The organism is Streptomyces sp. NPDC101776 (assembly GCF_044766845.1).
Classification (GTDB): Bacteria; Actinomycetota; Actinomycetes; order Streptomycetales; family Streptomycetaceae; genus Streptomyces.
In genome coordinates this window covers 262055-365936 of sequence record NZ_JBIWMV010000008.1, presented here as the reverse complement: position 1 = coordinate 365936, position 103882 = coordinate 262055, and the positions used below count along the sequence as shown (strand labels likewise).

The 103882-nt window shown below is 69.2% G+C and carries 96 protein-coding genes and 1 pseudogene (1 of these 97 only partly in view); 65 read left to right on the top strand and 32 right to left on the bottom strand.

Annotation, left to right across the window (positions count from 1 at the left end):
• The first annotated feature begins 292 nt into the window (after nucleotides 1-292).
• Entirely contained in the window at nucleotides 293-1051 is a 759-nt protein-coding gene (locus tag ACIRRY_RS26315) for a response regulator transcription factor (protein WP_403977010.1), read from the top strand.
• Nucleotides 1052-2497 carry an ATP-binding protein gene (locus ACIRRY_RS26310; RefSeq protein WP_403976957.1) on the top strand — a complete coding sequence of 482 codons (1446 nt, stop codon included), beginning with the start codon at nucleotides 1052-1054 and terminating at the stop codon, nucleotides 2495-2497.
• 32 nt (nucleotides 2498-2529) lie between these two features.
• On the opposite strand, the gene ACIRRY_RS26305 is transcribed toward ACIRRY_RS26310, so the two are convergent.
• Together ACIRRY_RS26305 and ACIRRY_RS26300 are read right to left on the bottom strand one after the other, a co-directional pair.
• The gene (locus ACIRRY_RS26305; protein ID WP_403976955.1) at nucleotides 2530-3897 is read right to left on the bottom strand and encodes a histidine-type phosphatase; all 1368 of its coding nucleotides are present in this window, start codon (nucleotides 3895-3897) and stop codon (nucleotides 2530-2532) included.
• A 93-nt stretch (nucleotides 3898-3990) separates the two neighbouring features.
• Complete coding sequence (locus tag ACIRRY_RS26300; RefSeq protein ID WP_403976953.1) at nucleotides 3991-4155, bottom strand: hypothetical protein; 165 nt, start codon at nucleotides 4153-4155, stop codon at nucleotides 3991-3993.
• 218 nt (nucleotides 4156-4373) lie between these two features.
• Here ACIRRY_RS26300 and ACIRRY_RS26295 point away from each other — a divergent pair, with 218 nt between their 5' ends.
• Complete coding sequence (locus ACIRRY_RS26295) at nucleotides 4374-5090, top strand: GPP34 family phosphoprotein (protein ID WP_403976951.1); 717 nt, start codon at nucleotides 4374-4376, stop codon at nucleotides 5088-5090.
• 91 nt (nucleotides 5091-5181) lie between these two features.
• Nucleotides 5182-5973, top strand: a complete 792-nt coding sequence (locus tag ACIRRY_RS26290; protein ID WP_403976949.1) for an alpha/beta fold hydrolase — start codon at nucleotides 5182-5184, stop codon at nucleotides 5971-5973.
• Nucleotides 5974-6050: 77 nt separating this feature from the next.
• On the opposite strand, the gene ACIRRY_RS26285 is transcribed toward ACIRRY_RS26290, so the two are convergent.
• Nucleotides 6051-6869 (bottom strand): SAM-dependent methyltransferase, encoded by an 819-nt coding sequence (locus ACIRRY_RS26285; RefSeq protein WP_403976947.1) that lies wholly within the window; start codon nucleotides 6867-6869, stop codon nucleotides 6051-6053.
• A gap of 134 nt (nucleotides 6870-7003) precedes the next feature.
• Here ACIRRY_RS26285 and ACIRRY_RS26280 point away from each other — a divergent pair.
• Nucleotides 7004-7114: pseudogene (locus ACIRRY_RS26280) on the top strand (phosphodiesterase); the annotation flags it as partial.
• A gap of 228 nt (nucleotides 7115-7342) precedes the next feature.
• Here the strand turns inward: ACIRRY_RS26280 and ACIRRY_RS26275 are convergent.
• The 4 genes from ACIRRY_RS26275 to ACIRRY_RS26260 all read right to left on the bottom strand — a co-directional run bounded on the left by ACIRRY_RS26275 (nucleotide 7343) and on the right by ACIRRY_RS26260 (nucleotide 14340).
• The gene (locus ACIRRY_RS26275; RefSeq protein WP_403976945.1) at nucleotides 7343-7696 is read right to left on the bottom strand and encodes an ASCH domain-containing protein; all 354 of its coding nucleotides are present in this window, start codon (nucleotides 7694-7696) and stop codon (nucleotides 7343-7345) included.
• 1181 nt (nucleotides 7697-8877) lie between these two features.
• Nucleotides 8878-12297 carry an NACHT domain-containing protein gene (locus tag ACIRRY_RS26270; protein ID WP_403976943.1) on the bottom strand — a complete coding sequence of 1140 codons (3420 nt, stop codon included), beginning with the start codon at nucleotides 12295-12297 and terminating at the stop codon, nucleotides 8878-8880.
• A gap of 223 nt (nucleotides 12298-12520) precedes the next feature.
• Nucleotides 12521-13060: a GNAT family N-acetyltransferase gene (locus ACIRRY_RS26265; RefSeq protein WP_403976941.1), complete on the bottom strand. Its 540-nt coding sequence runs from the start codon at nucleotides 13058-13060 to the stop codon at nucleotides 12521-12523.
• On the bottom strand, nucleotides 13057-14340 hold the full coding sequence (locus ACIRRY_RS26260) for an XRE family transcriptional regulator (RefSeq protein ID WP_403976939.1): 1284 nt from the start codon (nucleotides 14338-14340) through the stop codon (nucleotides 13057-13059). The genes ACIRRY_RS26265 and ACIRRY_RS26260 overlap by 4 nt, the downstream gene beginning before the upstream one ends.
• A gap of 240 nt (nucleotides 14341-14580) precedes the next feature.
• Here ACIRRY_RS26260 and ACIRRY_RS26255 point away from each other — a divergent pair, with 240 nt between their 5' ends.
• From ACIRRY_RS26255 to ACIRRY_RS26220, 8 genes are all read left to right on the top strand, one after another.
• The gene (locus tag ACIRRY_RS26255; protein ID WP_403976937.1) at nucleotides 14581-15027 is read left to right on the top strand and encodes an ATP-binding protein; all 447 of its coding nucleotides are present in this window, start codon (nucleotides 14581-14583) and stop codon (nucleotides 15025-15027) included.
• Nucleotides 15028-15041: 14 nt separating this feature from the next.
• Nucleotides 15042-15218: a hypothetical protein gene (locus ACIRRY_RS26250; protein ID WP_403976935.1), complete on the top strand. Its 177-nt coding sequence runs from the start codon at nucleotides 15042-15044 to the stop codon at nucleotides 15216-15218.
• An 89-nt stretch (nucleotides 15219-15307) separates the two neighbouring features.
• Nucleotides 15308-15487, top strand: a complete 180-nt coding sequence (locus ACIRRY_RS26245; protein WP_403976934.1) for an FxLD family lanthipeptide — start codon at nucleotides 15308-15310, stop codon at nucleotides 15485-15487.
• A 222-nt stretch (nucleotides 15488-15709) separates the two neighbouring features.
• Nucleotides 15710-18664 carry a lantibiotic dehydratase gene (locus ACIRRY_RS26240; RefSeq protein WP_403977008.1) on the top strand — a complete coding sequence of 985 codons (2955 nt, stop codon included), beginning with the start codon at nucleotides 15710-15712 and terminating at the stop codon, nucleotides 18662-18664.
• Complete coding sequence (locus ACIRRY_RS26235; RefSeq protein ID WP_403976932.1) at nucleotides 18661-19929, top strand: lanthionine synthetase C family protein; 1269 nt, start codon at nucleotides 18661-18663, stop codon at nucleotides 19927-19929. Before ACIRRY_RS26240 ends, ACIRRY_RS26235 begins: the two co-directional genes overlap by 4 nt.
• A 24-nt stretch (nucleotides 19930-19953) precedes the next feature.
• On the top strand, nucleotides 19954-22044 hold the full coding sequence (gene fxlM, locus ACIRRY_RS26230; RefSeq protein ID WP_403976930.1) for a methyltransferase, FxLD system: 2091 nt from the start codon (nucleotides 19954-19956) through the stop codon (nucleotides 22042-22044).
• A gap of 88 nt (nucleotides 22045-22132) precedes the next feature.
• Nucleotides 22133-23269, top strand: coding sequence for a hypothetical protein (locus tag ACIRRY_RS26225; protein ID WP_403976928.1), 1137 nt, complete (start codon nucleotides 22133-22135; stop codon nucleotides 23267-23269).
• Complete coding sequence (locus ACIRRY_RS26220) at nucleotides 23269-23814, top strand: flavoprotein (RefSeq protein ID WP_403976926.1); 546 nt, start codon at nucleotides 23269-23271, stop codon at nucleotides 23812-23814. Before ACIRRY_RS26225 ends, ACIRRY_RS26220 begins: the two co-directional genes overlap by 1 nt.
• Here ACIRRY_RS26220 and ACIRRY_RS26215 read toward each other — a convergent pair whose 3' ends face one another.
• The 5 genes from ACIRRY_RS26215 to ACIRRY_RS26195 form a co-directional block, all read right to left on the bottom strand.
• Nucleotides 23815-25509, bottom strand: a complete 1695-nt coding sequence (locus tag ACIRRY_RS26215; protein WP_403976924.1) for a mobilization protein — start codon at nucleotides 25507-25509, stop codon at nucleotides 23815-23817.
• 4 nt (nucleotides 25510-25513) lie between these two features.
• Entirely contained in the window at nucleotides 25514-25900 is a 387-nt protein-coding gene (locus ACIRRY_RS26210) for a plasmid mobilization protein (RefSeq protein ID WP_403976922.1), read from the bottom strand.
• Between the two features lie 346 nt (nucleotides 25901-26246).
• On the bottom strand, nucleotides 26247-27020 hold the full coding sequence (locus ACIRRY_RS26205; RefSeq protein WP_403976920.1) for a DUF2637 domain-containing protein: 774 nt from the start codon (nucleotides 27018-27020) through the stop codon (nucleotides 26247-26249).
• A gap of 193 nt (nucleotides 27021-27213) precedes the next feature.
• Complete coding sequence (locus tag ACIRRY_RS26200) at nucleotides 27214-28473, bottom strand: DUF3631 domain-containing protein (protein ID WP_403976918.1); 1260 nt, start codon at nucleotides 28471-28473, stop codon at nucleotides 27214-27216.
• A 136-nt stretch (nucleotides 28474-28609) separates the two neighbouring features.
• A complete protein-coding gene (locus ACIRRY_RS26195) occupies nucleotides 28610-28852 on the bottom strand; it encodes a helix-turn-helix transcriptional regulator (RefSeq protein WP_403976916.1) in 243 nt (80 codons plus the stop codon).
• Nucleotides 28853-29315: 463 nt separating this feature from the next.
• Between ACIRRY_RS26195 and ACIRRY_RS26190 the strand changes: the two genes are divergently transcribed.
• Together ACIRRY_RS26190 and ACIRRY_RS26185 are read left to right on the top strand one after the other, a co-directional pair.
• Nucleotides 29316-29630 (top strand): helix-turn-helix domain-containing protein, encoded by a 315-nt coding sequence (locus ACIRRY_RS26190; RefSeq protein WP_403976914.1) that lies wholly within the window; start codon nucleotides 29316-29318, stop codon nucleotides 29628-29630.
• A gap of 1 nt (nucleotide 29631) precedes the next feature.
• A complete protein-coding gene (locus ACIRRY_RS26185) occupies nucleotides 29632-30969 on the top strand; it encodes a tyrosine-type recombinase/integrase (RefSeq protein WP_403977006.1) in 1338 nt (445 codons plus the stop codon).
• Nucleotides 30970-31036: 67 nt separating this feature from the next.
• On the opposite strand, the gene ACIRRY_RS26180 is transcribed toward ACIRRY_RS26185, so the two are convergent.
• The gene (locus tag ACIRRY_RS26180) at nucleotides 31037-31474 is read right to left on the bottom strand and encodes a hypothetical protein (protein WP_019061278.1); all 438 of its coding nucleotides are present in this window, start codon (nucleotides 31472-31474) and stop codon (nucleotides 31037-31039) included.
• A gap of 918 nt (nucleotides 31475-32392) precedes the next feature.
• Between ACIRRY_RS26180 and hemL the strand changes: the two genes are divergently transcribed.
• From hemL to ccsB, 7 genes are all read left to right on the top strand, one after another.
• A complete protein-coding gene (gene hemL, locus ACIRRY_RS26175; RefSeq protein ID WP_403976913.1) occupies nucleotides 32393-33745 on the top strand; it encodes a glutamate-1-semialdehyde 2,1-aminomutase in 1353 nt (450 codons plus the stop codon).
• Nucleotides 33742-34431, top strand: coding sequence for a histidine phosphatase family protein (locus tag ACIRRY_RS26170; protein WP_403976912.1), 690 nt, complete (start codon nucleotides 33742-33744; stop codon nucleotides 34429-34431). The genes hemL and ACIRRY_RS26170 overlap by 4 nt, the downstream gene beginning before the upstream one ends.
• Nucleotides 34432-34581: 150 nt before the next feature.
• Entirely contained in the window at nucleotides 34582-35880 is a 1299-nt protein-coding gene (locus tag ACIRRY_RS26165; RefSeq protein WP_403976910.1) for a hypothetical protein, read from the top strand.
• A gap of 77 nt (nucleotides 35881-35957) precedes the next feature.
• On the top strand, nucleotides 35958-36560 hold the full coding sequence (locus ACIRRY_RS26160; protein ID WP_403976908.1) for a TlpA family protein disulfide reductase: 603 nt from the start codon (nucleotides 35958-35960) through the stop codon (nucleotides 36558-36560).
• A gap of 6 nt (nucleotides 36561-36566) precedes the next feature.
• Nucleotides 36567-37334, top strand: a complete 768-nt coding sequence (locus ACIRRY_RS26155; protein ID WP_403976906.1) for a cytochrome c biogenesis CcdA family protein — start codon at nucleotides 36567-36569, stop codon at nucleotides 37332-37334.
• A gap of 3 nt (nucleotides 37335-37337) precedes the next feature.
• A complete protein-coding gene (locus tag ACIRRY_RS26150; RefSeq protein WP_403976904.1) occupies nucleotides 37338-39218 on the top strand; it encodes a cytochrome c biogenesis protein ResB in 1881 nt (626 codons plus the stop codon).
• Nucleotides 39215-40351: a c-type cytochrome biogenesis protein CcsB gene (gene ccsB, locus ACIRRY_RS26145; RefSeq protein ID WP_403976902.1), complete on the top strand. Its 1137-nt coding sequence runs from the start codon at nucleotides 39215-39217 to the stop codon at nucleotides 40349-40351. Before ACIRRY_RS26150 ends, ccsB begins: the two co-directional genes overlap by 4 nt.
• A gap of 99 nt (nucleotides 40352-40450) precedes the next feature.
• Here the strand turns inward: ccsB and ACIRRY_RS26140 are convergent, their stop codons facing one another.
• The 4 genes from ACIRRY_RS26140 to ACIRRY_RS26125 all read right to left on the bottom strand — a co-directional run bounded on the left by ACIRRY_RS26140 (nucleotide 40451) and on the right by ACIRRY_RS26125 (nucleotide 45699).
• Complete coding sequence (locus ACIRRY_RS26140; RefSeq protein ID WP_403976900.1) at nucleotides 40451-41992, bottom strand: hypothetical protein; 1542 nt, start codon at nucleotides 41990-41992, stop codon at nucleotides 40451-40453.
• Entirely contained in the window at nucleotides 41989-44127 is a 2139-nt protein-coding gene (locus ACIRRY_RS26135; RefSeq protein ID WP_403976898.1) for a hypothetical protein, read from the bottom strand. The genes ACIRRY_RS26140 and ACIRRY_RS26135 overlap by 4 nt, the downstream gene beginning before the upstream one ends.
• A 143-nt stretch (nucleotides 44128-44270) precedes the next feature.
• Nucleotides 44271-45248 carry an isopenicillin N synthase family dioxygenase gene (locus ACIRRY_RS26130; protein ID WP_403976896.1) on the bottom strand — a complete coding sequence of 326 codons (978 nt, stop codon included), beginning with the start codon at nucleotides 45246-45248 and terminating at the stop codon, nucleotides 44271-44273.
• Complete coding sequence (locus ACIRRY_RS26125; protein WP_403976894.1) at nucleotides 45241-45699, bottom strand: nucleoside deaminase; 459 nt, start codon at nucleotides 45697-45699, stop codon at nucleotides 45241-45243. Before ACIRRY_RS26125 ends, ACIRRY_RS26130 begins: the two co-directional genes overlap by 8 nt.
• A 101-nt stretch (nucleotides 45700-45800) precedes the next feature.
• Here ACIRRY_RS26125 and ACIRRY_RS26120 point away from each other — a divergent pair, with 101 nt between their 5' ends.
• Nucleotides 45801-47063 (top strand): PucR family transcriptional regulator, encoded by a 1263-nt coding sequence (locus tag ACIRRY_RS26120; protein ID WP_403976892.1) that lies wholly within the window; start codon nucleotides 45801-45803, stop codon nucleotides 47061-47063.
• A 19-nt stretch (nucleotides 47064-47082) separates the two neighbouring features.
• Here ACIRRY_RS26120 and ACIRRY_RS26115 read toward each other — a convergent pair whose 3' ends face one another.
• Nucleotides 47083-47691 (bottom strand): TetR/AcrR family transcriptional regulator, encoded by a 609-nt coding sequence (locus tag ACIRRY_RS26115; protein ID WP_403976890.1) that lies wholly within the window; start codon nucleotides 47689-47691, stop codon nucleotides 47083-47085.
• A 186-nt stretch (nucleotides 47692-47877) separates the two neighbouring features.
• Here ACIRRY_RS26115 and ACIRRY_RS26110 point away from each other — a divergent pair, with 186 nt between their 5' ends.
• Nucleotides 47878-48618: a VOC family protein gene (locus ACIRRY_RS26110; protein WP_403976888.1), complete on the top strand. Its 741-nt coding sequence runs from the start codon at nucleotides 47878-47880 to the stop codon at nucleotides 48616-48618.
• A 1505-nt stretch (nucleotides 48619-50123) separates the two neighbouring features.
• On the opposite strand, the gene ACIRRY_RS26105 is transcribed toward ACIRRY_RS26110, so the two are convergent.
• Nucleotides 50124-50753: a hypothetical protein gene (locus tag ACIRRY_RS26105; RefSeq protein ID WP_403976886.1), complete on the bottom strand. Its 630-nt coding sequence runs from the start codon at nucleotides 50751-50753 to the stop codon at nucleotides 50124-50126.
• 117 nt (nucleotides 50754-50870) lie between these two features.
• Here ACIRRY_RS26105 and ACIRRY_RS26100 point away from each other — a divergent pair, with 117 nt between their 5' ends.
• Genes ACIRRY_RS26100 through ACIRRY_RS26090 form a run of 3 tightly spaced genes read left to right on the top strand, consistent with a single transcriptional unit; the run spans nucleotide 50871 to nucleotide 52073 of the window.
• Complete coding sequence (locus tag ACIRRY_RS26100; protein WP_403976884.1) at nucleotides 50871-51815, top strand: Scr1 family TA system antitoxin-like transcriptional regulator; 945 nt, start codon at nucleotides 50871-50873, stop codon at nucleotides 51813-51815.
• Entirely contained in the window at nucleotides 51778-51891 is a 114-nt protein-coding gene (locus ACIRRY_RS26095) for a DUF397 domain-containing protein (protein WP_403977004.1), read from the top strand. Before ACIRRY_RS26100 ends, ACIRRY_RS26095 begins: the two co-directional genes overlap by 38 nt.
• A complete protein-coding gene (locus tag ACIRRY_RS26090; protein WP_403976882.1) occupies nucleotides 51888-52073 on the top strand; it encodes a DUF397 domain-containing protein in 186 nt (61 codons plus the stop codon). The genes ACIRRY_RS26095 and ACIRRY_RS26090 overlap by 4 nt, the downstream gene beginning before the upstream one ends.
• An 87-nt stretch (nucleotides 52074-52160) precedes the next feature.
• Here the strand turns inward: ACIRRY_RS26090 and ACIRRY_RS26085 are convergent, their stop codons facing one another.
• The gene (locus tag ACIRRY_RS26085) at nucleotides 52161-53135 is read right to left on the bottom strand and encodes a zinc-binding alcohol dehydrogenase family protein (RefSeq protein ID WP_403976880.1); all 975 of its coding nucleotides are present in this window, start codon (nucleotides 53133-53135) and stop codon (nucleotides 52161-52163) included.
• Nucleotides 53136-53242: 107 nt separating this feature from the next.
• On the opposite strand from ACIRRY_RS26085, the gene ACIRRY_RS26080 reads away from it, so the two are divergent.
• Nucleotides 53243-53590: an ArsR/SmtB family transcription factor gene (locus tag ACIRRY_RS26080; RefSeq protein ID WP_403976878.1), complete on the top strand. Its 348-nt coding sequence runs from the start codon at nucleotides 53243-53245 to the stop codon at nucleotides 53588-53590.
• Here the strand turns inward: ACIRRY_RS26080 and ACIRRY_RS26075 are convergent.
• Nucleotides 53541-54956 carry a purine-cytosine permease family protein gene (locus tag ACIRRY_RS26075; protein ID WP_403976876.1) on the bottom strand — a complete coding sequence of 472 codons (1416 nt, stop codon included), beginning with the start codon at nucleotides 54954-54956 and terminating at the stop codon, nucleotides 53541-53543. The genes ACIRRY_RS26080 and ACIRRY_RS26075 overlap by 50 nt on opposite strands.
• Before the next feature lie 105 nt (nucleotides 54957-55061).
• Entirely contained in the window at nucleotides 55062-55364 is a 303-nt protein-coding gene (locus ACIRRY_RS26070) for a PLD nuclease N-terminal domain-containing protein (protein WP_403976874.1), read from the bottom strand.
• Nucleotides 55365-55440: 76 nt separating this feature from the next.
• Here ACIRRY_RS26070 and ACIRRY_RS26065 point away from each other — a divergent pair, with 76 nt between their 5' ends.
• Both ACIRRY_RS26065 and mqnP read left to right on the top strand, forming a co-directional pair.
• A complete protein-coding gene (locus ACIRRY_RS26065) occupies nucleotides 55441-56895 on the top strand; it encodes a menaquinone biosynthesis decarboxylase (protein WP_403976872.1) in 1455 nt (484 codons plus the stop codon).
• Entirely contained in the window at nucleotides 56892-57794 is a 903-nt protein-coding gene (gene mqnP / locus ACIRRY_RS26060) for a menaquinone biosynthesis prenyltransferase MqnP (RefSeq protein WP_403976870.1), read from the top strand. The genes ACIRRY_RS26065 and mqnP overlap by 4 nt, the downstream gene beginning before the upstream one ends.
• 46 nt (nucleotides 57795-57840) lie before the next feature.
• On the opposite strand, the gene ACIRRY_RS26055 is transcribed toward mqnP, so the two are convergent.
• On the bottom strand, nucleotides 57841-58452 hold the full coding sequence (locus ACIRRY_RS26055) for a rhomboid family intramembrane serine protease (protein WP_403976869.1): 612 nt from the start codon (nucleotides 58450-58452) through the stop codon (nucleotides 57841-57843).
• A gap of 153 nt (nucleotides 58453-58605) precedes the next feature.
• On the opposite strand from ACIRRY_RS26055, the gene ACIRRY_RS26050 reads away from it, so the two are divergent.
• The 6 genes from ACIRRY_RS26050 (at nucleotide 58606) to ACIRRY_RS26025 (ending at nucleotide 62589) form a co-directional block, all read left to right on the top strand.
• Nucleotides 58606-59244, top strand: coding sequence for a UbiX family flavin prenyltransferase (locus ACIRRY_RS26050; protein WP_403976867.1), 639 nt, complete (start codon nucleotides 58606-58608; stop codon nucleotides 59242-59244).
• A 70-nt stretch (nucleotides 59245-59314) separates the two neighbouring features.
• The gene (locus tag ACIRRY_RS26045) at nucleotides 59315-59770 is read left to right on the top strand and encodes an Lrp/AsnC family transcriptional regulator (RefSeq protein ID WP_200686906.1); all 456 of its coding nucleotides are present in this window, start codon (nucleotides 59315-59317) and stop codon (nucleotides 59768-59770) included.
• Nucleotides 59771-59818: 48 nt separating this feature from the next.
• Nucleotides 59819-60982, top strand: coding sequence for an aminofutalosine synthase MqnE (gene mqnE, locus ACIRRY_RS26040; RefSeq protein ID WP_401951611.1), 1164 nt, complete (start codon nucleotides 59819-59821; stop codon nucleotides 60980-60982).
• Between the two features lie 10 nt (nucleotides 60983-60992).
• A complete protein-coding gene (locus tag ACIRRY_RS26035) occupies nucleotides 60993-61517 on the top strand; it encodes a GNAT family N-acetyltransferase (protein ID WP_403976864.1) in 525 nt (174 codons plus the stop codon).
• A gap of 76 nt (nucleotides 61518-61593) precedes the next feature.
• A complete protein-coding gene (locus ACIRRY_RS26030; RefSeq protein ID WP_403976862.1) occupies nucleotides 61594-61905 on the top strand; it encodes a DUF4229 domain-containing protein in 312 nt (103 codons plus the stop codon).
• Nucleotides 61906-61932: 27 nt separating this feature from the next.
• Nucleotides 61933-62589 carry a TetR/AcrR family transcriptional regulator gene (locus tag ACIRRY_RS26025; protein WP_403976860.1) on the top strand — a complete coding sequence of 219 codons (657 nt, stop codon included), beginning with the start codon at nucleotides 61933-61935 and terminating at the stop codon, nucleotides 62587-62589.
• 18 nt (nucleotides 62590-62607) lie between these two features.
• On the opposite strand, the gene ACIRRY_RS26020 is transcribed toward ACIRRY_RS26025, so the two are convergent.
• Together ACIRRY_RS26020 and ACIRRY_RS26015 are read right to left on the bottom strand one after the other, a co-directional pair.
• Complete coding sequence (locus ACIRRY_RS26020; RefSeq protein ID WP_403976859.1) at nucleotides 62608-63900, bottom strand: DUF6716 putative glycosyltransferase; 1293 nt, start codon at nucleotides 63898-63900, stop codon at nucleotides 62608-62610.
• A gap of 207 nt (nucleotides 63901-64107) precedes the next feature.
• Nucleotides 64108-65001, bottom strand: a complete 894-nt coding sequence (locus ACIRRY_RS26015) for a MaoC family dehydratase (RefSeq protein WP_403976857.1) — start codon at nucleotides 64999-65001, stop codon at nucleotides 64108-64110.
• A gap of 352 nt (nucleotides 65002-65353) precedes the next feature.
• Here ACIRRY_RS26015 and ACIRRY_RS26010 point away from each other — a divergent pair, with 352 nt between their 5' ends.
• From ACIRRY_RS26010 to ACIRRY_RS25985, 6 genes are all read left to right on the top strand, one after another.
• Entirely contained in the window at nucleotides 65354-67267 is a 1914-nt protein-coding gene (locus tag ACIRRY_RS26010) for an AMP-dependent synthetase/ligase (RefSeq protein ID WP_403976856.1), read from the top strand.
• A 105-nt stretch (nucleotides 67268-67372) separates the two neighbouring features.
• A complete protein-coding gene (gene kstD / locus ACIRRY_RS26005; protein WP_403976854.1) occupies nucleotides 67373-69151 on the top strand; it encodes a 3-oxosteroid 1-dehydrogenase in 1779 nt (592 codons plus the stop codon).
• 230 nt (nucleotides 69152-69381) lie between these two features.
• Nucleotides 69382-69876 (top strand): SAV_915 family protein, encoded by a 495-nt coding sequence (locus ACIRRY_RS26000; RefSeq protein ID WP_403976852.1) that lies wholly within the window; start codon nucleotides 69382-69384, stop codon nucleotides 69874-69876.
• Nucleotides 69876-70172 carry a DUF6317 family protein gene (locus tag ACIRRY_RS25995; protein WP_403976850.1) on the top strand — a complete coding sequence of 99 codons (297 nt, stop codon included), beginning with the start codon at nucleotides 69876-69878 and terminating at the stop codon, nucleotides 70170-70172. The genes ACIRRY_RS26000 and ACIRRY_RS25995 overlap by 1 nt, the downstream gene beginning before the upstream one ends.
• 7 nt (nucleotides 70173-70179) lie before the next feature.
• Complete coding sequence (locus ACIRRY_RS25990) at nucleotides 70180-71469, top strand: WXG100 family type VII secretion target (protein ID WP_403976848.1); 1290 nt, start codon at nucleotides 70180-70182, stop codon at nucleotides 71467-71469.
• Nucleotides 71447-72004, top strand: a complete 558-nt coding sequence (locus ACIRRY_RS25985) for a hypothetical protein (RefSeq protein WP_403976846.1) — start codon at nucleotides 71447-71449, stop codon at nucleotides 72002-72004. Before ACIRRY_RS25990 ends, ACIRRY_RS25985 begins: the two co-directional genes overlap by 23 nt.
• On the opposite strand, the gene ACIRRY_RS25980 is transcribed toward ACIRRY_RS25985, so the two are convergent.
• A complete protein-coding gene (locus ACIRRY_RS25980) occupies nucleotides 71957-72634 on the bottom strand; it encodes a class I SAM-dependent methyltransferase (protein ID WP_403976844.1) in 678 nt (225 codons plus the stop codon). The two genes, ACIRRY_RS25985 and ACIRRY_RS25980, sit on opposite strands and share 48 nt — an antisense overlap.
• Before the next feature lie 183 nt (nucleotides 72635-72817).
• Nucleotides 72818-73021, bottom strand: coding sequence for a cold-shock protein (locus ACIRRY_RS25975; protein WP_003992177.1), 204 nt, complete (start codon nucleotides 73019-73021; stop codon nucleotides 72818-72820).
• A gap of 286 nt (nucleotides 73022-73307) precedes the next feature.
• Here ACIRRY_RS25975 and ACIRRY_RS25970 point away from each other — a divergent pair, with 286 nt between their 5' ends.
• From ACIRRY_RS25970 to ACIRRY_RS25950, 5 genes are all read left to right on the top strand, one after another.
• Nucleotides 73308-74156, top strand: coding sequence for a menaquinone biosynthetic enzyme MqnA/MqnD family protein (locus ACIRRY_RS25970; protein ID WP_403976842.1), 849 nt, complete (start codon nucleotides 73308-73310; stop codon nucleotides 74154-74156).
• 109 nt (nucleotides 74157-74265) lie between these two features.
• Nucleotides 74266-76017, top strand: coding sequence for a serine/threonine-protein kinase (locus ACIRRY_RS25965; RefSeq protein ID WP_403976840.1), 1752 nt, complete (start codon nucleotides 74266-74268; stop codon nucleotides 76015-76017).
• Between the two features lie 16 nt (nucleotides 76018-76033).
• Nucleotides 76034-76621, top strand: a complete 588-nt coding sequence (locus ACIRRY_RS25960; RefSeq protein ID WP_403976838.1) for a hypothetical protein — start codon at nucleotides 76034-76036, stop codon at nucleotides 76619-76621.
• Between the two features lie 133 nt (nucleotides 76622-76754).
• Complete coding sequence (gene mqnC / locus ACIRRY_RS25955; protein ID WP_403976836.1) at nucleotides 76755-77954, top strand: cyclic dehypoxanthinyl futalosine synthase; 1200 nt, start codon at nucleotides 76755-76757, stop codon at nucleotides 77952-77954.
• Between the two features lie 7 nt (nucleotides 77955-77961).
• Complete coding sequence (locus ACIRRY_RS25950; protein WP_403976834.1) at nucleotides 77962-78369, top strand: hypothetical protein; 408 nt, start codon at nucleotides 77962-77964, stop codon at nucleotides 78367-78369.
• Nucleotides 78370-78438: 69 nt separating this feature from the next.
• Here the strand turns inward: ACIRRY_RS25950 and ACIRRY_RS25945 are convergent, their stop codons facing one another.
• Nucleotides 78439-79485: a chitinase gene (locus ACIRRY_RS25945; protein WP_403976832.1), complete on the bottom strand. Its 1047-nt coding sequence runs from the start codon at nucleotides 79483-79485 to the stop codon at nucleotides 78439-78441.
• A gap of 401 nt (nucleotides 79486-79886) precedes the next feature.
• On the opposite strand from ACIRRY_RS25945, the gene ACIRRY_RS25940 reads away from it, so the two are divergent.
• From ACIRRY_RS25940 to ACIRRY_RS25925, 4 genes are all read left to right on the top strand, one after another.
• Entirely contained in the window at nucleotides 79887-80195 is a 309-nt protein-coding gene (locus ACIRRY_RS25940; RefSeq protein ID WP_403976830.1) for a hypothetical protein, read from the top strand.
• Between the two features lie 19 nt (nucleotides 80196-80214).
• Nucleotides 80215-82653: a bifunctional polysaccharide deacetylase/glycosyltransferase family 2 protein gene (locus ACIRRY_RS25935; protein ID WP_403976828.1), complete on the top strand. Its 2439-nt coding sequence runs from the start codon at nucleotides 80215-80217 to the stop codon at nucleotides 82651-82653.
• Entirely contained in the window at nucleotides 82653-84059 is a 1407-nt protein-coding gene (locus ACIRRY_RS25930; protein WP_403976826.1) for an acyltransferase, read from the top strand. The genes ACIRRY_RS25935 and ACIRRY_RS25930 overlap by 1 nt, the downstream gene beginning before the upstream one ends.
• Nucleotides 84060-84132: 73 nt before the next feature.
• Complete coding sequence (locus ACIRRY_RS25925; protein ID WP_403976824.1) at nucleotides 84133-84837, top strand: demethylmenaquinone methyltransferase; 705 nt, start codon at nucleotides 84133-84135, stop codon at nucleotides 84835-84837.
• A gap of 16 nt (nucleotides 84838-84853) precedes the next feature.
• Here ACIRRY_RS25925 and ACIRRY_RS25920 read toward each other — a convergent pair whose 3' ends face one another.
• Nucleotides 84854-85168, bottom strand: coding sequence for a PASTA domain-containing protein (locus tag ACIRRY_RS25920; protein WP_403976822.1), 315 nt, complete (start codon nucleotides 85166-85168; stop codon nucleotides 84854-84856).
• Nucleotides 85169-85288: 120 nt separating this feature from the next.
• Nucleotides 85289-85795, bottom strand: coding sequence for a GNAT family N-acetyltransferase (locus tag ACIRRY_RS25915; RefSeq protein WP_403976820.1), 507 nt, complete (start codon nucleotides 85793-85795; stop codon nucleotides 85289-85291).
• A gap of 97 nt (nucleotides 85796-85892) precedes the next feature.
• On the opposite strand from ACIRRY_RS25915, the gene ACIRRY_RS25910 reads away from it, so the two are divergent.
• Nucleotides 85893-87176, top strand: coding sequence for a geranylgeranyl reductase family protein (locus tag ACIRRY_RS25910; RefSeq protein ID WP_329255687.1), 1284 nt, complete (start codon nucleotides 85893-85895; stop codon nucleotides 87174-87176).
• A gap of 24 nt (nucleotides 87177-87200) precedes the next feature.
• Here ACIRRY_RS25910 and def read toward each other — a convergent pair whose 3' ends face one another.
• On the bottom strand, nucleotides 87201-87827 hold the full coding sequence (gene def / locus ACIRRY_RS25905; protein WP_403976818.1) for a peptide deformylase: 627 nt from the start codon (nucleotides 87825-87827) through the stop codon (nucleotides 87201-87203).
• Nucleotides 87828-88062: 235 nt separating this feature from the next.
• On the bottom strand, nucleotides 88063-88872 hold the full coding sequence (locus ACIRRY_RS25900) for a C40 family peptidase (RefSeq protein ID WP_403976816.1): 810 nt from the start codon (nucleotides 88870-88872) through the stop codon (nucleotides 88063-88065).
• Between the two features lie 745 nt (nucleotides 88873-89617).
• Here ACIRRY_RS25900 and ACIRRY_RS25895 point away from each other — a divergent pair.
• The 13 genes in view from ACIRRY_RS25895 to ACIRRY_RS25835 are tightly spaced (at most 14 nt apart) and all read left to right on the top strand, a layout consistent with a single transcriptional unit that may run on beyond the window.
• Nucleotides 89618-89977, top strand: a complete 360-nt coding sequence (locus ACIRRY_RS25895; protein WP_007383963.1) for an NADH-quinone oxidoreductase subunit A — start codon at nucleotides 89618-89620, stop codon at nucleotides 89975-89977.
• Between the two features lie 14 nt (nucleotides 89978-89991).
• Complete coding sequence (locus tag ACIRRY_RS25890) at nucleotides 89992-90546, top strand: NADH-quinone oxidoreductase subunit B family protein (RefSeq protein WP_266761563.1); 555 nt, start codon at nucleotides 89992-89994, stop codon at nucleotides 90544-90546.
• Nucleotides 90543-91277 (top strand): NADH-quinone oxidoreductase subunit C, encoded by a 735-nt coding sequence (locus ACIRRY_RS25885; RefSeq protein WP_403976814.1) that lies wholly within the window; start codon nucleotides 90543-90545, stop codon nucleotides 91275-91277. The genes ACIRRY_RS25890 and ACIRRY_RS25885 overlap by 4 nt, the downstream gene beginning before the upstream one ends.
• The gene (locus ACIRRY_RS25880; protein ID WP_403976812.1) at nucleotides 91274-92611 is read left to right on the top strand and encodes an NADH-quinone oxidoreductase subunit D; all 1338 of its coding nucleotides are present in this window, start codon (nucleotides 91274-91276) and stop codon (nucleotides 92609-92611) included. The genes ACIRRY_RS25885 and ACIRRY_RS25880 overlap by 4 nt, the downstream gene beginning before the upstream one ends.
• A complete protein-coding gene (nuoE, locus tag ACIRRY_RS25875; RefSeq protein ID WP_403976810.1) occupies nucleotides 92608-93456 on the top strand; it encodes an NADH-quinone oxidoreductase subunit NuoE in 849 nt (282 codons plus the stop codon). The genes ACIRRY_RS25880 and nuoE overlap by 4 nt, the downstream gene beginning before the upstream one ends.
• Complete coding sequence (nuoF, locus tag ACIRRY_RS25870; protein ID WP_403976808.1) at nucleotides 93456-94802, top strand: NADH-quinone oxidoreductase subunit NuoF; 1347 nt, start codon at nucleotides 93456-93458, stop codon at nucleotides 94800-94802. The genes nuoE and nuoF overlap by 1 nt, the downstream gene beginning before the upstream one ends.
• On the top strand, nucleotides 94799-97303 hold the full coding sequence (locus ACIRRY_RS25865; protein WP_403976806.1) for an NADH-quinone oxidoreductase subunit G: 2505 nt from the start codon (nucleotides 94799-94801) through the stop codon (nucleotides 97301-97303). Before nuoF ends, ACIRRY_RS25865 begins: the two co-directional genes overlap by 4 nt.
• On the top strand, nucleotides 97300-98667 hold the full coding sequence (nuoH, locus tag ACIRRY_RS25860) for an NADH-quinone oxidoreductase subunit NuoH (protein WP_403976804.1): 1368 nt from the start codon (nucleotides 97300-97302) through the stop codon (nucleotides 98665-98667). Before ACIRRY_RS25865 ends, nuoH begins: the two co-directional genes overlap by 4 nt.
• The gene (gene nuoI, locus ACIRRY_RS25855) at nucleotides 98660-99262 is read left to right on the top strand and encodes an NADH-quinone oxidoreductase subunit NuoI (protein WP_403976802.1); all 603 of its coding nucleotides are present in this window, start codon (nucleotides 98660-98662) and stop codon (nucleotides 99260-99262) included. The genes nuoH and nuoI overlap by 8 nt, the downstream gene beginning before the upstream one ends.
• Nucleotides 99259-100104 (top strand): NADH-quinone oxidoreductase subunit J, encoded by an 846-nt coding sequence (locus tag ACIRRY_RS25850; RefSeq protein ID WP_403976800.1) that lies wholly within the window; start codon nucleotides 99259-99261, stop codon nucleotides 100102-100104. Before nuoI ends, ACIRRY_RS25850 begins: the two co-directional genes overlap by 4 nt.
• On the top strand, nucleotides 100101-100400 hold the full coding sequence (nuoK, locus tag ACIRRY_RS25845) for an NADH-quinone oxidoreductase subunit NuoK (RefSeq protein ID WP_071373444.1): 300 nt from the start codon (nucleotides 100101-100103) through the stop codon (nucleotides 100398-100400). Before ACIRRY_RS25850 ends, nuoK begins: the two co-directional genes overlap by 4 nt.
• Nucleotides 100401-100414: 14 nt before the next feature.
• Complete coding sequence (gene nuoL, locus ACIRRY_RS25840; RefSeq protein ID WP_403976798.1) at nucleotides 100415-102310, top strand: NADH-quinone oxidoreductase subunit L; 1896 nt, start codon at nucleotides 100415-100417, stop codon at nucleotides 102308-102310.
• 5 nt (nucleotides 102311-102315) lie between these two features.
• A protein-coding gene (locus ACIRRY_RS25835) for an NADH-quinone oxidoreductase subunit M (RefSeq protein WP_403976796.1) crosses the window boundary here: on the top strand, nucleotides 102316-103882 show its 5' portion. Its footprint extends 5 nt past the window's final position; only the first 1567 of its 1572 coding nucleotides appear in the window; its start codon is at nucleotides 102316-102318; its stop codon lies off the right edge, out of view.

Sequence of the window (103882 nt, the reverse complement as noted above, 5' to 3'; positions counted from 1 at the left end):
GCCCCACCCCCCCCGGCCCCCCCCCCCGGGGGGGGGGCGGCGGGGGGGGCCCCCCCCCGCGGGGGGGGGCGCGCCGGGCCCCGCGCCCGGGGGGGGGGGGGGGGGGGGCGCCCCCCCCCCCCCCCCCCGCGCGTCGGCTCCCGCCCCGCCCACCCGACCGTGAGAAGACGGTAGGAGCTGGGCCCAGGTTGCGTCCGCCTCGGTGAGAGCCCGGTAAAAAGGGTGATCGTAGACCTGCCCCCACCGGCCAACCGCCGGAGGCCTTGGCACACTGGGTACCGTGCCCCAGACTGTGCTGCTCGCCGAAGACGACCGTGCCATCCGTCATGCCCTGGAGCGGGCCCTGACCCTGGAGGGCTACCAGGTGACCGCGGTCGCCGACGGTGTCGAGGCGCTCGCGCAGGCCCACCGCACCCCACCGGACGTGCTGCTCCTCGACGTGATGATGCCCGGCATCGACGGCCTCCAGGTCTGCCGGGTGCTGCGCGCCGAGGGCGACCGCACCCCGATCCTCATGCTGACCGCCCTCGTGGAGACGGCCGACCGTATCGCGGGCCTGGACGCGGGCGCCGACGACTACGTGGTGAAGCCGTTCGACGTGGAGGAGGTCTTCGCGAGGCTGCGCGCCCTGCTCCGCCGCACCAGCCCGGTCCCGGCGAACGGCGTCCCCGGCACCGCGGGTCCCTCCGACGTACTACGGGACGGCCCGCACGCGCCATCGGCGTTCTCCCCCTCGGCCACCGCCTCCGACAAGCAGATCACCGCGGCCGGCCTCCGCATGGACCTCCAGGCCCGCCGCGTCTGGCGCGGGGAGCGCGAACTGGAGCTGACCCGGACCGAGTTCGAGCTCCTCGAACTGCTCGTGCGCAACGCGGGCATCGTCCTTGACCACTCCACGATCTACGACCGCATCTGGGGCTACGACTTCGGCCCCGGCTCCAAGAACCTCGCCGTCTACGTCGGCTACCTGCGCCGCAAGCTCGACGAGCCCGGCGCGCCGCAGCTGATCCACACGGTGCGTGGCGTGGGTTACGTGCTGCGGGAGGACTGAGTGGGCCGCCTGCGGCGGTTCGTGGCCACCAGGCGACCCAGACTGGTTTCACTCCGCACCACGTTCGTCCTGTCCTTCGCCGCGGTGACCGCGGCCGTCACTCTCCTCGTCGGCGTGCTGTCGTACGGCGCGGCGGCCCGGCTGGTCCGGGTCGACCAGGAGTCCGTGTTCGACCAGGTCGTCCAGGATCTGCAGGACGAGGTGCGGACGCACCAGATGACGACCGAGGACTTCTCCTCCTCCGCGCCCGGCCACGACATCGTGCGGCCCGCCCGGACGGACGTCCAGGTGCTCGGGCGGGACGGCGGTGTCCTCGACAGCGGCAGCCCGGCGCTGCCCGTCACCGGTGACGACCGGGCGATCGCGGGCGACCGGGTGGCCGGGAAGACGGTGGAGCACAAGGACGTCGCCGTCGGCGAGGACGTGTACCGCATCGCGACCGTCTCGCTCGGCGCCGGGCGGGGCGCGGTGCAGGTCGCGCAGGAGTTCAGCGACACGGAGGATCTGCTGCGGGCCCTGCAGCAGCGGACGTTCGTGCTGATGGCGGCGGTGGTGGTGCTCGCCGGTCTGTGCGGCTGGTGGCTGGCCCGGCGGATCACGCGTCGCCTGATCATCCTCACCGCGGCGGCCGAGGACGTGGCCCGCACCCGACGCCTCGGCGTCCAGGTCCCCGTCACCGGCTACGACGAGGTGGGCCGCCTCGGCCGCGCGTTCGACCGGATGCTCGGCCGCCTCGCGCAGTCGGAGGAGGACCAGCGCCGCCTGATCCAGGACGCGGGCCATGAACTCCGCACCCCGCTGACCTCGCTCCGTACGAACATCTCGCTGCTCCGCCGCATGGACGAACTGCCGCCCGGCACCCGCGAGGAACTGGTCGCGGACCTGAGCCAGGAGGCCCGCGAACTCACCGACCTGGTCAACGAGTTGGTGGATCTGGCGGCGGGCCAGTCCGACACCGAACCGCCCCAGCAGGTGGACCTGGCCGACATCGCGGAGGACGTGGCGGGCCTGGCCCGCCGACGCACCGGCCGCGACATCACCGTCCGCGCGAGCGGCGACACGACGACCGACGGCCGCCCCGGCATGCTCCAGCGCGCGATCTCCAACCTGGTCGAGAACGCGGCCAAGTTCGACCGCGCGGGCCAGACCCCCATCGAGATCTCCGTCTCCGGTCCCGCCCGCCCCGGCACAGTCCGCGTCGAAGTCCTCGACCGAGGTCCCGGAGTCTCCGAGAGCGACCTCTTCCGCATCTTCGACCGCTTCTACCGCGCGGCGGACGCCCGTTCACTCCCCGGCTCGGGCCTCGGCCTGTCGATCGTCCGCGAGGTGGCCCTGGCGCACGGGGGAGCGCCGTTCGCGCTACGGCGGGAGGGCGGCGGCTCGGTGATCGGCTTCACGGTGGGTGGTGTGGTGGGGCCGGGGGCCGGGGCGCGCGGCCGGGGCTGACCGACGGCAGCCCCGGCGGGTCGTCCGGTACGTCAGTTGCCGGTCCGCCCGAAGCAGCGCTCCAGTTCGTTCAGGTCGTAGAACTTGCTGCCCTTGGAGGCGGGACGGCAGCCGGCCTTGAAGGCGGTCTCCTTCTCGTTGTAGAGCATGCGGACGAGGTAGGTGCCGCCCTTGCGGAAGACGTCCCACTGGATGTTCGAGCCGAGCGGGGCCACGGCCGCGCCGCGCCACGGGTTGCTCGCGTAGGTGTACGGCTGCTTGACCGTGACGCCCTTCGTGCTGCCCGGCAGGCCCATCAGCGCGGCCAGCGGGATGATCTCCTCGGCGTGGGTGAACCGGAGTTCGGCGCCCAGGTCGCTCGTGCCGTCGCGCCTGGCCTCGACCTTCTTGAAGAAGTCGTCGAGCAGGACACCGGCCATCTTGTACGTGATGTCGCTGTCCGCGAAGCCCGGCCCCTTCTCGTAGAAGTCCTCGGTGTCGGAGATGTACCCGAACCAGTCGGCGTCGGCCGCCGAGATGTACCGGTCCATGCCCCAGCCCTTGCCGCCCGGGCTCTCCCCGCTCATCGCGGGCGCGATGGCGTACAGGTTGTAGACGGCGGTGGCGGCCTCGACGTCCGTGCCGATCGACGCGAACTCGCCCGCCGTGATCCGGTCCACGAACGCCGGCTTGAAGAGCTTCCTCAGTACGTCACGGGCGGCGCGGTGGGTCTTCGGCTGGTCCGTGATGGTCTTCAGCGTCGTCGCGAGCCGCTGGTCGTTGGCGATGTAGTCGCGGTAGGCGGCGCCGCCGGCGGCCTTGTGGAAGTAGAGGAGGTCCTTGTCGGTACGGGTCGCGCCGATGAGGGAGGTGAGGTCGGGGTCGGTCTTGGCGAGGGCGGCGCCGTAGAGGTTGGCGCTGTCGACGGCCCGGCCCTGCCCCGAACTGACGACGTCGATGGGCTCCTTGTCCTTCGCGATCGTCGCGAAGAGACTCGGCAGCCGCTTCTCCATCCGGGTGGCGGTGGCCTGGATCTCCGCCTTGCCGCGCGCGCTGAGGTCGCCGTACCCGACGGTGCTCATGGCGGCTTCGAGGGCCTGCGCCTTCGGCCCGAACTCCCGCCCCTTCGCGGTGAGTTGGCCTTCGGCCTGGGCCTTGTTCCAGAGCGCGAGGATCAGGTCGCCGTCCGAGCTGTCGGTCGCGGAACGGGACCCGTGCCGGGACACGTTCTCGGTGAAGACGGGGGTGAAGCCGGCCGGGGCCTTCTGGTACGAGCGGGAGTTCTGCTCCGGTGCGTACACGGCCTTCGTGCCGTAGCTGTCGGTGTGGGCGTTGCCGCTGCCGGGGGCGGCCTGGGCGGCGAACGGGGTGGCCAGCAGCGCGGCCACGCCGAGGATCACGGCGGGGGTGACACGTCTCATGAGCTGCATGTTTCGCGGGGGACGTGAACGCCGGGTGCACGTGGGGTGACTCCGGGGACTCCACTCGCGGGTGTCCGGGGGCGGGACGAGACCCTACGGCCGTACCGCGCCCTCGGCCGGGGCGAACAGGTGGGCCATCGCCTGCCAGAGGGGCATGACGCGGGGCGTGGAGCGGGGGCTCCGCGGGGCGGGGGCGCCGGCCGACGGCTGGGCGGTGCGGGCGTTCTTCGTGGGGGAGGTGGTGGCGGTGTGAGACATGTCGGTTCCCTTCCGGCGAGTTGTGGACCTTGACGTCGGCCTTGGGCTTGGCCTTGACGTTGGTTTTGGCCTTGTCCTTGTGAGATCAACGATCCCGCGTGCGGGCTGCCACCACGAGGGGGTGGGCTGCCCGGTCGGGGGTGGGGCTGGCTCCACCATCACCATCACCATGACCATCCTGGCCATGGACGACCGGCCCGCCGTGCAGAATGCACCGCATGTTCGGACCCGCACCGCTCCAACGTCTGTCCCTGCCCGAGGAGTTCGCCCTGCTGTCGTACGGGGAGAACGGCAGGGTGCCCAGCCCGGCCCAGACGGCGGCCGGTTGCGCGGCCGCGGAACTGGGTGAACTCGCCCTGCGGAGACGGTTGTTGATCAGGCCGAGGAAGACCAGAAAACTAGGACTCGAGATCTACCAGCTCCGCGGCGAGATCGAACTCTCGGCCAACACGCCCCACACCGGCCTGACTTGGGCAGACGACCTGCTCGTCGCGTTAGGGACCCGCACCGCCGGCCTCGCCCCCCGACCCCTCACGGTGACCCGCTGGCTCCGAGAACGCGGCAGGCAAGCACTCGCCCTGCACACGGGCGTACTCACCGAGCGAGGCGTACTGCGCCACAGACCCGGCACCGTCCTCACCAGAACACGCCACCACCCGGATCCCGCACTGCGCGCCGCCCTGCTCAACGGCGTCCGTGCCGTCCGTTCCGAACAGGTGCCGCTCGACGAACACATGCTGTTCCTCTGCGACTTGCTGGACGGCGCCGGTCTCACGAAGGACTTCGGCCTCACCCTGACCCGCCCGCAACGCCTCGAACGCGCCCGTGGCGTCGGCGCCGTGGGAGCCTTCCCGGAAACCCTGCGCGACACGAGCACCGTGCTGGGCTTCTCGCTGCCGGCCAGGCAGGGCAGGACGATCACGATCGGCGACTGACGACCGTCGCCGACGCCGGGATCCAGCAGCCGGGATCCAGCCGCCGAAATTCATGGGGTGGTCCGATCGCTCGCCGCCTAGGGTCTGCCGCATGACTCTCGCCCATGACTACGCCCCTGACCATGACGACGACGCGGCCGGAGACCGTCCCGCGCTGGTACTGCTGCACTCCGCGGTGTGCGACCGGGGGATGTGGGATCCGCAGTGGCCGGACCTGGTCAACTCCGGCTATCGGGTGGTGCGTTGTGACTTCCGGGGGTTCGGCGAATCGCCTTTGCCGGACCGGCGGCACAACGACGCCGAGGACGTACTCGACCTGCTGGACAGCCTCGGTGTCGAGCGGGCGGTGCTGATCGGCTCGTCGTACGGCGGAGAGGTCGCCGTGGAGATCGCGGCACGGCGTCCGGATCGGGTCGCCGCCATGGTGCTGCTGTGTGCCGGGGTGCCGGGCCACCAACCCACCGATGAACTGCGGGAGTTCGGGGACCGGGAGGACGAGCTGATCGAGGCGGGCGATGTCGAGGGGGCCGTAGAACTGAACGTGGACACCTGGCTGGGGCCGGACGCCGACGCGGTGGTCCGGGAGCGGGTGCGGGGGATGCAGCGGCGGGCCTTCGAGGTGCAGCTCGCCGCTCCCGAAGGGGCCGGGCGGAAGAGGGTGGAGGTCGACCTGGCGGCCGTAGAGGCACCCTGTCTCGCGGTCTCGGGTGGCCGCGACCTGGCGGATTTCCGACAGATCGCGGCCCGGCTACCGGAGTTGCTGGCCGACGCCCGGCACCTCGAACTGCCGTGGGCCGGCCATCTCCCCGGCCTGGAACGGCCCGCCGAGGTGACGGCCCTGCTGAACGGTTTCCTGCGCGAGACGGTTCCGGTTGCCGGCTGAGCGGGCCGGCCGGTGCGGGTCAGGCGTTTTTCTGGGCCGGCTGGTGCGTCAGGCGTTCTTGCGGGTCGGCCGGAGCGTCAGGCGTCCTTTCGGGCCACCCCGCCGTAGATGCCGATCGGTGCGGCGCCGGGGGCGGGAGTCTCCTCGGGGCGCCAGTGGGTGACGCGCACCAGGCCCGGGTCCACGAGGGTGAAGTCGCCGAAGAAGTCCAGGACTTGGGCGTGGGTGCGGAGGTTGAGGGTGGCGGTGGCCCGGTTGTAGACGGACGCCGCGTCGTGGCGGCCGTCCTCGTGGATGTCGCCCGTGGCGTGCGACAGGACGAGATAGGAACCGGCGGGCAGCGCGTCGCGCAGGGTGGCGACGATGCCGTACGGATCCCCGTCGTCGGGCAGGAAGTGCACGACGGCGACCAGCAGCACCGCCACCGGCCGGTCGAAGTCGATGGCCTTGCGGACCTCGGGGTGGTCGAGGATCGCGCGGGGATCGCGCAGGTCGGCCAGGATGACCGAGGTGTCGGTGTCCTCCATGAGGGCCATCGAGTGGGTGCTGACGATCGGGTCGTTGTCGACGTAGACGATCCGCGTGTCCGGGGCGATGGCGTGCGCGATCTGGTGCACGTTCGGCTCGGTGGGCAGTCCGGTGCCGATGTCGAGGATCTGTCGTACCCCGCCCTCTTCGACGACATGGCGGACGGCTCGGTGCATGAAGCGCCGGTTGGCGCGCACTCCCTCCCGCACCTCCGGCGCCGCCTTGATGAACTGCTCGGCGGCCTCGCGGTCGACCTCGTAGTTGTCCTTGCCGCCCAGGAAGTAGTCGTACATCCGGGCCGGGTGGGGCTTGCTGGTGTCGATGATCAGTGGCTGGGCGCCACTGGCGTCGCCGCTGGGAGAGGTCATGAGGCCAGGCTCCGTCTTGGTGAGTGGCTGTCAGATCATCATCCTGACATGCCCGACGCCTAACGCAGGGCCGCACCCGGCAATAGGGGGCGCGGGGCTGACCGCCTGGGCGAAGAGGGCGCGGACGGCGCGCCGTGCCCCGGGAAGGCCACCGCCCCGCGGACCGCGACCAACCGCCCGGCCTCGCCTTCCACATCCTGGGCGACGACCGGCGGCTGACCACCCACTACCGCGTCGTGCTCTGATCCCGCGCCCTGCGCCCTGCGCACCGCGCCCCGCGCCTCACGTCTCCCGTCCCTCCCCTACCCGTCCCGGAGGCGATGGGGTCCCCCCCTACGCCGTCCTCGGATTCCTGGTGGCGATCCTTCCCCTGATCACCACGCCCGGAGCGAGCCTGGCCCTGCTGATCCAGCACGTCTCCGACAGGGGCCGCCGCCAGGCCCTTCCCGATCATTCGAGGAGATCACCGGGCGTCAGTCGAGAAGCCGGATCTCGATGGCCAGGGGGCCGAGGGCTTCCTTCTCGGGTGGGTAGATGGGCCGGATGCCGGCGAGTTGAGCGTCCCGGGCAGCGGCGGGGTTGACGTGCGAGGGGCCTTCCCCGTCGAGGAGGGCCTCGAAGCCGGCGTACTCGGTCACCCGCCTGACCTCGACCTCGCAGGTCTCGTCCGTGCCCTTGATACGGAACCGGATGACGTCACCGGCGGCAAGGTCGGTGAGGTGCGGGTGGGCGACCCGGACCTCGATGGTCTTGGTGCCGGCGGCGACGAGGTCGAAGTACCGGCGGTAGAGGCTGAGTTCGCGGACGCGCGGGGTGGTGTTGCTCATGGGGCGGGATGCTCCCGAGTGGTTGTCGGCGTGGCGATCGGGCGGCCGAGAGCAGCGGAAGTCGTCTGTACCTCCGGGCTTTTGGAGTGGGACGACTGCATCACGTACCGGGAAATGTGCCGACGCCTACGAGCGTCTCCGGGGCGCCGGCTTCGACAGCCGACGGTGGTGGTCCCTCAGGCGCCCCTCAATCGCCCTGCCCCCCTGCCCCCCTGCCCCCCTGCCCCCCTGCCCCCCTGCCCCCCTGCCCCCCTGCCCCCCTGCCCCCCTGCCCCCCTGCCCCCCTGCCCCCCTGACGCCTTGACGCCCCCTCCCGGCACCAAAAAGGGCGAGGCCCGAAGACCCCGCCCATCACCCACGAACCCGAACCCCCAGCTCACGGCCAGACAAGGCAATAAGGCTGATGCCCCGCCTCATGCAGCCGATGGCTGAAGTCCTGCCACTCGTGCAGCGAATGGGAGGGGCGGGGCGGTGACCTGGGGTTTCGCGGGGAAATGTGCGTTGACCTGGGAAAACTCCTCTTCGTAGTTCTCACGAGTCAACGCTGTTTCCCAGGCTCATGTGCCCTGGATGTGCCCTCCGGGGCAGATGCCCGGCATCGCCAGCCATCCGTACGCGTCTCTGTGCTTGTTGAGCGGGAGGGAGGCGACACTGCCCCTGGGTCGTGTCCCGCGTCGTGGTGTAAGGGATCAAGCCTTACTCGTTCCGGTACGAGGCCCCTGACGATCGCCGGAAGGCGGCAGCCCGCGAGGCGCCCAGCTGAGGCGCATTGAACCCCCGGTCCGGCGGAGCCACCCTCCCCGACCTGCGGATTCCGGGCCCTTGATCCGCTACACCACCCAGCGGGACACCATCCTGCCCCTGTGATGGCACGCCCGAGAAACCGGCATCGGTTCGCTCCTCGTGCCGGCGGGCAGGGAGCGCCTCGGCGTCGGCGTGTGTGCCGCTGGACGGTCGGCTGGTGGTAGCTCTACTCGTACGCCCAGGCCCGTCCTGTTCGCCGGTGCTTCCATGGAGATGGGGTCGTGTTTCTCTGTGCTCCTTGCAGGATGCGAACCAGCGACACCCGCTTTCGGAGTGGGATCGAATGGGTGATGCGGAGACCGTACGGATCGCCAACGAGCAGAAGCCCTCCCGCCCGCTGGACGGAAGTACTCCTGCTTGGCGTTTGCGAGAGGGGTTTACAGAAAGTGCAGGTTCAAGCATGAGGGCAATGCGTCAGCACCCCGAATGCGATTAATTCCCGTTGCGATGTGGAGATCTCGCAGGTCGGGCAGTTGAGCCAACGGTGCAATGTCGATGTCGCCTTCTGCAGCCATGTCTCCCGTGAACTCGCATGAGATTAGCCGAGGAAAGGCTTCGGCTAGTCGATGGACGGCCGCTTGGATGACTCGTTCCCCGCCACCGCCGCTGAGAGACAGGCTGGTGACATTAGTCAGAACTGTGTCTGGGGGAAGGGCCTCGAATGACGCGGCACATGCGCTGAGATCGGTTAGCGATGGCAGGCCGCAAACCTCCCTCCAGTCATCGGCTGAGGCCGGGCTGGACGCACGGTTGAGTCCGAGTTCCACGAGGTGGGAAAGACTACTGAGTCCTTGGAGCCTTCGCAGCGGCCTTGCACCGTCTGACACGCGCAGGCCGCGCAGCGGAGCGCGGGTCGGAAGATATTCCGCGGACCAGCCCAGGCTGGGCGGGCCGCTGATCACCAGTGATTCCAGGTTCTGCAAGCATGAAACCGGTCGCAGGTCGATGCTGGAACCGGCTGCAGTGATGTCCAGGTACTGAATGGGGAGTCCGCTAATTGCGGAAATATCCTCCAGGTTCGGGCAATTGTTGATGATGAGCGATGTCAATGTCAATTGCTGAGCCAGGAATTCCAAATTAGGCGTCTCGACGTTCGATAGCGTGAGTTGCGCGAACGCGTGGTGAGAGGCGTACGAGGCCAGTGCCCCCAGGGACACGTCCCTTCTGATATCCAGAATCTCAGGCTCCAGCTCTAGACGCCTTAGGTGATGCAGTTGGTCGTCGGACTGGATGGTATACGTGAGGGCGTTCGAATCCAGGCGTGCGATGATCTCCTCGGCGTACCGGGCACTGTCGAAGCGAGGCCAGGCCCAAAGGAGTTGGGCACGGACTGGGAGAAAGAGATGATCAACGAACTGGGACAGAAACCCGATAGCGGCCTCGGATTTGACATTGGAAGCTGCGATGGCCACGTGATAGGCAGCCACCCCGTCATCGAGTACCTCGGGGCCGGGTAGAAGGCGGAGGATCAAGGGCCCGACTTCCGCCAGGGCGTGAGCCTCTTCCTCGTTGCCCGGGGGAATCAGGGTGACGGTGCGCTGTTCGACGTCTTCGCGTACGGAAGGTTCGAGGGACGTCGCGTATTCCAGACAGGCCGCAGCGAGTAGGTAGACGCGGGCCTGGATCCGTTTGTCAGAGGCGCGGTCGCCCAAGTCAACGAGTTCCCGGAAGATCGTGACGCGATCCCGGGGACGGGCGAGAGCAACCGCCATGCGGATGACGTCCTCCCACTGATCGTCCGCCGCGTGCTCGACGAGGAGTCCGAAGTCGGCCTCGTCGACAGCTGCCCGAGCGCCGAGGAAGTCCTGGAACGTGCGGTGGACGAAGTCCACCGTGTCGGGAGCAGGTTCACGAAGGAGGCCGCTCCGCTGGAGAAAGTGTTCGAAGACGGTCGGTGCATCACCCAAGGCAGCTACTTCGGGGACTGCGGGCAGAGCCCGACTGATGATGTCCTCTGCGCGGGAACGGTCCATCTCGGTACGGCCATTCTTGATCAGCCAGTAGGCGAGTCGCTGGAGGAGATCGAGCTGTGGCTCCTCGCGGAGTTCGGGGCCCGCCATGTCCCGTTCCCTGTCGCGTCGACTGAGCAGCATGGAGAGCGCAGCATCGTAGAGGTCCTTGCGGCCGTGCGGGAGATAGCCTCGTCGGTCGCGATGGAGGGCGCAGATGAGCCCGCACATCAGAGGATTCGTGGCCAGGCGTCCGAGGGCGGGCTCGGTTCTGACGGCAGCGAGGAGCTGACCCTGGTACTTGTCGAGGTCGGCAGTGTCGTCGGCATCGGTCCGTGCGGCATCGTGCCATTGAGTGATGAAAGTGGCGACGGCTGCGGGGCCCATGGGAGACAACGACAGCTCGATGAAACCGTCTTCGGCTAGCCAGTCCTGGCCTACGGCCGATGGGCGGGAGGTAATCAGCCACCGATTGTCGCCGTCGTACGTTTCGATTAGTTCCAGCAACCACCTTCGGGTCCGCTCGCGTTCCCGCTCGGGGATCTCGTCAATGCCGTCGATGAGGATCAGGCCGCGTCCAGCGACGAGGACCCGGTGCTCCCAGCCGTCGGGCTGAGTGCCGGCGAGCGGGCAGCTAGTGGCGGAGAGAAAGTCCTTGGGTGCTGGGAGGCGTTCGCCGTGGCGGGTGAGCGCACGGAGCGGTAGAACGAAAGGGATCCGGTCATAGAGGTAATCCATGCGATCGGGGAGGTCCTGGCCAGCAGCCGCAACAGCCAGCCACTGGGCGAGTGTCGTCTTGCCTGAACCGGCTTCGCCGCGGAGGAGAACACGGTGGTTGGCTGCCAGGGCTTGGTCCGCGGGCTGGGTTGCGAACGAGTCGCGGATAGAGTTGTAGGTGAGCCACAGCGTGTCGGCATCCGTCGCGCCGTCCTGGTTGGGCGCAGTCCGTTCGAAGATCGACAGGAGGCTGTCGAGGAATCCTTGAGACTCATCAGCGACAGACGTAGAGAGATCGTCTATGGCACGATGCGCTGGCAGTGAGGCGAGGAAGGAGCGCCGGCGGGACGGGAGAAGAGCCGTGGGATCGAGGCCCCGAGCGCTAGCGTGGGCCCATGCCGTTGCTCTCCGCCAGAGCCCCGACACCGGTGACGCCTCCAGATTTAAATACGCCACGGCCAAAGGCCATCGTCTCGGGGAATTGTTGAGGTCGATTCCGTAGATCGTGAGCTTGCCGTGCTTCTTGGCCACATACGTCAGGTACGCCTGCTCGAATGCGCCATCCTCGCCACCGGGCCGCGGGTTGCGGCGGATCAACTCGTCGACCTTGGCGATGAGTTCGTTGACGGCCTGCGACTGCTCGATCATGGTGCGGGCGACGAAGGTGGAGCGCTGCGTGAAGAAGTGAAGGATGTGGAGGCACGCGGTTTCAAGCAGGCTCTCGTAGAAGTGTGTGGCGTCGGCTGTGAGATGACGCTCGGGACTGTCACTCGCGCGACGCAGCTCACGGGCCAATGCAGAGTGACCAAGGCGTACGGCTTCGAGGTCGGTGAGGGTCAGGTCGCCGAGGGCGTGGAGGGTGGTGGCCAGGGCATCGGTGACGGCCTGCTGTTCGTTATTAGGGACGGGGCGTTCGCCGGTGCGTAGGGCTTGCCTCACTAGCTTGGCGGCGAGATCGCGGACGTCGGACTCGGTAAGCGCGCGCTTCTCGCCCCTGAAGGATACGTAGCTGGAGATGCGGATCGGCTTGTCAACAAGGCCAGCTCCGGGACCTTCGATGACGAAGAGTTTCTTGACGAGAGGCCCCATTACGGCCGAGGCGAGTCGCGTGCCGATGGCTGTGGGTTCCACGCTTACCCCCGTAGATCCGTACCGATGCTCTCGGATCCTAAGGCGCCCGGGGCCTCGGCCCAACCAACTTCGGTGATGGGCCTCTGGGCGATTTCGAGCATGGTGGCTTACTCGTCACAGGGGCGTGGGAGTCCGGTGCGTACGAACTGCGACCCTGCTCGACGGTCCAAGCGGGGGCTACACGCCCAGCTGTTCGAAGAGGGTCGGTGGTCGTAGGGGCCGGTCAGTGGGTAGGGCAGATCATCACAGTGAGAACCGGTGAGGCCGGTGACGGTTGGCTCTGTCCGATGTCCTCGTACCCCCACGACTCGTAAAGCTCGTGCACCTTTCCGTCCCCAGCCGCCGAGTTGACCATAAGCGTGACGTACGGCTCGTCGCGTGCGGTGAGGAAGGCGTCATGGATACGGCGGGCTGTCCCGGTCTTCCGCCAGGTCGGCCGGACGCCGATCTCCTTCAGGGCCACGGCCGGGCGCTCGGTGTACTTCTCCGCCGGCGCCGGAGTAGTGCGCTGCCAGTACCGGTCGCCGTGCTCGATGGTGTTGCCGTAGGCGTAGCCGACCGGATGTCCGTCCGCGTACGCGAGGACAGCAACGAACCCCGGCTCGGTGGCGTGCCGGTCCAGGCGCTCGCCGAACGCGGTGACCGCGTAGTTCGGCAGGTGCAGCAGCGGGGCGCGTACCTCGGCGTACACGTCGAGGAGGTCGCCGCGGACGGTGTCGAGGGTGGTGAAGGTGCGCAGTTCGATGGCGGGCGCCGTGGTCATGCGGCCATCCTCCAGGTGGCGGCGTGCTCAGTCCACGTCTGCACGGTGGCACTGCCCGGCGCGGTGGCACGCAGCGCTGCGCCGAACTCTTGGAGCATGCGCGTGACTCGGGCGTGCTGGGTGGCTGCGTCGGCGGGGACCTTCATCGCGGTGGTCGTCGCGGCTTCGGGAGCGCCCTGGGCGAGTTGGGCGTGGGCGAGTCGGGTCGTGGTGATGGCGCGAGACCGGGCCATGTGGGGCCGGAGGGCAGACAGGCAGCGGTGGGCGTGGAATTCGGCGGTCGGGTAGTCGCCGAGTGCCAAGTACGCGGACAGGGCCAAGTGGTCCAGTTCGGCCTGGTCGTAGAAGGCGAGCATCCACACCGGGCGGTAGTCGGCGGGGTCGGCGCGCAGCATGGCGTCCTGGGCCTGTTCGAAGGCTCGGCGGGTGCCGGTGGGATCCTGTGCCGCGCCGTGGATGGCTCCCTGGCGGGCCAGGCCGAGAGACGCGAACAAGGGGTCGCGGCGGGTGAGGTGGAGATTGCGGGCGACATCGTTGGCGGCGAACGCGTCCGCGGGGCGGCCCATGTGCCGGTACATGGTGCCCGCGTGGCTCCAGATGCGGAACTTGATCGCCTGGTCTCCGGACATCTCGGCGAGGGCCTGGGCCTCGCGCATGTGCGCCTTCGCGTCGTCGTAGCGGCGGCCGTCGATAGCGGCCCACATCGCCGAAGATCGGAAGGCGGCTGCGGAGGCGTAGAGGTTGCTGCGTACGCGCTGGGTGGCGCTGCCGGCGTTCTGGAGGTTGAGCGCCTCGTCGGCGAGGGCGGCGGCCCGGTGCTCGATGCCGAGTTGGCCGCCGTGACGGTGGTCGCTGGCGATGAGTTCGGCGAAGCGCTTCTGCAGGCGGTCGACGTCACTCATGCCGATACGGCGAGGGGAGGTGGTGCCGGGCGCGGCTGCTGCGGCGGCAGCCGCCGCGATGCCGCCGACGAGGGTACGGCGCTTCATATCGGGGTCCTCCTGCTGCGGTGGGGCTGGGGTGGGCCGAGCCCGGCCCCATGGCACGAACCCTAGAGCGACGGCGGGCAGACCGCTGACGTCCTCAAGTGCCTTACGGGTAGCCGATTTGGGCCACTTGACCCGGCCCGCTTTCCAGGCCCGGACCGACGAGCCGTCGAGGCCGCCAGGTCTCCCGGTCAGTCGCTCTAAAGCCCTGTTCACCGTGTCAGCAAGGCTGTTGGAGCTGTAGCCGTGTTCGGCCATCCACGCTTCGAGAACGGTGTTGCGCGTGGTGTCCATGTCCGCACGGTAGCTCTCACGTCCCCGCACCCGCCAGGTAAACGAAAGGTCAAATCGCCCTAGGCGGCTCCGTCGGGAGCCCGGTTGATCGCCCTAACCAACCGGCTGTGAAAGGGAGTTGTGTTGTTGCTGGTTGCCCGTCACTCATGTGACGGGCGGCTGTTGACCGGCCCGGGCCGCTCCTGACACCTGCCGAGGGGGCGAGCCGGGCGCCGAGACAACACGAAGGCCCCACGCCCAATGACGAGTCTCAGTACGCCAGTTCAGGCCGCCCCCACCGGCCACCCCGCCTACAGCCAGACCTTTCCGTGCGAGCCGTGCACGGCCGAGATCGGCCGCAAGCTCGTTCGTGACGCCCTCGGTGTATGGCACCTCGACCACCTCGCCGACCGCGCCGCGCTGATCATCTCGGAACTGATCGCGAACGCCGTCAGGCACACCTCGTGCCACTCGATCCGCCTGATGGTCGGGCGGCCGAGCACGGAACGGATACGGGTCGGGGTGGTGGACCGGGCGCCTTCGCGCCTGCCTGTTCTTGGTCCGCCTGCCGATGACGACGAGTCAGGGCGTGGCCTGCTCCTCATCGACACCGTCGCCGACCGCTGGGGCTATGACCTGCACAGCTCGGGCAAGCGCCCGTGGGGCAAAGAGGTCTGGGCCGAACTCCTCATCGAGGGCGGCGAGTGAGCACCCTGGCCGCGTTGACCCAGCCTCTGCCGGACATCGCCCGCCTCCGGGCCCGCCAGCAGATGGCGATGGAGTGCGCCCACTGTGCCCGGTACCTGGGTGCGAGCGGCCGGGTCCTGGGCGACGTGCGCCATCTGGGTCTGCCGTTTCGGCTCTGGGGCTGCGCACCCGACTGCCAGACGGCCGGCTGACCAGACTCCCGCCTCCGGTCGTGCGGTTCTGTGCCGTGCAGCCGGAGGCGGGTGCCACCGCAACATCACAACGATTCAGAGGAGTTGGCATGACGCGCAGCACCGTAGTACCGAGCACCACCCTGGTGAGCCACCAGACGCTGGGGGCCACGGACGGGTTCGACCTCGATGTCTCCCTCGTCGAGATCGCCGACCCGGCGGGCCTGGTCAACCTGACCGACGACAACTGCGGTTCCACCTGTGGCGCCTGCACCACCAACGTCGCCTGACCCGAGGTTTCGGGCCTCTCCGGTCCGGTGCCGTCGCGCTCTACGGCGTGACGGCACCGGCCGCCCGTCCGTCCCTCGCTCAAGGAGGTAGTGGTGGCTGCTCCGCCCTCAGCGTTCCGAACCGGAACGACCGCTCTCGTACGAGCCGTTGCCCGGCCGACACTGTCGTGCCCGCCGTTGCCTGACCTCGACGATCGCTCGTCCAACGGATCGGCTGTCTGTATCGCGTGGCTGCGCACGGTCTGGTCGGACGGCGATGTCGTTGAAGCCCTGCAACACGCCAGCCCAGTCCTGGCTGCACAGGTTCGGGGCGTGTGCACCTCCGAGAGACCGTCCCCGCGCGACGTGCGGCGCACGGCGCTGTCCGTGGCCCGTTATTTGCTGCGGTCCGAGCACCGGGCAACACCATTCGGCTTGTTCGCCGGCGTGGCCACCGCGCAGTTCGGTCCGCAGGCGCGAGCAGGTTGGGGCGTGGAGCATGCGGTCGTCGGCCGCGCCGGGGCGGAGTGGCTGGACGTCGTGATCGAGCAGTTGGAGTCGTGCCCGGACCTGCTCGAACGGTTGCCTGTCGTCGTCAACAACACCGTGATCAGCCGAGGAGACCGGCTCATTGTGCCGTTCCAGCCCGACGTCCAGGACGATCGGCCCCGCGCGGTCGAGGCGTCCGTGGCCCTGACCGACCCTGTGCGCGCGGTCCTTGCCGCGACACGGGCGCCGATCCGCTTCGGCGCGCTTCTGGACAAACTCAGGGCAGAGTTCCCGGAGGCCGGGCGCGTGAAGTCGCTCGGTCTGCTGGGGGAGTTGATCCGGCGGCGGGTGTTGGTCACGAGTCTGCACGCCCCGAGTACCGAGACCGACGTACTCGGGTATCTGCTTGACCAGCTCGACGCAATCGACGCCGAAACCGTCGCCCCGCTCGCGGAGGCAGTCCGCGAGCTGCGCGCTGTTCGCGCGGGCTTGGAGGAGTGCGCCACGCAGGGTGGCAGGGACAGCGTCGCGGATCAGATGCGGGAACTCGTGCCTGGGCTGCGCCGTCACCCCGTTGCCTTCGACTTGCGACTGGACGCGCAGATCGTTCTGCCGCACGCCGTAGCCCGAGAGATCGAGCGCGCGGCCCTCGTCCTGACCCGGGTAAGTACCCGCCCGTACGGGACCGCCGCGTGGAACGCGTACCACCAGCGGTTCTACGAGCGGTACGGCATCGGCACGATGGTGCCGCTCGCGGAGGTCGTCGCGGACAGCGGCATCGGCTATCCCGACGGCTACCCGGGAACTCCGGCTGGTGCGCGCCGGCCTCGCGTCTCCGCCCGGGATGACGTCCTCGTACGGCTCGCGCAGGCCGTCGTGCTCGACGGGCGCGACGAGGTGCTTCTCACCGATGAGCTCGTTGCGGCCCTGGACACCGGCCCAGAAGAGCCCAGGTTGCCACCGCACTTGGAGATCGGAGTGCGAGTGCACGCGGCCGACCTGCGGGAGTTGCAGCGCGGACAGTTCAGGCTGGAGGTCGTGAGCGTGTCCCGCGGCGCTGGCATCTCTACAGGCCGGTTCCTCAGCGTTCTGGTCCCCGGCGACCGTCAGGCCCTGGCCGCGGAGCTTGCCGATCTCCCAGGCGCGGACGGCAACACCGTGCCCGCACAGCTCTCGTTCCCGCCGCTGCTCCCCGAGAGCGCCCACATCACCCGCGCCCCGCAGATCCTGCCCACCGTGATCAGCCTGCAAGAACACCGTGCTCCCGGCGACGAGGTCCTCACCCCCGAGGACTTGACAGTGGCGTGCGACGGCCGCCGTATGTACCTGGCCGCCCCCGAGCGCGGCCAGCGCATCGAGGCCGTCGGGATGCACGCGCTGAACCTCCGCACGCACACTCCGCCCCTGGCGCGGTTCCTCACCGAGCTGTCCCGCGCCCAGTGCGCGCAGGTCACCGTGTTCGACTGGGGAGCCGCAGGGGCGATGCCGTTTCTGCCGCGTCTGCGGTACGGGCGCACGGTGCTGGCCCCGGCCCGGTGGCGCCTGGGAGCACCTGAACTGCCCAGTCGTACACGCCCTCAGGCCGAGTGGGACGCCGCGCTCACCGACTGGCGGGCCGGACGGCGGCTCCCTCGGCGGGTCTTTCTGGTCGAGGACGACCGGCAGTTGTTCCTCGATCTCGACCAGGCCGGCCACCGGGCGCTGTTACGCCAGCATCTCGACCGTACTCACCTGGCCGTGCTCGTCGAGGCCCCGGAACCCGATGCATTTGGCTGGTGCGATGGCCGTGCCCACGAGGTAGTGGTGCCTCTCAAGGCGACCCGGCCGCCGACGTGGCCACCCTTGCCCGCTCCTACCCGGGCCCGCGCCCTCTCACCGGTCCAGGTTCAGACACCGGCCGCTTCATCTGTGCTCCTGGCCACCCTGTACGGAGACTCCCGCCGCCAAGACACCTTGCTCTCCCGTCACTTGCCCGAACTCCTCGAACGGCTCGGCGGCCCGCCGTGGTGGTTCATCCGCTTCCGGGATCCCGAACAGCACTTGCGCCTGCGCATCGAGCTCCCCGCTCCGGAGGCATTCGCCGAGACGACCCGGACAGTGAGCGCATGGGCCGACGAGCTGCGCGGCGCCGGTCTGCTGGCCGATCTGCGTTATCCAACCTCCTACCGGGAGATGGGCCGTTGGGGCTCCGGTGCCGCATGGGACGCGGCCGAGGAAGTGTTCCGGGCGGACTCGCGCGCAGTCCTGGCCCAGCTCTCCCAGCCACGGCGTCCACATGAGCGCACGCTGGTGGCCGCACACTCCATCGCCATCGCCTCCGCGTTCCTCGGCAGCACCCAAGCCGGGACGCGCTGGTTGATCGACCACATCCCGCCCAGATCCCCCGCGCCAGTACCTCGTCCGCAGTTCACCGACGTCGTACGTCTCGCCGACCCTCGCGACGACTGGGCGACCCTGCGCGCAACCCCCGGAGGAGCAGCCATCGTGTCGGCGTGGGCCGACCGCGATGCAGCGCTCGCCGCCTACCGGCCACACCTGCCCGGCCCGGACACCAAAGGCATCGCCATCGACGACGTCCTGACCTCCCTGCTGCACGTTCACTTCGTACGGCACGTCGCAGTGAACTTCCCCGAGGAAGAGGTCTGCCTCTATCTCGCCCGCGCCGCTGCCCTGGCCTGGACAGCACGAGTCACTGGGAGGACGTCGTGACCACCCACACCGCGTTCGACCTGGCAGCAGCCGTCGCCGACCAGCTCGCCGACCCCCACACGGCACACCTTGGGCCGGCGACCGCCCATCGGCAGCACCTCGCCCACGGCCTTCCCGGCATTGCGCTCCTGCACATCGAGCGGGCCGCGGCCGGATTGGGCCCCTGGCAGCGCGCCCACGACTGGCTCGCCGCCGCCTCCCGCGAGCCGTTCACCAGCGGCCCCGACAGCCACCCCTTCTACGGAGCGCCCGCCTTCGCCCACGCCCTGGCCCGCGCCGCCGATCACCTGCCCGGCGCCTACCAGCGCGCCCTCGACACTCTCGACCACCAGATGATCACCGATGTGAACCTTCGCCTCGACGCCGCGCACCACCGCATCGACGCCGAACTCCTCCCGGCGCTCGCAGAGTTCGACACCATCCGTGGCCTGACCGGCTACGGCGCCTATCTCCTGCGCCGCGACCCCGGCGCCACCGTTCTCCGCGCCGTCCTCGACTACTGCGTACGCCTCACTCAACCGATCACCCACGACGGCGAGTTTCTCCCCGGCTGGTGGACGGCCACGGGACCCTCAGGCCGCCCGGATGACCGATTCCCCGGCGGCCACGCCAACAACGGCATGGCACACGGCATCGGAGGCGTGCTCGCACTGCTGGCGCTCGCCGCGCGGCGCGGCACTCTCGTCAGCGGCCACGCCGCAGCACTGGGACGGATGCTGGGCTGGCTGGACCGCTGGCGAGAGGACACCGGCCGAGGACCGAGGTGGCCGTACTGGATCACCCGAAGTGAGCTGCGCACAGGCCGACTTGGCCCGTCCGCACTCGGGCGGCCGTCATGGTGCTACGGCACCGCCGGTCTCGCCCGCGCCCAGCAACTTGCCGCGCTCGCCCTCGGCGAGACCAGACGCCAGATCGACGCGGAGAACGCGCTCGTGGCCGCCCTCACCGATCCCGACCAGTTGAAGGCCATCACGGACAACGGCCTGTGCCACGGTTTCGCCGGCCTCGCCCACATCGCCGCCCGCGCGGCCGACGACGCCCACCCCTCGACCGTCGGACGGCTCCGCGCTGCAATCCCCCTGCTCCTGGCCGTAGTTCACCCGCCGGGAACCGACCCCGCGCACACCGCCGCGACGCTCATACGGGACGAGGAGCGAGGCCCCGGTTTCCTCGACGGCGCCGCCGGTATCGCCCTGGCCGTCCTCGCGCCCAGCACCACCAAACCACCCCAATCCGCCTGGGACGCCTGCCTCCTCGTCGCCTGACCGCATCGACCGAAGGACCTCCGCATGCCCCCGGATCGCCCCAACCGCTGGCAGCAACACAACATCACCTTCGCCGACCGCGAGAGCGCCCAGCGCGCGATCGCCGAACGCCTCACCCCCGTACTACTTGCGGCTGAAGCGGACGGCCATCTCACCGGCTGGTGGTTCATGAACAAGCAACCCTGGCCGCTGCGATACGTCGCCGATGAGCCCTCGCCCATCGTCGAAGCGCTGCTGAGCGATCTCGTCGACGACGGCACGGTCGTGTCGTGGCTGCCCTGCGTCTACGAGCCCGAGACCGACGCCTTCGGCGGACCCAAGTCCATGGATATCGCCCACGACCTGTTCCACCAAGACAGCCGCCATCTGCTCACCTACCAGCTCGGCCCGGAGCATCTGGGCCGTCGGGAGACCACCGTGCTGCTGGCGAGCGCGATGATGCGGGCGGCCGGCCTGGACTGGTTCGAGCAGGGTGATGTGTGGGCGAAGGTCGCCGCTCTCCGACCGACCGCCACTCCTCCGCCCCTCGGGCATGTCGCTGAACTAGCGCCCGCAATGCGGAAGTTGATGACCGCCGAAGCCCACGGACTGTGCCGCCCTGACGGTCCTCTCGCCTGGCACGACGACTGGGTCTCCGCCTTCGAGAGGGCGGGCGCCGTACTCGCTTCCCTCGCCGCGAATGCCGGACTTACCCGCGGTCTGCGGGCCGTCATCGCCCACCACGTGATCTTCCACGCCAACCGTGCCGGTCTCCTCCGGGACGACCAGAGCGCACTGTCCAACATCGCACGAGAGGTAGTCATGGGAACGAGTGACAACACCGCGTCGCCCGGCGCGGCAAACGCCGGCGTCGATAGCGTCAGCGCGGTGAACACCGACACGATCACCACCCCCGCGGCGGACGCCGAGCGCCTCCGCAACGCCCTGGTCGACCAGCTCCGCGCGGAGGGTCACGCCCGCACGACCGCCGTCGAGACCGCGTTGCGGACCGTGCCCCGCCACGTGTTCGTGCCCGACGCGTCACTCGAAGACGCCTATGCCAACGCACCGGTGCACATCAAGTACGACACCGACGGCACATCGATCTCCTGTGCCTCCCAACCGGGCGTCGTCGCCCTCATGCTCGACCAACTCGACGTCCACCCTGGCGAGCGCGTCCTCGAACTCGGCGCCGGTACCGGCTACAACGCTGGCTTGCTCGCCCACCTGGTCGGCGAGAGCGGACACGTGACCACGCTCGACGTCGACGACGACCTCGTGGACGGCGCCCGCACACACCTCGCCGCCGCCGGGATCACCAACGTCGAGGCCGTAACCCGCGACGGAGCACTCGGCTACGCCGAGGGAGCACCGTACGACCGGATCATCGCCACCGTCGGCGCCCACGGCGTACCGCACGCCTGGCTGCAGCAACTCGCCCCCGGCGGACGGCTCCTCGTCCCCCAGCGCCTCAAGGGCACGGTCTCCCGCTCCATCGCCTACGAGCAGCGCGACGGCCGATGGGTCTCCCTCGGCAGCGAGATGAACACCTTCATGCCGCTCAGGCGGGGCATCGCCGACGACGACCGCCGAGCCATCCCCCTCAGCACCGACGGCACCGTACGGCTCCAGGCCCCCGCCGGGCAGAACATCAACGCCGAAGCTCTCACTGGTGTCTTGGACCAGCCGCGTACCGAGGAATGGACCGGCATGACGGTCCAGGCCATGGAGTCGCCGGAGTGGATGGAACTGTTCGTCACCTGTTCCCTCCCCTCCGGCCTGATCCGAATGCTGTTCCCTCAGAGCGCCAAGGGCGCCATGCTCACCGAAGACCCCTACCCCTCCTCCACCGCCATCGTCGACAAGGGCGCCGTCACCTACCTGGCGCGGCGCCCGTCGAAGGAGAAGACCCCCGAGGGCGGCAAGCTCTGGGAGTTCGGGGTCATCGGCCACGGCCCCGGCAGCGACGAGCTGGCCGCGAAGGTCGCCGACGCCATCCGCACCTGGGACCGTGAATACCGCCGCCGCGAGGCCAAGTTCGAGATCCAGCCCCTCGACGCCCCCGCCATCGAGCAGTGCCCCGGCCTCTTCGCTCTCGACACCCCTCTGAACCGCATCGTCGTCGACTGGCAGTGACGCCCTGCACGTAGCGGAAGGTGGCCGCCGGCGTACGACTGGCGGCCACCGTCTCCTCACCATTTCTCACTCACGCCAGGGGGAGTCCATGGACCCGCACGGACCCATAGCCCAGCGATTCCCGCTCGTCGCCCGATTCCGGCCCGCCTGCCTGCCTCTGCCTCAGCGCGTACGCGCCCTCGTCGACCTGGCCGACACTGCAGTGAAGAAGACCGACCAGGGCCTCGCATCGGCCGTCTACAACCAGGCCGCGCTCATCGCCTCCGACCTTGACCTCCCCGACCTCGCACGAGAGATGTGCCACCAGCACGCCGCCGCCTACCTCGACGCCTGCCCACTGCCCGGCATGAGTGCAATTCGAGGGCTGGAACCGGTCGTCAACCTCGCCCGCCTCCAGATCCGTGCAGGCCACGGCGACGGCGGACGTCAACAACTGCTCGACCTGTACGCAGCCGTCGAGGCGGGCGCAGGGGCTCGGTTCGAGGACGTCGTTGTACCGGCGGACCTCACTGCGACCGACGAGGACCGCCAGGAAGTCCGGGCGTGGCTGTGGCGCGTGCTCCTCGCCGACGGCACGCGGACCCTCACCACCGAGGGGCGTTGGGCCGAGGCGCTGACACACATCGAAGTTCACCGTGGCGTGGGCAAGCGAATGCTCGATGGGCGCCAAGTCGCCTTACTGGCCGGCCTCGTTGAGGGTGACACGGGACGAGCCAGTGCTCTCCTCGCAGCCACGACACCCGGCGATCCATGGGAGCAATCCGTCACCACAAGCCTGTCCCTCCTGTGCCGCCGAGACGCCGGGCAACCGTTCGACGGTCACCTGGCGAGCCTGGTGACGACCTACTCCGAGCGGAAGAGCGAACCCGGGATGACCGTCTTCGACACCCGGCTCGGACTTACCATCCTCGACGCGATCGGTTCCGCCGAGGCGCCCGCCGCTCACCGCATCGTCGACGACCTCCACCGCAGGACGACGGACGCCGAAGACGGTTACGCGGCCCGCGAGAACTTGGCGCACCCTCTGTTCACCACGATCGCGACAGACCAGCAAGCCCAGGACTGCCGCGCACTCGTGCGTGCCTGTGCCCTTGGAGCAGGGACCATCCCGGACGACCTGCAAGCAGAACTGAGGGCGGCTCTGCGCGTCAGCGACAGGACGATCCGGGGAAGCCTCACACGCCCCTCCGAGCTCGGACGTGCAACCCCTATGGAGAGAGCCTGATGGACGTACAGCCTGTCGAGCCGTTGCTCCAGATCGTGGTCTGCGCGGCCGGTGTCGCCGCCGACGTCGGCAAGCTGATCACCGCGGCACAGGGACGGCACTGGGACGTCGGCGTCGTTACCACCCCGCAAGGACTCGGCTTCCTCGACGTGGAGGCGGTCGAGGAACAGACCGGCCACCCCATCCGCTCGGCCTGGCGAACACCGGACCAACCGCGCCCGACCCGACCCGCGGATGCGATCGCGGTCGCCCCGGCCAGCTTCAACACCGTCAACAAATGGGCCGCCGGGATCTCCGACAATCTCGCGCTGGGCATCCTGTGCGAAGCACCCGCCATGGGTGTACCGGTCGCAGTGCTGCCGTACCTGAACTCGGCCCAGGCCGCCCACCCTGCGTACCGCCAGAGCCTGGAACGGCTGTGTGGGATGGGCGTCCTGATCGACTCGTACGAGCCTCACCGGCCGAAGGCCGGCGGTGGGGTCGACCGTTACCGCTGGGAGGAAGTGCTGGAACTTCTCGCTCCCCAGTTGTCCGCGCGGGCGTAATCAGCGCCGCTGCCCCTTCGAGGACTTCGGAGACGAAGCCGACGGGGGTATGTGGGGCGGAGCAGTAGAACGTTCCCCGGTACGCCGGGTATTGGCTGCCTGGGCTCGTGGGCTGGGTGCGTGGCGTTGGCCCAGGCGACGGACTCGCCAGGTCAGGGCGCGGGCCGGGCTGCGTGCATCGTCCAGGGTTCGTTGGTCGAGGGCCTGGTCCAGGACGGTGGCCGCGTTGTGGCCTGTGGCCTCTGCCTCGGCGAGCACGGCGGCGAGGGCGTTCCAGGCAGGGTCGTTGAGAATGCGCTCGGCATGCTCGGGGACCGCTTGCAGCAGATGGTGGGCGAACCGGTGTTGAGTCTGCGGGCTGGGTGCCCGGCTGGCGAGGCCGGCGAGGACGGGTTCGGCGATTTGGGCGTACGCGGTCTGAAGGTGGATGAGGGTCTGTTCGGCCGCTGCCTGCTGTTGGGCGTGCTGGCGGGTGCGGTGCCAGTGCATGGCGTAGGCGACCGCGGTGAGCGCGACGTCCAGGAGCATCGCCAGCCCGGCACCATCGCCATGCTGTGCGGGGTCCTTCCAGATCGCCTGGACACTGCGACGCAGGACGCGGGCGCTGGCGTGGTCGGCGGCGATGCGAGAACGGGTGGCGCGCTCGAAGGCGACGGCGGCTCGTTCGAGTTCGGCCCGCGCTGCGGTCGGGGCCGTGAGCGGGAGCAGGTCGAGTGCTCCGCCGAGCGCGGCCAACTGGCCCTGGGCGGCTTCGTCGTCGGCGTGGGCCAGGTGGTGGGGGATGCGTTCGGTGGCGGCGGTGGCCTGGTGCCAGGGGTTGCCCGGCCGGACGGCCATTGGTTCGGGGCTGGTGGTGGCCAGGCGTTGGCGGATCTGGGGCAGGGAGAGGTCGCCGGCGAGGGTGGAACCCGCGTAGAACACGGGCTCGCCCTTGTCGTTGGTGTCGCCGGGCAGGGCGAAGTTGCAGCCGAGCGCGTCGCCGGAAGGGCCGAGCTTGAGGCGCACGGTCACACCCGTCGCCTCCAGCAAGGTGAAGAACTCGGCCTCGGTGGAGGCGGCGGCCAATGCGCGGCGGACACGCAGGCGCAGGATCTCGCGGGATGTGGCGTCGTGGCCCAGGCGCCTGGCCTTGAAGACTTCCTTGCTGGTGGGGCGTTTGGCAGCGGTGCCGTCGCCGGGCTTCAACCGGCGGAGCCCGTAGTCGATTTCGATCTGGCGGGCTTCCTTCTGAACGGCACGGATGTCGTGGTCGCGTTTGGGTCGTCGGCCGTCCTGGCGGACGAGGGTGGCGGCGATGTGGATGTGGTCGTCGGCGTGCCGTACTGCCACCCAGCGGCATGCTTCCGCATCCCCGGTGGGGGCGATGCCGGCGACTGCCACGATCCGCCGGGCGATCTCCGCCCACTGGGCGTCGGTCAGGATCGGGTCCTCGGGAGCGGCGCGGACCGGACAGTGCCAGACGGTCGTCTTGGGTGCCCGGCGGCCCAGCATGGCCACCGGCTGGTCGAGCTGAGTGTGGAGCTGCTGCTCCACTTCCTTGGGATCGCGGTGCGGGCTTCGGCCGGGGTCGGGGGCGAAGCCGTTCCAGGACGCCACCAGGTGCGGGTCGACGTGTTCGTTGGCGGTGCCTTCGCCGAAGAGGTAGGCGATGAGACGGCGGGTGTCGCCCTGGCCGAGGATGATCTTGGGTATCACTGGCTCACCGACCTTCCACGACTTGGGCGACTGCGGTGTCGACGGTGGCGATGGCCGCTTCGATGCGTTCCAGGAGGCGGTGGACGGTGTCGGGCTGGGGCCAGGCGCCGTCCTTGTGGAGGTGCCAGGTGAGCTGGTTGAGGTTGTTGCCGACGCCGCCGAGCTGTCTGTTGGCGGCCATCAATGCCTTGACCGTGGCGCGGTAGTCGGCGACTGCGGCCGTGGGGTCATCGGCGCGGGCGGCGGCCAGGGATGCCTCGGCGACGTAACCTCCGACCGGCATCCGGCTGATGCCGGCGGAGCGTGCGATTTCAGCGAACTCGCTGTTGCTGTAACGGGGATGGACACGACGCTCACGCAGACGCGACTGACGCAATCGGCGACGCGGCACGGACGGCTGCACAGCGCGCGACGACTTGGTCTCGTCCCCTTCCTCGGTCGGTCCCCCCGGGCCGGCCGACTCCGGCGCTGCGCCGGACGCCTCCGTCCCCCTCGGGGCGGGGGCCGGGTAAGGACTCCTTACCCGACAACTTGCTGCGCTGTTGAGGTCGGTGGTCATCTCCTGCTGAGGGGTGAGGATTTCGCGGTACGGGTCGTGCATGGGGGGTCTCCGGGGGATTGCTTGGGTGTCGGGCACTTCGCTGCGCGCGGCTCCCCTGTCCCCGTGCTCGGCTGCACGGGGACACGGGGACACGGGGTGAACCCGGGAGGCGGGGCGGTCGGCGCGAACGCAGGGGTCAGGCGGCCCTTGCGGGGGACGTGTCGAGTTCCCTCTGCTGCTGGGAAGCGGCTTCGTCGAGTTCGGCCTGAAGGAGGTCCTTGAGCCTGTCCGCCTCCGTCCTGCCGATGGTCAAGTCCCTGCTACGGAAGGTGGCTTCGATGTGGCGGCGTGAGGCACGTCCTTTGCGTCCCAGTGGCGCAATACGCGCGAGGGCGAGCCTTTCGGGAGAGATTTCGCTGTGCTCGCGATCCTGCGGTTCGGTGGAGGACTGCGAGCCCTCAGCCACTTCGGCGGTGTCCGGAGCCACATCGGCAGCATCTCGCGCCACGTTGGCTGGGCCATGAGCAGCGGCATGGCGGTGGACGACGATGTAGAGGTGAACCGCGCCGGCTAGGGCGAGCGGGGCGATGGCGGACAGGCCGCCGACGGTGAAGTCGTCGAGATGGAGGCCATCGCCTTGGCGGGTCTGCTGGTTGAGGCGGACGGCATGGAGGGCGTTGGCCCAGATGCTGGTGATGGTGGCGATCCCGACGAGTGCCCACACGTACAAGCGGGAGTGCAGCGGGGCGTTGCGCAGGATGAGAAGGGCGCCGACGCCGATGGCGATGAACCCGTCGATCACGAGGGGGAAGGCGTAGGTGAGCAGTCCGCGCACGTGGATCGCGACGGCCATCTGACGCAGTGCGTCGTAGGAGAGCGCGAAGCCGATCGTGCCGAGCAGGACGATGCCGAGCTGGATCGCGGCGGTTCCAGGTATCGCGGCGGGCGTGGTGGCGGTGGACGAAGGCACGCGGGGTACTCCAGGCAGGGAACGGTCGGCGGCCACGATCGCGGGGTGACCACTGAGAGGTGCGGCGACTCGTCGCACCCGTCGCATGCCTGGTCAGAGCAGGTACGGGAGCACAGCGTGGTACGGGAGGACCCGTCACAGCTACGCGACCCGTCACGGGGCTGACCTGGGATGCGACGCGTGTGACGGGTGTTTACGGGTGTATGGCCTCCCCGTGGCGAGCGCTCTCGTCACCACAGGTCGATGTCGGCTCCTCGGGGCAGTAGCGAGCCCAGGCGTCGGTGAATTGCAGGTGCGCGAAGCCCCTGGCCTGCCGTCCGCCCTCGAAGCGGAGAACGGCTGCCTGGATGCCGAAGTCCTTGAGCAGGATCCCCAAGTGGCGTGAGGTCAGTCCCGTGTTGCGGTACTCCGCCCACGGGGCCTCCTGGTCCTTGAGGAGTTCCTCCAGCAGGTCCCGGGTGCGCATGATGTCGGGATCGCCGAAGCGCGCGAAGACGCGGCGGATGTCCCGCAGCAGGCGGGTTTTAAGGTTCGACTCGTCGTCCTGGCCCACCTCGGCCGCACACATGACCACGCACGCTTCGCGGGCCCGCTCCGGCCAGGAGCCGCCTGCCAGTTCGGCGACGATCACTAGCGGCTCCCAGGTGTCCGCCGCACGGTCCTGTACTGGCATCGGGGGCACCAGGTCGGCGGCGGTGTCGAGCAGTGGGCGAAGCCACGCGGCGAGCCGGTCGCGCACTTCGTGCAGGGCGGGGATGTCCCGGCGGGAGCGGAACTGCTCCACCCGCTCGCCGCCCTTGCGGCGCTGCATGCGGATCACCACCGCCCGATCCATGATCGTGTCCGGCAGATCCCCGATCCCGGCCAGCGCAGCCATGGCGAAGGTGGGGAACGCCTGCGGCTTGTGCTCCGGCCCGGAGATCCGCAGCGCGGGCCGGTTGCGCTGATGACCGGCGTTCAGCAGACCGCGCAACTCCTCGTTCTTCTCAGCCGCTTTGATGCTGCCGAAGATGGTGTCGGCCTCGTCCACCAGCAGCGTCGGCGGGTCGTCGCCGATGGCGCGGAAGACCACCGCCGGGCTGGTGTTCACGGTGATCAGTGGCTCGTGCACCGTCTCCGTGATCACATCCAGCAGGCGGGACTTGCCGCACCGCTTCGCTGGCCCGACCACCGCCAGGCGCGGCGCGTGCTGCAGTGCGGGCTGGATATGCGCTGCCGCAATCCACAAGGTCACCGCCGTCAGAGCCTCGCTGCTCGGCAAGATCACGTACCGCGCGATGGCTTCCCGCAGCTCGTCCAGCAGCTCCGCCCCGTCTGCGGCCTGCTGCGCTTCCGCGTCCTCGGTTGACGAGGGCTCGGGGTCGGGGTGTGGGCCCTGTCCGGGGGCGGCGACGGACGGCCAGGCGGGCGTCGAGAGTGCGGTGGGGGCGGTGGGAGACGTAGGTTCGTCCACAGGCGTTCCTCCCTGGTGGGCCGGACGGGCAAGGCCCGGCCCACCGGATCGATCATTCAAGGGTGATGGGGCAGGGACTTCGCGGCTCTCGGCGGTGGCTCGACGAGGGCCGTTTCGCTGTCCCGAATGGGCGGCTTCAGACGGCGAGGTCGTACGCGGACCGGGCGTTCAGCCAGGCGTCCACCTCGGACCAGCGGTAGCGCAGGTGACGGCCGACCTTGTGCACGTTGGGGCCGATACCCCGGTACTTCCACTGATAGAGGGTCTTCACCGGCACGCCGAGGTAGGCGGCGACTTCCTGCGGGCTGGCGAGCGGGCCGCGCCTGGCAGCCTCGGCGGTGGCAGGGGCGTTGGTGATGCGGGAAGAGGAATTCGGCACAGGGCTCCTTTTCGGTCTTGGACATCGTGCTTGGACAACACAGCCACACCCCAGGCGGAAAGGTCCAGAGTTGGTTCTGAAACTCTCCAGCACTTTTCGGTGTGACCGGGTGATTCCAAAACGGTAAGGGTGGATCCCCGGTTGCCGAAATCGCTTCTGCCGCCGCCGTAATTCCCGCGTCGAAACAGTCAGCCGAGTGTGCGTCCACGGGCGTCGCCACAGCTCACATGTGCCGGAGAGCTGTCATGAGGGCTACGGCTCTCCCTCTGGACGGTCAGATGCAAACTTACCTAAATCCCCCATTTCGCGTGCGTGAAGGGAAGTTGGCACGACGCTTCGTGGGAATGGTTCGGGATAGGCCGTGAATTGCTGAGACGAACGCCACTCTGCCTCGAACGACTTCTGTAGAGTTTAAGAACCAACTCTTGCCATAATGCCCGGCTGCAAGTTACAGCTATCTGTCATGGCATCCCGACCTGTCGAAATCGGCCCCGCCGGCCTCCACTCCGCCCGCGCTATCGAGTGCATCCGCCTCGCGCGCTGCCTGACCCAGCACCAGCTCGCCGCCCGCTGCACCGCAATAGGCCGCCCGATGACCAACACCGCCCTCAGCCGCACCGAACGCGCCCGCCGACGCTGCGACATCGACGACCTCGTCACGATCGCTGCGGCTCTCGGTATCGCGCCGGTGGCCTTGCTGCCGTTGTGGGCCGCTCACGGTCCCGCGTCCCGCTTCGGTGGGTCCCTCGACGACATCCAGGGGGGCCTTCTTGGCTGACGTGTACGACCGCTGGCACAAGTCCCACCCCAAGGCCACCGACGCCGAGTGCGGCGACCACAAGAGCCGTACGAAGCGGATGGTCCCCACCGCCGATCACGGCACCGGCAAGCGCTGGCAGGTCCGTTACCGCGACCTGGACGGGCAACAGCGCAAGGAGAACTTCGACACGAAGGCCGCGGCCGACAACCGCGCCGCCGAAGTCGACGTCGAGATCCGGCGCGGCTCCTACGTCGTCCCCGCCGAGACGAAGCAGACGCTCGGGGCCTACGCGCAGAAGTGGCTCGACGCGAACTCCGTCGGCCCGACGACGGCCCTCCGCTACGAGGCGACCGTCCGCAACCACATCGTCGAGCACCTCGGCCGACGCGAGCTCCGATCCCTCAACCAGCCCTCGATCATTCAGGGTTGGATCCGCACGCTCCAGGACAGCGGCCTGGAGGTGTCCACGATCGAGGGCATCTTCGACATCCTCTCCAGCATCCTCGGCGCTGCCGTGGAGGACGGTCTGCTGCCGAAGAACCCCTGCAAGGCGAAGTCGGTCAAGCTGCCGACCGCGACCAAGAAGAAGATCATCCCTTGGTCGCTGGAGCGGGTCCGCGCGGTCATCGCCGGACTCCCGAAGCGCTTCCAGGCAGGCGGCAAGCTCGCCTTCGGCTGCGGCCTGCGCCAGGGCGAGGTGTTCGGCTTCGCAGTCGAGGACATCGACTTCAAGGGCGGCTGGATCCACATCAACCGCCAGGTGCGGCTGGTCGGTACGAAGCCTGTCTTCGCCCTACCTAAGGGCAACAAGATTCGGTCAGTGCCCCTGCCGGCCCAACTTGCCGCCGCCCTCAAGGCCCACATGAAGGAGTTCCCACCCGTCGCCGTCACGCTGCCCTGGGCCAAGCCGGACAGCGAACCGAAGACCTTCCGCCTCCTCTTCGTCGACGAGAAGAGCCGGGCCTACAACCGCAGCGTCTTCAACATGGGCGCCTGGAAGCTCGCCCTGGCCGCCGCCGGCGTGATCCCTCCGCGTGAACGTGGCGCGCGCTACCTCCAAGCGGCCCCGGAAGACGGCATGCACGCCCTCCGGCACGCCTACGCCTCCGTGCTCCTGGACGCGGGGGAGAGCATCAAGGCGCTCTCCGAGTACCTCGGTCACTCGGACCCGGGCTTCACGCTGCGGACGTACACGCACCTGCTGCCGTCCAGCGAGACCCGAACCCGCAAGGCGATCGACGACGCCTTCACGGAAACGGGAGCCGAGGCGGAAGGCGACGGCGATCCGTGCGCCGACCAGGGCACATCAGCACCCTCAGCGAAACCAATGTGCCCTCAATGTGCCCTGGCCGCCTGAGAGCCCCTCCGGGGACATGAAAAAGGCGAGGCCCGAAGACCCCGCCCGAATCCCACGAAACACCAGGTCACGGCCAAACAAGGCAATAAGGCTGATGCCCCGCCTCATGCAACCGGTGGCTGAAGTCCTGCCACTCGTGCAGCAGTTGGTACACATTGAAGGCGTCCCGAGGCCCGCCCCGGTCCGGCACCGTCGACCAGATGAACGCCGCCGCGCCGACCGCCTCCTCGCCGATTCCCCGAAGGGGGTCGACGACCGTCATCGGGAGTTTGACGACCGCGTAGTCGGGGTGCAGGACCACCAGTTCGAGCGGGGGCACCTTGTTCAGCGGGACGCCCTCGATGCCGGTGAGGACCATCGCGGCCATCGTCTCCGGCTTGATCTTGGTGAACATGCCGTTCATCCCGAGCTCGTCGCCGCCGAGTTCCTCGGGGCGCATCGAGATCGGGACGCGGGCCGCCGTCGCGCCGTCCGGCGCGCCGAAGTATTTGTACGTCACCCCCACCCGACCACCATTCCTGCTCCCCGCCCGCAACTGATCGATCCGACGTTCGATACGTCGCTCGTTCCGATCCGACTCACCAGAACCCGAACCCGAACCAGAACCCAAACGTGAGGCGGGACCCAGACCCGAGGCCGAACCTGGACCCGAGCTTGGACTGGGAATTGAACCCGAACCCGAACCCGAAGCCAATCCCGAACCCAAGCCCGTCCCCGAAGTCGACCCCGGACCGGAACCCATTCCCGACCCCGAGCCAGAACCCATCCCCGAACCCGAGCCAGAACCTGACCCCGAAGACCCCGAACCGGAACCCATTCCCGACCCCGAACCAGAACCCATCCCCGAACCCGAGCCAGAACCTGACCCCGAAGACCCCGAACCCGAGCCCATCCCGGACCCCGGCCCACCCTGCCGCGCCTCTGCCGCTTCCTCCGCGTCGCGCCGGTGCTTCCCCCGTTGAGCACGCCGAGGACCCAGGTCGTCAGTCCCCTCGCCCAGCCCGCCACCGCGATGCATATCTCCACCCGACTGCTTTTCTGGGACGCGTGGCCCCGCCGCGCAACCCGATCATCGTGTCAGTGACCTCCCCCACGGCCGCCCGCCGAAACGTGCGCTGAAACACCTGTCCGCAGGATCTGCGCAAGCCCTGAACACCGCGCGCCCGACCGGACGCCCGCATGAGCTGTGTGTATCCGTGTGTATCAGGTGCCAGTCTCGCAGACGGGTGGGGGCCCCTGCCCGGTCTCCCGCCGCCTACCCTGTGGAGGTCACCGAGTCGCCGGAGCCCACGAAGCACAAGAAGTCCCAGAAGCGCGAGAAGTACCGGAAGGGCAGCAAGTCCCGGAAGTGCGATAAGCGCCAGCAATCCCTCACGAGTCCGAGAAGCCGTAGAAGCCGTAGAAGTCGGAGAAGTCGCAGGTCATGACCGAAACGCCAAGCGGAGGGCCGAGCGGAGCGCCGCGCGCCCTGCCCTATCCATACGAAGCGCCCGTCTCGGAGGCTCTCTTCGACCGTGCGTCGGTCGTCACACCGGGCGGAGTGAACTCCCCGGTGCGCGCCTTCCGCGCCGTCGGCGGCACGCCCCGGTTCATGGTCTCCGGCGACGGCCCCTATCTGACCGACGCCGACGGGCGCGAGTACGTCGACCTCGTCTGCTCCTGGGGCCCGATGATCCTCGGGCACTCCCAGCCCGACGTGATCGCCGCCGTGCACGACGCCGTCTCGCGCGGCACCTCCTTCGGTACCCCCGGTGAGGGCGAGGTCGCGCTCGCCGAGGAGATCGTCGCCCGCGTCGAGCCCGTGCAGCAGGTACGGCTCGTCAGCAGCGGCACCGAGGCGACCATGTCCGCGATCAGGCTCGCCCGTGGGTTCACCGGGCGGCCCAAGGTGATCAAGTTCGCCGGGTGTTACCACGGTCACGTCGACGCGCTCCTCGCCGCCGCCGGCTCCGGTGTCGCCACCTTCGCGCTGCCCGACACCCCCGGAGTCACCGGCGCCCAGGCCGCCGACACGATCGTCCTGCCGTACAACGATCTCGAAGCCGTCAACGAGGCCTTCCACCGGCATCCCGGTGAGATCGCGTGCGTGATCACCGAGGCCTCGCCCGGGAACATGGGGGTCGTGCCGCCGGCGGCCGGGTTCAACCAGGGGCTCAAGGACGCCTGCGGCAAGAACGGCGCCCTCTTCATCTCCGACGAGGTGATGACCGGGTTCCGGACCAGCAAGGCAGGGTGGTTCGGGATCGACGGGGTCGTCCCCGATCTCATGACCTTCGGCAAGGTGATGGGCGGCGGCTTCCCCGCCGCCGCGTTCGGCGGGCGCGCCGACATCATGGCGCACCTCGCCCCCGCCGGGCCCGTCTACCAGGCCGGCACCCTCTCCGGGAACCCCGTCGCCACCGCCGCCGGCCTCGCCCAGCTCCGGCTCCTCGACGACGCGGCCTACGACACGATCGACGCCGTATCGGCACAGATCCAGTCGCTCGTCACCGAGGCGCTCAGCAAGGAAGGTGTCGCGCACCGGCTGCAGAACGCCTCCAACATGTTCTCCGTGTTCTTCACGGACCGCAGCGTGCGCAACTACGAGGACGCCAAGGCGCAGGAGTCGTACCGCTTCACCGCCTTCTTCCACTCGATGCTGGCGAGCGGGGTCTATCTGCCGCCCTCGTCCTTCGAGTCCTGGTTCGTGTCCACGGCCCACGACGAACGGGCCATCCAGCGGATCGCCGACGCCCTCCCGGCGGCGGCCCGAGCGGCGGCGGAGGCCACCGAATGAGCAGCAGCGCCACCAGTGACATCACCGTCGTGCACGTGATGCGGCACGGCGAAGTCGCCAACCCCGAAGGGGTGTTGTACGGCCGGCTCCCCGGCTACCACCTCTCCGAACTCGGGCGGCGGATGGCCGACCGGGTCGCCGAGCACCTCTCCTCCCGCGATGTCACGCATGTCGTCGCCTCCCCGCTGGAGCGCGCGCAGGAGACCGCCACGCCGATCGCCAAGGCGCACGGGCTCGACCTCGCGACCGACGGGCGGCTCATCGAGGCCGACAACGTCTTCCAGGGCAAGACCTTCGGGGTCGGCGACGGCGCGCTGAAGAAGCCGGACAACTGGAAGTACCTCGTCAATCCGTTCAAGCCGTCCTGGGGCGAGCCCTACGTCGACCAGGTGGTGCGGATGATGGCGGCGCTGGACGCCGCCAAGGACGCCGCCCGCGGTCACGAGGCCGTGCTGGTGAGTCATCAACTGCCAATCTGGATCGTGCGGTCCTATGTCGAGCGGCGCCGGCTGTGGCACGACCCGCGCAAGCGGCAGTGCACCCTCGCGTCCCTGACGACCTTCACCTACCGCGGCGACAAGATCGTGTCCGTCGGCTACACCGAGCCGGCCCGTGATCTCGTCCCGGCCCATCTCCTCGCCGGCGCGAAGCCGGTCAAGGGGAAGGACAAAGCGTTCGGAGCCTGACAAAAAAGACGAGTTGACCACTCGTCAGGGGCGGGTGCCGTGACAGCTCTGTGACATTTGTTTCGCAACCCACATGGTTCCCGGCGAACTTTCTCGACCGTCGCGTCCTCTCACAGGTAGACCACAGAGGACGCGACGGATGGGGAAGCAATGCGGAGTCTCACTCGACGGGGAGCGCTCGGAGTCGGTGCGGGCGCCGCGGCGGCCGTAGGACTCGCGGGATGCGGCACACTCGGCTCGGACGGGTCGAACGGGTCGAGCCCCACCGGCGGTTCGGGCAAGGGGCACTCCGGTGGCCCCAAGAAGTCCCTGGAGCCCCGCGCCAAGCCCATCGGTGACGGCTCCACGTCCTTCACCGGCGCCCAGCCCAAGCAGCCCGCGAAGCCCGTGGCGTTGGAGCCCGGGCAGACCCCGCCGCAGTTCGTGATCTTCTCCTGGGACGGCGCGGGCGAGGTGGGCAACGGTCTGTTCCCCCGCTTCCTCGACCTCGCCAAGCAGCACGGCGCGAGCATGACCTTCTTCCTCTCCGGCATCTATCTGCTGCCCGAGTCCAAGAAGCGCCAGTACAACCCGCCGAACAACGCGCGAGGCGCCTCCGACATCGGCTACCTCACCGACGAACACGTCAAGGCGACCCTGACCAACGTCCGCCGCGCGTGGCTGGAGGGCCACGAGATAGGCACCCACTTCAACGGCCACTTCTGCTCCGGCTACGGCACCGTCGGCAACTGGACGCCGAAGCAGTGGCGCAGCGAGATAGACCAGGCCAAGGCCTTCGTGAAGGAGTGGCGCACCAACACCGGCTGGCACGACCTGCCGTCGCTGCCCTTCGACTACGAGAAGGAACTCGTCGGCGGCCGTACGCCCTGTCTCCTCGGCCAGGACAACCTGCTGCCCACCGCCCGCTCCCTCGGCTGGCGCTACGACGCCTCCTCGCCCGGCGGCCGCCAGGTCTGGCCCGTGAAGCGCAACGGCGTGTGGGACTACCCCCTCCAGGCCGTCCCCTTCCCCGGGCACAGCTTCGAGGTCCTCTCGATGGACTACAACATGCTGGCCAACCAGTCGGTCAACTCCACCAACGCGCCCGCCTACAACTACCCGGGCTGGCGTACCCAGGCCGCGCAGGCCTACATCTCCGGCTTCCAGCGCGCGTACGAGTCGAACCGCGCCCCCTTCTTCATCGGCAACCACTTCGAGCACTGGAACGGCGGCATCTACATGGACGCCGTGGAGCAGGCCTTCAAGCACATAGCCCAGTTGAAGGAGAAGGGCGAGGACGTACGGCTCGTCTCCTTCAAGCAGTTCACCGACTGGATCGACGTACAGAAGCCCGAGGTGCTGGCCAAGCTGCGCACCCTCGATGTCGGCCAGGCCCCGGCCGGCGGCTGGAAGTCCTTCCTGGCCGCGAGCCCGACCGCCTCCGCCACGGCCTCCGGAGACGCCGCCTGAAATGCGGTTTTCCGCCCGCGGGGCGCCCTTGAGGGGGGCGCGCAAGATCCTCAGAACGGGCATGCGAAACTTTTCACATGAGTGCCGCCAGTCGCGCCCGTAGCCGCGCCGTCCTGTCGACCGCCGGCGTTGCCGTCGCCGCGTTGGTGCTTTCCGCGTGCAGCTCCGGAGGTACCTCCGGAGGCTCCGGCAACACCAACTTCATCACCGGCTCCGACGGCATCGCGACCGTCAAGAAGGGCGACCGCCAGGCCGCCCCCGACCTGTCCGGCAAGACCATCGACGGCAAGACGCTCGACACCGCCGACTACAAGGGCAAGGTCCTCGTCGTCAACGTGTGGGGCTCCTGGTGCTCCCCGTGCCGCGCCGAGGCGGACAACCTGGTCCAGGTCGCCAAGGCCACCGCGGACAAGGACGTCCAGTTCGTGGGCCTCAACACCCGTGACACCAGCACCGGTCCGGCCGTCGCCTTCGAGAAGAAGTACGAGGTCCCGTACCCGAGCCTCTACGACCCGACGGGCCGGCTGATGCTCCGCTTCAAGAAGGGCACCCTCAACCCGCAGGCCATCCCCTCCACGATCGTCATCGACCGGGACGGGAAGATCGCGGCACGCGCACTCCAGGCACTCAGCGAGGACAAGCTGCGCGAGATGCTCGACCCGGTCATCGCGGAGAAGTGAGCTGACGTGCTGCTCGCCGCCGCTGCCCTGCCGGGCCAGAACCAGACGGTCTACAGCGGGGCCCTGTTGCTGGCCGTGCCGATCGCCGTACTGGGTGGGCTCGTCTCCTTCTTCTCCCCGTGTGTGCTGCCCCTGGTCCCGGGCTATCTCTCCTACGTCACGGGGGTCAGCGGCACCGACCTGGGCGACGCCCGGCGCGGCCGGATGGTCGCGGGTGCCTCACTGTTCGTCCTCGGCTTCACCGTTGTGTTCGTCTCCGGCGGGGCCCTGTTCGGCTACTTCGGCCAGACCCTCCAGGAGAACAAGGGCACCCTGTCCAAGGTGCTGGGCGTGCTCATGATCCTCATGGGTGTCTTCTTCATGGGGATGATGCCCTGGCTGACCCAGCGTGAGTTCCGCTTCCACAAGCGGCCCACGACCGGGTTGATAGGGGCTCCGCTGCTGGGCGCGTTGTTCGGCATCGGCTGGACTCCGTGCATCGGCCCGACCCTGGCTTCGGTGCAGGCCCTCTCCCTCAGCGAGGCGAGTGCCGGTCGCGGCGCCATACTCACCGTCGCGTACTGTCTCGGCCTGGGTGTCCCCTTCGTCCTCACCGCGGTCGCGTTCCGCAAGGCCCTCGGCGCCTTCGGCTGGGTCAAGCGCCACTATGTCTGGGTGATGCGCGTCGGCGGCACCATGATGATCGTGACCGGCGTGCTGCTGCTCACCGGCGCGTGGGACGCGCTGGTGCAGGACATGCAGGGCTGGTCCGACGGCTTCACTGTAGGGATCTGATCGATGAGCAAGACGTCCACGGAAGCGCCCGAGAACCCGGCGGCTGAGGACCAGGACCTCGGCGCCGCCGGCTCCCAGCTCTCCACGGCCCCCGTCGAGACCGCCATGCCCGGCTCCTTCGGCGGCAACCGCGCCCCCGGCCTGACCGGCTGGCTCGCCTGGACCGGCCGCGAAGTGCTCGGCTGGGCCCGCTGGTTCTGGCGGCAGCTGACCTCGATGCGGGTCGCGCTGATGCTGCTGTTCCTGCTCTCGCTCGGCGCGGTCCCCGGCTCGCTGATCCCGCAGTCCGGCACCGACGCGCTGAAGGTCTCCGAGTTCCAGGACGCGCACAAGACGCTCGGGCCGATCTACCAGAAGCTCGGCCTCTTCCACGTCTACGGCTCGGCCTGGTTCGGCGCGATCTACATCCTCCTGTTCGTCTCCCTCATCGGCTGCATCATCCCGCGCACCTGGCAGTTCGTCGGCCAGCTCCGCGGCCGGCCGCCGGGCGCCCCCAAACGCCTCAACCGCCTTCCCGCGTACGCCACTTGGCGCACCGACGCCGAGCCCGAGCTGGTCCGGGAAGTCGCCCTAGCGACCCTGAGGAAGCGCCGCTTCCGCGCCCATGTCGCCGGGGACGCCGTAGCCGCCGAGAAGGGCTATCTCCGCGAGACCGGCAACCTCCTCTTCCACATCGCGCTGATCGTGATGCTGATCGCCTTCGCCTGGGGCCAGCTCTTCAAGTCCGAGGGCGACAAACTGATCGTCGAGGGCGACGGCTTCTCCAACACCCTCACGCAGTACGACGACTTCAAGTCCGGGAACCTGTTCAGCGACGACGACCTCGTGCCCTTCAGCTTCAACCTGAAGAACTTCGTCGGCACCTACGAGCGCACCGGCCCCAATCGCGGCACCCCGAGCACCTTCCAGGCCGACATCACCTACAGCCTCGGCGCCTACGGCAAGTCCCAGAAGCACACCATCAAGGTCAACGAGCCGCTGGAGATCGGCGACTCGAAGGTCTATCTCGTCAGCCACGGCTACGCCCCCGTCGTCACCGTCCGGGACGGCAAGGGCAAGGTGGTCCTCCACCAGGCCGTACCGATGCTGCCGATCGACTCCAACATCACCTCGCAGGGCGCGATCAAGGTCCTCGACGGCTACAAGAACGCCCAGGGCGTCGCCGAACAGCTCGGCTTCGCGGCCCTGTTCGTGCCGACGTACGGCAAGGGCAGCGGCACGATGTTCTCCCAGTACCCCGGGCTCGACTACCCGGTGCTCAACGTGACCGGCTACCACGGCGACCTCGGCGTCAACTCGGGCATCCCGCAGAACGTGTACCAGCTCGAGACCAAGAACCTGAAGCAGTTCAAGACCGCCAAGGGCGCCATCCTCAAGGCCCAGTTGCTCCCCGGCGAGACGATGACGCTGCCGAACGGCGCGGGCTCGATCACCTTCGACAAGCAGATCAAGGAGTGGGCGGGCTTCCAGGTCGTCCAACAGCCCGGCACCACCTGGGCGCTGGCAGGCGCGCTCACCGCGATCCTCGGCCTGGCCGGCTCCCTGTTCATCCAGCGCCGCCGTGTCTGGGTACGCGCGACCACCACCCCCGACGGCACCACCCTCGTCGAAATGGCCGGCCTCGGCCGCAGCGAGTCCGCAAAACTCCCCGAGGAACTCGGCGACCTGGCAGCACTCGTACACGACCGGGCCCCGACGAAGCCCGACGCCGACCTGAAGACCGACGGCGTCCCGAAGCCCCCCGCCGCCCCGAAGCCCCACCACGACCCGAACACCCCCACCCCCACCCCCACCCCCACCCCCACCCCCAACCCTGACGCCGACACCCACGACTCCGACTCCGGCGTCGAACCGCCCGTACCCGCCGAAGGGGCTGAGAAGTGACTCTCGCCGCCGCAACCGACCTCGTCTCCGCGACCGATGTCGCCTCCGTGACCAATCTGGCCACCGCGACCAACGAGCACCTGGCCAACCTCAGCAACACGCTGATCTACTCCTCGATGGCCGTCTACACGCTGGCCTTCCTGGCGTACATCGCCGAATGGACCTTCGGCAGCCGCAGCAAGATCGGCCGTACGGCCGCCGCGCTGACCGGTGCCGGGGCGAAGAAGGCGGACGCGCCCGCCGTGACCGTGCAGAACGCCGGCGGCACCACCGTGCTGGAGCGGCCGAAGGTCGTCGTCCGGGCCGCGTCCGGTTCGCGGGATGTGCCGGACGGTCCCGGCGCGCACGGCGGGGACGAACAGGGCGACCTCTACGGCCGTATCGCCGTGTCCCTCACGGTGCTCGCGTTCCTCGTCGAGCTGAGCGGTGTCATCGCCCGCGCGGCCTCGGTGGAGCGGGCGCCCTGGGGCAACATGTACGAGTTCAACATCACCTTCTCCACGGTCGCCGTCGGCGTGTATCTGACGCTGCTGCTGCTCAAGAAGAACGTGCGCTGGCTCGGCCTGTTCCTGGTCACGACGGTCCTCCTCGATCTCGGCATCGCCGTCACCGTCTTGTACACCGCCAGCGACCAATTGGTTCCCGCCCTCCACTCGTACTGGCTGTACATCCACGTCTCGACGGCGATCATCTGCGGCGCGGTCTTCTACGTGGGTGCCGTCGGCACGCTGCTCTACCTCTTCAAGGACTCGTACGAGAGCAAGTTGGCGGGCGGCGGCAAGCCCGGCGCCTTCGCCACCTCCGTGATGGAGCGGCTGCCCGCCTCCGCGAACCTCGACAAGTTCTCCTACCGCGTCAACGCGGCCGTCTTCCCGCTCTGGACGTTCACGATCATCGCGGGCTCGATCTGGGCCGAGTCGGCCTGGGGCCGCTACTGGGGCTGGGACCCGAAGGAGACCTGGGCGTTCATCACCTGGGTCGCCTACGCCTGCTACCTGCACGCCCGCGCCACGGCCGGCTGGAAGGGCCGCAAGGCCGCCTACCTGGCCCTGATCGCCTTCGGCTGCTGGATCTTCAACTACTACGGCGTCAACATCTTCGTCGGCGGCAAGCACTCCTACGCCGGCGTGTAAGCCACAACTCCCGTACGGCGAAGGCCGGTTCCATGTGACACAGGTCACCGGAACCGGCCTTCGCCGTACGGACAGATGGAAGGGTGTGGACAAGGCCGTTCAGGCCGGAGGCAGGCACTCCTTCGACGGCGGCCGTCCCTCCGGCCAGGCGATCTTCACGAAGCGGGCGGCGCCCTTCGGGGTGAGTTCCACGATCGGTACGGCCTTGTCGTACGGGTTGCCGTGGACGTCCAGGCAGATCCAGCCGCTCGCCCCGCTCACCCGCAACGAGCCCTTCACCTGCGGCCATTGGAGGCCGACGTCGGACAGCGGCGGGATCTTCTGCTGGTCGGGGGTGGCCTCGCGGATGCCGTGGACGGCGAGTTGCATCGCGTCGTAGGCGATGATCGCCTGGCCGTCGTCGAGGGAGAGCGGGCCGAGCGGGCCGACCGGCCGGGTCCTCGCGGCGGCCAGCAGGGTGTCGAGGTCCTGGGTGTCCTGGGCCGAACCGCCGGTCGCCGGGGCGTTCTTGAGCCAGGCGTCCGGGTGGGCGAGGGCGGTGAAGCGGACGGAGACGCCGTGCCGGAGGGCGTTGGTGTCGAGCTTGTCGTCGGCGGTCAGGTACGAGCCCTCATCGCCGGTGAGCACCGTGAACGTCCGTGACTGGCAGCCGCGGCGGCCCAACGCGTTGATGAACTGGCGCAGTTGGGTGTGCCGTCCGGCGAAGAACACCGTGTCCAGCGGCGCGTCCGTGTCGCAGACGAGGTCGGTGATCTGCCGGAAGGTGTTGGGCGTGCTGCCCTCCTGGCTGCGGTCGGCGGGCGGGGTGAACGGCCAGGAACCGTACGGCGAGCCCTTCAGCAGGGTGGTGAAGGCCTGTTGGAGCGTCTTCGTGTACGGGTCGCCGGGCTTGTCGTAGACGAGCAGCGCGCGGTCGGCCGTCACCTTGGCGAAGGAGGCGAGCGCGCGCGCCTCGTCGGTGTTGGTGGGGGAGACGCGGGCGAGCCCGGGGTAAGGGTCCTTGCCGCGCTGCCCGTTGGCGAGGTCGTCGGCGGTGATGGACGAGCCGACCACCGGGATGCCGAGCCGGGTCAGCTCCGCCACGGCCTTCTTGTTGTTGTCGGTGCTCATCCCTATGCCGGTGACCGCCCGCAGCCGGTCGGACGACGTCGTCATCGTCACGATCCGGTCGACCGTCCGCTCCCAGTAGACGCCGGTGGCACCCGGGTTGGCGAGCGCCAGCCGGATGTACGGGGTCTCGCCGTTGTTGTCGTGGTTGGCGCGGTACTGCGCGAGATACGCGCCCTGCAACTCGTGCCCCACGTCGTTCAGGGTGTCCGCGTCGGTCGCGGTGAACGGCTCGTAGAGCGCGACGGTGACGTACGTACCCGCCTTCAGGGAGCTGTTCTCGCGGGCCACCGCCCGGATGGTGTCGGCGAACCGGCGCTGCCCGAAGTCGAACGCCGAGGCCGACACCCCCACGCACTCGCCGCTGTCCTCGGGCCGGGCCACCCCGGCCGCGCAGGAGCGGTCCTCGCGCAGGACGGTACGGAGCAGCACGACCAGGCCGAAGACCAGCGCGGCGGCGACCACGAGAGCCGTGTAGCGGTAGATCGGGATCGTCCGGATCCGCTGGACCAGTTCGCGTATCCACGGTCTCATCGCGGGCCCCCGTTCCGTTCGTCGCCGGCCGGCACTCGCAACGGGCGTCCGGCCAGGGCCTGTTCGGGCCACTGCTGGGCGGCCCGCCACAGCGGTTCGCTGCCCGCGGGCCAGATGTTCGACAGCTGCTCCAGATCGAAGTGCATCCGGCCCGCGACCTCCTCGTCCGGCAGCACCAGCGGGTCCGTCACCTGCCACACCGCGTGCAGCAGCCGCCGTACCGTCAGATGCAGGGCCGCGTCCACGCCGGCCGGGGGGTCCTCCTCGGCGTCCGTGCGGGCGAGCGCGACCGCCTTGCGGTGGTCGCCGGGGGCGCCGATGTCCCGGCCGTGCGGATCGTGCGCGTGGTAGTAGGGCGCGGCGGTGACGAACAGCAGCGTCTCCAGCCAGGCGTACGGCGTGATGGTGCGGAAGGTGTTCCGCAGGTACGCCACCGCGTCCGCCGTGTCGCCCAGGGCGAGTTCGTGGTGCAGGCGGTAGCGGGCGCGGGCCGGGGTGTCCGGGTTGCCGGGCAGGCCGTCGTAGTGCGCGAGCAGGGAGCGGTGCACGGCCCGCCAGCGGCCGTGGTCGGCGTCGTCGAGGTGCAGCCGCAGCAGGAGCAGGGTGCGCAGGAAGGGGTCGCCGACGAAGTAGCCCTCGGCCGGGGGCAGTCCCTCGGCGGTGAGCTGGGTGCGCAGCCGGTTCACCCCGGCCGCGCCGAAACTGTCGCCCAGCCGTGCCTCGGCCAGCGCCCGCGCCGAGTCACCGTCGTGCGCGGTGGCGAGCACGGCCAGCTCCTCCGCGAGTCCCGGCGGCACCAGCCGGTCGAGCAACTCCCGGTAGCCGGGCCGCCGATCGCTCTCCGTGTCCCCCTCCGGCTTGAGCCCGGCGGTCAGCAACTCGCCCGGACTGACGGCCCCCACGGGCCGGTTCTGCCGTACGGCCTGCCCGAGCACCGCCGCCCCCAGCGGACTGCCGGCCGTCAACCGATGGATGGCGTACGGCAGTTGGGGCGGCACCTCGACACGCGTGGCGTCGCCGTCGGCGGCGCACACATCGGCGATGACGCGCCGCGCCTCCTCCGGGGTCAGCGGCGGCAGAGTCACCAACAGGGCCCGCGACGAAGGAGAGTTGCCCGGTGTCCAGCCGCTCGCGCGGGCCACCTCCGGCAGCGGATGCCGTACGGCGTCCGGCAGTTCGGGATGGCCGTGGCCGCGCAGACCGGCGAAGAAGACCACCTGGTCGCCGCTGTTGCCGTCGACCCGCTCCCTCAGTACGGCCTTCATCAGCCCCGGACCGGGCCCCGACTGCACGTTGTCCACGAGCACGACGGGCCGCCCGACCCGGCGCATCCGCTCCCACCGGCGCCGGTAGGTGTCGCCGAGGTCGGCGAGCAGCGCCCGCAGCAGCCAGCGTTCGGCGTCCGCGCGGGAGGTGCCGTCGGCGCGGAAGTCCCGGGCGATCTCGATCAGCCCGCGCCTGGCCTCGCCGCTCGCCCCGGGATAGTCGCGGTACCAGTCCGCGCCCGCCTTCAGCAGCCCGTTCGGCGTCCACACCAGGTCGAAGAGGGTGTCCAGGGTCGCCTCGATGACGGCCTGGCCCACCGGCCCCGTACCCGACAGATTGGCGATGAGCCGGGAGGCGACCTTGGTGGCCCAGCCGTGCGCGATCACCGACCAGCGCCGCGCCGGGTCGCTCAGCAGCAGGATCCGCCGGGCCTCCTCGCGGGCACTGTCCTCGTCCCGGGCACCCCAGCCGGTGGCGCAGACGGCGAGAAGGCCCGCCTCCAGGCGCGGGAAGTCGATGCTCCCGGCGCCGTGCACCACCGGCTCCCTGAGCTGTTCCGCGATCGTCGTCAGCGCCTGCCACACCGGCGACCAGGTCGCGGCGGGCCGCCCGTCCGGCAGCCGCATGAGCCGGTCGGCCTCGCAGTCGATCAGCGCGACCGGCGTGTGCCCGCGGTACGCGGTCCGCAGCTCGGCCAGCGCCATGCTCTTGCCGTGCCCGCGCGCGCCCGCGAGCACCACGAACGGCGGTTCCGGGTGCTCGGTCGGCGAGGTGAGCAGCTCGTACGGGCGTAGGCCGATCAGCCGCGCGGCGAGACCGGGCGGCTGTGCCTCGAGCAGCGCCGCGCGCCCATGCAGCCCTCTCCCCACCGCATCTCCCCCTGAGCGGTCGCCCGGCACTGCAACTGGTTCTATCAACACCAGGGTAAATAGGGGGAGTTGGTTCGGACTAGACCGAGTGGTGTCCGTTGGGTTACGAAAATGTCGGATCGGCGGACTTTCGAGTGCCGGACTCAGTCGACGGTGATCGAGTCCAGCTTCTCCCGCAGATAGACATGCGAGTCGACGGCGTCGTAGGCCACCCGCCCCACCGGCGCGGGCACGGACTCCACGAGCGTGCCCGGGGTGCACTCGCCGAAGTAGACGAGCGACATCAGCTCCTCGGCGGGCGCGTCGGCGGGCGGCGGCAGCACGCGGTGCCGACCGGACCGCCACCGGTCCCCGGTCCAACGGGCCATCAGATCACCGATGTTGATGGTGAACGCCGCGGCGTCGAACGGCGCGTCCTCCCACCCGCCCTCATCGGTGAAGACCTGCAATCCACCCTTCCCGGCCTGCCGGTCCAGGATCGTCACGGTCCCGAAGTCGGTGTGCGGCCCGATCCGGAACTGCCCCGGCTCCGGCTCTCCGACGACCTCCGTCCCCGGGTACCAGTTGATGTTGAACCCGTACGTCGGATGGTCCATGTGCCGCGAGAAGAAGTCGGGTCCGAGCCCGAGCGCGACCCCGAGCAGCGACAACAGCTGCTTCTCCAACTCGCCCATCCGGTCCAGGTACTCCTCACAGAGCACCTGCAACTCGGGCACCTCGTCCGGCCACACATTGGGCGCGTACCACTCCGCGTTGATCACCGGGTCCGCGAAGGGCCGGTGGGTGGCGAAGGTCAGCGACTCCTTCAGATCGGGCGGGGTCTCGGTCCCCTCCGAGTACCCGTTGGCCTCGGCCCCGGGCCCGAGCCACCCGCGCCCACCGACCTTGGCGGAGTACGGCTCCTTCACGCCGACCGGCAACGCGAAGAAGGAACGGGCGGCCTCCCGGATCCGGGACCGCAGCGCCGGGTCGACCCCGTGCCCCGTGACGAGCAGGAACCCGGCCGTCTGGAGGGCCTCGTCGACGGTACGGGCGATGTCCTTGCGGGTCTCCTCGTCCCCGTCGATCCAGGGACGCAGATCGATCGTGGGAATGCGGGGTGGGGTCTGGGGCTCAGTCACCGATGTCCTCGTTCCAGAGTGCCGGGTTGTTCTTGATGAAGTCGCGCATCAGCGAGGTGCACTCGGCGTCGTCGAGCAGGACGATCTCCACCCCGTGCTCGGCGAGCCAGTCGTGCCCGCCGTGGAAGGTGACGGCCTCGCCGACGACGACCCGCGAGATACCGAACTGCCGCACCAGGCCCGAGCAGTACCAGCACGGCGAGAGGGTCGTGACCATGGTCGTCCCGCGGTACGAGCGCTGCCGTCCCGCCGCCCGGAACGCGGCCGTCTCCGCGTGCATCGAGGGGTCGTCGTCCTGGACGCGCCGGTTGTGGCCGCGCCCCAGCAGGGTGCCGTCGGCGCCGTAGAGCGCGGCGCCGATCGGGATGCCGCCCTCGGCGAGCCCGGCGCGGGCCTCCGCGACGGCGGTGGCGAGCCAGGTCCGTGCCTGTGCCTGATCGATGCGGTTCATGGCTCCCACTCTCCAGTGGCCGAAACACGAGGGCAACGTGCGGAAAGTACTCTCCCCGCAACCCTTAACCGGACGAACTGTCCGCGCCTCTGGAGGTTCCCGTGCCCGCACTCACCCTCCGTGAGGTCCTGGCCCTCGACCCGGTCCGCGCCACCGAGCCCGAACTCCTCGCCGGCGAGGCCGCCCTCGACCGCCCCGTGCGCTGGGTCCACTCCAGCGAGGTCTACGAGGGCGCGAACTTCCTCGACGGCGGCGAACTCCTCCTCACCAACGGTTTCGGCCTCACCGACACGGACGCCGAGATCCGCCGCCGCTACGTCCGCGAACTGGCGGCGCGCGGCGCGTCCGGCCTCGCGGTCGAGATCGGCCGCTCCCTCCCGACGATGCCGCCGGAGGTCACGGACGAGGCCCGCCGCCTGGGCCTTCCCCTCCTGGCCCTCCACCGGGTCGTCCCCTTCGTCCGGATCACCGAGGCCGCCAACCGGGCGATCGTGGCCCGGGGCCTGTCCGGCCGTTCCGTCGTACGACCGTGGGGCGACGACCACACGGCCGCGCTCCTGGCCGACCTCGCCGACCGGGCCGCGCTGAACCAGCCCGAGGTCGAGGCGCGGGCGGCACTGGCCGGCTTCCACCCCGGCCCCGGCGCCCGTCTGATCGGCGTCTCGGTACACGGCGCCGCTCGGGATGCGACGGCCGTGGACCGGGCGGTACGGCTGCTGGGCGGGGCGAGCGCGCTGCGGGCGGCGTTCCCGGGCGACGTACTGACGCTCCTTGCACTACCGGGTTCCGTCTCCGGCGACCCCATCCGTACCGTCCAGGAGGCCTTCCGTACGGCCGCCGACCCCGGGCTGACCGTCGCGGTCGGCCACGCGGTAGAGGCGGGCAGCGGCTGGCTCCGCTGGAGCGACACACTACGGGCGGCCCGTACGACACTGGAGCTGGCGCTGACGGTCCCGGCCGCCGAACCCGCCCTGCCCGACGGCCCGTTGGTGACCTCGGCGCGGGCACTGGCGCTGGAACGGGAGCTGACCCGCGGCGGCATCGACACCAACCGCGACCGCCTGGCCCGCCTGGTCCAGCACGCGCTGGGCCCACTGCTGGCCTGGGAGGCGGCGCACCCCAGCGACCTGGTCCGAACGCTGGAGGTACACCTGCGCCACGGCTGCTCCCCGACCCGCACGGCAGCCCTCCTCCACATCGGCCGCCAGTCCCTCTACCAACGCCTGGAGCGCATCGAGTCGTTGCTCGGCCTGGAGATCGACGACCCGGATCTGCTGGGGGAGTTGCTGGCGGCGGTGTGCGCGCATCGGGTGGTACGGGGGATGGGGGCGACTCAGGTACGGGGCTTGCGGACGGTGGCGTAGAAACAGCCACCCCCGCCGGTCAGCCGGGATTCGCGGCGACCGAGCGCCAGATCCGCTCCGGCAGTACGCGCGCGGCCTCGTCGAGGTCGAGTTCGACGTCGTCGATGCCGGAGAGCCAGCGGCGGATCACACCGACCAGCGGCCCCAGGACGAGCGACTCGATGAGAGGAAGCGGCAGCGGAGCCAACTCACCGGAATCGACGTGGGTTTGGATCCACAGCCCGAACACCGAGAGCCGGGCCTCCTGGGAGTCGCGCAGTTCCCTGGCCTGGGTCATGTTCCGCTGGTCGGTTCTCGCGGAGTGCAACAGCAGGGCGGCGTCCCGGTGTTCGCGGGCGAAGGCGAGATACGTCCGTACGATCGCGCGGATGCCCGTGCGGGCGGTCCGGGTCGCCTGGAGCGCGATCACCAACTCGCCCAGCAACCGGCTCAACCACCGTTCCGCCAGCGCGTCGAACAGGCCGTCCAGGCTGCCGAAATGGTGGTACAGGCTGCCGAGGCTGACCCCGCTGGCCTTGGTCACCGCGCTGACGGTGAGGCCCTGTTCACCCTGCTCCGCGAACAGGCGCAGCGCGGCGTCGAGGATCAGGTCTGCGGTGACCTCGCCGCGTTGTTGCTTGGGGCTCATGCGGGACAGCGTATGGGGGACCGGTTCTAGAGTGAATTTCTAGAGCAGATTTCTGGAACCCTCTTCCGGTCTGATCACCTCCCGGTCCAGACTTGCTGCTAGCCGGGCCCGCGTCCATCAGTCTCGGGGGATACGGATGGCCGCGGGCCCGGCGCCTGACGTGAACCGGTGCATAGGATCGCCGTCATGCCCCTGCGTCCTGTTCAGGTGAATATCAAGGCGGTCGACGGCTCGGCGCTCGGCCGGTTCTGGGCGGAGGCGCTCGGCTGGGATGCGGTCAGCCCCGGCGTGACGACCTACGTCGGCCCCGCCGGCGGCCTCGTCTGGCCCGAACCGCTCGGCCTCGGCATCGACTTCGTCCCCGTTCCCGAACCCAAGATGTTGAGCAAGAACCGCCTGCACCTCGACCTTGCCACCACCTCTACGACCCACCAGGCGGAGCTGATCGCGCGCCTACGGTCCCTCGGTGCGAGCCCCGTCGACGCAGGCCAGGTCGATGTCCCGTGGACTGTCCTCGCCGACCCGGAGGGCAACGAGTTCTGTGTGCTCGAACCTCGGGAGATCTACCTGGACACCGGGCCGATCGCCGCCGTGGTGATCGACTGCGTGGATCCGCGGGCGATGGCCCGGTTCTGGGGCGAGGCGACGGACTGGACCGTGCGTGAACTGGCCGACGACCACGCGTCGTTGCGCTCGCCCAAGGGTGTCGGCCCGTACCTGGAATTCCTCCGCACACCTGACGCCAAAACCGTGCCGGACCGTATTCACCTCGACCTGATGCCGTATCCCGGTGACGACAAGGCGGCGGAGGTCGACCGGCTCCGTGCTCTGGGCGCAACCGATCTCGATGTCGGCCAGGGTGATGTTCCGTGGACGTGCTTGACGGATCCGGAAGCCCACGAGTTCTGCGTTCTGACGTTGTCGTGACGCGGGGCCTTGTTGGTGCCCCGCCAGTTGGAATGTGAACGTTGGGCCACTCGCTTCTTTGTGAGTGTCGGGATTGTGTGAGCCGAGTAAAGGGCGCTCCCTGCGGTCGCGTCGGCTGCGCCGATTTCGCTGCGCTCCACCCTTGACTCGGCTCACACAATCCCGTTTGAGAAGCGAGCGAGCGGCCCGGAGGAATGGGTGGCCGACCTGTGAATGCCCTTGCCTGTGCTGCGTTGTGGCCCGGTGTGGAGGAGGCGCGCTGGCGTCTCGCCTGCACGCCGGGTCGGCTTAGCGGCCAACGCCGAGTGGGGGCTTCCGAGGCGGGACGGGAGCATGACGGCATTCGGTGCCTGCGGTGTGCGGGGACGCGTCTGCGTCTCGCCTGCACGCCGGGTCGGCTCAGCGGCCAACGCCCGGTGGGGACTTCCGGGGCGACGAGAACGGGACGAGAACGAGACGACATTCGGGGCCTGCGGCGCGTGGGGACGTGTTCGCGTCTCGCCTGCACGCCGGGCGGGCGGTTTAGCGGCTGGCAGTGGGTGGGGGGCTTTCGTGCGAGATTCTGGTTCTGCGTGCGTGTAGGGGTGGGCTGGTGTCTTGCTGGTATGCCGGGTCGGCTTGGCGGCTTTCGCCTGGTGGGGACTTCCGTCGGAAGCCTCCGGGGCGGGCGGAAGCTTTCAGGTCGGCAGGGAGGTTCCAGGTCAGCCAGCCAGCCAGCCAGCCAGCCAGCCAGCCGGTCATGGTCAGTCAGTTGGTCGGTTCTGGGGATGGCCTGGCCGGCGGCAGGTCCTCGTCTGCCGATCGGCCTCCCTGTCGGGGTGTCGGTCCGCAGAAGGGTGACAGTCCGGGGAGGAGTGTCACCCTTCCCTGACTCGGTAGCCCCCGCCCCGGGTCTTCCGTCCTGCCCTGCCGACCCTAGTCCTCTCTGGAAGCTGGGGTCTTTTCTAACCGGTCAAGGTGCATGACGGTGGTTAGTTTTACCCCCAGCCTCCAGCACCCACCCATCTCCACCCGTCTCCCCTCACCGGCCGGTAGTCGCTGAGCCGGCCCGATGTGCAAGGCGGACTGTCGGCGCACGCCTGCGGGCCGCAGGTCTTGGGTCTCCTGTTCCGGAAGTCCCCACTCGCCGTTGGCCGCTGGGCCGGCCCGGCGTGCTGGTGAGACGCGAGTGCGCCCCTGCGCGTCGCAGGTCCGGAGTCTCGTACGGAAGTCCCCGCCGGGCGTTGGCCGCTGAGTCGGCCCGGCGTGCAGGCGAGACGGCAGCGCGAACCCTCCACACCGGCCCGCAACGCAGTACAGGCAAGGGCATTCACAGGTCGGCCACCCATTCCTCTGGGCTGCTCGCTCGCTTCTGGAACGGGGTGGAGCGGGTCGTGTCAAGGGTGGAGCGGAGCGGAATCGGCGTAGCCGACGCGACCGTAGGGAGCGCCCTTTACTCGGGCCGTGGAAGCCCGACACTGGCTGAGAAGCGAGTGGCCCAACGGTCACGTATGAACAGGCGCTCACTAAAACACCGGCTCCAACACCGCGTAGTCCGCGAAGCAACGGTGATAGCGAGTGTGCCGAGTCTCCTGTGTGTGCTTCCGCTGCCACTCCTCGACCTCGCCCGGGTTGCCGTACGGCCCGGACGTCGCGTCGCAGTCGTCCTCGTCGCCGGACACGCAACGGGCTTCGTACTCCGGTTCCGCGCCAGGGTCCTGCGCGATCGCGTACGGCACGAACCGGAAGATCCGCCGGTGTTGGATCTCGTGGTCCCGGTGCTGGTGCCGACGGAGGAGGACGTTCGCGTCGGTCTCGGCGGTGCCGTCGTTGCGGGCGCGGGCGTCGGCCCGGAGGGAGGCGAGGTCGGCGCAGGCCGGACAGTCGGGGATGGGGGAGGGGGGCGTGGTGATGTCGTACGGGACGGAATTCCCCACCCAGGAACGGGAGTTGGCGGCCTTTACGCTCGCGATCAGCCGTTCCTGGGGTGTAGCAGGACGTACGGCTTCCGGTGCAGCCTCCCACTCCCGGCCGCCGCCGACCGGGCGAAGCATCGTGTAGGGGCCTGCCTTGCCTCGGTATTCACCCACCCTGTTCGTACTGATGTCGTAGACGAGTGTTCCTTGTTCGATCTGATTCGCGATCGGCTCAACCATGTTCACTCCGGGGCCACTTCATCACTCTGGGTGTATTGAGAGTCGCCCAGGGGAACGGTGCGTATCAACGCTTGGCGCGTGCCATTGGGCCATTGCCACGGAGGGGAGGTCGGTTCTGTGTCCTATCGCAATGCGGAGGCCACGGGCGGAGTCAGCAACGCGGCGTTGTTCGGAGATCTGTTACGCCACTATCGCGAGGCCGTGTTGCTGACTCAGGAGGCGCTGGGGAGGCAGATCCCCTGCGACCGTTCGCACGTGGCGAAGGTGGAGGCGGGGACACGGGTCCCACAGGAGTCGTTCGTCAAGAAGTGCGACGAACTCCTCGGCACGGGTGGGGTGTTGCTGCGCATGTGGCGCCACATCGACTGGTACCCCGAGGTGCAGCATCCCGATTGGTTCGAGAAGCGCGCCGAGATGGATGCCCAGGCGGTTGCGTTGCGGGAGTATCAGGAGCGCGTCATTCCCGGCATGTTGCAGACTCCGGCCTACGCGCATGCCCTGTTCTCCCGGATCGCCAGCGGCGACGAGGTGGATGAGCGCGTCCGGGCCAGGCTGAGCCGCCAACCGCGCTTCTTCGGTGAGGACGGCCCTCTATACGTCGCCGTCCTGGACGAGAGCTGCCTGCGTAACGCGGTGGGGAGTCCGGAGGTCATGCGGGGCCAATGTGCGCACCTGCTGGCTGTCGGGCGGCGCCCCAACATCCGTATCCAGGTGGCTCCTGCGGCTCTCTTCGGGCTCCTTCGCCCCAGTGGTTCGATGTCGTTGATCAAGCTGCCTGACGGGCATGAATGGGTGTACTCGGAGTCGCTGGACCGGGGGCATTTCAACGACGATCCGGCCGTTTTCGCGGGCCATAGTCAGGCCTATGATGTGCTCAGGGCGGACATCCCGTCGGCCCGCGAATCCGCCGCTCTGATCAGCGACGTGATGGAGGGTTACGAGCACCATGGACAGGCACGAACTCGGCGCGGTGACCTGGATCAAGAGCAGCTACAGCGACAGCAACGGCGGCAACTGCGTCGAAATCGCCCTCGCTTTCCCCGCCGTGGTGCCGGTGCGTGACAGCAAGGTCTCCGAGGGCACGGTGCTGATGGTGCCGCGTTCTGCGTGGTCTGCATTCACGGAGGCGCTGCGATGACCTGGATCAAGAGCAGCTACAGCGACAGCAACGGTGGCGACTGCGTCGAAATCGCCCTCGCTTTCCCCGCCGTGGTGCCGGTGCGTGACAGCAAGGCCTCCGAGGGCCCGGTGCTGATGCTCACCCGCTCTGCCTGGTCAGCTTTCGTCTCGACCATCCGCGAAAACACCTTCGACCGCTGACCAGGCCCGGCGTAACGCCCCTAATCTTTTAGGGGCGCGGGGAACTGCGCGACCAGCCCCCACCGGCCCGCAGCGAGCAACCAACCCTCAGCCCCCCACCTTCAGCAACAACTTCCCCGTACTCGTGCGCGTCCCCATCACCCGGTGTGCTTCCGCCGCCCCCTCCAGCCCGAACTCCACAGTCACCGGCAACGACAGCACCCCGTCGACCACAGTCGCGAACGCCTGCCCGGTCAGGATTCGTAGCGCCGCCGGGTCCGTCGTCGCCAGGGTGAGGATAGAGAACCCGGACACCGACAACGCACCGGGATACAAATCAAGTTGGCCCACCCGCCACGGCTCCGCCGAACTCGCGTTGCCGAAAGAGACCAGGCGGCCGAAGGTAGCAAGGGAAGCCAGGCCGGCGCGCAGCGTCTCGCCGCCGACCGGGTCAAGGACGAGATCCACCCCGCGCCCACCCGTCGCGGCCCGCACCGCCGTCGCGAACTCCCCCACGAACACCTCGTCGTAGCCGTACCCGCGCGCGAACTCCCCCTTCGCCGCACTCGACACGACCCCGTGCACGGAACCCGCCCCGGCAGCCCGCGCCAACTGCCCCACCACCGTGCCGATTCCGCCCGCCGCACCCTGCACGAGGATCGTCTCGCCGGGTTGCAGTCGGCCGACCGTGTGGACGAGGGCGTAGGCGGTCGGGAGGACGGTCGGGAGGGTGGCGGCCGTGCGGAGGTCGACGCCGGCGGGGAGCGGGAAGACGGTCACCGCGTCGGCGACGACCACGTCCGCGTACGCGCCGCCCGCTGTCAGGGCGGCCACCTCCTGGCCCACGGTGAGACCCTCGACGCCGGCGCCGATCTCCCGTACGCGTCCCGAGGCCTCAAGTCCCGGTACGAAAGGGAGACTTGGCACCCGGTACCCCTCGCCCCGCGCCTTGAGGTCGGCGAAGTTCACCCCGGTGTACGCCACGTCGATGGTGACTTGGCCGGGGCCCGGTCGAGGGATCTCCGTCTCCACGACCTTCAGGACCTCGGGGCCGCCGTACTCCTGGATCTCCACCGCGCGCATGCCGGACTCCCCGCTCGACTGTTCAATGAAAAGCGAACACTCGCGAGTGTATGGTTTTCGTCGAACACTCGGCAAGCGGGAGCATGAGGCGGAGGCGGAGGGCGGGCATGACGCAGCGAACCGGCAGCGGCGGCAGCACGGGCAGTCACCGTGCCGCCCCCGAACACACCCACCCCGACGACGTCCCCGTAGGGACCGCCCTCGCCGCCCTCGCCGACCCCGTACGCCTCACCCTCGTAAGGGAGTTGGCGGGGTCGGCGGACTGGACCCGAACCTGCGGCAGCTTCGACGTGCCGGTGGGCAAGGCCGCGCTGAGCCATCACTTCGCCGTGCTGCGCGGTGCCGGGGTCGTGGAGCAGCGGGACGAGGGGCCCAAGCGGGTCAATCGGCTGCGGCGGGACGAGTTCAGTGCGCGGTTTCCGGGGCTGCTGGAACTCGTCCTGCGAGACGCCTGAGCACCACATACAGCACCGCGCTCAGCACGAACCCCACGATCGGCGTGCTGTCGCCGAAGGACGGCCAGTGCTTCGGGACGTAGCCGACGTAGTCCTCCTGGTTGGAGAAGAGGGGGACCGAGACCGCGACGCCGATCAACAGGGCTGCCAGGCCCGGCCAGTTGGTGAAGGTGGGGTCGGTGAGGCGGGGGGCCAGGTCTTCGGTGGGCGTGCGGGACTGGAACCAGCGTTCCACCAGGACCACGCCGAGCCAGGGTGCCACCCAGTACGCGATCACCAGCAGGAACGCCTCGTACGCCGAACCCGCGTCGGACAGTGACGCCCACGCCGCCGCCGTACCGGCCACGCCCGACACCACCACCAGGACGCTGCGGTTGAGCCACGCGGGGAGCTTCAGGCCCAGCGCGGTGAGGGAGATCGCGCCGGAGTAGACGTTCAGGGCGTTCGCCGAGATCGCGCCGAGGATGATCGCGATCAGTACCAAGTCGGCGAGCCAGGACGGGAGATGGCCGGTGAAGGCCGCCGTGGGCGTTGCGTCCTTGGGGGCCAGCAGCGTTGCCGAGGCCGCGCCCATCACCGCCACGAAGGTGACGGACACGAACAGGCCGACCGCCGGGTAGAGGACCGTCCTGAACTTGTTCGCCGTACGGGGGAGATAGCGCGCGTAGTCCGTGGCGTACGGGTTCCAGCCCGCCGCGTAGCCCCAGGCCGCGCTGAACGCGAGGAGGAAGCCGCCTATGCCGCCGCCCGTGCCGCCCGCGCCCAGGTGCGCGTCCTTGAAGGTCCACACGCCGGCCAGCAGGAAGATCACCGCCAGCGCCGGGAACGCGTACTTCTCGAAGGTGTGCACGAAGTTGTGGCCGATGAAGCCGATGAGGATCTCGGCCACGACCACGAGCAGCAGGGACGGGAGGGGGCGCAGGCCGGTGAGCGTGTTGAGCGCGAACGCCGCGCTCACGCTGTTCACCGCGAACCAACCGACGCCCGCCACAAGGCCGTTGGCCGCCGACGGAATGATGTTGCCGCGGAAACCGAAGGAGAAGCGGCCGATCACCATCTGCGGGACGCCGAAGCGCGGGCCGTCCAGGGAGAGGAAGCCCTGCGTGATCGCGCCGAGGGCGGTGCCCAGGACGATCGCCGCGGTCGCCTGCCAGAAGCTCAGGCCGAAGAAGAGAACCGCGATCACGCCGATGTAGACGGTCGCGAACTCGATGTTGGGGGAGGCCCAGGTCCAGAGGAGCTGGAGCGGGCTGCCGTGGCGTTCGGCATCGGGGATCGGTTCGGCACCGGCCGTCTCTACGGCGATGACCTTGTCACCGTATTCGGGGGCGAGGGTGCCGGTCGATTCGGCGGGAGCAGTCGTCATGCGAGGTAAGTGTCCGGTTCCTGCCGGTCCGGGCCCAGAGGCGCAATGTCCGCATCGGGGCGCTCGGCGGCGTACAACCTGCACGTATCCCTGGGTCCCGCGGGACTACTGCTCCGTCTTCGGGTCCGGCTTGGGGTCGTCCTTGTTCAGGGACTTCAGGAACTCGGGGTTGTCGTCCGGCGCGATCCACCGGCCCTGCGCGCCCTGCGCCCCGGCCGGCTCGCGCCGCGGCCTGCCCGCGATCAGCCAGGCGATCGGGCCCACCAGCACCTCGCCGAAGAGCAGGATGACGAACACCCACGCCAGCTTCGGCATGCCCCGTACGTCCTCCTCGGGCGTGTTCAGGCAGTCCACGAAGGCGTAGATCCACAGAGCCAGGACCAGCAGGAAGGGCAGATACCTGAGCATGGCGGCGAGATTCTCCTGAGTGGTGGGACGGCCCCGGTGACGGGGTCAGGTTAGCGGGTGGCAGATACTTGGACACATGGCTTACGACGATCTTCGCTCCCTGCTCAGGGCACTGGAGCGCGAGGGCGACCTCAAGCGCATCAAGGCCGAGGTGGACCCGTATCTGGAGGTCGGGGAGATCGTCGACCGGGTCCAGAAGGCCGGTGGGCCCGCGCTTCTCTTCGAGAATGTGCGTGGCGCGAGCATGCCGCTCGCCATGAACGTCTTCGGGACCGACCGGCGGCTGCTGAAAGCGCTGGGGCTGAAGTCGTACGGCGATATCTCGGACAAGATCGGCGGGCTGCTGCGGCCCGAGCTGCCGCAGGGGTTCGTGGGGGTGCGGGACGCCTTCGGGAAGCTGGGGTCGATGACCCATGTGCCGCCGAGGAAGGTCAAGGACGCGCCGGTGCAGGAGGTGGTTCTGGAGGGCGACGACGTCGACCTCGATCTGCTGCCCGCGCTGTTCACCTGGCCGCAGGACGGTGGGTCCTTCTTCAATCTGGGGCTGACTCATACGAAGGACCCGGAGAGCGGGATCCGCAATCTCGGGCTCTATCGGCTCCAGCGGCACGACAAGCGCACCATCGGCATGCACTGGCAGATCCACAAGGACAGCCGGAACCACTACCAGGTCGCGGCCCGGCGCGGGGAGCGGCTGCCCGTCGCGATCGCCTTCGGGTGTCCGCCCGCCGTGACGTACGCTTCCACCGCGCCCCTTCCCGGTGACATCGACGAGTACCTGTTCGCCGGGTTCATCGCGGGGAAGCGGATCGAGATGGTCGACTGCAAGACCGTGCCGTTGCAGGTGCCGGCGCAGGCCGAGGTCGTCATCGAGGGGTGGCTGGAGCCCGGCGAGATGCTGCCGGAGGGGCCGTTCGGGGACCACACGGGGTTCTATACGCCCCAGGAGCCCTTCCCGGCGCTGACCATCGACTGCGTCACGATGCGGAAGCGGCCGTTGCTTCAGTCGATCGTCGTAGGGCGGCCTCCGACGGAGGACGGACCGCTGGGACGGGCGACGGAGCGGTTCTTCCTGCCGCTGCTGAAGATCATCGTGCCGGACATCGTGGACTACCACCTGCCCGAAGCGGGCGGATTCCACAACTGCGCGATCGTCTCCATCGACAAGAAGTACCCGAAGCACGCGCAGAAGGTGATGCACGCGGTCTGGGGTGCGCACATGATGTCCCTGACCAAGCTGATCGTGGTCGTCGACGCTGATTGCGACGTCCACGATCTGCACGAGGTCGCGTGGCGGGCGCTGGGCAACACGGACTACGCCCGGGACCTGTCGGTCGTGGAAGGACCCGTCGATCATCTCGACCATGCCTCCTACCAGCAGTTCTGGGGTGGCAAGGCGGGGATCGACGCGACGAGGAAGTGGCCCGAGGAGGGCTACACGCGGGACGGCGGCTGGCCCGAGATGGTCCTGTCCGACCCGGAGACGGCGGCGAAGGTCGACCGCCGGTGGAAGGAGTACGGACTTTCGTGAGCAGCGCATCAGCCGCGATCCCGCAGCCGGGGCGCACCAAGGCGTTCCTACGCCTCGTCATGATCGAGCACTCCGTGTTCGCCCTGCCCTTCGCCTATATCGCGGCGCTGACCGCGATGTTCCGGCTGGACGGGAACATCCACTGGGGGCGGCTGCTGCTGGTCACCATCTGCATGGTGGGCCTGCGGACCTTCGCGATGGCGGTGAACCGGATCATCGACCGGGAGATCGACGCCCGTAACCCGCGCACCGCGCACCGGGAGTTGGTCACCGGCGCGATGACGGTCAAGCACGCGTGGACGGGCGCGCTCGTCGCGCTGGTCGTGTTCCTCGGCTCGGCGGCTCTCCTCAACCCCCTCTGCCTGGCGCTGGCCCCCATCGCGGTGATCCCGATGGTGGTCTATCCCTACGGCAAGCGGTTCACGAACTTCCCGCAGGCCATCCTCGGTCTCGCCCAGGCGATGGGCCCGGTCGGCGGCTGGCTGGCGATCACCGGCGAGTGGTCCTGGGACGCGGTGATCCTCGGTCTCGCCGTCGGCATCTGGATCGGCGGCTTCGACCTGATCTACGCCTGCCAGGACATCGAGACCGACCGTGAGATCGGTGTGATGTCGGTGCCGGCGCGCTTCGGCATCCCGGCGTCCATCTGGGGCGCGCGGGTCTGCCACGCGATCACCACGGCCCTCCTCGCCTGGTACGGCGCGGCGACCGGCGCGGGCGCCTTCTACTGGTTCGGGCTGCTGATCGTCGCGGGCGCGTTCCTGTACGAGCACTCGATCGTCCGGCCGCATGACCTTTCCCGGCTGAACAGGGCGTTCTTCAGCGTCAACGGGTTCATCGGGATCGCCCTGTTCGTGTGTGCGCTACTCGATCTCTTGGTTCGGGGTCTGACGGTCTGAGCGGGCGCTGAGCGCGTCACGCGTACGCGTGTCGGTGCGGGGGCCCTTACGCGCTCAGCGCGCCGCGCTGCTCGACGGGAGTGCGCCGCCGGAACACGAACGCCGCCCCCATCCCCGCCGCCAGCCCGATCAGGTGGGCCTGCCAGCTGACCCCCGACTGCGTGGGCGCGAGCCCGAACAGGATCGACGTGCCCCAGACCGCGCCGATGAGCAGGCCGACGGCGATGCCCAGGGGGCGGCGCTCGACGAAGCCGGTGATCAGCAGGAAGCCGAAGAGGCCGAAGATCAGGCCGGAGGCGCCCGCCGTGTTGGTGTGGGCCGGGGATATGAGCCACACGCCCAGACCGTCCGCGACGATGATCAGCGCGCTGACCGCGGCGAACCGCCGGATCCCGCCCAGCGCGGCGAGGAAGCCGAACACCAGCAACGGCACACTGTTCGCCGCCACATGCGCGAAGCCGAAGTGGATGAACGCCGCCGGCACGATGTCCAGCAGCTCGGACGGCTCGCGCGGGACGATCCCGAGGCTGTCGAGGGCGTGGCCGGACACCACGTCCACCACTTCGAGCAGCCACAACAGCGCGACCCAGCCCACCATCAGCTTGGCCGCGGCCTTCGCACGGTCACCCTGCGACCACTCCGACTGCATACCGGACATGGCACCCCCCACGGTCCACTCGCGGTCCACTCGTCCCCACAGAAGAACGCCCCGGCACCCTTGACCGGTTCCCGTCCCGCGACGCCAGCTAGGCTCGGTGTCGTGAACCCAGTCAAGCCAGGAGAGACGCCGCGTACGCCTTGGATCGTAGGGGTGTCCGGCGCTTCCGGCACCCCATACGCGGCTGCCGTGCTGCGCGCGCTCCTCGACGCCGGCGAGAGTGTCGACCTCGTGGTGTCCAGGGCGTCCCGGCTCACGCTCCTCGACGAGACGGGGATCTCGTTCCGGGACGCGCACTGGCAGGACGACCTGCGCGAATGGCTGGCCCGCGGCGCCGACGGCAAGCCCGGCACCTTCCGGCCCGCCATCGACACCGACGCCGTACGGCACTGGAGCGCGGGCGACCTCGCGGCGGGGCCGTCCTCGGGGTCGTACCCCTCGAAGGGGATGATCGTCGTGCCCGCGTCGACCGCCTGTGTCGCGGGGGTCGCCCTCGGGCTGAGCAAGGACCTGTTGCAGCGGGCGGCGAGCGTGACCCTCAAGGAGCGCCGCCCCCTGGTGGTCGCCGTACGCGAGACGCCGTTGAACGGGCAGACGCTGCGGCACCTCGTGACCCTGGACGACCTGGGTGCCGCCGTGGTGCCGGCCTCACCCGGGTTCTACGCCGGAGCCACCCACATCCAGGACCTGGTGGACTTCGTCGCCGGGCGGGTCCTGGACTCGGCGGGCGTCGCACACGAGCTGTACCGGCGGTGGACGGGCGACCTCGGGGACGCCCGCGCCATCAACTGACGTACGGCATCGGCACATTCAGCTTCATTCACTTCATCCTCATCGTCATCACCGGAAGGCAATCGATCGCATGGACGCGGTGGACAGGCAGCTCATCCAGGCCCTGAGAGAGAACGGCCGGGCCTCCTACGCGGAGCTGGGGCGCCTCGTCGGCCTGTCGGGACCCAGTGTCACCGACCGCATCAACCGGCTGGAGGCGGCCGGTGTCATCACCGGCTACCGCGCGACCGTCGACTCGGCCTCCCTCGGCCTCGGCGTCATCGCCCTGATCGGCATCTCGCTCTCCGACGCCGCCGACCACGAGGACGTGGCGCGCCGGATGAAGGACCTCAGCGAGATCGAGGACTGCTGGTTCATCGCGGGCGAGGACTCGTTCATGCTCAAGGTGCGGGCACCGGACGTGGACGGCCTGGAGAAGACCATCCGGCGGCTCAGCGGGACCAAGGGCGTCTCCCGTACCCGTACCACGATCGTGCTCTCCACGAAGTGGGAGAACCGGGTCGGAGAGCTGCCGGAAGAGTCGTAGAGGTCTAGGCGTACCGTTGAGCAAGCTGTCTTAGGAAGAGGTATGGGCATGGATGTCGGGCTCAAGCGCGAGCTGGAGCAGAAGGTCCGCTCCGGTGAGCGGCTGTCCCGCGAGGACGGCATCGCGCTGTACGAGTCGGACGACCTGGCCTGGCTGGGCGGGCTGGCGCACGAGGTGCGGACGCGGAAGAACGGCGATGTCGTCCACTTCAACGTCAACCGCCACCTCAACATGACCAACGTGTGCACCGCGTCCTGCGCGTACTGCTCGTTCCAGCGCAAGCCGGGCGAGAAGGACGCGTACACGATGCGCATCGAGGAGGCCGTCCGCCTCGCCAAGGCGATGGAGGGCGAGAACCTCACCGAGCTGCACATCGTCAACGGCCTGCACCCGAACCTGCCGTGGCGCTACTACCCGCGCTCCCTGAGCGAGCTGAAGAAGGCCCTCCCGGAGGTCTCGCTGAAGGCCTTCACGGCCACGGAGATCCATCACTTCGAGACGATCTCCGGGCTGAGCGCGAGTGAGATCCTCGACGAGTTGATCGACGCGGGCCTCGAATCCCTCACCGGCGGCGGCGCGGAGATCTTCGACTGGGAGGTCCGCCAGCACATCGTGGACCACCGCACGCACTGGGAGGACTGGTCGCGCATCCACCGGCTGGCCCACGAGAAGGGTCTCAAGACCCCGTGCACCATGCTCTACGGCCATATCGAGGAGCCGCGTCACCGCGTGGACCACGTGCTGCGGCTGCGTGAACTCCAGGACGAGACCGGCGGTTTCCAGGTCTTCATCCCGCTGCGCTACCAGCACGACTTCGTGGACATGAAGGACGGGAAGGTACGGAATCGTCTGCAAGCGCGGACGCAGATGGCCACCGGCGCCGAGGCGTTGAAGACCTTCGCGGTCTCGCGGCTGCTGTTCGACAACGTCCCGCACGTCAAGGTCTTCTGGGTCATGCACGGCGTCCAGACCGCCCAACTGGCCCTCCAGCACGGCGCGGACGACATGGACGGCTCGGTCGTCGAGTACAAGATCACGCACGACGCCGACAACTACGGCACCCCGAACAAGCTCACCCGCGACGACCTCCTCGACCTGATCCGCGACGCCGGTTTCCAGCCGGTCGAGCGGAACACGCGCTACGAGATCATCCGCGAGTACGACGGTCCGGACCCGGCGCGGCGCGAGTCCCCGCAGCCGATGCGAGTGTGAGAACGGCACGATGGCACTGACGTTTGAACTGGACCCTCCGATATCCCCCGCCCTGCGCGAGGGCCTCCTCACCCTCTGGGCGGACGTCACCAACGCGGGCGGCTCGGTCGGATTCGTGGCGCCGATCACGGTGGACGACGTCCGGCCCGAGCTGGTGAAGCACTTCGTGGCGATGGTGGAGGGCCGCATCCGGCTGCTGGTCGGCCGGGACGAGACGGGCGAGGTGGCCGCGACGGCGTTCATCTCGTTCAACACGCACCGCCTGATGCGGCACTGGGTGTGGCTCTACACGGTGATGGTCCACCCCCGCCACCAGGGCCGGGGCTACGGCCGCGACCTGCTCGCCGCCGCCGAGGAAGCGGCCCGCGGCCTCGACGGAGTCGACGCGATCCGCCTCACCTGCCGGGGCGGCCACGGTCTGGAGCGGTTCTACGGCTCCTGCGGCTACAAGGAGGTCGGCCGGGTGCCCGGCGCGATCCGGGTCGCGCCGGGGGACGACCGGGACGACATCTTCATGCTGCTGCCGCTGTTGTGACCCCCCTACAAGATCGGGTGCGGCACCGTGCTTCACTGGTTGGTGCCCCTGTTTGGAATCGGAAGAGTGGATTGAGATGTTCCGCTACACGCTGATGCGCGCCGGGGTCTTCGCGGGTTGCCTCGGAGTTGTCTGGGGCCTCGTCTACCTCGGCGTCTTCCCGCGCGGCTTCGGCGAGTCCAACGGCATGTGGATCGTCCTGCTGGCGCTGGTGATCTCGGCGCCGATCAGCTTCGTGGTGCTGCGCGGGGTGCGGGACCGGGCTTCCCTGCAGATCGTCGAGCGGGTCGACCGGATGAAGGCCAACCTGGACGCCAACCGCAGCCAGGAGGACGAGACGGTCGACGCCGCCCAGCCGACGTCCCACCCGCAGGGCCAGACTTCCTGACCCCTGGGCCGAACTACCCTTGGCCCCATGGGTGCCGTGAAGACCAAACGGATGCCGCGTGCGGTCCGTGAGCAGCAGATGCTCGACGCCGCCGTGCAGACCTTCGGGCAGCGCGGTTACATGGCCGCGTCGATGGACGAGATCGCCGAACTCGCGGGCGTGTCCAAGCCGTTGGTGTATCTCTACCTGAACTCGAAGGAAGACCTGTTCACCGCGTGCATCCGGCGCGAGGGCCAGGCGCTCACCGAGTCGGTACGGGCCGGCGTGGACACCGGTTCGACGGCCGACCGCCAACTCTGGGACGGGCTGCGGGCGTTCTTCACGCACACCGCGCAACACCCGGACGGCTGGGCTGTGTTGCACCTCCAGGCCCGCACCCACGGCGAGCCCTTCGCGGCCGAGGTGGCGGCGATGCGCGCCGAACTCGTCGCGTTCGTCACCCAGTTGATCGCGGTCACCGCCCGTGAGGCCCACCGCGACCCCGACCTCGCCGAGCGTGAAGTGGCCGGTCTCGCCGAGGCGTTGGTCGGTGCCGCCGAGTCCCTCGCCGCCTGGTCCAACGTGACGCCGGGCGCCACCGCCAAGCAGGCGGCGGCCACCCTGATGAACTTCGCGTGGGCGGGCCTCGGCAACCTGATGGAGGGGCGGCCCTGGACGCCGCCCAGCGACACCGAGGGCCGCTAGTACCGGGTACGGCGCTCCTTACACCGCTCCCCATCTGCGCAGCGTCGGCGCGACCCGTTGATACCCCACCCGGTACACGGCCTTGGCGCCACGCCGGGCCGCTCCTCGTACGGCCCTCTTCATCCGGCCCGAACCACTCGCGCGCGGCGGGGTGTTCAGCGGGCGGCCCTTCTCGTCGAAGCCGTTGCGGGTCAGGAGGCCGACCAGGTAGATGCCGGCGCGCTCCGGTGTGTAGTAGGGGCGCAGCGTCGGCAGCGGTCCCGCGGCGCGCAGCGCGGCCACGCGGGCGCGGGCGGCGGCGTAGGGGTCGCTCTTGCCGATGCCCTGCGCGGCGGCCCAGGCGGGATCGGGCGACGGCAGGGCGCCGGCGTCGAGTTCGTCCCAGGAGGCCAGGCAGCCGGAGTGGATGAAGTAGTGGTTGCCGTGCGCCTCGCGGACGCCGAAGTCGGTGAGGACCGCCGTGGGGATGCCCCGCTGCATCGACTCCAGCGCGGCGGTGGAGCTGACGGTCACCAGCAGGTCGGTGCGGTCGAGGACCTCGCCCATGTTGCCGTAGACCAACTGGAGGTTGGCGGGGGCGGGTCGGGCCAGGTTCTGGACGAGGAGCTGGTAGGGGTCCGCCTCGACGTGGGTGGTGTGTTCGCCGGGGAGGCTGCGCAGCTTCATCAGGACCTGGCGGTCGGGGTGGCGCCGGGCGTGGGCGGCGGCCCGCTCCAGGAGCCGCAGCCGGTCCTGCCTGCTCTTGGGCACGGAGGGCTGGACGGCGAAGGTGAGGGTGAACGGCCGGTCGGTGGACGGCCGGTATGGCGCGCCGCCGAGGAACGGCAGCGCGCACTCCACCACCGAGTCCGGGTCGACCCCGACGCTCGCGAACGCGGCGCCGAACCGGCGTGCGTCGTAGGCGGAGTTGGCGAGGACGAGGTCGCTGCCGCCGCGGGTCAGCAGTCCGTCGATCATCTTCTCGTAGACGACGCCGACGTATCCGGTGACGGTGATCGGCCGGTGCTCGCGGCCCGCCCAGGCGAGGCCGAGGCTGTGGGTGAGGGCGAGGACCGTGCCGCCGGAGACGGCCATGACGACGATGTCCGCGTCGGCCAGATCCGTGTTGTCGACGAGTTCGGCCGCGGGGAGTTCGCGCGCGGTGTCGGGTTCGATGCCGATCTCGGCGAGCTGCCGCTCGGTGGGCGTCGACCGGCCGCGCAGGAAGTACGCGTCGAGGGCGTGCCCGGGAGCGATCCGCCGGGCCACGGACGCACCCCACTTCCAGCGGGTGTCCGAGTCTGCGAGTACGGCGATGCGTCTGGGGGGCATGGCTCAGGGCCCTTCCTGGCGGGGGTCCGGCGGAGGAGCCGAGGCTAGGAAGGGTGGCTGAGCGGTTTCTGGGAGATGGCTGGCAGGTGGCTGGGGCTGCCTGGGATTCTCCTACGAGGGATTCTTCAACTCGTCCTGCCGGTTGGGGAGTTCGCCATTCACCGATGGGCCGCGGTCATGGACTGTTTTCCTGATGTTCACGCGTGTTCACGAAACCAACGGGCGTATCCAGCCATCCACATGCACTCGCCCGGTGCCGTCCCGCAGCTCGAACCGGCCGCCCTCCGCCGCGTACTCCACCACCCCCGGCAACAGCACCGGCGCCCTGAACTCCGCCCGCACATACGCCGATTCGGGCGTTCCGTGCGCCGCCAGGCACCGTGCCACCGTCCACATGCCGTGCGCGATGGCCCGGGGGAAGCCGAAGAGGCGGGCGGTGAGCGGGTAGAGGTGGATGGGGTTGCGGTCGCCGGACGCGGCACCGTAGCGCCGGCCGACGTCCTCGCCGAGCCGCCACTCGGCGACGGTGGGCAACGGGGCCTGGGCGTCCGGGACTTCGGGCGCCCGCACGTCGGGGCGGTGGTGCCGGGCGAGGTAGGTGCTCCGCGACTCCCATACGGGCTTGCCCGCGCCCCCGGCCGCTCCCGCGCCCCCGGCCGCTCCCGCGCCCCCGACCCGCATCTCCGTCATGACCGTCGCCTCCGTGCCGCGTCGGTGCGGGGTCAACTCGTCGACGTAGACCGTGAGTTCGTACTCGCCCGTGGCCGGTACCGCCGTATGCCGGGTGATCTCCACCGAGGTGTGGACCAGGCCGAGGAGGGGGAGCGGGAAGGCCCGGCAGCTCATCAGGCGCATGGCGAGGGGGAAGCCGAGGACGTGCGGATAGGTGATGGGGAGGGCGTCGTCGCCGGTGGGGAAGCCGCAGACGCGTTCGTAGGCGGCCAGCCGGGCCAGGTCGACGCGGACGCCGGGCAGGACGAGGCGGGTGCGGGGGAACTGGGCGTCGGGGCCGGGCCGCTTGAAGGGGGAGAGGAGGGCGCCGCGGAGGAGGAGCGGGGTGAGTGCGGGGGTGTCGGTGAGCGGCGGATAGGGGTTGGCCATGTCCCACTCCCGGGTGGTCTCCTGGGCGGCTCTTTTCGGCTTACTTCGCAGTAAGGTTACCGTAGGTAAGGCCAAGTGGGGCGAGCCGGACGACTCATGGCGGGTGCATGAGTGACGCTCAGGAGACGCACGGTCGACGTAGAGCTGACAAAGCGTCGCGAACCCGCCGAGGTTGCACAGGCCCGGCCCGGTACCACCCCCGAAACCGCACGAACTCCCCACGAGAGCCCCGTACGATCTGCGACCTGACCCGAGGTAACACCCCGGCTGCGGGCCGGGATGAACACCTCGGTACGCACCATGCGTACCTAATGCAGCAGAGCGGTACAAGCTGCACGCCACAGGAGCTGCCATGTCCCTCGCGTACCCGTCCAGCCATGATTACGACGGCGCGCCCGTACTAGTCGAGCCCGAGATCCGGCGGCTCGACGGAGTGGTGCGGGAGGTGTCCGTACCGCCGCTGGTGCCGCCGGCGACGCACGGCTCGCTCGCCGACGTGCCGTTCGAGAACGCGGCGGTGGCGCCCGACCACCTGGTCCTCAGCAGGCAGGCGGAGGACGGGAGTTGGGCGGATGTGACGGCGGCGGAGTTCGCCGATCAGGTGCAGGCCGTCGCCAAGGGGCTGATCGCGGAGGGGCTCGCGCCGGGCGACCGGATCGCGGTCATGGCGCGGACGTCGTACGAGTGGACGCTCCTCGACTTCGCCGCGTGGGCGGCGGGCCTGGTCACCGTCCCCATCTACCCCACCTCCTCCCTGTTCCAGATCCGGTGGATCCTCCAGGACACCGGCGCGGTCGCGATGGCCGCCGAGACGGTCGCGCAGGCGTCCTCGCTCGGCCCGGAGACGCCCCGGCTGCCCGACCTGCGCCACATGTGGGTCTTCGAGAAGGGCCATCTGGACCGGCTGGCCGAGCTGGGCCGGACCGTCCCGGACCAGGAAGTCGCCGTACGGCGTGGGGTGTTGCTGCCCGACACGCTCGCCACCGTCATCTACACCTCGGGCACCACGGGCCGCCCCAAGGGCTGCGCGATCAGCCACGGCAACTTCCTCGCGGAGATCGACAACGCGATCGAACTCCTCTACCCCGTCTTCAAGAACAAGCCGAACGAGGAGCCCTCCACGCTCCTCTTCCTGCCCTACTCCCATGTGTTCGGCCGGATGGTCGCGATCGCGTGCGTCCGCGCCCGGGTCCGCCTCGGCCACGCCGCGAGCCTCAAGTCGGAAGACCTGCTCGCCGACTTGGCCAGCTTCCAGCCGACCTTCCTGCTGGCCATCCCGTACATGCTGGAGAAGGTCTTCAACAACGCGCGGGCGAAGGCGGAGAAGGGCGGCCGCGGCAAGGTCTTCGACCGCGCCACGAACGTGGCCTGCCGCTACGGCGAGGCGCAGGAGGCCGGCCAGTCCGGCAAGGGATCAGGCCCGAGCCGCCCGCTCAAGACCGCCCGCACCTTCTACGACCCGCTCGTCTACCGCAAGATCCGCAACGCCCTCGGCGGCAAGCTCCGTTACGTCATCTGCGGCGGCTCCCCGCTGGGCCGCCGCCTCGCCGCGTTCTACGCCGGCGCGGGCATCGAGATCTTCGAGGGCTACGGCCTGACCGAGACGACGGCGGCGGCCACCTGCACACCCCCGCTCAAACCCCGTCTGGGCACGGTGGGCTGGCCGATGCCCGGCACCCGGGTGCGGATCGCGCAGGACGGCGAGATCCTCCTCCACGGCAGCCAGGTCTTCCGGGGCTACTGGGACCCGCACGGCGACGGGGTGATCCCCGCGTCCCCCGACGGCTGGCTCGCGACCGGCGACATCGGCCGCCTCGACGACGAGGGCTACCTCACCATCACCGGCCGCAAGAAGGAGATCCTGATCACTGCGGGCGGCAAGAAGGTGGCCCCGGCCCCGCTGGAGAACTGGCTCCGCTCCCACCCGCTGATCGCCCAGTGCATGGTCGTCGGCGACCGCCGCCCCTACGTCGCCGCCCTCATCACCCTCGACCTCGACGGCATCACCCACTGGCGCCAGATGAACGGCAAACACCCGGTCCCGGTCGAACTCCTCATCAACGACGAGGAGTTGATCGCGGTCCTGCAACGCGCCGTCGACGACGCCAACAAACTCGTCTCCCGCCCCGAGTCCATCCGCCGCTTCACCATCCTCCCGGTCGACTTCACCGAGATGGCGGGCCATCTGACCCCCTCGATGAAGCTCCGACGCGAGGTCGTCATGCGGGACTTCGCGCGGGACATCGAGGAGTTGTACGCGAACTAAGCGCCGTTCGGGTCGATTTGGTGTTTTGGTGCGGGCCTGGTTATTGACTTCACAAGACCCCCGCGCGACATTCCCAGCCCATTTCCTCGTCGGGCTGGAGCCGCCATGACGCCGAGTACGGACGATCGCGCTCAACTTCCTGGTCGTAGACGTGTGTTGGCGGGTGGTGCGGTTGCCGCGCTCGGTGTGGTCGGTGGGGTGGGGGAGTACTCGGCGCGGGCCGCCGATCTTCCGCTGCTCGGTACCTACGATGTCGTGGTGGTCGGGGCGGGGGCGGCCGGGATGACGGCCGCGCTGACCGCCGCCAAGCAGGGGCTCAGCTGTGTGGTGGTGGAGAAGGCGCCGACGTTCGGGGGGTCGGCGGCCCGTTCGGGGGCCGGGATCTGGATTCCGAACAATCCCGTGATCCTGGCGGCGGGGGTGCCGGACACGCCGGCGAAGGCCGCCGCCTACCTCGCCGCCGTCGTCGGCACCGATGTGCCCGCCGACCGTCGGCAGTCGTTCCTCGCCCACGGGCCCGCCATGATCTCCTTCGTGATGGCGAACAGCCCGCTGCGGTTCCGCTGGATGGAGGGATACAGCGACTACTACCCGGAGTTGACGGGCGGCCTGCCCAACGGCCGTTCCATAGAGCCCGATCAGCTCGACGGGAACATCCTCGGCGCCGAACTCGCCCATCTCAACCCGCCGTACATGGCCGTCCCGAGCGGCATGGTCGTCTTCAGCGCCGACTACAAGTGGCTCGCCCTGTCCGCGGTCAGTGTCAAGGGCGCCGCCGTCGCCACCGAGTGTCTGGCCCGGGGCACCAAGGCGGCCCTGCTCGGGCAGAAGCCGCTCACCATGGGGCAGTCCCTCGCCGCCGGGCTGCGCGCCGGACTCCAGTCCGCGCAGGTGCCGGTGTGGCTCAACACCCCGCTCACCGACCTCTATTTGGAGAACGGCACGGTCACCGGAGCCGTCGTCACGAGCGGCGGGACCGCCGGCCTCGTGCGCGCCCGGCGCGGGGTCGTGGTCGGCTCCGGCGGCTTCGAGCACAACGCGGCCATGCGCGCCCAGTACCAGCGCCAGCCCATCGGCACGGACTGGACCGTCGGCGCGAAGGAGAACACCGGCGACGGCATCCGGGCGGGCCAACGCGCGGGCGCGGACCTGGCGTTGATGGACGACGCCTGGTGGGGACCCACCATCCCGCTCCCCGGCTCGCCCTACTTCTGCCTCGCCGAACGCACCCTCCCCGGCGGTCTGTTGATCAACCGGGCCGGTTCCCGCTTCGTCAACGAGGCCGCGCCGTACAGCGATGTCGTCCACATCATGTACGACCGCGACGGCACCGCCCCCGACATCCCGGCCTGGCTGATCGTCGACCAGAACTACCGCAACCGGTACCTCTTCAAGGACGTCCTCCCGACCTTCACCTTCCCCGACGACTGGTACAACTCGGGTGCCGCGTACAAGGCGTGGACGCTGGACTCCCTGGCCTCGTCCATCGGGGTCCCGGCGGCGGCCCTGCGCTCCACGGTCAGCCGCTTCAACTCCCTTGCGGCGAGCGGCAAGGACACCGACTTCGGGCGCGGCGCCAGCGCGTACGACCACTACTACACGGACCCCTCGATCCTCCCCAACTCCTGCCTCGCCCCGCTCTGGCTGCCCCCGTACTACGCCTTCCGCATCGTCCCCGGCGACCTCGGCACCAAGGGCGGCATGCGGACGGACGCACGGGCGCGGGTGCTGCGGGCGGACGGTTCGGTGATCCCCGGTCTGTACGCGGCCGGGAACGCGAGCGCGGCGGTGATGGGGCACAGCTACGCGGGCGCGGGCTCGACGATCGGTCCGGCGATGACGTTCGGGTATGTGGCGGCGCTGGATCTGGCGGGGGCGCTGTAGCCGTCGTAGGGCCGCTGCCCCGGCCGCCCCGGTCTGGTCATCGTGCGGTCAAGGGATGGCCAGGCCGGGACCAAGCAGCCGTATGCATTGCGCATGCAACGGGCTCGGAGGGCTGACATAGCCGGATTTGGGCCCTGGGCCGGTGGCTACTGTGATGGCGCGAACACGTTCACAGCGACCACGACGGCCTGCGACGGCCTACGACGACTTACGGGGAAGAGGAGACGGCGGTGGGGGAGCCGAACCGTTCACGCCTTCTTGACTACGCGCAGGGACCGGGACCGGCGGCGACGGGGGTGCCCGAGGCGCGCCGGTCGAGTCTGCTCGACTACGCGGAGGCGGCGCCGCCTCCGCGTCCGGCGGCGGACGGACGGCCCGGACCCCGGCCCGGTGTCCCGCCGTACGAGACGCCCGTCTTCGTGCCGGCGCATCCGCGGTACGTCGACGCGGTGGACGAGGAGGGGCGGGGGGTGCGGGTGCCGTTCATCGCGTACGAACTCTTCACACATCCCACCGGTGGGACCGTGGCTTTCTCCTTCACCTCTCTGGAGAAGCTGGTCGACGCGCTGGGGGACGCTCAGCCGTGGGTCGCCACCTCGCTCGGGCCGTTGGCCGAGGGACTGAGTGAGCGGGGAGCGAGCGTGTTGCTGGATCCGCGGGTCGCGGCCGGGCAGCGGAACTGGGGGCCGGCCGAACTGGCCGCCTACGCACGGGAGGTGCGCTGATGCCTGCCGACTTCAAGGCGGTCCTGAGCGATCTGACCTCGATGGCCTCGATGTTCCACGACCAGGCCACGGACTACCGGAAGCTTCACGACCAGGTGGCCCCGCCCGTGGTGAGTGGCGGGGACGCTGGGCTAGACGACGCCATCAAGGAGGTCGCCGATCTCATCGTCGCTCTCCACATCGGCTTCGCCGACCGGCTGGACGACCGGGGTGACAAGGTCGCCTACGCCCGCGACTCCTTCCACCGGCACGACGTCGATGTCCACGGCGTGTTCGACGACCTGATGGCGGGATGAGGGGCCGATGACCGACAGTTGGGTGGGCGGCGACATCGGCGGGCTCCGCACGATGGCCACGACGTACAAGAACGCCAAGGACAGACTCGACGATGTCATCAGTCCGCTCACGCGCGCGGTGGACGCCCTGGTCGACGACGCGGGCTGGAAGGGCGAATCGGCGGAGGCCTTCCGCGCCACGTACACCGAGGACGCGGTGACGGCCGGTGCCTTCGCCGGTCTGGTGCACTCCGCCGGAGAGATCCTCGACACCCTCGCCGAGGCGCTGTCCGCATGCGAGACGGCGCTGCAGAACGCCGAACACGTCGCCACGGGCAAGGGCGTCCCGATGGGGGACAAGGGTGTGCCGTCGGCCATGGTCACGGCGAATCCGCCCAGCGCGGCGGACCAGAAGACGATCTCCGCGATGACCGAGTACGACACGGTCCGCAAGGAGGTCCTGCACACCGCCCAGCAGGCCCGGCTGGTGGCCGCGGACCGGCTCGGGGAGCTGTACGAGCAGGTGACCGCGCCGGTGTCGACCGGTGACAAGGTCACCTTGGCGGACTATCTGCGGGGCCTGTACGCGTTCGATGCCGAGGACACCCGGGCCGACGGTGCCAAGGCCCGCACCGAGATCGACGACGCCAAGTCCGAGGCGCAGGCCGCCAAGAAGGAACTCCGCGCGGAGCGCAGGACGTTCCAGAAGGCGGGCCGCGCACTGCCCAAGGATCTTCCGGCCAAGGGGGCCTACGCCGACGCGGTCGCCAAGGTGCGGTCCTTGGAGGACGACATAGCCGCCGCGGACAACGGCAGTACGAAGTTGCCGTACGACCGTGTCCTCAACGTCAAACTCGGCGATGCGGCGGACGCGCTGCGCACGGGCGAGAGCCTGGACAAGCTGCCGGACTTCCTCAAGGAGATCCCGGTCCTGGACGTCGCCGCGGCCGGTGCCTGCGGGCTGCTGGAGGCATCCGACGACCATGACAAGGGGTGGTCCTGGCAGCACTCGGTCGCCGTGGACGGTGGCGCCAACGTGGCCGGGCTGGTCACCGGTGCGGCCATCACGGCAGGCTTGGTGGCCGCCGCGCCCTTCGAAGCTCCCGCGATCGTCGTGGCCGGAGTGGGCGGCGCGATCGTCGTCGGGGCGACCGGTGTCATCGACCACGCGTTCCACGAGCACTGGAGCGAGGACATCCACGACCACGGGGTGGTCGGCGGTGTGCTGCACGGCGCGGGCAATGTCATGACAGACACGGGGCATGACTTCGTACGACTGAAGGATGACGTCTGGCATGGCATCAAAAGCATCTTCTGAGGTCCCTGCCTCCGGATCCCCGGCCCGGATCCCTGCTCTGCCGGGACTCGGCACCACCTGGTACGAGCGCGGCACGCGCTACTGGCTGCGCCGTGCTTCCGGGGCCCTTCTCTGGTTCCTCGTGCTGGCCTTCTTCTGCTACATCGCGCTCGTTCTCTACGGCAGCTTCCGCGCCAGCCTGCCGTCGACGGTGCGCACGGTGTGGGACTGGGCGCAGGTGGCCCTGTCCTTCGTAGCCCTGGTGTGGGGGTGGCGGGTACAGCGCCGGGACCACCACAAGAAGCTGCTCGACCCGCCGTCGCCCGACAGAGCCCGCCGGGCCAAACGGGACGAGACCCGCCGCTCCACCGGGCTGGCCGTCGCGGGCCGCGTCCTTCTGCTGGTCGCGGCACCGGTCGCCCCGGCTTTCGCGGCGGGCTGCGTCGGCTGGGTGCTCGCCGCGTTCACCGTCCGCGAGTACCCGAGCGAGGTCGGCGCCCGCCAGGCCCTAGAACACAGCCGCACTTTTGTGGGCGGTCAGAAACGCCTGCGGTGACGACTCCCTGAGTTTCTCGTCCGCCTCACGGACCGTCCGTGATCGGAGTGCGAAGCCCGCCGCCTCCAGTAGCTCGGCCATCCGCTCCGGCCGTCGGCGTTCGAAGTCCAGGCGTACCGGGTGGCCGAAGGGCTGGTCGAGGGTGAGGGGCTGGTCGCCGGTCTGGAAGGCGAGGAGCAGGTGGCCGCCCGGGGCCAGGACGCGGTGGAACTCCGTGAAGAGGGACGGGAGTCGGTCCGCAGGGGTGTGGATGGACGAGTACCAGGAGACGGCCCCCGCGAGCGCCCCGTCGGGGATGTCCAGGTCCAGCATCGAGCCCTGCCGGAAGCGCAGTCCCGGGTTCTCGCGGCGGGCGATCGCGAGCATCGACCCGGACAGGTCGAGGCCGAAGACGTCCAGGCCGAGGGAGGCGAGGTGTGCGGTCGTCCGGCCGGGGCCGCAGCCGAGGTCGGCCACCTGCCCGCCGCCGTCACGGGTCACCAGCTCGGCGAACGCGGCCCGCACCGTCCAGTCGCGTGGCCGGCCACCGGACTCACCCGCGAACATCTCCGCGTAGTCCTCGGCGATCGCGTCGTAGAAGATCCGGGTGGTGGTCACGAAGTCGGCCTCGCCGGCGGGTGTCGGTGTCATGGGCGGGGACCCTAGCGGCGGCCACTGACAACCGACCGGGCCGACCCCCACCGACAACCCGCCCGACCGCCGGGGGCAAAGGCAGGAGCCCCGTCGCCTTGCGGCGCGGGGCTCCTTGGGTCTTGCTATCCGTTCCGGATCAAAGCACCAGGCTCAGAGACCGAATGACTGCGATCGGGTGACTCAGACGGGGGTGACGTTCTCCGCCTGCGGGCCCTTCGGACCCTGGGTCACGTCGAAGGAGACCTGCTGGTTCTCCTCCAGCGAACGGAAGCCGCTCGCGTTGATCGCGGAGTAGTGAACGAAGACATCGGGGCCTCCGCCTTCTTGGGCGATGAAGCCAAAGCCCTTTTCGGCGTTGAACCACTTCACGGTTCCGGTAGCCATAAGCCCTCCTTGGGCCCAAAGGGTTGCCCTGCTCCAGAACCCTGCAAGTGTGAAAACAAGTCCCGCACTACTGCATACGTCTGAAAACGACAAGAGCCCGCGGTTACATGCTCCGCAGGCTCTGTACTGCAAGGGAAACCAAACTGCAACTTGCGGCGAGCCTAGCACTCGGGCAGCCGAAAGCAATAGAGGCCAAGATCACATCACCCGGACGTTTGAAGATCGCCAGGGGCTTGACTGTGGGGCCGAAGTATGGAGCGTACCGCATGAGGTCTAGCCTCACGTCGTGGACAATTCTCGCACCCGGCCGCGCGTCGGCCACATCCAGTTCCTGAACTGCCTGCCCCTGTACTGGGGGCTCGCGAGAACAGGCACGCTTCTCGACTTCGAGCTGACCAAGGACACCCCGGAGAAGCTCAGCGAGCAGTTGGTGCAGGGAGACCTCGACATCGGGCCGATCACGCTCGTCGAGTTCCTCCGCAACGCGGACGACCTGGTCGCCTTCCCCGACATCGCCGTCGGCTGCGACGGCCCGGTCATGTCCTGCGTGATCGTCTCGCAGGTCCCGCTGGACCAGTTGGACGGCCGCAGGGTCGCGCTCGGCTCGACCTCGCGGACCTCCGTCCGCCTCGCCCAGCTCCTCCTCGCCGAGCGCTACGGCGTCCAGCCCGACTACTACACCTGCCCGCCCGACCTGAGCCTGATGATGCAGGACGCCGAGGCCGCCGTACTCATCGGAGACGCGGCGCTGCGCGCCAACCTCGTCGACGGGCCGCGCTTCGGGCTCGAAGTGCACGACCTCGGCTCGCTCTGGAAGGAGTGGACCGGGCTGCCGTTCGTCTTCGCCGTGTGGGCCGCCCGCCGCGACTACCTGGAGCGCGAGCCCGTCATCACGCGCAAGGTCCACGAGGCCTTCCTCGCCTCCCGCAACCTCTCCCTGGAGGAGGTCGGCAAGGTCGCCGAACAGGCCGCCCGCTGGGAGGACTTCGACGAGGAGGTCCTGGAGCGGTACTTCACCACCCTCGACTTCAGCCTCGGCGCACCCCAGTTGGCCGCGGTCGCCGAGTTCGCCCGCCGCGTCGGTCCTACGACCGGCTTCCCGGCCGACGTGAACGTGGAACTGCTCCAGCCGTAAGAGACGTAGTAGCCGTAGAAGACAGCGGACGGTTCTGCTCCGGCCGTCCTCACCGGTGGGGTGTCGCGCACTACCCTGCTGGAAGTCGTACGGGGGAGGGGTGGACGGCATGCAGCCGCTCGGAGACGACGAACCCAGGGTCGTGGGGCCCTACCGGCTGCTCGGCCGGCTCGGTGCCGGCGGGATGGGCCGGGTCTATCTCGGGCGCAGCGCGGGCGGCCGTACGGTCGCGGTCAAGATCGTGCATCCGCACTTCGCGCTCGACGAGGAGTTCCGCGCCCGCTTCCGCCGCGAGGTCGACGCCGCGCGCCGGGTGGGCGGCGCCTGGACGGCCCCCGTCCTGGACGCGGACCCCGAAGCCGCCGTGCCGTGGGTCGCCACGGCGTACGCGGCCGGTCCGTCGCTCTCCGGCGCCGTCGCGGACGGCGGGCCGCTGCCGACGGCCACCGTACGGGCGCTGGGCGCGGGGCTGGCCGAAGCGCTGACGGCCGTCCACGAACTGGGGCTGGTGCACCGGGACGTGAAGCCGTCCAACGTGCTCCTCACCCTCGACGGGCCGCTCCTCATCGACTTCGGGATCGCCCGCGCCACGGACGGCACCGCCTCCCTCACCTCGACCGGCGTCTCCGTCGGCTCGCCCGGCTACATGGCCCCCGAGCAGATCCTCGGGAAGGGCGCGACCGGGGCGTCGGACGTCTTCTCCCTGGGCGCCGTGCTGGCGTACGCGGCCACCGGCGAATCCCCCTTCCCCGGTGACTCCTCGGCCGCCCTCCTCTACAAGGTCGTCCACGAAGAGCCCCAACTGGGGGAGATGGACGGTGAGTTGCGGGAGCTCGCCCTCGCCTGTCTCGCCAAGGACCCTGCTGCCAGGCCGACTCCGGGTGAGGTGGCGCGGCGGCTCGCTCCGGACGGGGCCGCCCGGCTGGTGGCGGGCGGGTGGCTGCCGGGGGCGTTGGTGGAGCAGGTCAGCCGAAGTGCCGTACAGCTGTTGAACCTTGAGGCCGCGGGAGTGGCCGAAGGGGTGCCTTCGGGGCCCGTGGCGTTCAGCGGTCCCTCGCTGGGCGGTGGTGGTTCCGGAGCCTTCGGGCCGCCGCCGGTGATGCCGGTGGCGGCGCCCACCGCACCGCCCTTCGTGGTGCCCGAACCCCGTGACGCGCTCCCGCACGACACACTGCCCCCGGACGCGGGACGCCGCTCCGGGAAGGTCTCCTTCTCCCTCGGGGCCACGGCGGCTCCGGGGGCCGACAAGCGTGGCCGCAAGGTCAGTTGCGCGCTCGTGGTGGTCGTCGCGGGGTTCGCCGCGGTGGTGCTGGGGCCGCTCGCGCTGTACTCCTGGCTGCCGGGCGACAGCGACAGGAACTCGGACACCTCCGCGGGCTCGGCCAACGAGCCGACGACGAGCAAGGCCCCGAGCAGCGCGCCGGGCGCCACACCGAGCAGTACGTCGACCAGCACGTCGACCGGCGTGCCGAGCCCCGCGCCGAGCACCGCCGACGGCACCCCGCTCCCGTCCGTCCCCGCCGTCTACCTCGGCACCTGGGAGGGCGAGGGCACCGCACTCGGCGGCACGCTCCCGGACGGGACCTTCCGGATCACGGTCGCCAAGGCGGCCGTGGGACAGCAGGTGGGCATCCTCCGGCAGACCGACCAGCTCGGCGGGGTCTGCGACGACGTACTGACCCTGAAGCGGGTGACGAAGACCCAGCTCGTCGCGTCGGCCGCGGGCGCGAAGACCAACCGTGACGTGTGCAACCAGGCGGCCCACACCGTCACCCTCACCCCCGTCGGCGACGACCTCAAGTACGTGTCGGACAGCTCGGCCGAGGGCTCGCCGACCGCGCGCATGTCGAAGGTCGAGTAGGGACCGGGGCCGCCGAGTGGACTACGACCATCTCCTGATCGCCCTCGCGGGGGTGTGGGGCGCCGGTGCGGGAGCGGTGGTGGCGCGGGTCGGGCGGCGCGGTGCCGGTACCGCTCTCCTCGTGGTGCTGGTGTGCGTCGCCCTCGCCGTCGCCACCGGAATCAGACCCGAGGTGGGGGTGTGGCTGCTGCTCGCGCCCGCAGCCGTGCTGTCCGCACGGTCCGCCGCCGACCTGGCGCTCCCCGCCGCGGGCGTCGCCCTCGCCCTCCTCGGCGTCGTGACCCTCCTGCCCGAGCACGCCGGACACTGGAGGACCGCGCTGCTCGGGGCCCTGGCGCTGGGTGCCGGGTACTTCGCGCTGTCGCGCCTGGACCCGGGCGGCGGTGGGCTGGGCGTCGGGGAGGCGAAGGTCGGGGTCGCGGCGGGGGTCGTCCTCGGGTGGTACGGGTGGCCGACGGTGATGCTGGGGGCGTTCGCGGGGTTCGCGCTCAGGGGGTTGTACGGGGGTGTCCTGGCCCGGAGGGGGAAGGCCGCGGCCCCTTTTGGGCCGTTTCTGCTCGCCGGTGCCTTCCTCGGGCTGCTGGTCGGGGCGTACACGGCCTGAGGTCGGAGCGCACGTGGCCCGAGGTCGGGACGCGCTTGACCTGAGGGCGGGGCGAGAAATCCGCTGGCGTAGGCTGACAAGGTCCGCAAGTAACCCTTGCCCGCCCGCGACCCTTGACGAAAGGGACCTCCCGGTGACCGAGAAGGCCGAGCTTCAGTCCGTCCTCGACCGTGCCGCCGAGGGCGGGCGCATCACCCCCGAAGAGGCGCTCGACCTCTACCGCGACGCCCCGCTGCACGCGCTCGGCGCCGCCGCCGACGCCGTACGCAAGCGGCGGTACGCGGGTACGGAGCACATCGCGACGTACATCATCGAGCGGAACATCAACTACACGAACGTGTGCGTCACGGCGTGCAAGTTCTGCGCGTTCTACGCCGCCCCCAAGGACACCGCCAAGGGCTGGACGCGGGACCTCGACGACATCCTGCGCCGGTGCGCGGAGACCGTCGAACTCGGCGGTACGCAGATCATGTTCCAGGGCGGACACCACCCGGACTTCGGCGTCGAGTACTACGAGACGCACTTCGCCGCGATCAAGGCCGCGTACCCCCAGCTGGTCATCCACTCCCTCGGCGCGTCCGAGGTCGAGCACATGGCCCGTATCTCGAAGGTCTCCGTCGAGGAGGCCATCTCGCGCATCCACGCGGCCGGTCTCGACTCCTTCGCCGGCGCCGGAGCGGAACTCCTCCCCGCGCGCCCCCGCAAGGCGATCGCGCCCCTCAAGGAGTCCGGCGAGCGCTGGCTGGAGATCATGGAGGCGGCGCACAACCTGGGCGTCGAATCCACGTCCACGATGCTCATGGGCACCGGCGAGACCAACGCCGAGCGCATCGAGCACCTGCGGATGATCCGTGACGTCCAGGACCGTACGGGCGGCTTCCGGGCCTTCATCCCGTACACCTACCAGCCCGAGAACAACCACCTGAAGGGCCGCACGCAGGCCACGCTCTTCGAGTACCTGCGCATGATCGCCATCGCCCGGCTCTTCATGGACAACATCGCCCACATCCAGGGCAGTTGGCTCACCACCGGCAAGGAGGTCGGCCAACTCTCCCTGCACTACGGCGCGGACGACCTCGGCTCGATCATGCTGGAGGAGAACGTCGTCTCCAGCGCCGGCGCCAAGCACCGCTCCAACCGCCTGGAGATCATCGACCTGATCCGCAAGGCGGGCCGCGTCCCCGCCCAACGGACCACCACCTACGAGCACATCGTCGTCCACGACGACCCGGCGAACGACCCCGTCGACGAGCGGGTCATGTCCCACATCTCGTCCACGGCGATCGAAGGCGGCACGGCCCACCCGGAGTTGAAGCTCCTGTCGGCCAACTGACCTGCCCGTGCTGACGATTCACACGGCGGACGAGGGCGGGTCCGTCGCCGTCGAGGGTTCCCGGATCGCGGGCACCGGGACGCTGCCGGAACTTCAGCAGCGCTTTCCCGGTGCACGGGTGCGGAGTTGGCCGGGCGTCCTGGGCCCGGCCCGCATTCACGAGGGCCCCCTCCCGGCCGCCCCGAGCCCACGCGAGCGCATCCACGCCGTACTGAAAACGGGTGCGACGGCTGTCCTCGCGGAACACGTCGACTCACCCGAACTTCGCTCCGCGGCGGAGCGGAACGACGTCCTGGTCCTGTCCGGCCCACGTGCCCTTGTGGATCCAGGCCGAGCCGACCTCGCCGTATTCGACGAGACCGGCATGTGCATCGCAACGGTGTGCGCGGGCCGGCTACTTCACAGACGCCGCTAGGAGAGTCTCCCTAGGGGCGCGGGGAGCTGCGCGACCAGCCACATACGACCGTCACCCGGCAATGCACCGTCACCCGGCAAACGCTTCCCCGAACGCCCCCGAACTCTGGCTCACCCCACTGCAATCGGTAGCCGCATCGTCGTCGGACGACCCGCTCTCACACTGCTGATCCCGAAACGTCGACCACATCGACACCCACGCGACCTGCTTCGACTCCGCGAACGTCCGCACCTGCGCCGCATCCGAGAGGGAGAACGTCTCCCCGGAAACATCGTTGACGCCGATCATCGAGGTCAACGCCATCCCCTGCCACGCCCCCGCATCGGACAACCCGAACACCTTCTTCAACTGGGTGTGCGTGGCCGTGGCCGACGTGATCGCATAGTCCCCCATGTCCCCGGTGTACGACTCGCCGTAGTTCATCGTCATGATGTTGACCGTGGAGACGGCGACCGCGTTGTCGTTCGCTGATTCCAGCAACGCCAGGCTGTCGGAGTCGAGCCCGGACGGCATCACCGGCAGTGTGAAGGACACCTTGAGGTCGGTGCGTTCCTTCTGGAGCAGGGCTATCGCCTTGGAACGCAGGGCGACCGACGTCGAGTCGGTGAGGGCGTCGCCCTCGATGTCGAAGTCGGCCTGGGTCGAACCGGCCGCGTCCAGCGCCTCGCCGTACGCCTTCGCGAGAGCGGTCGCGCTGGTACAGGTCTCCGCCAGCTCCTTGCCGGAGGCCCCGCCGAAGGAGACCCGGACGGTCGCGCCGGACGTCTTGAGCGCCGAGATCCTGGACGCCACGGCCGAGTTGTCGATCGCGGTCGTGCCGTTCCACTCCGGCGTACACGTGCTGCCCTTGGCGATGGCGAAAGCGAGGTTGTACGCCGACGGCGACCCCGTGCTGTCCGTGTCGGCGGCGGTCGTGACGCTGACGTACGGGGCGTAGGACGTGCTCGACGACGTGGCCGAGGGTGTCGGAGAGGCGCTTTCGGAGGGGCTCGTACTCGCTTCCCGGGTCGCTGACGGGGCCGCGTCCGACGAGTCATCAGAGCTCGAGGAGCACCCGGTGACCGTGAGGGCAAACAAGCAGGTGAGCCCGGCCGCCGGTTTCAGGAAACTCCTCATTGAGCATGCACCCTTTCCGCGTGGGGACGGTGATTTCTGTCTCAGGATGGAAACAGAGTCGGTTTCCGAAGCCTAAATGAAGCACATGGGGCTGTGTCTCACGAAGACAGAGAAAGCATAGGAAACCCACGGGTATCGAGACGCGAAACGGTCAAGTCGGGCGACGAAGCGGAATATTGACGACACTACCGACACCGGCCGCTCATATGGCATTTCCTGGTTTCTCTAAGGGAAGGCACAGGTTCCGGAGTTTTTCTGGGCGGGCTCACAAGAGAATCAGAGTTTTGGTCACATAAAGGCGGCCTAATGTCTGGGGAATGCAATCCGAGTCCGCCATCGATAACCACGCCCCTGCGCGCGGTCGCCGCCGCAAAGCCGGCAACGGGTCCGCAGAAGGTCCCGTGTTCGTCGACAACTCCGGCCGCCGGTCCAAGGTGCTGCGCCGGATCGGCCTCCTCATGGGCACCGTCTGCCTCGGGTACGCGTTCGTACTCGGCATGGCGTTCATGGGCTGGGGCATGTCCATCAACCCCTCCTCGCTGCTGCCGTTCGGCGGCGGCCAGGCCGGTTCGGCTCCCGGCGGTGGCTACGGCCCCAACGGCGGCAGAGGCGGCGTAGCGCCCTCCGGTGTTCCGACCGGCGCCCCGACCGACATCCCCTCGGGCACCCCCACGGGTGCGGCCCCGTCCTCCTCAGCCACCGCACACTGACCGGAGCGCCACCGCAGCCATGACTACGACGACTCCTTCGCGTGGGCGCCGGCGCGCCCCCACTCGGATGGAGCGCGCGGCCGGAAAGGCCGCCGCCCTCCAGCGCCCCCGAGTGATTCTCGCCCTGCTGCTTCTCCTCGGCCTCACCTGCGTGATGCTGCTCGACGGCTACCTGCGCGCGGAAGTCGGCGGCGACCAGCGCGTCCGGGACGGCGCGAGCGCCGGCAAGGTCCCCGACAAGGTCCTCAACGGCGGCCCGATCCTGACCTTCCGGGGCGGCAAGCCGGTCACCCAGACCATCCCGAAGAAGACCATCGTCCTCACCTTCGACGACGGCCCGAACCCCACCTACACGCCGACCGTCCTGAAGATCCTCAAGAAGTACGACGTGCCGGCCACGTTCTTCCTGGTGGGCTCGATGGTCTCGCGCTACCCGGACATCGTGAAGCAGATGGTCGAGCAGGGCGAAGAGGTGGGCATCCACACCTTCACCCACGTCGATCTCTCCTACCAGAGCGACGCCCGGATCAAGCGGGAGATGGAACAGACGCAGCTGGCGCTCGCGGGCGCGGCCGGGATCACCACCACGCTGTTCCGCGCGCCGTACTCCTCGGAGACGGACGCCATCGACAACTACAGCTACCCCGTCTACAAGAAGCTCGGCGCCTCCGGCTACACCAGCGTCTTCGTCGACACCGACAGCGACGACTGGAAGCAGCCCGGGGTCGCGAAGATCATCAAGTGGGCCACGCCGTCCGGGACTTCGGGTTCCTCGGTGCTCTTCCACGACGCGGGCGGGGTGCGCTCGCAGACGATGAAGGCGCTCCCCACGTACATCGAGAAGATGAAGGCGAAGGGCTACACGTTCACCACGGTGAGCGGCGCCATCGCCAAGAACACCGCCGCCGAGCGGGCGAGCGGGACCGGGACCGGTACAGGAGCGGGCGCGGGTGCGGCCGCCGGGACGAGCACCGGCACGGTCGAGGCGGGCGCACAGCCCTCCGCGGCACCTTCCGCGGCGTCGTCCGGCGCACCCGGCAACACCGGCGCCAACGGCACGACCCCGGTCGACTCGGCCGTCGGCGGCGCGGGAACGGCGGGCGGTACCGGTAACGGCACCAACCGCAACGGCAACCGGCAGACCTCGATCCTCCAGGGCGCCCACCGCGAGGCCACCGGCATGACCCTCTACGAGGGCAAGTCGCTCATCTACGCCGTTGCGGTCGCCGAGTGGGTGGTGCCGGGACTCGCGGCGGGCCTCACCGTCGTCGGCGTCGCCGTGATGAGCCGCTTCGGGATGATGCTGATCCTCGCCCGGCGCCACTACAGACAGCGCAACAAACGCCGGTTCAGCTGGGGTCCGACCGTCACCCGCCCGGTGACGGTGATCGTCCCGGCGTACAACGAGAAGGAGTGCATCGCCAACACCCTTGAGTCGCTGGCGAAGAGCACCCACCCGATCGAGGTCATCGTCGTCGACGACGGCTCCTCGGACGGCACCTCCGAGATCGCCCGCGAGGCGGCCCGCTCCTTCGGCATGACGAACGTCCGGGTCATCCGCCAGGAGAACGCGGGCAAGCCCGCCGCCCTCAACAACGGTGTGCGCAGCGCGAGTTACGACATCGTCGTGATGATGGACGGCGACACCGTCTTCGAACCCGACACCGTACGACAGCTCGTGCAGCCCTTCGCCGACCCGGAGGTCGGCGCGGTCGCGGGCAACGCCAAGGTCGGCAACCGCAACACGGTCATCGGCGCCTGGCAGCACATCGAGTACGTGATGGGCTTCAACCTCGACCGCCGCATGTACGACCTGCTGCGCTGCATGCCCACCATCCCGGGCGCGATCGGCGCGTTCCGCCGCGAGGCGGTGCTCCAGGTCGGCGGCATGAGCGAGGACACCCTCGCCGAGGACACGGACATCACCATCGCCATGCACCGCGAGGGCTGGCGGGTCGTCTACCAGGAGCACGCCAGGGCCTGGACCGAGGCCCCGGCCTCTCTCAAGCAACTCTGGTCGCAGCGCTACCGCTGGTCCTACGGCACCATGCAGGCCCTGTGGAAGCACCGCAAGTCCCTTACGGACAAGGGTCCTTCGGGTCGCTTCGGCCGGGTCGGGATGCCCCTGGTGGTGATCTTCCAGATCATCACGCCGGTCTTCGCCCCGCTGATCGACGTCTTCACCGTCTACTCGATGATCTTCGTCGACTTCTGGGCGTCCCTCGCGATGTGGTTCGCGGTCCTCGGCATCCAACTCCTGTGCGCGGCCTACGCGTTCAGGCTGGACAAGGAGAAGTACCGCTATCTGCTGATGATGCCGCTCCAGCAACTGGCCTACCGCCAGATGATGTACCTCGTCCTCATCCACTCCTCCATCACCGCCCTGACCGGCGGCCGGCTGCGCTGGCAGAAACTCAAGCGCACCGGCGAGGTCGGCACACCGGCGGGGGCGAGCTGATGAGCTGGGAGCAGCAACCGGGATACGGGGGTGGGTACGGCACGCCCCAGCAACCTCAGTACCCCCAACAGCCGTACGGCTACGACGGCTACGGCCAGCCCCACCCCTACGGCCAGCCGCAGCAGCCGTACCCGTACCAGCAACCGCAGCAGCCGTACCAGCAGCCGTACCAGCAGCAACAGCCGTGCCAGCAGCAACAGCCGCCGTATCCGCAGCAGTACACGGCGACGGACTACGGGCAGGGCGCCGGGACGCCCGCCGTGGACGAGACGGCGACGCTGCCTCCGGTGGGGCCGGAGACGGAACCCGAGCCGGAGCCGGTGGCCGAGTCCGAGCCGATGGTCGAGGAGGCCGCGCCCGCGCCCAAACCGGCGGGCCGGGACCGGTACTTCGACACCCTGCGGGCCGTCGCGCTGATCCGGGTCGTGACGTACCACACCTTCGGGTGGGCCTGGTGCGGGATGGTGTTCCCCTCGATGGGGATCATGTTCGGGCTGGCCGGGACGCTGATGGCGAAGTCGCTGGAGCGGCCCGCGTTCAAGGTGGTCAAGAGCCGGATGCGGAGGCTGCTGCCGCCGTTCTGGTTCTGGGGCTTCTTCGTGCTCGTGGCGATGATGATCCACGACTGGATGCCGGGCTGGCAGATCGTGTTCTGGGTGGTGCCGGTCGGGGATCCGCCGGGCAACGCCTGGGGTCTCCAGGCCTGGGAGATCCTCTGGTACCTGCGGACGTACCTCTGGTTCGTGCTGCTCTCGCCGGCGCTGCTGTGGATCTTCCGCAAGGCACCGATCCCGGTGCTGCTGCTGACCCTGGTGCCGATCGTGGTCCTGAAGTTCGTGTGGGCGGGGCCGGACAACCGCTTCGGCAACGCGCTCTGGGACCTGTCCACGTACCTCTTCTGCTGGGTCCTCGGCTTCGCGCACCGCGACGGGGTGCTCCAGAGGCTGAAGCCGTTCCTGGTGGTGACCCTGTCGGTCGCCGCGATCGTCTTCGGCGGCTGGTACGCCTTCACGCACCAGGCCGAGGCCGGCACCTACGACCTGGACGAGAACCCGCTCGCCCAGACCTACTGGTCCGCCGGATACGTCATGCTGCTGATGTGGGCCAAGGCCTACTTCAACATCGACTTCGCCTGGCTGACCCGCTTCAAGCGGCTCGACCGGATCGTCACGATCTTCAACTCGCGGGCCGTGACGATCTATCTGTGGCACGAGATCGCGCTGGTGCTCGCGGTGCCGCTGACCGACCAGTTCTGGAAGGTGCCCGCCTTCGAGAAGTGGCTGCCGCTGGGGAGCCAGTGGTTCATGTTCGGCATCGGCTGGATTCTCATCGCGCTCTTCATCGTGCTGTGCGGCTGGGTGGAGGACGTGGCGGCGAAGAAGAAACCGAGGCTGCTGCCGTCGTGAGGTTCTGTTTCGACGCGGGTGTTATGGGCCGGGCGCCTTCGGGGTGCCCGGCCCGTACTGCCACAATGGGCCCGTGACCCGCGCATCCCTGGACAAGCAGCCGCACGAAGTCGCCTCGATGTTCGACGACGTGGCGGAACGGTACGACCTCACCAACGACGTGCTGTCGCTCGGCCAGGACCGCCGATGGCGCAAGGAGGTCACGAAGGCGGTCGACGCCCGCCCCGCGCAGAAGATCCTGGACCTGGCCGCCGGTACGGCGACGTCCTCGCTCCCCTTTGCCCAGAGCGGCGCCTATGTCGTCCCCTGCGACTTCTCCCTCGGCATGCTCCAGGTCGGCAAGAAGCGCCACCCCTGGCTGCCGCTCACGGCCGGCGACGCCACCAGGTTGCCCTTCAAGGACGACACGTTCGACGCCGTGACCATCTCCTTCGGGCTGCGGAACGTGCAGGACACGGACGCCGCGCTGCGCGAGCTGTACCGGGTGACCAAGCCCGGCGGCCGGGTGGTGATCTGCGAGTTCTCGCACCCGACCTGGGCGCCCTTCCGCACGGTCTACACCGAGTACCTGATGCGCGCGCTGCCGCCGGTCGCCCGGTCCGTGTCCTCGAACCCGGACGCGTACGTCTATCTCGCCGAGTCCATCCGTGCCTGGCCCGACCAGCCCGCGCTGGCCGAGCGGCTGCGCGGGGCCGGCTGGTCGAAGGTCGCCTACCGCAATCTGAGCGGCGGGATCGTCGCCCTGCACCGCGGCTTCAAGGGAACCGGGGAACTCTGAGGGTCCGGCGGCTCCGCTAGCCGATCACCGACGCGAAGAACGCGTCGCCCGGCGGCTCGTCCAGCTCGCGCTGCATCCCCCCGCTCGGCGGCCGGGGCACGCGGGGCTCGCGCATACCGCCCCCGCCGTCCCCCTCACCGAAGTCGAACCACACGTAGACCATGGAGTCCCGCGGCACCTCGGCATCGGGCTGCGGATACTGCCGTACGACGTAGTCGACGACGGCGAGATGGAAGTCGGGCCGGTCCGGCGCGTTGATGAACAGGCCGCGAGCCTGGGCTGTCTCGCGCGCGTCCACGGCCATCAGGCCGACGAGTCGCGGTACGCGCACTTCAGGTGTTTTGGGCGTTAAGCGCACAGATGTCACCCCCAGCGGTACCGGCAGGGTAACCCCGGGCCGGTCCCGACCGGAAGCGTCAAGTGTCGTTCTGTAGCTGTTAGTTACTCTGAGTTACAGTACGAGCCGGTAGCAGTGCCCCTCCTCCTTGCGGGAGGGCGTGGTGAAGACCTCGTCGAGGTGCATACCCAGCCGTCTGGTCACCGCGATGGACCGGGCGTTGCGGGCCAGGACCATCGCCACCACGCTCGGCACCCCGGCCGCCCGCACCCGCTCCAGGGTCGCCTCCGCCGCCGCGGTGGCATAGCCCCGGCCCCAGAACTCCCGCCCCAGCCGCCAGCCGATCTCGATCTCACCCTTCGGTCCCCAGTCCTGCGGCCACGGCTGGGCGCCGGTGAAACCGATGACGCGGTCGGTGTCGTCGAGCATGGTCCACAGGCAGAAACCGCGCTCCGCGTCGTGCCGGCGCTGGCGGGCGGTGAGCTCCTCGTAGACGGACAGTTCCGCGGACCGGCCGCCGTGGAACTCCATGACATCGGGGTGGTCGAAGGCCCGGTGCCAGGCGAAGGCGTCCTCGTCGGTGGGGACACGCAGCCGTACTGCGGGGAGAGCTCGGTTCACGGGGCAGCCCTTCAGCCTGGTGATCAGCGACGCTGAATAGACTGCCCATGTCCAGTGCCGGTCGGCACGCAGATTGCGAACTTGGGGAGATCCCGCCGTGACCGAGCCCCTCTCCGAAAACACCGCCGATGTCATCGTCGTCGGCGCGGGGCCAGCCGGCTCCGCCACCGCCTACCACCTCGCCAAGTCCGGACTCGACGTACTCCTGCTGGAGAAGACCGAGTTCCCGCGCGAGAAGGTCTGCGGCGACGGCCTCACCCCGCGCGCCACCAAGCAGCTCGTGGCCATGGGCATCGACATCTCCGAGGAAGCGGGCTGGCTGCGCAACAAGGGCCTGCGCATCATCGGCGGCGGGGTCCGCCTCCAGCTCGACTGGCCGGATCTCGCCTCCTTCCCGGACTACGGCCTCGTCCGCAAGCGCGACGACTTCGACGAGCAGCTCGCCCGCAACGCCCAGAAGGCGGGCGCCCGCCTGTACGAGCGCTGCAACGTCGGCGCCCCGATCATCGACGAGCGCACAGGCCGGATCACCGGCGTCAACGCCAAGCTCGGCGACGAGAAACGCGAAGTCACCTTCCACGCGCCCCTGGTGGTCGCCGCCGACGGCAACTCCACCCGCCTCTCCCTCGCGATGGGCCTGCACCGCCGCGAGGACCGCCCGATGGGTGTCGCGGTGCGCACCTACTTCACGTCGCCCCGCCACGAGGACGACTACCTGGAGTCCTGGCTGGAACTGTGGGACCGGCGCGGCGCCGAGGACCGCCTCCTACCCGGCTACGGCTGGATCTTCGGCATGGGCGACGGCACCTCGAACGTCGGCCTCGGTGTCCTCAACACCTCCGACTCCTTCAAGGAGTTGGACTGGCGCGAGGTACTGAAGGCCTGGTGCGCGTCCATGCCCGAGGACTGGGGCTACACCCCCGAAAACATGACCGGCCCGATCCGCGGCGCCGCCCTCCCGATGGCCTTCAACCGTCAACCCCACTACACGAAGGGGTTGTTGCTGGTCGGCGACGCCGGCGGCCTGGTGAACCCCTTCAACGGCGAGGGCATCGCCTACGCCATGGAGTCCGGCCAGCTCGCCGCCGACGTCATCGTCCAGGCCCACGCCCGGCCGACCCCCGCGAGCCGCGAACTGGCCCTCCAGCGCTACCCGCAGGTCCTCAAGGACACCTACGGCGGCTACTACACGCTGGGCCGCGCCTTCGTGAAGCTCATCGGCAACCCGAAGGTCATGAAGATCGCGGCCCAGCGCGGCCTGACGCACCCCCTGCTGATGAAGTTCACCCTGAAGATGCTGGCCAACCTCACCGACCCGACGGGCGGCGACGCGATGGACCGGATCATCAACGGGCTGAGCAAGGTGGCGCCGAAGGCGTGAGCCCTGGCGGTGATCAAGTGGTGATCAGCTGGTCAGGGACTTGGTCTTGGCGGCCCGGCGGGCGAACACCTCGTCACGCCGGTCCGCCACCTGACGCAGCGCCTCCTTGCGGTCCCGCTTGGAGAGCCGGTCCAGATAGACCTGGCCGTTGACGTGGTCGGTCTCGTGGGCGAGGCAGCGCGCGAAGTACCCCGTGCCTTCGATCACAAGCGCCTGCCCGTCCTTGTCGAGCCCGCGCACCACGGCCCGGTCGGGACGCGGTACGTCCATCACCGCGCCCGGCACCGACAGGCAGCCCTCGCCCTCGTCGAGCAGCCGGCGCCCGGCCGGGTCGAGTGGGTCGAGGACCGGATTGACGATGTGTCCGACATGCCGGACACCGTCGTCGTCGGGGCAGTCGTACACGAACAGGCGCAGATCGACGCCCACTTGGTTGGCCGCGAGGCCGGCGCCGTCGGCGACGTACATGGTGAGGAACATGTCGTCGATGAGCGCGGCGAGATCGGGCCCGAACTCGGTCACGTCCCGGCTCGGCCGGTGCAGGACCTCTTCACCGACCTCGGTGACGCGCCGCACGGAACCGCGCCCGGCCTCGGGTGCGGGGCGGGGATAGGAGTCGACGGGGCTTCCCTGGACGAAGACACGTGGCATGGCTTGCGCTCCTCATGTTTGGCGTCCGGCTGTCTGGTTAGCCGAACTGGAGAACCTTGAGGACAGAAGCCTTTCAGGGAAGCCGCGAACTCGGGTAGGGAAAGCCGCGAACTCCGGCGACGCCGCGAACTCCGGTACCAGGGACGCCCGGAGAGCGGGGAGCCTGGCGCGGGTACGCCGAGGGGACCGTTGCCCCCGAGGCAACGGTCCCATGCTCACGGCGTCGTGCGCGGGCTCAGAGCACCCGCACCGCACCGGTCGGCATGTCGTACGACAGCGGCCGCTCCACGATGCCGGTGGAGGGGTTCTGCGCGCCGACGAACATGCCGTCGCCCACGTACACCGCCACGTGGTAGGCGCTGCCCGCACTGCCCCAGTACAGGATGTCGCCGGCCTGCAGGTTGCTCAGGGACACCTGGGTACCGGCGGTCGACTGGTCCTGGGAGACGCGCGGCAGGCTGATGCCCACCTGCTTGAACGCGGCCCCGACGAGCCCGGAACAGTCGTAGGCGCTGGGGCCGGTGGCGCCCAGGACATAGGACTTGCCGATCTGGGCCTTCACGAACGACACGATGGCCGCGGCCGAGCCGGTGGCCGTCGACGAGGACGTGCTCGTGGAGGCGCTGGTGGTCGCCGTGGTGGCCAGGGTGGTCCGCTCGGCGCTGCGCGACGTGGCGCTCGCCGCAGCGGCCTTACGGGCGGCCTCCTGGGCCTTCTTCTTTGCCTCCGCCTTCTTCTTGGCGTCCGCGAGGTCCGCCTTGGCCTGCTTCGCGGCGTTTGCGGCGGCCGCGTCACGCTCGGCGCGCAGCTGGTAGTTCGCCGCGGCCTGCTGAGTGGCCTCGGCGGACTGTGCGACCTGTGCGGACAGATCGGCCGTCAGGGTGGGCAGTTGCAGGGTCTGCGTCGTCTCGGCCGCGTTGGCCGATGCCGCGCCCGCCGCCGCCATGCTGAGAACGCCACCGGCAACTCCGGCACGCACGGCGATGTTCTGCGTCGCGCTGCGGCGGGGTTTCCGGTGGCTGCGTATGTGAGCGGTGTGGGACATGAGACCAACCGGTATCAGGGACTCCTCCATACCTTCAAGAAACGTGTGCTGCGCCACAATTGTTCAACGGAGACCACGAACTTCGGGTGTGGCGTTCCTTATTGACGCCGTAACGGACATTGCGGACCTGCCCGATCAGGCCCGTGATCACGGTCTTTCGTCGTTACGCCCGAATTGCCGGACGACTACCACTGGTTGGGACAGGTGGCCAAGCCCGGTTCTCATGCGCCTCTCATGAGTGTGGCGCAGGTCACGGAACGGTTACCGGAATGCGAGCGTCTCGCGTGGGTACCGCCGGCGGGTGACTTCGTGAATGTGTGCACGCGTCCACACCCTGCCGCGCGCCTCCCCCTGATGTGTGAATGGGCTTCCACTATCAAGGCGCCCCGTCCAACTCCAATTTGCATGCAAGGGAAGCCTCTTGATATTGAGACGCCCTTCCCGGCCTGCGGTGACGAGCGGGAATGTCACCTCTGGTGATCACATGGACGCTTCGCGTGCGAAGATCACGGCCCGCTCCGCTTGATGATCCACCATCAGGTGGTGGAGATCACAAAGCTTGTGTAATACCCCGTGTCGCAGATCACAGAGCGCCGGGCATAAGATGCGAGGCAGTTGGGCTTGTGACCTGCTTCACATGTTCGCGATCTTCGTTGGGACGAACGGGGTTTGAGCGGCACGTGAGGCGGAAGCGGACCCGATGCCATCGCCAGCAGTCAGTGCCGACTGAGAGGAGCGAGGAGCGGTGAACGCGTATGCGCCCATCCTCGTACTGGGAGCCCTCGGGGCAGGCTTTGCGATCTTCTCCGTGGTCATGGCCACGCTGATCGGTCCGAAGCGTTACAACCGGGCCAAGCTCGAAGCGTACGAGTGCGGCATCGAGCCGACCCCCACGCCGGCCGGCGGCGGGCGCTTCCCCATCAAGTACTACCTGACGGCGATGCTCTTCATCGTCTTCGACATCGAGATCGTCTTCCTCTACCCCTGGGCCGTCACCTTCGACGCCCTGGGTGTTTTCGGGCTCGTGGAGATGTTGCTCTTCGTGCTCACCGTCTTCGTCGCGTACGCGTACGTATGGCGGCGCGGCGGCCTGGAATGGGACTGAGGGGCCTTTAACTCATGGGACTCGAAGAAAAGCTGCCGAGCGGCTTCCTGCTCACCACCGTCGAGCAGGCCGCCGGCTGGGTGCGCAAGGCGTCCGTCTTCCCGGCCACGTTCGGCCTCGCCTGCTGCGCCATCGAGATGATGACGACCGGCGCCGGACGGTACGACCTGGCCCGCTTCGGCATGGAGGTCTTCCGCGGATCTCCGCGCCAGGCGGACCTGATGATCGTCGCGGGCCGGGTCAGCCAGAAGATGGCGCCGGTTCTGCGCCAGGTCTATGACCAGATGCCGAACCCCAAGTGGGTCATCTCCATGGGCGTCTGCGCCTCGTCGGGCGGCATGTTCAACAACTACGCGATCGTGCAGGGCGTCGACCACATCGTCCCGGTCGACATCTACCTCCCGGGCTGCCCGCCACGGCCCGAGATGCTGATGGACGCGATCCTCAAGCTCCACCAGAAGATCCAGTCCTCCAAGCTCGGCGTGAACGCCGAGGAGGCGGCCCGCGAGGCGGAGGAGGCGGCGCTCAAGGCACTGCCCATTATCGAGATGAAGGGCCTGCTGCGGTGAGCGACGCGAACGGCACCAACCCCGAGAAGGACCCCGGCGCCTCCAACCTCCCCGGCCAACGCGGGGACGGCGGTGAGGAGATCCGCGTCCAGCGCGGGATGTTCGGCGCCAACAACGGTGGTGACACGTCCGGTTACGGCGGCCTGGTCCGCTCGGTCCGCCTGCCGGGAGCCGCGAGCCGGCCCTACGGCGGCTGGTTCGACGAGGTCGCCGACGAGTTGGAGGGCGCCCTGGAGGAACAGGGTCTGCTGCCCGACAACGCGATCGAGAAGGCGATCGTCGACCGGGGTGAACTCACCTTCCACATCGAACGCGAGCACCTGGTCCGCGTCGCCCAGACCCTGCGCGACGACCCGGCCCTGCGCTTCGAGCTCTGCACCGGCGTCAGCGCGGTCCACTACCTGCACGACAAGGGCCGCGAGCTGCACGCCGTCTACCACCTGCGCTCGATCACCCACAACCGGCTGATCCGCCTCGAAGTCAGCGCCCCGGACAGCGATCCGCACATCCCGTCACTCGTCCCGGTCTATCCGACCAACGACTGGCACGAGCGCGAGACGTACGACTTCTTCGGCATCGTCTTCGACGGTCACCCGGCGCTGACGCGGATCATGATGCCGGACGACTGGCCGGGCCACCCGCAGCGCAAGGACTACCCCCTCGGCGGCATCGCCGTCGAGTACAAGGGCGCCCAGATCCCGGCTCCGGACCAGCGGAGGTCGTACTCGTGAGCACGCAGTCAGCATCCGCCTCCGCCGCTTCGGCGCGCGAGACCACCGAGGGGACCGTATATACGGTCACCGGTGGCGACTGGGACGAGGTCGTCCAGTCCGCGGCCCGGGCCGACGACGAGCGCATCGTCGTCAACATGGGGCCCCAGCACCCCTCCACGCACGGTGTGCTCCGCCTGATCCTGGAGATCGACGGCGAGACGGTCACCGAGGCCCGCTGCGGCATCGGCTACCTCCACACCGGTATCGAGAAGAACCTCGAGTACCGCACGTGGACACAGGGCACCACGTTCGTGACGCGCATGGACTATCTGACGTCCTTCTTCAACGAGACCGCCTACTGTCTCGCCGTCGAGAAACTCCTCGGCGTCGAGGACCAGATCACCGAGCGGGCGAAGATCATCCGGGTGCTCCTGATGGAGCTGAACCGGTTGTCCTCCCACCTGGTGTGCATCGCCACCGGCGGTATGGAACTCGGCGCCACCACGATCATGATCTACGGATTCCGTGATCGTGAAATGATTCTCGACATCTACGAGCTCATCACGGGCCTGCGGATGAACCACGCGTACATCCGCCCCGGCGGACTCGCCCAGGACCTGCCGCCCGGCGCGGTGGACCAGATCCGCGAGTTCGTGAAGAAGATGAAGAAGAACCTCCCCGAGTACGACAAGCTCGCCACCGGGAACCCCATCTTCAAGGCCCGTATGCAGGACGTCGGTTACCTCGATCTGGCCGGTTGCATGGCCCTCGGCGCCACCGGCCCGATCCTGCGCTCCACCGGTCTGCCGCACGACCTGCGCAAGGTGCAGCCGTACTGCGACTACGAGACCTACGACTTCGACATCCCGACCGCCGACACCTGCGACTCCTACGGCCGCTTCCTCATCCGCCTGGAGGAGATGCGCCAGTCGCTGAGGATCGTCGAGCAGTGCCTGGACCGGCTGCAGCCCGGCCCGGTCATGGTCGCCGACAAGAAGATCGCCTGGCCCGCCCAACTCGCGCTCGGGCCGGACGGGTTGGGCAACTCGCTCGACCACATCAAGCAGATCATGGGCACCTCCATGGAGGCCCTGATCCACCACTTCAAGCTGGTGACCGAAGGCTTCCGCGTGCCGCCGGGACAGGCGTACGCGGCGGTCGAGTCGCCCAAGGGCGAACTCGGGGTGCACGCCGTGTCCGACGGAGGCACCCGCCCCTACCGGGTCCACTTCAGGGACCCGTCCTTCACCAACCTTCAGGCCATGGCGGCGATGTGCGAGGGCGGCCAGGTCGCCGACGTCATCGTCGCCGTCGCGTCCATCGACCCCGTGATGGGAGGCGTCGACCGGTGACCACCAGTTCTTCGGAGCAGGGCGTCAGTCTGGGCATGCCCCAACTGCCCGCGCCCGCCTACCCGGACGACGTCCGGGCCCGGCTGGAGGCCGACGGGCGGGAGATCATCGCCCGCTACCCGGACTCCCGCTCGGCCCTCCTGCCGTTGCTGCACCTCGTGCAGGCGGAGGAGGGTCATGTCACCCGCACCGGGCAGCAGTTCTGCGCGGATCTGCTGGAGCTGACGACGGCCGAGGTCGCCGCCGTGGCGACCTTCTACTCGATGTACCGGCGCCGGCCGAGCGGTGACTACCAGGTCGGGGTCTGCACCAACACCCTGTGCGCCGTGATGGGCGGCGACGCGATCTTCGAGTCGCTCCAGGAGCACCTGGGCGTCGGCAACGGTGAGACCACCGACGACGGCAAGGTCACCCTGGAGCACATCGAGTGCAACGCGGCCTGCGACTTCGCGCCGGTGGTGATGGTCAACTGGGAGTTCTTCGACAACCAGACCCCCGCCAGCGCCCGGCGCCTCGTCGACGACCTGCGCACGGGCGCACCCGTGGAGCCCACGCGCGGGGCGCCGATGTGCACCTTCAAGGAGACCGCGCGGATCCTCGCCGGCTTCCCCGACGAGCGGCCAGGGGCCGTCGAGGCGAGCGGCGGTGCGGGACCCGCGTCGCTGGTGGGCCTCCGCCTGGCCAGAGGAGAGACCGCACCCGCGCGCGTGGTCCATCCGCGGGGCTCCGGTGCTCCGCAGGACGAGCCGCCGACCGAGCACCTCAGTTCGCACGATGCGCCGCAGGACACGTCGGCCTCCGACCCCGCCCACCCGGCGGGGCCTGTCGCCGAGGAGGGGGAGTGATGACCTTGGCACCCGAACTGAAAGACCACAGCCCCGAGAAGCTGCTCGCACCCGTGCTGTCGGCCTTCTGGGACGAGGACGAGTCCTGGACTCTGGACACGTACCGAAGGCACGAGGGATACGAGGGGCTCCGCAAGGCGCTCGCCATGTCGCCGGACGACCTCATCGCGTATGTGAAGGACTCCGGTCTGCGCGGTCGCGGTGGCGCCGGCTTCCCCACCGGAATGAAATGGCAATTCATTCCTCAAGGGGATGGAAAACCGCACTATCTAGTTGTCAACGCCGACGAGTCGGAGCCTGGCACCTGTAAGGACATCCCGCTCCTCTTCGCGAACCCGCACAGCCTCATCGAGGGCATTGTCATCGCGTGTTACGCCATCAGGTCTTCGCATGCCTTCATCTATCTGCGTGGTGAAGTCGTCCCCGTATTGCGGCGGTTGCACGAGGCCGTGCGTGAGGCCTACGCGGCGGGCTACCTCGGCGAGAACATCCTGGGCAGCGGACTCGATCTCCAGCTCACCGTGCACGCGGGTGCGGGCGCGTACATCTGCGGTGAGGAGACCGCACTGCTCGACTCGCTCGAAGGCCGCCGTGGTCAACCGCGGCTCCGTCCCCCTTTCCCCGCCGTCGCGGGCCTCTATGCGTGCCCGACTGTGGTGAATAACGTCGAGTCGATCGCGTCAGTTCCCGCCATTCTGCAAAAAGGCAAGGAATGGTTCAGGTCGATGGGCAGCGAGAAGTCTCCGGGCTTCACGCTCTACTCGCTCAGCGGCCATGTCACCAGTCCCGGTCAGTACGAGGCGCCGCTCGGCATCACACTCCGCCAACTGCTCGACATGAGCGGCGGGATCCGGGCCGGGCATCGCCTCAAGTTCTGGACGCCTGGCGGGTCTTCCACGCCGATGTTCACCGACGAGCACCTCGACGTCCCTCTTGATTACGAAGGAGTGGGTGCCGCGGGTTCCATGCTCGGCACCAAAGCTCTGCAATGTTTCGACGAGACGACCTGCGTCGTGCGTGCCGTCACCCGCTGGACCGAGTTCTACGCCCACGAGTCCTGCGGCAAGTGCACACCGTGCCGTGAAGGGACGTACTGGCTCGTGCAGTTGCTGCGCGACATCGAGGCCGGCAAGGGCGCCATGGCCGACCTCGACAAGCTGAACGACATCGCCGACAACATCAACGGCAAGTCCTTCTGCGCTCTCGGCGACGGCGCCGCCTCGCCGATCTTCTCCTCGCTCAAGTACTTCCGCGAGGAGTACGAGCAGCACATCACGGGCCGGGGCTGCCCCTTCGACCCGGCCAAGTCCACGGCCTGGGCCGACCGCACGGAGGTGAACGCATGACGGTGACCACGAGCGCTCCCTCCGGTGGAGGAGAGGCGGCGGTCCCGCCGGAGAATCTCGTCTCGCTGACGATCGACGGCGCCGAGATCAGTGTGCCCAAGGGCACCCTGGTCATCCGCGCCGCCGAGCAACTCGGCATCGAGATCCCCCGGTTCTGCGACCACCCTCTCCTCGACCCGGTCGGCGCCTGCCGTCAGTGCATCGTCGAGGTCGAGGGCCAGCGCAAACCGATGGCGTCCTGCACGATCACGTGCACGGACGGCATGGTCGTCAAGACCCAACTCAGCTCGCCCGTGGCCGAGAAGGCCCAGCACGGTGTGATGGAACTGCTCCTCATCAACCACCCGCTGGACTGCCCGGTCTGCGACAAGGGCGGCGAGTGCCCGCTGCAGAACCAGGCGATGTCCCACGGCAACGCCGAGTCCCGCTTCGAGGGCAGGAAGCGGACCTACGAGAAGCCGCTCCCGATCTCCCCCCAGGTGCTGCTCGACCGTGAACGGTGCGTGCTGTGCGCCCGCTGCACCCGCTTCTCCAACCAGATCGCGGGCGACCCGATGATCGAGCTGCTGGAGCGGGGTTCGCTGCAACAGGTCGGTACCGGTGAGGGTGACCCCTTCGAGTCGTACTTCTCCGGGAACACCATCCAGATCTGCCCGGTGGGCGCGCTCACCTCGGCGGCGTACCGATTCCGCTCCCGCCCCTTCGACCTGGTCTCCACGCCCTCCGTGTGCGAGCACTGCTCCGGGGGCTGCGCGACCCGCACCGACCACCGGCGCGGCAAGGTCATGCGGCGCCTGGCCGCCGTCGACCCCGAGGTCAACGAGGAGTGGATCTGCGACAAGGGGCGCTTCGGCTTCCGGTACGCGCAGCAGCGCGACCGGCTTCAGACGCCCCTGGTGCGCAACGCGGACGGCGTCCTGGAGGCCGCGTCCTGGCCGGAGGCCCTGGAGGCCGCCGCGCAGGGACTGTCGGCCGCGCGCGGCCGGACCGGTGTCCTGACCGGCGGCCGGCTCACCATCGAGGACGCCTACGCGTACAGCAAGTTCGCGCGCGTGGCGCTCGACACGAACGACATCGACTTCCGCGCGCGCGTGCACAGCAGCGAGGAAGCCGACTTCCTGGCCGCCCGAGTCGCCGGCCGCGGCCGGGACCTCGACGGCGCCGGCGTCACGTACACCTCCCTGGAGAAGGCGCCCGTCGTCCTGCTCGTCGGGTTCGAGTCCGAGGAGGAGGCGCCCGGCGTCTTCCTGCGGCTGCGGAAGGCCTCGCGCACGCACGGGCAGCGGGTGTACTCGCTCGCCACCCATGCCACGCGCGGCCTGGAGAAGGCGGGCGGCACGCTGCTGCCGGCCGCTCCCGGTACCGAGACCGAGTGGCTGGACGCGCTCGCCAGCGGGTTCGGTCTGGAGGGCGACGGAGCCCGCGCCTCCGAGGCGCTGCGCACCGAGGGCGCCGTGATCGTCGTGGGCGAGCGGCTGGCCGCCGTCGCCGGGGGCCTCACCGCCTCCGTACGGGCCGCGTTCGCGACCGGTGCCCGGCTGGTGTGGATTCCGCGCCGGGCCGGGGAACGAGGTGCGATCGAGGCGGGCGCGCTGCCGTCGCTGCTGCCGGGCGGGCGTCCGGCCACCGACCCACGCGCGCGTGAGGAGGTCGCCGTCGCCTGGGGTGTCGCCGAACTCCCGCACCGCTACGGGCGCGACGCCGGCCAGATCGTCGAGGCCGCCGCCGGTGGTGAACTCCGGGCGCTGCTCGTCGCCGGTGTGGAGGCGGGCGACCTGCCCGACCCGGCACGCACGCGTGCGGCACTTCACGAAGTGGGCTTCCTGGTGTCGCTCGAACTGCGGCCCAGCGAGGTCACCGAACACGCCGACGTCGTCCTTCCGGTCGCGGCGGTCGCCGAGAAGGCGGGCGCCTTCCTCAACTGGGAGGGCCGGGTCCGCTTCTTCGACGCCGCGCTCAAGCCCGACCAGATGGCCCGCGCCCTCGCGCCCACCGACGCGCGCGTGCTGCACATGCTGGCCGACGCCATGGACGTCCACCTGGGGCTGCCCGATCTGCGCACCACGCGCGCGGAGTTGGACCGGCTGGGTGCCTGGGACGGGCCGCGGGCCTCCGATCCGCTGGAGACCGCGGGCGTGCTGCCCCGGCCGGCCGCCGGGGAGGCCGTGCTCGCCGGACACCGGCTGCTGCTCGACCAGGGCGCGCTCCAGGAGGGCGACGAAGCGCTCGCCGGCACCCGGCACGCCGCCCACGCGCGCGTGTCGGCCGCCACGGCCGCCGAGGCGGGCGTCAAGAACGGCGACGCCCTCGCCGTGACCGGCACGTCCGGAACCGTCGAACTCCCGCTGCGGATCACGGAGATGCCCGACCGGGTGGTCTGGCTCCCGCTGAACTCCACCGGCGGGGGCGTCGCCTCCGACACCGGGGCGCTGCCCGGCGCACTCGTCCGCATCGGCCCGGCCACGCTCGCGGGCGAGGCCCCCAAGGAGGTGGAGGCATGAGCAATCTGTACCTCGCTGCGGAAGACCTCTCGATGTTCGGCCGGGACCCCTGGTGGCTGGTCGTCGTCAAGGCGGTGTTCTGCTTCGCGTTCCTGATGATCACCGTGCTGTTCTCGATCGTCTGGGAGCGCAAGGTCGTCGCCTGGATGCAGTTGCGCATCGGCCCCAACCGGCACGGCCCCTGGGGCATGCTCCAGTCGCTCGCCGACGGCGTGAAGCTGATGCTCAAGGAAGACCTCATCGTCAAGCGCGCGGACAAGGTGGTCTACGTCCTCGCGCCGATCGTCGCGGCCATCCCGGCCTTCATGGCTATCGCGGTGATCCCCTTCGGGCCCGCCGACAACGAGGTGTCGATCTTCGGGACGCGCACCACGATGCAGCTCACCGACCTGCCGATCGCGATGCTCTTCATCCTCGCGGTCGCCTCGGTCGGCATCTACGGCATCGTCCTGGCGGGCTGGAGCTCCGGCTCCACCTACCCGCTGCTCGGCGGCCTGCGCTCCTGCGCGCAGATGATCTCCTACGAGATCGCGATGGGCGCCGCGTTCGCCTCGGTGTTCCTCTACTCCGGGTCGATGTCCACGTCGACGATCGTTGAACAACAGCACGACCGCTGGTACATCGTCCTGCTGCCGGTCTCCTTCATCATCTACATCATCACGATGGTCGGCGAGACCAACCGCGCCCCCTTCGACATGCCGGAGTCCGAGGGCGACCTGGTCGGCGGCTTCAACACCGAGTACTCGTCCATCAAGTTCGCGCTGTTCATGCTCGCCGAGTACGTGAACATGGTGACGGTCTCCGCGGTGGCGACCACGCTCTTCCTGGGCGGCTGGCGGGCCCCGTGGCCGATCAGCTCCTTCTGGGAGGGCGCGAACCACGGCTGGTGGCCGATGCTCTGGTTCGTCGTCAAGGTCCAGTTGCTTCTCTTCTTCTTCATCTGGCTGCGCGGCACGCTCCCGCGCGTGCGCTACGACCAGTTGATGAAGCTCGGCTGGAAGGTCCTCATCCCGGTCTCCGTGGTCTGGCTGATGCTCGTCGCGACCGTGCGGACCCTCAAGAACGAGAACTACGACTTCGCCGACATCGCCCTCTACATCGGCGGCGGTGTGCTCGTCCTGCTGTTGCTGTCCTTCATCGCGGACATGTTCCGCCAGAAGGCGAACGAGGACGCCCGACCGGTCGAGGAACCCCCCGGATTCGACGCGATGGCGGGCGGCTTCCCCGTACCGCCGCTGCCGGGACAGGAGTTGCCGCCGGTGCCGCGGCGCCCCTCGCGCCGCGAGCGGGAGTTGATTGTCAGTGGTGGGTCGGACACTGGCAGTGACGGATCTCTGGATGGAAAGGAGGCGTCCGATGGCTGAGGAGCCCAAGGAAACCAAACCCGGTTTTCAGAACCCCGTGGCCGGCTTCGGCGTGACCTTCAAGGCCATGTTCAAGAAGCGGCTGACCGAGCAGTACCCGGAGCAGCAGAAGACCACAGCCCCCCGGTTCCACGGACGGCACCAGCTCAACCGCCATCCGGACGGCCTGGAGAAGTGCGTCGGCTGCGAACTGTGCGCCTGGGCCTGCCCCGCCGACGCCATCTATGTGGAGGGCGCCGACAACACCGACGAGGAGCGCTACTCGCCGGGCGAGCGGTACGGCCGCGTCTACCAGATCAACTACGCCCGCTGCATCCTGTGCGGCCTGTGCATCGAGGCGTGCCCCACACGCGCGTTGACGATGACCAACGAGTTCGAGCTGGCCGACAGCAGCCGCGCCAACCTGATCTACACCAAGGAACAGTTGCTGGCCGGCCTCGACGACACCATGGTCGACAGCCCGCACGCCATCTACCCCGGGATGGACGAACAGGACTACTACCGGGGCCTGGTCACGGAGGCCGCCCCCGGCACGGTGCCCCAAGTAGCCGTCTCCAAGGGCGAGAAGCCGAAGGAAGAGGGGGCGGAAGCATGAGCGCGCAGTTCGCCGCCGCCTACTCCACCTCCACCGGCGAGGCCTTCCAGTTCTGGATCCTCGGCACGGTCGCGGTGATCGGCGCCCTGTCCACCGTCCTCATGAAGAGGGCCGTGCACAGTGCCCTCTCCCTCGCCGGGACCATGATCATCCTGGCGGTGTTCTACCTGGCCAACGGCGCCTACTTCCTGGGCGTCGTACAGATCGTCGTCTACACCGGCGCGATCATGATGCTGTTCCTCTTCGTGGTGATGCTGGTCGGCGTCACGGCCGCCGACTCCCTGACGGAGACCATCAAGGGCCAGCGCTGGCTGGCCCTTCTCTGTGGGCTCGGCTTCGGCATCCTGCTCTTCGCGGGCATCGGCAACGCCTCGATCAACCAGTTCGACGGCCTGGGCACGGCGAACGCGAACGGCAACGTGGAGGGCCTGGCCGCCCTCATCTTCACGAAGTACGTGTTCGCCTTCGAGATCACCGGCGCCCTGCTGATCACGGCAGCCGTCGGCGCCATGGTGCTCACGCACCGCGAGCGCGCCGAGCGGCCCAAGACCCAGCGCGAGCTGTCCGAACAGCGCGTCCGCGACTGCAAGCACCTCCCGCCGCTCCCGGCGCCCGGCGTCTACGCCCGGCACAACGCGGTGGACGTCCAGGGACTGCTGCCCGACGGCACCCCCTCCGAGCTCACGGTCAGCAAGACGCTCCGTGACCGCGGTCAGATCCGTGACGTGTCCAGCGAGGCGCTGAGCGATCTGCGGGCCTTGGAGCAGCGCGCCGAGGAGCGCCTGGAGCGCACCGAGATCGCGCCGGCGAACCTCAAGCGGACCGAGGAGGCGTCGAAGTGAACCCCGTCAACTACCTCTATCTCTCCGCCCTGTTGTTCACGATCGGCGCTACCGGCGTGCTGATCAGGCGGAACGCGATCGTCGTGTTCATGTGCATCGAGCTGATGCTCAACGCCTGCAACCTCGCGTTCGTCACCTTCTCCCGGATGCACGGCAATCTCGACGGTCAGGTCATCGCCTTCTTCACGATGGTCGTCGCCGCCGCGGAGGTCGTGGTCGGGCTCGCGATCATCGTGTCGCTGTTCCGTACCCGCCACTCGGCCTCGGTCGACGACGCCAGCCTGATGAAGCTCTGAGGGGTCGCTGAATCGTGGAGAACCTGATTGCGCTGCTGGTAGCGGCGCCTCTGCTCGGAGCGGTCGTCCTGCTGTGCGGCGGCCGGCGGCTGGATGCCGTCGGCCACTGGATCGGCACGCTCCTGTCGTCCGCCTCCTTCGTGATCGGTGTCGTCCTCTTCACCGACCTGCTGGGGAAGAACGCCGAGCACCGGACGCTCATGCAGCACCTGTGGACCTGGGTCCCCGTCGAGGGCTTCCAGGCGGACGTCACCTTCCGCCTCGACCAGCTGTCGATGACCTTCGTCCTGCTGATCACCGGCGTCGGCTCGCTCATCCACCTGTACTCGGTCGGGTACATGGAGCACGACGAGCGCCGCCGCCGCTTCTTCGGCTATCTGAACCTGTTCCTCGCGGCGATGCTGATCCTCGTCCTCGCCGACAACTACCTGCTTCTGTACGTCGGTTGGGAGGGCGTCGGTCTCGCCTCCTACCTGTTGATCGGCTTCTGGCAGCACAAGCCCAGCGCGGCCACCGCCGCGAAGAAGGCCTTCCTGGTCAACCGGGTCGGCGACATGGGCCTGTCGATCGCCATCATGCTGATGTTCACGACGTTCGGGACCTTCGCCTTCGGGCCGGTCCTCAGCCACGTCGGTGACGCCTCCGAGGGCAAGCTCACGGGCATCGCCCTGATGCTGCTGCTCGCCGCCTGCGGCAAGTCCGCCCAGGTGCCGCTGCAGTCCTGGCTCGGCGACGCGATGGAGGGCCCGACCCCGGTCTCGGCCCTCATCCACGCGGCGACCATGGTGACCGCCGGCGTGTACCTGATCGTCCGCTCCGGAGCGATCTTCAACGCGGCGCCCGACGCACAACTCGTCGTCACCGTCGTCGGAGCCGTCACGCTCCTGTTCGGTGCGATCGTCGGTTGCGCGAAGGACGACATCAAGAAGGCCCTCGCGGGCTCGACGATGTCGCAGATCGGCTACATGGTGCTCGCCGCGGGACTCGGCCCCATCGGCTATGTCTTCGCGATCATGCACCTGGTGACGCACGGCTTCTTCAAGGCCGGGCTGTTCCTCGGTGCCGGTTCGGTCATGCACGGCATGAACGACGAGGTCGACATGAGGAAGTACGGCGGCCTCAGGAAGTACATGCCGGTCACCTTCATCACCTTCGGCCTCGGCTACCTCGCCATCATCGGCTTCCCGGGCCTGTCCGGCTTCTTCTCCAAGGACAAGATCATCGAGGCGGCCTTCGCCAAGGGCGGCACCGAGGGCTGGATCCTCGGCGGCGCGGCCCTGCTGGGCGCGGCCATCACGGCGTACTACATGACGCGCGTGATGCTGATGACGTTCTTCGGTGAGAAGCGCTGGCAGCCCGACGAGAACGGCAACGAGCCGCACCCGCACGAGTCCCCGAAGACGATGACGATCCCGATGATCGTGCTGGCTTTCGGATCGGTCTTCGCCGGCGGCATCTTCGGCATCGGTGACCGCTTCCTGCACTGGCTGGAGCCCATCACCGGCCACGAGGAGGGCAACTCCCCGGTCAGCGCCCTGACGGTCACCCTGGCCACCATGGTGGTCCTGGTCATCGGCGTCGGGATCGCCTACGCGCAGTACGGGCGCCGTCCGGTCCCGGCCGTCGCCCCGCGCGGCTCGCTGCTCACCCGGGCCGCCCGCCGCGACCTCCTCCAGGACGACTTCAACCACGTCGTCCTGGTGCGCGGCGGCGAGCACCTCACGCGCTCCCTGGTCTACGTCGACCACACCCTGGTCGACGGCGTCGTCAACGGCACGGCGGCCTCCATGGGCGGCCTCTCCGGAAGGCTGCGCAAGCTGCAGAACGGCTACGCGCGGTCGTACGCGGTCTCGATGTTCGGCGGTGCGGCCATCCTCGTCGCCGCGACCCTGCTGATGAGGGCGGTCTGATACCGATGTCCTTTCCCCTCCTGACAGCGACGGCGGCGCTCCCGGCCCTCGGGGCGGTGGCCACGGCCGCCGTGCCGGCCGCCCGGCGCACCGCCGCGAAATGGCTGGCGCTGCTCGTCTCGCTGGCGACACTCGCGCTGGGCATCACCGTCCTGGTGCGCTTCGACCCGGGCGGCGACCGCTACCAACTCACCGAGTCCCACGCCTGGATCGCCGACTTCGGGGTCCGCTACGAGCTGGGTGTGGACGGCATCGCGGTCGCGCTCATCGGGCTCACCGCGCTGCTGATCCCGTTCGTGATCCTGGCCGGCTGGCACGACGCCGACCCCCTGGAGACCGGCAGCAAGCGCTGGCGGCCCACCCAGGGCTTCTTCGCCCTCATCCTTGCGGTGGAGGCGATGGTGATCATCTCCTTCGAGGCCACCGACGTCTTCCTCTTCTACATCTTCTTCGAAGCCATGCTGATCCCGATGTACTTCCTCATCGGCGGCTTCGGGGACCGGGCCCACGAGCACGGAGACGAGGCGGCGGCCACCCAACGCTCGTACGCGGCCGTCAAGTTCCTGCTCTACAACCTGGTCGGCGGGCTCATCATGCTGGCGGCCGTGATCGGCCTCTACGTAGTGGCCGGGAACTTCTCGCTCGCGGAGATCGCGCAGGCACGGGCCAACGGCACGCTGCACATGGCGACCAACACCGAACGCTGGCTGTTCCTGGGCTTCTTCTTCGCCTTCGCGGTGAAGGCGCCCCTGTGGCCGCTGCACACCTGGCTGCCCAACGCGATGGGCGAGGCCACCGCACCGGTCGCCGTACTGATCACGGCGGTCGTCGACAAGGTGGGCACCTTCGCGATGCTCCGCTTCTGCCTCCAGCTGTTCCCGGAGGCCAGCAAGTGGGCGACGCCCGTCATCCTCGTCCTCGCCGTGATCAGCATCATCTACGGCGCGCTGCTCGCTGTCGGGCAGCGGGACATCAAGCGGCTGGTGGCGTACGCGTCGATCTCGCACTTCGGGTTCATCGTGCTCGGCATCTTCGCGATGACCAGCCAGGGCCAGTCCGGCGCGACGCTCTACATGGTCAACCACGGTATTTCCACGGCCGCGTTGATGCTGGTCGCCGGATTCCTGATCTCGCGGCGCGGCTCGCGTCTGATCGCCGACTACGGAGGGGTGCAGAAAGTCGCCCCGGTGCTCGCGGGCACCTTCCTGATCGGCGGTCTGGCCACGCTCTCGCTGCCGGGACTCGCGCCGTTCGTGAGTGAGTTCCTGGTCCTGGTGGGCACGTTCTCGCGCTACCCGGCCATCGGGATCATCGCCACCTTCGGCATCGTCCTGGCCGCGCTGTACACCCTCGTCCTCTACCAGCGGACGATGACCGGCCCGGTGAAGCCCGAGGTCGCCACGATGCCGGATCTGCGACCGCGTGAACTCCTGGTCGTCGCCCCGTTGATCGTGTTGCTGGTCTTCCTGGGCGTCTACCCGAAGCCGATCACGGACATCGTGAACCCGGCGGTCAAACAGACCATGTCCGACGTACACAAGAAGGATCCCAAGCCCTCGGTGGAGGCGGCCA

Bases quoted from the DNA above. Each gene is read 5' to 3' on its own strand.
- ACIRRY_RS26305 (WP_403976955.1), bottom strand. From the start codon at position 3,897: ATGAGACGTGTCACCCCCGCCGTGATCCTCGGCGTGGCCGCGCTGCTG.
- ACIRRY_RS26300 (WP_403976953.1), bottom strand. From the start codon at position 4,155: ATGTCTCACACCGCCACCACCTCCCCCACGAAGAACGCCCGCACCGCC.
- ACIRRY_RS26295 (WP_403976951.1), top strand. From the start codon at position 4,374: ATGTTCGGACCCGCACCGCTCCAACGTCTGTCCCTGCCCGAGGAGTTC.
- ACIRRY_RS26290 (WP_403976949.1), top strand. From the start codon at position 5,182: ATGACTCTCGCCCATGACTACGCCCCTGACCATGACGACGACGCGGCC.
- ACIRRY_RS26285 (WP_403976947.1), bottom strand. From the start codon at position 6,869: ATGACCTCTCCCAGCGGCGACGCCAGTGGCGCCCAGCCACTGATCATC.
- ACIRRY_RS26275 (WP_403976945.1), bottom strand. From the start codon at position 7,696: ATGAGCAACACCACCCCGCGCGTCCGCGAACTCAGCCTCTACCGCCGG.
- ACIRRY_RS26265 (WP_403976941.1), bottom strand. From the start codon at position 13,060: ATGACCACGGCGCCCGCCATCGAACTGCGCACCTTCACCACCCTCGAC.
- ACIRRY_RS26260 (WP_403976939.1), bottom strand. From the start codon at position 14,340: ATGGACACCACGCGCAACACCGTTCTCGAAGCGTGGATGGCCGAACAC.
- ACIRRY_RS26255 (WP_403976937.1), top strand. From the start codon at position 14,581: ATGACGAGTCTCAGTACGCCAGTTCAGGCCGCCCCCACCGGCCACCCC.
- ACIRRY_RS26245 (WP_403976934.1), top strand. From the start codon at position 15,308: ATGACGCGCAGCACCGTAGTACCGAGCACCACCCTGGTGAGCCACCAG.
- fxlM (WP_403976930.1), top strand. From the start codon at position 19,954: ATGCCCCCGGATCGCCCCAACCGCTGGCAGCAACACAACATCACCTTC.
- ACIRRY_RS26225 (WP_403976928.1), top strand. From the start codon at position 22,133: ATGGACCCGCACGGACCCATAGCCCAGCGATTCCCGCTCGTCGCCCGA.
- ACIRRY_RS26220 (WP_403976926.1), top strand. From the start codon at position 23,269: ATGGACGTACAGCCTGTCGAGCCGTTGCTCCAGATCGTGGTCTGCGCG.
- ACIRRY_RS26190 (WP_403976914.1), top strand. From the start codon at position 29,316: ATGGCATCCCGACCTGTCGAAATCGGCCCCGCCGGCCTCCACTCCGCC.
- hemL (WP_403976913.1), top strand. From the start codon at position 32,393: ATGACCGAAACGCCAAGCGGAGGGCCGAGCGGAGCGCCGCGCGCCCTG.
- ACIRRY_RS26170 (WP_403976912.1), top strand. From the start codon at position 33,742: ATGAGCAGCAGCGCCACCAGTGACATCACCGTCGTGCACGTGATGCGG.
- ACIRRY_RS26165 (WP_403976910.1), top strand. From the start codon at position 34,582: ATGCGGAGTCTCACTCGACGGGGAGCGCTCGGAGTCGGTGCGGGCGCC.
- ACIRRY_RS26160 (WP_403976908.1), top strand. From the start codon at position 35,958: ATGAGTGCCGCCAGTCGCGCCCGTAGCCGCGCCGTCCTGTCGACCGCC.
- ACIRRY_RS26150 (WP_403976904.1), top strand. From the start codon at position 37,338: ATGAGCAAGACGTCCACGGAAGCGCCCGAGAACCCGGCGGCTGAGGAC.
- ACIRRY_RS26140 (WP_403976900.1), bottom strand. From the start codon at position 41,992: ATGAGACCGTGGATACGCGAACTGGTCCAGCGGATCCGGACGATCCCG.
- ACIRRY_RS26125 (WP_403976894.1), bottom strand. From the start codon at position 45,699: ATGAACCGCATCGATCAGGCACAGGCACGGACCTGGCTCGCCACCGCC.
- ACIRRY_RS26115 (WP_403976890.1), bottom strand. From the start codon at position 47,691: ATGAGCCCCAAGCAACAACGCGGCGAGGTCACCGCAGACCTGATCCTC.
- ACIRRY_RS26110 (WP_403976888.1), top strand. From the start codon at position 47,878: ATGCCCCTGCGTCCTGTTCAGGTGAATATCAAGGCGGTCGACGGCTCG.
- ACIRRY_RS26105 (WP_403976886.1), bottom strand. From the start codon at position 50,753: ATGGTTGAGCCGATCGCGAATCAGATCGAACAAGGAACACTCGTCTAC.
- ACIRRY_RS26090 (WP_403976882.1), top strand. From the start codon at position 51,888: ATGACCTGGATCAAGAGCAGCTACAGCGACAGCAACGGTGGCGACTGC.
- ACIRRY_RS26085 (WP_403976880.1), bottom strand. From the start codon at position 53,135: ATGCGCGCGGTGGAGATCCAGGAGTACGGCGGCCCCGAGGTCCTGAAG.
- ACIRRY_RS26080 (WP_403976878.1), top strand. From the start codon at position 53,243: ATGACGCAGCGAACCGGCAGCGGCGGCAGCACGGGCAGTCACCGTGCC.
- ACIRRY_RS26075 (WP_403976876.1), bottom strand. From the start codon at position 54,956: ATGACGACTGCTCCCGCCGAATCGACCGGCACCCTCGCCCCCGAATAC.
- ACIRRY_RS26070 (WP_403976874.1), bottom strand. From the start codon at position 55,364: ATGCTCAGGTATCTGCCCTTCCTGCTGGTCCTGGCTCTGTGGATCTAC.
- ACIRRY_RS26065 (WP_403976872.1), top strand. From the start codon at position 55,441: ATGGCTTACGACGATCTTCGCTCCCTGCTCAGGGCACTGGAGCGCGAG.
- ACIRRY_RS26055 (WP_403976869.1), bottom strand. From the start codon at position 58,452: ATGTCCGGTATGCAGTCGGAGTGGTCGCAGGGTGACCGTGCGAAGGCC.
- ACIRRY_RS26045 (WP_200686906.1), top strand. From the start codon at position 59,315: ATGGACGCGGTGGACAGGCAGCTCATCCAGGCCCTGAGAGAGAACGGC.
- mqnE (WP_401951611.1), top strand. From the start codon at position 59,819: ATGGATGTCGGGCTCAAGCGCGAGCTGGAGCAGAAGGTCCGCTCCGGT.
- ACIRRY_RS26035 (WP_403976864.1), top strand. From the start codon at position 60,993: ATGGCACTGACGTTTGAACTGGACCCTCCGATATCCCCCGCCCTGCGC.
- ACIRRY_RS26030 (WP_403976862.1), top strand. From the start codon at position 61,594: ATGTTCCGCTACACGCTGATGCGCGCCGGGGTCTTCGCGGGTTGCCTC.
- ACIRRY_RS26025 (WP_403976860.1), top strand. From the start codon at position 61,933: ATGGGTGCCGTGAAGACCAAACGGATGCCGCGTGCGGTCCGTGAGCAG.
- ACIRRY_RS26020 (WP_403976859.1), bottom strand. From the start codon at position 63,900: ATGCCCCCCAGACGCATCGCCGTACTCGCAGACTCGGACACCCGCTGG.
- ACIRRY_RS26015 (WP_403976857.1), bottom strand. From the start codon at position 65,001: ATGGCCAACCCCTATCCGCCGCTCACCGACACCCCCGCACTCACCCCG.
- ACIRRY_RS26010 (WP_403976856.1), top strand. From the start codon at position 65,354: ATGTCCCTCGCGTACCCGTCCAGCCATGATTACGACGGCGCGCCCGTA.
- kstD (WP_403976854.1), top strand. From the start codon at position 67,373: ATGACGCCGAGTACGGACGATCGCGCTCAACTTCCTGGTCGTAGACGT.
- ACIRRY_RS25995 (WP_403976850.1), top strand. From the start codon at position 69,876: ATGCCTGCCGACTTCAAGGCGGTCCTGAGCGATCTGACCTCGATGGCC.
- ACIRRY_RS25990 (WP_403976848.1), top strand. From the start codon at position 70,180: ATGACCGACAGTTGGGTGGGCGGCGACATCGGCGGGCTCCGCACGATG.
- ACIRRY_RS25985 (WP_403976846.1), top strand. From the start codon at position 71,447: ATGGCATCAAAAGCATCTTCTGAGGTCCCTGCCTCCGGATCCCCGGCC.
- ACIRRY_RS25980 (WP_403976844.1), bottom strand. From the start codon at position 72,634: ATGACACCGACACCCGCCGGCGAGGCCGACTTCGTGACCACCACCCGG.
- ACIRRY_RS25975 (WP_003992177.1), bottom strand. From the start codon at position 73,021: ATGGCTACCGGAACCGTGAAGTGGTTCAACGCCGAAAAGGGCTTTGGC.
- ACIRRY_RS25965 (WP_403976840.1), top strand. From the start codon at position 74,266: ATGCAGCCGCTCGGAGACGACGAACCCAGGGTCGTGGGGCCCTACCGG.
- ACIRRY_RS25945 (WP_403976832.1), bottom strand. From the start codon at position 79,485: ATGAGGAGTTTCCTGAAACCGGCGGCCGGGCTCACCTGCTTGTTTGCC.
- ACIRRY_RS25935 (WP_403976828.1), top strand. From the start codon at position 80,215: ATGACTACGACGACTCCTTCGCGTGGGCGCCGGCGCGCCCCCACTCGG.
- ACIRRY_RS25930 (WP_403976826.1), top strand. From the start codon at position 82,653: ATGAGCTGGGAGCAGCAACCGGGATACGGGGGTGGGTACGGCACGCCC.
- def (WP_403976818.1), bottom strand. From the start codon at position 87,827: ATGCCACGTGTCTTCGTCCAGGGAAGCCCCGTCGACTCCTATCCCCGC.
- ACIRRY_RS25900 (WP_403976816.1), bottom strand. From the start codon at position 88,872: ATGTCCCACACCGCTCACATACGCAGCCACCGGAAACCCCGCCGCAGC.
- ACIRRY_RS25890 (WP_266761563.1), top strand. From the start codon at position 89,992: ATGGGACTCGAAGAAAAGCTGCCGAGCGGCTTCCTGCTCACCACCGTC.
- nuoF (WP_403976808.1), top strand. From the start codon at position 93,456: ATGACCTTGGCACCCGAACTGAAAGACCACAGCCCCGAGAAGCTGCTC.
- ACIRRY_RS25865 (WP_403976806.1), top strand. From the start codon at position 94,799: ATGACGGTGACCACGAGCGCTCCCTCCGGTGGAGGAGAGGCGGCGGTC.
- nuoH (WP_403976804.1), top strand. From the start codon at position 97,300: ATGAGCAATCTGTACCTCGCTGCGGAAGACCTCTCGATGTTCGGCCGG.
- nuoI (WP_403976802.1), top strand. From the start codon at position 98,660: ATGGCTGAGGAGCCCAAGGAAACCAAACCCGGTTTTCAGAACCCCGTG.
- ACIRRY_RS25850 (WP_403976800.1), top strand. From the start codon at position 99,259: ATGAGCGCGCAGTTCGCCGCCGCCTACTCCACCTCCACCGGCGAGGCC.